Below are 114,253 nucleotides of genomic sequence, written 5' to 3'. Positions count from 1 at the left end.
GTGACGAGCTTGCCGTTCTGGTCGAGCACCTTGAGCTCGAGCGCCTCGGCGTACTTCGTGCCGAGCTGGAAGACGTGGCCCATCTCGATGCCACGCGCGCCCGAGAGCGTGTGGTCGCAGTTCGGGCAGGGGTCGCCGAAGCGCACCTCGGCGGCCTCGATGGTGCCGTCGGCGGCGAAGTCGCGGCCGGCGACGAGGTCGATGACGTGCTGGCCGGCGACGTTGGCACCGGTGACCCATCGCGTGCCCTCGGCGACCCGCGGGTCGAGCAGGTAGCGGATGCCGGTCGTGCCCTCGAGCCCGAGCGCGCCGGGGCCGATGTAGCCCTTGACGAGGCCGGGGTGGGCGGCGAAGTCGGCCTCGGTGAAGGCGTCGACCTCGGCCGGCTCGACCTGGGCGCCGAGACGCTTCTCGTCGACCTCGCGGTCACCGGGCACGCCGATGGCGAGCGGTTCGCGGGTGCCGTCGGGCTGGACGAGCGTCACGACGACGTTCTTGAGCGTGTCGCCGGCGGCCCACGGGCGGTCCTCGCGCGGGAAGCGCTCGTTGAGGTGCGCCACGAGCGTCTCGATCGTCGGGGTGTCGGGCGTGTCCTCGGCGTGCGCGGCCGGCACGCCGTCCCAGCCGAGGGGGTCGGGCGCCGGCACGCGCACGGCCTCGACGTTGGCGGCATACCCACAGCTCGTGCAGTGGACGTAGGTGTCCTCGCCGACGTCGGCCGTCGCGAGGAACTCCTCGCTCTTGCTGCCGCCCATGGCACCGGCCATCGCCTCGACGATGACGTAGTGGAAGCCGAGGCGGTCGAAGATCCGGATGTAGGCCTCGCGGTGGAGCTGGTAGCTCTTGTCGAGACCGGCGACGTCGACGTCGAAGGAGTAGCTGTCCTTCATGACGAACTCGCGGCCTCGGAGCACCCCGGCGCGCGGACGTGCCTCGTCGCGGTACTTCGTCTGGATCTGGTAGATCGAGAGCGGCAGGTCCTTGTACGAGCTGTAGAGGTCCTTGACCGTGAGGGTGAACATCTCCTCGTGGGTCGGCCCCAGCAGGTGGTCGGCCCCCTTGCGGTCCTGGAGCCGGAAGATGTTGTCGCCGTACTCGGTCCAGCGCCCGGTCGCCTCGAAGGGCTCCTTGGGCAGCAGCGCCGGGAAGAGCAGCTCCTGGGCACCGATGGCGTCCATCTCCTCGCGGACGATCTTCTCGACATTGCGCAGCACGCGCAGGCCGAGGGGCAGCCACGTGTAGACCCCGGGGCTCACCCGACGCACGTAGCCCGCCCGGACGAGCAGCCGGTGGCTCGGGACCTCTGCGTCCGCCGGGTCCTCGCGAAGGGTTCGCAGGAACAGGGACGACATGTGCAGGGCCACCGGGACTCCTCGTGTGGTGCAGGATGCATCGAGCGCCGCCGCGGGGGCGCGCACGGGTGCGGAACCCCGGCAGGATATCGGCCGCCCGGGATGCGCCGTTGGCCCGTGTCCTGTCCACTTCCCGTCCGGACCGGACAGGAAGCGGTCACGGACTTGACCCGCGAGTAGCGCCGCGTGTTCAGTGAGCCTGCCGGATCAGCGGTGCGCTCGAACTCGTCCAGACATCGTGACGTCCTTGTGACAACACGCCGGGGTGTTCGGCCACGCGCCGGTGAACGGTGAGCAACAATCGGGGAGGGCGTCCGCGCCTCACGAAACACCACAAAGGAGTGTTGACGACCAGATGAGCGACCCCTCCATCCCGGCTCCTGGATCATCGGCTGCAGACAGCACCGGCGCCGCGGCGGGCCCCGCCGACACGCCCGGCAGCGTCATCCTCGAGATGCGGGACATCACCAAGGAGTTCCCGGGAGTCAAGGCGCTCTCGAACGTCTCGATGGCCGTCCGCCGAGGTGAGGTCCACGCGATCTGCGGAGAGAACGGCGCCGGCAAGTCCACCCTCATGAAGGTGCTCTCCGGGGTGCACCCCGCGGGCACCTACGACGGTGAGATCCACTTCGAGGGCCAGGTGTGCGAGTTCAACAACATCCGCGACAGCGAGCACGCCGGCATCGTCATCATCCACCAGGAGCTCGCCCTCATCCCGGAGATGTCGATCGCCGAGAACATCTTCCTCGGCAACGAGACGGCCAAGAGCGGTGTCATCAACTGGCTCTCCACCCGGGCCAAGGCGCGCGAGCTGCTCGCCCGCGTCGGCCTCGAGGAGGAGCCGGACACCAAGATCCGCGACATCGGCGTCGGCAAGCAGCAGCTCGTCGAGATCGCCAAGGCGCTCTCCAAGGACGTCAAGCTGCTCATCCTCGACGAGCCGACCGCCGCGCTCAACGCGGGCGACTCACAGCACCTGCTCGACCTCATCGCGGGCCTGCGCTCCAAGGGCGTCACCTGCATCATGATCAGCCACAAGCTCAACGAGATCGAGCAGATCGCCGACTCCATCACCATCATCCGCGACGGCAAGTCGATCGAGACGCTGCGCGTCAAGGAGGACGGGGTCGACGAGAACCGCATCATCCGCGGCATGGTCGGTCGTGACCTCGAGTCCCGCTTCCCCGACCACACGCCCGAGATCGGTGAGGTCTTCTTCGAGGTGAAGAACTGGACGGTGCGCCACCCGAGCGTGCCCGACCGCCTCGTGGCCAAGCACAGCGACTTCTTCGTGCGTCGCGGCGAGATCGTCGGCTTCGCCGGCCTCATGGGTGCCGGGCGCACCGAGCTGATGCGCAGCCTCTTCGGCCGCTCCTACGGCACCTACGTCGAGGGCACCATCGTCAAGGACGGCAAGGAGATCCGGCTGCGGTCCGTCGCCGACGCCATCGACGCCGGTCTCGCCTACGTCACGGAGGACCGCAAGACCCTCGGTCTCAACCTCCTGGACGACATCAAGCGGACCACGGTCTCGGCCCGGCTCCAGCGCATCACCCGCGGCTTCGTCGTCGACGAGCGCGAGGAGTACAACTACGCGGAGTCCTACCGGAAGTCCTTGCGCACCAAGGCTCCCAACGTGGACGAAGGGGTCGCGAAGCTCTCTGGCGGCAACCAGCAGAAGGTCGTGCTCGCGAAGTGGCTCTTCACCGAGCCCGACCTGCTCATCCTCGACGAGCCGACGCGCGGCATCGACGTCGGCGCCAAGTTCGAGATCTACGGGATCATCCAGCGCATGGCCTCGGAGGGCAAGGGCGTCATCCTCGTCTCCTCCGAGCTCCCCGAGCTGATCGGCCTGTCCGACCGCATCTACACGATCGCCGAGGGCGCCGTCACGGGCGTGCTGTCGCGCGAAGAGGCCGACCAGGAGTCCCTGATGCGCCTCATGACGCGACGGACCCACGGCGGCTCCCAGGCGACGACGCGCGAGAGCGCGTGACCCGCGCGCCGGCACCCACCCCTCCCCCATCCACACCCGACACAGCCAGGACTGCACCCATGGACAAGGTCAAGAAGATCTTCGGTGGCGACACCCGTCAGCTCGGCATGATCTTCGCCCTCGTGGCGCTGATCATCTTCTTCCAGATCTGGACCGACGGGCTCACGCTCACGCCGGACAACGTCATCAACATCTTCCAGCAGAACTCCTACATCCTCGTGCTCGCCATCGGCATGGTGCTCGTCATCATCGCCGGCCACATCGACCTCTCCGTCGGCTCCGTCGCGGCGTTCGTCGGCATCTGCGTGGCCATCGCGATGCGTGACTGGGGCCTCAGCTGGTGGATGGGCATCCTGTTCGGACTCGCCATCGGCGCTCTCGTCGGTGCGTGGCAGGGCATGTGGACGGCATACGTCGGCATCCCCGCCTTCATCGTGACGCTCTCGGGCATGCTCCTCTTCCGCGGCGCCAACCAGTACGTCGGCAAGTCCAACTCGGTGCCGGTCTCCGAGGACTTCCAGGTCATCGGCGGTGGCTACCTCCCCGAGGTCGGCCCCGACACCGGCTACAACAACCTCACGGTCCTCATCGGCCTGCTCCTCGCGATCGGGATCGTCGTCGGTAGCCTCCGCAGCCGCCGCGCCCTCGTCAAGCTCGGTGCGGACGTCGAGGAGGCATGGGTCATGTGGGTGCGCCTCGGGCTCATCTGCGCCGCCATCATCGGGGCGACGCTCCTCTTCGGCTCGGGCCGACCCGGCACGTCGTTCCCGATCTCCGGCATCATCCTTGCGGTGCTCGTGCTGGTCTACGGCTTCATCTCCAACCGCACCGTCATCGGCCGCCACATCTACGCCGTGGGTGGCAACCGCCACGCGGCCGAACTCTCCGGCGTGAAGAGCAAGAAGGTCAACTTCCTCGTCATGATGAACATGTCGATCCTGGCGGCCCTCGCCGGCATGATCTTCGTGGCCCGGTCCACCGCGTCGGGCCCGTCCGACGGTGTCGGGTGGGAGCTCGACGCCATCGCGGCCGTCTTCATCGGCGGCGCTGCCGTCACCGGTGGCGTCGGCACCGTCGTCGGCTCCATCGTCGGAGGTCTCGTCATGGCCGTGCTCAACAACGGTCTGCAGCTCAAGGGAATCGGCGCGGACGCGACCCAGATGATCAAGGGCCTCGTGCTCCTCGTCGCCGTGGCCTTCGACGTCTACAACAAGTCGCAGGGCCGGGTGTCGCTCCTCGGCATGCTGACCCGCAACTTCCGACGCGGCGGGAGCGACGACGACTCCTCCGCCCTGCCCCCGCCGTCCGCGGCGACCGAGACGACCCCGGTCAGCGAGACCATCCGCCAGTCCAGCTGAGCCACGGGCTCAGCTCACGAGACGCGGTCCCGGGCGCCGCCCGAGGCCGAGAAGAATCCGCGCTCCGCCCGGACGCGATGAGAGGAAAGAGAGCACATGCGTACCTTCACCAAGGTGCTGGGCGTCACGGCTGTGGCCGCCCTTGTTCTGACCGGTTGCGGTCGGAACAGCGACACCGGCACGACGCCGGGCGCATCCGGTGGTTCCGCCGCGGCGGGCTTCCCCGCCAACGCCGTCATCGGTGTCGCCCTGCCGCAGAAGACGTCGGAGAACTGGGTGCTCGCCGAGCAGCTGTTCAAGGACGGCCTGTCCGCCGCCGGCTTCCAGGGCGACGTGCAGTTCGCCAACGGTGGCGTGTCGGAGCAGCAGAACCAGATCTCGGCCATGGTCACCAAGGGCGCCAAGGTCATCGTCGTCGGCGCCATCGACGGCTCGCAGCTGGGCACCCAGCTCAAGGCCGCCAAGGACGCCGGTGCCATGGTCATCGCGTACGACCGCCTCGTGAAGAACACCCCGGCGGTCGACTACTACGTGGCCTACGACAACTTCAAGGTCGGCGAGCTGCAGGGCCAGGCCCTGCTCGACGGCATGGCCAAGAAGAAGCCGAACGGCCCGTACAACATCGAGCTGTTCGCCGGATCGCCCGACGACGCCAACGCCCAGGTCTTCTTCGACGGCGCCATGAAGGTGCTCCAGCCGAAGATCGACGACGGCACCCTGAAGGTCGTCTCCGGCCAGAAGGACTTCAACCAGGTCGTGACCCAGGGCTGGAAGGCCGAGAACGCCCAGAAGCGCATGGACACGCTCCTCGCGGCCAACTACACGAGCGCCGCGCTCGACGGCGTGCTCTCGCCCAACGACACCCTGGCCCGCGCGGTCATCACGTCGGTCAAGGATGCCACCAAGCCGGTGCCGATCGTGACCGGACAGGACTCCGAGGTCGAGTCGGTCAAGTCGATCATGGCGGGTGAGCAGTACTCCACCATCAACAAGGACACGCGCAACCTCGTCAAGGAGACCATCGCCATGGTCACCGCCCTCCAGAAGGGTCAGACGCCGACCGTCAACGACACCAAGTCCTACAACAACGGTGTCAAGGTCGTCCCGGCCAACCTGCTGCCGCCGGTCATCGTGACCAAGGAGAACGCGGCCGAGGCCTACGCGAACGACCCGACGCTGGCCCCGCTCACCAAGTGAGCTGAGTCCGCCCGGTCACCGCAGTCTCGGTGAAAGCTCGGTGAAGGCCCGCCCCGTCAGGGGCGGGCCTTCGTCGTCCCCGGACGCTCCAGCCTCGCGCTGCGGGCGAGGCGTAGCGTCGCCCCCATGGCTGACGTCTACCTCCACGGTCACCACGCGAGCGTCCTCGCGTCGCACGGCGCGCGCACCGCCGCCGACTCGGCGGCGTACCTGCTCCCCCACCTCCGCGAGGGCCTGCTAGTCCTCGACGTGGGCTGCGGACCCGGCACGATCACGCTCGACCTCGCCGAGGCGGTCGGCCCGTCGGGTCAGGTCGTCGGTGTCGAGAACGTCGACGGCCCCCTCGACCAGGCCCGTCGCCTCGCTGCGGCGCGTGGCGACGATCGCACGCGGTTCGAGCTCGCCGACGTCATGCGGCTCCCGTATGCCGGAGCGTCCTTCGACGTCGTCCACGCCCACCAGGTGCTCCAGCACCTCACCGACCCCGTGGGGGCCCTGCGCGAGATGGCGCGGGTCGCGCGCCCGGGTGGCCTCGTCGCGGTGCGCGACGTCGACTACGCCTCGATGGCGTGGCACCCGGCCTCCGAGGGCATGACGCGCTGGCTGGGGCTCTACCGCCGCCTGGCACGGCTCAACCACGCCGAGCCGGATGCCGGGCGCCACCTCGTCGCGTGGGCGCACGCCGCCGGCCTGTCCCACCTCACGCCGTCAGCCTCCCTGTGGACGTATGCGACGCCTGAGCAGTGCGGCTGGTGGGGCGGCACATGGGCGCGGCGCACGCTCGAGTCGACCTTTGCGACGCAGGCCGTCGAGCGCGGGCTCGTGACACCCGAGGAGCTCGCGGAGATCAGCGACGCCTGGCACGCCTGGTCGCGACACCCGGACGCGTGGTTCGCGATGACCCACGCCGAGGTCATCGCCCACGTCTGACGGCCTCCGGCCGCCGGCCACGGAAACGGCTCGCGACGGGCCCGCCACCTTTGCGAGAGTTGTCGTATGCCGCGCTCCTCCTCCACGTTCACGCTGGTCACCGACCCCGCCGAGGCCCGGGCACGTCTCGACGGTCTCGTCCGGCAGGAGCCGGAGGCGCTCAGCGTCGTCGCGAGCGTGACGGAGGGCCTCGTCGCCGACCCGGGCCGTTACGTCGGCCCGCGCTGGTGGGTGGTCGCCGACGACGCTGACCGGCTCGTCGGCGCCGTCATGCACACACCGCCACACCCGCTCCACATCGCGCTGGCTACGGCTGACGAGGCCCGCGACCTCGCCGCGCTGCTCGCGGACCAGGGCGACGAGCTGCCGGGCGTCGGCGGCCGGCGGGGGCCGGCCGAGGCCTTCGCCGACGAGTGGGCCACCCGCACGGGAGCGACGACGACGGTCGTCATGGAGGTGGGTCGCTTCGACCTGCCGACGCGCCCGCGAGTGCCCTTCGAGGTCAGCGGCTCCTTCCGGCCGGCCGACGGCGCCGACACCGCGCTCGTCGACGACTGGCACCAGCAGTTCGTCGACGCCATCGAGGGAGGTGGGCGGGCAGCCTCATCCCTCGCCCGGCACGTCGAGCACGGTCGGGTCGGCCTCTGGGAGGACGCCGGCCGCGCCGTGTCGATGGCGTACGCCTCCCCCGCCAACGGCGGCGTCACCCGCATCTCGGGCGTGTGGACGCCGCCGGCGCTGCGTGGCCGGGGCTACGCGAGCGGGGTGGTCGCGGCCCTCAGCCGTGCGCGCCTCGACGCGGGCGAGTCGTGCATGCTCTACACCGACCTCGCCAACCCGACGTCGAACGCCATCTACCAGGCCATGGGCTACCGCCGGGTGGGCGACAGCATCAGCATCACCTTCGGCGGCTGACGCCTCAGCGCACCACACCCCCGGCGCGCAGCGCGGCGCGGATCATCGGCCACTGGAGCGGCAGCCGTGCGACGGTGGCGGCGAGGTAGCCCTGCTTCTTCGGGTCGTCGGGGTCGCGGTCGAGCCGGCGCTTGGCCTGGCCCGTCATCGTGACGTTGGCCGGGAAGACGGCGACGAGCAGGGCCGCGGACGCGAGTCCCGCGGCGCGACGGGTGTGAGGGATGAAAAGGCCGACGGCACAAGCGATCTCGAGTGCGCCGGACGCATACACCAGTGCCCGGCGCGAGGGCAGCTGCCGGGGCACCATCGCCTCGAACGGCTCGGGCTTCACGAAGTGCATGGTGCCCGAGGTGAGGAAGAGGCCGGCCAGGGCGATGGCGTCCTTGCCGAGCGGTGCGTTCGTGGCGGTCTTCATGGGCCCCACCCTAGGCTGGGCGCCCGGTGAGGCTAGAGCAGGACGGTGGTGAACGCCCCGACCTCGCGGAAGCCACAGCGCTCGTAGGTCGCCCGGGCCGCGACGTTGAAGTCGTTGACGTAGAGCGACACCTCGTCGGCCAGGCCCGACAGCACCTGCTCGACGACGCTCGCCATGGCCGGCACCGAGAGCCCCCGTCCGCGCAGCCTGGGGTGCAGCCACACGCCCTGGACCTGCGCGCAGCCCAGCGCGAGCGAGCCCACGTCGGCCTTGAAGACGACCTCGCCGTCCTCGACCTTGACGAAGGTGTGGCCGGCGCGGATGAGTGCGGCCAGGCTCGACCGGTAACCGCGGTCGGAGCCGAAGTACGGCGGGTAGCCGATCTCCTCGGTGAACATGTGGGCGGCCGCGGGCAGGACGAGGTCGACCTCGTCGAGGCGCGCCGGGCGCACGTCGGGGTCGAGCGTCAGGCCGAGGCCCGAGGGCCGGGCGCGCGTCGTCAGCAGCGGCTGGTGGGTGCGGATCGCGCGGACCGGTCCCCACATCGGGCCGAGCCGGTCCCACAGGCCGCCGACCTGCGCGCTCGGGCCGAAGATCGAGGCGCACTGGCGTCGCATGCGGCTGATCCGCGCCGCGACGGCCGTGACCCCGTCGTCGTCGAGCTCGACCGGCACGACGTTGGCGCTGACCCACGCGAGGCCGCGCAGCTCCCCGTCGCCCCAGTGGCCGAGGAGCGCGCCCGGCGAGGCGCGCAACGAGCCCTCGACGATGCGCGCCGCGACGAAGGCGTTGGCCACCCGGTCGCGCGCGCACACCTCGAGCGCGGCGTCGTGGTCGGCCACCGACAGCGGTCGCACGGGGAGGCGTTGGCGGAGCACCACCCAAGAGTGCCTGCCCGCGGGCACCCTGTCACCCCGGCGCGCTTCACCAGCCCCGTCACGGGCTGTCCGTGACCTCCGCCGTGCTCAGCGCCGTGGGTGCAGCACCGGGCGCTCGAGGTCGGTGTTGTCGAGGACCCACGTCGCGCGGGCGCGCGGGTCGACCGCGGCGAGGTAGAGCCGCTGGCCGCCGACGTAGCGCCGGTTCGGCTCCGCGTCGGGGTCGGGGTCGTGGCCGTCGCCGAACCGGGCGTTGCCGCGCGGCACCGACACCTCGAAGGGCACGTCGACCCAGACCGCGGCGTCCCACACGTCGGCGAGCTCGGGCCGCTGGAGGAAGATGCCGTCGACGACGAGCACCGGGTCGCGTCCGACCGCGACCGGCTCGGGGTGCACCGGCCGGTCGGCCTCCACGTCGTTGACGGCCGTGGTGACCGGCTCGCCACGACGGAACGGCTCGATGACGGCGCGACGGAACGCGGCGTAGTCGTAGGAGTCCTCGTAGAAGGTCTCGGGGCCGCGGCCTCGGGCGACCCGTTGCGCCCGGGGGCGGTGGAAGCCGTCGATCGACACGCGCAGCACGTCGCGGGCACGGTCGACCGCGCCGATCACCTCGGCGAGCTGGTCGGCGAGCACCGTCTTGCCCGCGCCGTCGAACCCGTCGACAGCCACGGCCACGCGCTCACCCGGCCGCAGCGCGACGACGCGCTCGGCGAGGTCGCGCACGACGGCGAACCGCTCGCTCGACCGGACCGGGGCACGCACCTCAGCTGACGGTGACGCTCGGGGCACCGGCCGACTCGTCGTCGACCGGCTCGCCCATCTCCTCGGCGAGGCGCATGGCCTCCTCGATGAGCGTCTCGACGATCTGCGCCTCGGGGACGGTCTTGATGACCTCGCCCTTGACGAAGATCTGGCCCTTGCCGTTGCCGGACGCGACGCCGAGGTCGGCCTCGCGGGCCTCGCCCGGGCCGTTGACGACGCAGCCCATGACGGCGACGCGCAGCGGCACGGTCATGCCCTCGAGTCCGGCGGTCACCTGGTCGGCGAGCGTGTACACGTCGACCTGGGCGCGGCCGCACGACGGGCACGAGACGATCTCGAGCTTGCGGGGGCGCAGGTTGAGGCTCTGGAGGATCTGGATGCCGACCTTGACCTCCTCGACGGGCGGGGCCGACAGCGAGACGCGGATCGTGTCGCCGATGCCGCGCGAGAGCAGCGCACCGAAGGCCGTCGCCGACTTGATGGTGCCCTGGAAGGCAGGGCCGGCCTCGGTGACGCCGAGGTGCAGCGGCCAGTCGCCCCGCTCGGCGAGCAGCTCGTAGGCACGCACCATGATGACGGGGTCGTTGTGCTTGACCGAGATCTTGAAGTCGTGGAAGTCGTGCTCCTCGAAGAGGCTCGCCTCCCAGACCGCCGACTCGACGAGCGCCTCGGGCGTCGCCTTGCCGTACTTCTCCATGATCCGCTTGTCGAGGCTGCCGGCGTTGACGCCGATGCGGATGGAGACGCCGGCGTCCTTGGCGGCGCGCGCGATCTCCTTGACCTGGTCGTCGAACTGGCGGATGTTGCCGGGGTTGACGCGCACGGCCGCGCAGCCGGCGTCGATGGCCGCGTAGACGTACTTCGGCTGGAAGTGGATGTCGGCGATGACCGGGATCTGGCTCTTGCGGGCGATCGCGGGCAGCGCATCGGCGTCGTCCTGGCTGGGGCAGGCCACGCGCACGATGTCGCAGCCGGACGCGGTCAGCTCGGCGATCTGCTGGAGCGTCGCGTTGATGTCGGTCGTCGGAGTCGTCGTCATCGACTGCACCGACACGGGGAAGTCGCTCCCGACACCGACCTTGCCGACCTGGATCTGGCGGGTCTGTCGCCGCGGGGCGAGGACCGGCGGGGGCAGGGGCGGCATACCGAGGGAGACGCTCATGGCGCCATTATGTCGCGCCCCACCGAGCCCGGAGCCGAGGAGGTGCCACTCCCGGGCTCGCAGGGGTCGCTCAGCCGAAGAGCCTGATCGGCTTGACGATGTCGGCGTAGATGAGCAGGACGGACATCGTGATGAGGACGAGGCTCATCCCGTAGGCGACGGGCAGTCCCTTGGCGACGTCGACGAAGCCCGGGTCGGGGCGGTGGCGCAGTCGCGCCCAGCCTCGCTTGATCGCCTCCCAGACGGCTCCGGCGACGTGTCCGCCGTCGAGCGGGAGCAGCGGGATGAGGTTGAAGACGAAGAGCGCGAGGTTGAGCGAGGCGATGAGCAGGATCAGCTGGGCCAGCTTGACCCAGTTGCCGCCCTCGTCGGCCGGGATGTCGAGCGCCGCGACCTCGCCGCCGATGCGTCCGACGCCGACGACCGAGATGGGTCCGTTGGGGTCGCGCTCCTCCGAGCCGAAGGCCGCCTGCACGACGCCGGTCATCTTCTCGGGGATCTTGACGATGATCGAGGCGGTGTCGACGAGGCGGTCCCAGACGAAGCCCGGCGCCTGCGCGATCGGGGTCCGCACGAGCTCCTGCCCGGGGGTGATGCCGGCGAAGCCCATCGACGCGAGCACGGGCCTGCCGTCCTTGGCGACGGGGTTGCCCTGGTCGTCGTAGGTGGCACGGTCGAGGACGGCCGGGGTGATCGTGATCGGCACCTGCTGGTCGCCGCGCTGGACGACCCACGTCATCGTGCGTCCCTTGTTGTCGCGGATGGCCGCGGTGACCTGGTCCCACGTGCTGACGGCCGTGCCGTCGACGGAGACGATGCGGTCGCGCTCCTGCAGGCCCGCGGCCTTGGCGGGGGCAACGGGGTCTCCGGGCTTGCACTGCGGCTGCGGCACCTGCAGCGTCGGCGCGGTGGTCGGCACGCAGGCCGACAGGAGGCCGACCTTGGGCGCGACCTGGGGCAGCCCGTAGAGCGTGATGACGCCGGTGAGCAGCACCGCCGCGATGATGAGGTTCATGATCGGGCCGCCGAGCATGATGATGATCTTCTTGCCGGGGCTCAGCTTGTAGAAGACGCGGTCCTCGTCACCGGGCCTGACCTCCTCCATGGAGTCGGCCCGGGCCTGGTCGACCATCTGGCTGAAGCGGCCGGTCGAGAGGGTGCGCAGCTCGCCGGGCTTGTCACCGGGTCGCGGCGGGAGCATGCCGATCATGCGGACGTAGCCGCCGAGCGGGATCGCCTTGAGGCCGTACTCGGTCTCGCCGCGCTTGCGCGACCAGACCGTCGGGCCGAAGCCGACCATGTACTGGGTCACCTTGACCCCGAACTTCTTGGCCGGCACGAGGTGGCCGATCTCGTGCAGCGCGATGCTGAGCGCCACGCCGACGACGACGACCAGGACCCCTAGGAAGAACAGCACCCCTCCATTGTCACATCGACTTCCTGTGATTCCCGATTCGATGTGTTCCACGGTCACCGGTGACCGTGGAACACATCGAATCCGGGGTCATCCCGAGATGGTGCGCCGGGCGGCGTCGCGGGCCCAGGAGTCGGCGGCGAGGACGTCGTCGAGCGTCAGGTCGGTGACCCGGGAGGCCGGCTCGGCGGCATACGCGTCGACGACGTGCGCGACCGTGTCGACGATGTCGACGAAGCCGATGCGACCGTCGTGGAAGGCGTCGACCGCGACCTCGTTGGCGGCGTTGTAGACCGCCGGCCACGTGCCGCCCGCCTCCCCCACCCGGCGGGCGAGCGCCACGGCCGGGAAGGCGTCGTCGTCGAGCGGCTCGAAGTCCCACGACTGCGCCGTCGTCCAGTCCACGGGCACGTCGGCGTCGGCGATGCGCTCGGGCCAGCTGAGGCCCAGCGCGATCGGCACGAGCATCCGCGGGGGCCCGGCCTGGGCGATCGTCGAGCCGTCGACGAACTCGACCATCGAGTGGATCATCTGCTGGGGGTGCACGACGACGTCGATGCGCTCGAACGGGATGTCGAAGAGCAGGTGCGCCTCGATGACCTCGAGCCCCTTGTTGACGAGCGTCGCGGAGTTCGTCGTGATGACGCGGCCCATCGAGAAGTTCGGGTGGGCGAGCGCCTGCTCGGGAGTGACGTCGGCGAGCTCGGCTCGCGTGCGCCCGCGGAACGGGCCGCCGCTCGCGGTCACGACGAGCCGGCGCACCTCGTCGGCGCGACCTCCGCGCAGGCACTGGGCGATCGCGGAGTGCTCGCTGTCGACCGGCACGATCTGGCCGGGCCTCGCCAGGGCCTTGACGAGCGGGCCGCCGATGATGAGCGACTCCTTGTTGGCGAGCGCGAGCGTGGTGCCGGCGCGCAGCGCCGCGAGCGTGGGCTCGAGGCCGATGGCGCCGGTGATCCCGTTGACGACGACGTCGGCCTCACGGGCGGCGAGCGTCGTGCTCGCATCGGGGCCGACGAGCACCTCGGGGTCGTATGCCGTCACGCCGGCCGCGTCGGCAGCGCGGGCGACCGCTCGGGCCAGGTCGTCGTGCGTCCCGCTCGCCACCGCGATGACCGGCACGCGGAGCGCGACGGCCTGCTCGGCGACGAGGTCGAGGTTGGCGCCGGCCGAGAGCCCGAGCACCTCGAAGCGGTCGCGGTTGCGCCGGACGAGGTCGATGGCCTGGGTGCCGATCGAGCCCGTCGAACCGAGCAGGACGATGCGGCGGGGGCGGGCCGAGGTGTCAGTCACCCCGGCATTCTCGCGCAGGCTCACGCTCGGCGGTCAGGTGGTCACTCCTCTCGCCCGGAGGAGCTCGTCGCGCTTGAAGGCGTAGGCGACGGCCCAGGTCATGCGCAGGCGGTACATCCGGATGTCGTCAGCCCACGACCATGGGCTGCTGCCGTAGTGCGCCGTCCAGTGGGCCTCGACCTCGTCGCGCTCCGGTCCGGGGGCCATGAGCTCGGCGTAACCGTGGCTGAAGAGGGCGAGGTCCTCCCCGTCGACGTGGGCCACGCTCACGGCCGGGCGCGTCTCGAGGTGCTTGGCCTTGGCCGACGTGCCGGCGGTGCTGAACGTCCACGTGCCGTGGAGGAAGTGGCCGTCGAGGGCGCTGATGCGCGGCTCCCCCGACGCCGTGACGGTGGCGACCGAGAGGACCTTCATGCCGGTGAGCAGCGCGACGAGCTGCTCGGCGGTGAGGGTGCGGTCGTCGTCGATGATGCTCCTCAGGTGGCCCGTCGCCCTGGCGTGCGAGGCGTCGAGCAGGACCTGGAGCGCGGCTGTCTCGTCAGGTGTCTCGAGCATCCTCCGACGCTAGCGCCGTCCGCCGACAGCGGACCCGATCGTTCGTGCTCGATCGCCGGCGCGCGGCGTCACCACCAGCTGGCCTCGCTCGCGGCGTAGAAGGCGTCGTCGCCCCAGACGAGCCACTCCCCCACGTCGTAGCCGGCCGCGGGCGCGGCGACGTGGGGAGGTGGGAGCAGGACGCTCGAGGGCAGGGCGACGTGCGCCGGGAGGGCCGCCGCACCGGGACGCGACCCACCGTCCGCCGACGGCGGGCTGAGTGGCGGGCCGAGTGGCGGGCCGAGTGGCGGGCCGAGTGGCGGGCCGAGTGGCGGGCTGGGTGGCGGCCCCGGCACCCCGCCCGCCGGCGCGCCCGACGGGGGCGGCAGGTCGGGCGGCGAGTCGGGCGGCAGGTCAGGCGGCAGATCGGGCGCCTGTCCGGGAGGCAGGAAGCCCGTGCGAGGGTCGCGCTGCGGGACGACGCCGGCCTCGGCGAGGTTCTTGACGACCGCGAGCCGCGTCCCCATGAGGGCGGCGATCCCGGAACCGTCGACGACGCGCCCCGGCCCGGCCGGCAGCCACCCGGTGAAGGTCTCGGCCAGGCGGGCACCGGCCTCGCACGGCTCGATCGTCGTGACCACGTCGGCCTCGTGGGACGAGGTCAGGTCCCGTTCGACGATCCGCGTCGGCGCCGACGCCTCGACGACGAGCGAGACCGAGCATGCACGCCGCCCGTCGTCATGGCGGTGGACGGCGACCACGTGCTCGCGTCCCGGCTCGTCGGCGAGCTCGGTGCGCACGAGCTGCTCGAGCGACGGCTTGAGCAGCCGCTCCGACGAGGGCTGGGCGAGCAGCTCCCAGAGCCGGCCGGGTGCGACGGCGACCTCGATCGAGGCCGTCTCGTGCACGGGTATCACGCCGAGGCCGCCGGCCGTGGCGGCGCCGTGTCCGACGAAGCCGCTCGCCGTCGCGGCCTGCACCGGCTCGTCGGACACCGGGTCGCTCGTCCGGCTGCGCGCGGTGCCCTCGACGTCGGCCTTGAGACCGAGGAGCGCCCGGGCCATCCAGGCCCGGGCGAACTCCGCCACGGGGTCGGTCGGCGCGAGGCCGTCGAGCGTCTGGGCGACGACGCAGCCGCCGTCGAGCGCTTCGACCGTCGTCGTCAGGGCGAGCGTCGGGCCGTCCGCCGTCCGGGACACGACGCGCACGCCGTGCGCGACGTCGACGACGGTGCTGAGGCCCACCCAGAGCCGGCCGTTCGAGCGCCGCCACACGCCGACGAGCTCCGGCAGGCCGCCGGGGCCGGCCGGCAGGGCCAGCACCCGCACGCAGTCGACGCCGAGCTCGGCTCCCGGCCCGGGCGCGACGAGGTGCGGCCAGACGTCATCGGGAGCGCGCTCGATGAAGACCCGGTGGCCGACGTCGCGCGCCACGACCGCGGGTGCCGGCTCGTCGCGTCGACCGCCCCGCTCCCCGAAGAGGCCGCGTAGAAGGCTCACGCCCGGCAGTCTCCCCCAGCACGGCCGTCCCGTCACCGGATTCGGGGCATTGCCTGCTCGGGCATGATGGCGAGGTGAAGACGCTCGGCTCGCGCCAGGTGCTGCTCGGGGTGCTCGCCGTGGCGCTCGTCGTGCTGGGCTGGGTCGTCGTGCGCGCCGCGCAGGGCCCGTCGGCGCCGGCCGGCTCCTCGGCCCGCGACGCCTCGGCGACCGGCCCGTCCGTCAGCGGCACCGCCGGGTCCGGCGCCACCGACCCCGTCTCGGGACTGCCGTGGGTCGCCGAGTCGGCCCTGCCCGCACAGGCCAAGGAGACGCTCGCCCTGATCCGCGCCGGCGGCCCGTTCCCCTACCCCCGCAGCGACAACCGGACGTTCGACAACCGCGAGCGGCTGCTACCACCGCACACGAGCGGCTACTACCGCGAGTTCACCGTCGTGACACCGGGATCCGACGACCGCGGGGCCCGCCGCATCATCACCGGCAGCAGCGGCGAGAGATACTGGACCGACGACCACTACGCGTCGTTCAGCCGGATCAGGGAGGGCACGTGACGACGTTCCTCGGCCGGCACAGCGAGGCAGACGACCACATCGCCCAGCTCGTCTGGCTCGGCCACGACGTACGCGTCGTCTCCGGCGGGGACGACAAGGCGGGCGTGCTCGAGGCGTTCGCCACGGGCCTCGACCTGCCCGACTGGTTCGGGCACAACTGGGACGCCCTGCTCGACGCGCTCCGCGACCTCGACGCGCCCCGCGGCGTGCCCATCGAGCTCGTCTGGGACCACGCCGCGTCGCTGCGCGCGCGTGACCGCACCGCCTTCGACACCGTCGTCGACATCCTCGAGCAGGTCGCCGACGAGCGCGACGACCTCCACGTCACCGTCGTCACCCGCTAGCCCCGCCGGTCCCTCGGGACCGAGGAGGTATGCCGTCACGCCACCCGTGCGCGACGCCGCGGGCCGCGGACGCCACCGTACTGTCTACCCGAGCGGACGGCATACGCCATCGGGTGCGACGGGTCAGGAGACGAAGACCCGGTCGTCGATGAGGCGCTCGGTGACCTCCTGGCCCTCCGTGTGGAACCGGCCGTGCTCGAAGTCCTTGGCGAACTCGAGCTCGACGTGGGCCTTGCCGTGGCGGTTCTTCTCGACGCTGACGACCGACCAGCCGCGGAAGCGCTGGATGTTGCCGAGGTTGTAGACGAGGTGCTCGCGGGAGACGACGTCGACCTTGTCGTTGACGATGAGGACGACGTCGGCCTCGAAGGCCAGCGCTGACGACCCGCGCAGGTCGTGGGTGCGCATCCGGTGGCCGGAGGCGAGCGCCTCCTTGTCGGCGGCCGAGATCGCGACGACGGGCACGCGCGCGGACAGGGCGAGGTCCTTGAGCCCCTCGGCGACGGCGGTGATCCGCTCGTCCTCCTCGGCGCCGTCGGCGGGCACCTTCTGGATGTAGTCGAGCAGCACGAAGGGCGCCTGGCCCGTCGCCTCCGTGACGCGGTCGACGGTCTCGCGGACCGTGTCCAGCGTCGTCGTCGCGCCGGACGACTCGTGGATCTGGAGGCGGTCGCCGTAGCCGCTGAGCGCGGCGAGGGCGCGGCCGCCCCCGGGGAGGGCGCCGAGGACCGCGTCGAGCGAGCCGCCGTGGACGGCCGTCTCGAGGGCGTGGCGCACGTCGATGACACCGGCCACCTCGCCGGGGTCGCCCTCGGCGGCCTCCATCGAGATCAGTCGCTCGAGCAGCGTGTGGCTCTCGTGCTCGTAGGAGAGCACCAGGGCGCTCGCACCCGCGGCGACGACGTTGCGGGCGAGCTGCAGCCCGATCGTCGTCTTGCCGTGCCCGGCCGGGCCACCGAGCAGGACGAGCTCACCGGAGCGGAAGCCGCCGGTCAGGACGGTGTCGAGCGCCGGGAAGCCCGTCGACCACACGCGCGCGCCGGCCGGGGACCCCCGTCGCAGCACGTCGTCCGTCTCGGTGAGGAGGGCGTCGAGCGGTCGCAGGGATCCCGCGTCGCGAGGGCCGGCTGGTGTGACCATGCGCAGATTGCACCACAGGCCGCCCACGCGTCGGGCCGGTTCGGCGAATGTGCCGAGCGCGCGGCACCGTCGACCCGAGACGTCAGAGCGCGATGCCGACGTACTTCGTCTCGAGGTACTCGTCGATGCCCTCGAAACCGCCCTCGCGCCCGACACCGGACGCCTTGACGCCGCCGAAGGGGGCCGCGGGGTTGGACACGATGCCTTGGTTGACGCCGACCATGCCGTACTCGAGCGCCTCGCTCATCGTGATCGCCCGCGAGAGGTCGCGGGTGAAGAGGTAGGCGACGAGGCCGTACTCCGTGTCGTTGGCGAGGCGGATCGCCTCGGCGTCGGTGCGGAACGTCGTGACCGGCGCGACGGGACCGAAGATCTCCTCGCGAGCCATGTCGGCGTCGGTCGGCACGTCGGCGAGGACCGTCGGCTCGTAGAACCAGCCGGCGCCCTGGGGTGCCGAGCCTCCGACGAGGACCTTCGCGCCCTTGGCGACGGCGTCGTCGACGAGTGCCGACACCTTGTCGCGCGCCTTCTCGTCGACGAGGGGTCCGACGTCGACCCCCTTCCTCGTGCCCTTGCCGAGCGTCAGGGCCCCCATCCGCCGCGCCAGCTTCGCAGTGAACTCGTCGGCGAGGGACTCGTGCACGTAGAAACGGTTGGCCGCGGTGCAGGCCTCGCCCATGTTGCGCATCTTGGCGAGCATGGCGCCGTCGACCGCCTTGTCGACGTCGGCGTCCTCGAAGACGAGGAACGGGGCGTTCCCGCCGAGCTCCATCGAGACGCGCAGGATGCCCTGCGACGCCTGCTCCATGAGCGAGCGCCCGACGGGCGTCGAGCCGGTGAAGGTCAGCTTGCGCAGCCGCGGGTCACGGATCAGCGGCTCCATGACGTCGCCCGTCGTGGCGTGGGACGTCATGACGACGTTGAGCACGCCGTCCGGCAGGCCGCACTCGCGGAGGAGGTCGGCCAGGGCGAGCATGGTCAACGGCGTCTGGCTGGCCGGCTTGACGACCATGGTGCAGCCCGCCGCGATGGCCGGACCGATCTTGCGGGTGCCCATCGCGAGCGGGAAGTTCCATGGCGTGATCATCAGCGTCGGGCCGACGGGCTGCTTCATCGTCATGAGGCGGGTCGCGCCGTTGGGGGCGGTCGACCAGCGTCCGGAGATGCGCACGGCCTCCTCGGAGAACCACCGGAAGAACTCGGCGCCGTAGGCGACCTCGCCACGGCTCTCGGCGAGCGTCTTGCCCATCTCGAGTGTCATGAGCATCGCGAACTCCTCGGCCCGCGCGGTGATCTTCTCGTATGCCGCCCGCAGCAGCTCGCCGCGGTCGCGCGGCGCCGTGCGCGCCCAGTCGGCCTGCGCCGCCACGGCGGCGTCGAGCGCGGCCCGGCCGTCGGCGACCGAGGCCGCCGCGACGTGCGTCAGCACCCGGCCGGTCGACGGGTCGTCGACCGCGATGGTCTGCCCCTCGCTGCCGTCGCGCCACTGCCCGCCGATGAGCAGGCCCTTGGGCACCGAGTCGATCACTGACTTCTGCGTCACCGCTGCCATGCCTGAAACCCTATTCCTGTCGTGGTGCTCGTCCTCGGGGTCCCCGTCGGACGGTTCAGCGGTCGTCCATACCCCACGGGGAGCCGTAGCCCTCGGGCTTGGGCGCCGCCAGCAGGTCGAGGAACGGGACGGCGTCGAACGCCTCGGGTCCGAGCACGCCGGCGCCCTTCCACGTGCCGCCGGCGAGCAGCTCGAGCGCGACGACGGGGTTGACCGCGGTCTGCCAGACGACGCACTGGGCGTCGTAGCCCGCCATCGTCTCGGCGTTGTCGACGACGTGGTAGAGGTAGGTGCGGCGCGGCTGACCGTCCGTGCCCGTGCCCGTGACGAAGAGCCCGGCGCACGTCTTGCCCGTCATCCGCGGACCGATCGTGGCGGGGTCGGGCAGCGCAGCAGCGACGACGTCACGGGGCGAGACCTGCACGCCCTTGACGGTGATCGGCTCGGTGCGGTCGAGACCGAGCGTGTTGAGGACCTTGAGGATGGTGATGAACTCGTCGCCCAGGCCGTACTTGAAGGTGACCCGCTTGGCGTCGACCCAGCGCGGCATGAGGAGCACCTCCTCGTGCTCGACGTTGACGCACTCGACCGGCCCGATGCCCTCCGGGAAGTCGAAGACCTCCGGCTCGCTGAAGGGCGCCGTCGTGAACCAGCCGCGGTCCTTCTCCCAGACCACGGGCGGGTTGAGGCACTCCTCGATGGTCGTCCACATCGAGAAGCTCGGCGCGAAGATCTCGTTGCCGTCGTCGTCGTGGACGACGAGGTTGGCCCCGTCGCGTGTGCCGAGCTCGTCGATCTCGCTGAAGAGGTGGTCGGCGGCGTAGCGGGCGAAGACGTCGGAGAGCCCCGGCTCGACGCCGATGCCGACGAGCGCGAGGCGACCGTCGGCCTCCCAGTCGCCTGCCACGGCGAACTGCTCGTCGCCGAGCATGACGCCGACCTTCTCGTAGGGCTGCTCGGGGTGTCGCTGCGACAGGCTCATCGCCATGTCGAGGTAGTCGGCCCCGGCTGCCTTGGCGCCGTTGAAGACCGACATGTTGAACTTCGGGTCGACCGCGTTGAAGACGTGGGTCGCCCCGTGCTCGCGCGCGAGCGCCGTCACCGCCTCGGCCGACGAGGCGTCGACCTGGGCCGCGACGAAACGGGCCTCCCCCGGATGACGGCCGGCCACGGCCGAGACGGTGCGTTCGGCACGCGTTTGGTCGTAGTCGGCGACGACCCAGCGCTCGAAGAAGCCACGCTCGGCGGCGATGCGCGCGGCGGCGTCACCGACCCCGCCGGAGCCGATCATGAGGACACGCATGGGCGTTCAGGCCACCTGTCGGTTGCGCCGCTTGCCGATGACCTGACCGGTCACGACGAACAGCAGGGCGAGGAGGAACATCACGGTGCCGATGACGTACACCTGCACGGGCACCCCACGAGCCGAGGCACCCCAGACGAACATCGGGAAGGTGATCGAGCTCGGGCTGGCGTTGAAGTTCGTGATGATGTAGTCGTCGAAGCTCAGCGAGAAGGCGAGCAGGGCCCCCGCGGCGATACCCGGTGCCGCCAGGGGCAGCGTGACCCGGAGGAAGGTCTGGGCCGGGTTGGCCCCGAGGTCTGCGGCCGCCTCCTCGAGCTTGGGGTCGAGGGTGGCCACCCTCGCCTTGACGGCGACGACGACGAACGACACGCAGAACATGATGTGCGCGATGAGGATCGCCGTGCGTCCCGAGGGCACCCCGAGCATGAGGAAGAGCGTGAGCAGGCTCGAACCCATGACGACCTCGGGCGTGGCCATTGGCATGAAGATCAGCAGGTTGGTCGCAGAACGCCCGCGGAAGCGGTAGCGACCGAGGGCGAAGGCGATCATCGTCCCGAGCACGGTCGCCGTGAGCGACGCGATGACACCGATCTGCAGGCTGAGCCCGAGCGACTCGCAGATGCCTTGTGCCCCGCACGGGTTGGTCCAGGCCGCGGTGGAGAACTCGTTGAAGTTGTAGTTGTACTTGCCCTTGGGGTCGTTGAACGAGAAGGCCGCCACGATCACGTTGGGCACGAGCATGTAGATGAGGACCGCGATCGCGGCGAAGGCGATGAGGTGTCGTTTGATCCAGGCCATCAGAGCAGCTCCTCCGTTCCGGCCCGGCGCACGTAGACCGAGACCATGCCGACGATGAGGATGAGCAGGATGAACGACAGCGCGGCGGCCAACGGGTAGTCGAGCACGCGCAGGAACTGGCTGTCGATGACCGAGCCGATCATCGTCGTCTGGGTGTTGCCGAGCAGGCGGGCGTTGATGAAGTCACCGGCCGCGGGGATGAAGGTGAGCAGGGTTCCCGCGACGACACCGGGCAGAGACAGCGGCCAGGTGACCTTGCGGAAGGTCTGCCACGGTGACGCGTAGAGGTCGCCCGCCGCCTCGATGAGCCGTGGGTCCAGGCGCTCGAGCGAGGTGTACAGCGGCAGGATCATGAAGGGCAGGAAGTTGTAGGTCAGGCCCATGATGACGGCGAACTTCGAGTTGAGGAGCGAGTCGTTCGAGGTGAGGCCGACGGCCTGCAGCAGGTCGGTGATGTGCAGCTTCTGAGCCCACGTCGTGACGAACCAGTCGTCGGACAGGATCGTGCGCCACGCCAGGGTGCGGATGAGGAAGCTGGTGAAGAACGGCGCGATGACGAGCACGAGCACGAGGTTCTTGTAGCGCCCGGCCTTCTGCGCGATGAAGTAGGCCAGCGGGTAGCCCAGGAGCAGCGCGAGCACGGTGGCGGTGCCGGCGTAGAGGAAGGAACGCAGGTACTGCGGCCAGTACTGCCTCAGCGCGTCGGCGTAGATGCCGACGTTGCCGGTGAAGGTGTAGCCGTCGTCGACGTTGCCCTCCTGAAGCGACTGCGACCCCAGGGTCACCATCGGCAGCACGAAGAAGACGACGAGCCAGAGCAGACCCGGCAACAGCAGGGCGTAGGGCACCCAGTTGCGCCGGCGCCGTGACGGCGGCGCCGAGGAGCCGGTCGAGAGGACCGAGCCCTCAGCCATGGTCGTCCACCAGCTCCGCCCCGGCCTCGGCGTCCTGCGACGCGTCGAGGGCGAAGCCGTGCTGGGCCGCCCACGAGACCGTGACGTTCTCGCCCAGCGCCGCCCGTGCCGTGCCGTCGTTCTGCTGCACGACGATGAGCTCCTGGCCCCACGGCATCTGCACGGAGTACTGCGTGGCGACGCCGCTGAACGACACGTCGCGGACGGTGCCGCGCAGGTGGTTGGGCCCACCCGCCTCGCCGAGGCGCAGCTTCTCGGGACGCACCCCGAGCCACACGTCGTTGACACCGTCGGGCAGGTGCTCGCGGGAGACCTCGAGGTCGGTGTCGTGGGCCCGCACGGTGACGATGTGGTCGGTGCCGCCGGGGTTGACCGTCGCCCGCAGCAGGTTCGACTGCCCGAGGAAGTTGGCGACGAAGGTGGACTGCGGCTGCTCGTAGAGCGTGGCCGGGTCACCGAGCTGCTCGAGACGACCCGCGTTCATCACCGCGATGGAGTCGGCCATCGTCATGGCCTCCTCCTGGTCATGGGTGACGTGGATGAAGGTCAGGCCGACCTCCTGCTGGATGCGCTTGAGCTCGATCTGCATCTGGCGCCGCAGCTTGAGGTCGAGCGCCCCGAGCGGCTCGTCGAGCAGGAGCACGTCGGGCCGGTTGACGAGGGCGCGGGCCAGCGCGACGCGCTGCTGCATGCCGCCCGAGAGCTGGGTCGGCTTCTTGTCGGACACCTGTCCCAGCTGCACGAGCTCGAGCACCTCGTTGGCCTTGGCCTTGGCGTCCTTGTCACCGCGCCGACGCAGGCCGAACATCACGTTGTCGAGCACGCTCATGTGCGGGAAGAGGGCGTAGCTCTGGAAGACCGTGTTGACGTTGCGCTGGTAGGCCTTCGTGTGGGTGATGTCGCTGTCGCCGATGCGGATGCGGCCACCCGTGGGCTCCTCGAGACCCGCGATCATCCGCAGGGTCGTCGTCTTGCCGCAGCCCGAGGGTCCGAGCAGGGCGAAGAACGAGCCCTGCGGGACGGTCAGGTCGAGTGGGTGGACAGCCGTGAAGGAGGCGAAGGACTTCGTGAGGGCGACGAGGCCGAGATCGCCCTTTCCCTCCTGCTCGCTCATGCTGTGGTCAGGCCCGAGAAGAGCTTGTTGTACTTCGTCTCCTCCTCGGGGGTGAGACCACGGAAGACCTGTGCGCGGGACAGCACCTCCGGCGTCGGCACGATCAGGGGGTTCTTGCCGAGGTCCGGGTCGATCTTCACCAGCTCCTCCTTGGTGCCCTTGACCGGCGCGATGTAGTTGACCCACGCGGCGACCTGCGCCATCACGGCCGGGTCGTAGTAGTAGTCGATGAGCTTCTCGGCGTTCTTCTTGTGGTTCGCGAGCGCCGGGATGACGAAGTTGTCGGACCAGAGCGTGAACCCCTTCTCCGGCAAGGCGTACTGGATGTTGGGGTCGTCGAACTGCAGCTGCACGACGTCACCGGTCCAGGCCACGCACGCGGCGATGTCGCCCTTGGCGAGGCCCTCGGTGTACTCGTTGCCGGTGAACCGGAGGATCTGCCCGGAGTCCTTGGCCTGCTGGATCATGTCGATCGCGGCCTGGAAGTCGGCATCGGTGAAGGAGTCGATCTTCTTGCCCTGCTCCATCATCACGAGGCCGACGGTGTCGCGCATCTCGGTGAGCAACGTGACCTTGCCCTTGAGGGCGGGGTCGGTGAGCAGCTGCGTGATCGACTCGATCTTCTTGCCGCCGGTCGCCTTGAGGTTGTAGCCGATCCCGGCAAAACCGCTCTGCCACGGGAGTGAGTACAGCCGGCCCGGGTCGAACTCGACGTTCTTGAGGGAGTCCTCGAGGTTGGCCGCGTTCGGGATGTTGGCCAGGTCGAGCTTCTGCAGGTAGCCCTGGCGGATGAGGCGGGCGACCATCCAGTCGGTGCTGCACCAGACGTCGCGGCCGGTGTCCTTGCCGCCCTCGAGGAGCGGACGCACCTTGGCGTAGAACTCGTCGTTGTCGAGGTAGTCCTCGTTGTAGGTGACCTTGATGCCGGTCTTCTTGTAGAAGGCGTCCAGGGTCGGCCGCGACTTGCCGTCCTCGCTCGTGTCGATGTACTCGGTCCAGTTCGACCAGTTGACGATCTTCTCGGTGTCGGACATGTCCTGGGCCGCCGCCGCGGTCTTGGCCGGTGCAGCGGTCCCGGACGCGCCTCCGGAGGAGGGGCTCTTCCCAGCCGATCCGCAGGCCGCGAGGAAGGCCGCCGCGCTGACGCCGGCCGCCCCCATCATGGCCGACCGCCGGCTGACGAGACCGCGCATGAGGGCGGCGCGCAGGATCGGGTTGTCCTTGTCGAAAGAGCTCTCGTTCATGGGGTTCTTCTCCAGGGGTTTCGTGGGGGTCGGGGTGGAGGGTCGACGCTGACCCGAGCTGGTGTTGCTGGTGGGATGCCGTGTCCGACAGACGAGCTCGCGCCGCCCGGTGCGGACGGCGCGAGGCTCACGAGTCGATGTTGGCCATGACGTGCTTGATGCGGGTGTAGTCCTCGAGGCCGTACATGGACAGGTCCTTGCCGTAGCCGCTGTGCTTGAAACCCCCGTGCGGCATCTCGGCGACGACCGGGATGTGGGTGTTGATCCAGACGCACCCGAAGTCGAGCCGCTTGCTCATGCGCATGGCCTTGCCGAAGTCGCGGGTCCACACGGACGAGGCGAGGCCGTACTGCACACCGTTGGCCCACGCGAGCGCCTCGGCCTCGTCGGAGAACTGCTGCACGGTGATGACGGGACCGAAGATCTCGTTCTGGATCTGCTCGTCGTCCTGCCGGAGGCCCGCGAGCACGGTGGGCTCGAAGAAGTACCCCTCCCCCAGGCCCTGGGCCCGGCGGCCGCCCGCCTCGATGCGGGCGTGGTCGGGCAGGCGGTCGATCATGCCCCCGACGTGCGCGACCTGGTTCGGGTTGTTGACGGGGCCGAAGAGGGCGTCGGGGTCGTCGGGCATGCCGACCTTGGCCGAGCCCTTGGCGTACTCGGCGAGCGCGGCGACGAAGTCGTCGTGGATGCGTGGCCCGGCGAGGACGCGGGTCGCGGCGGTGCAGTCCTGGCCGGCGTTGAAGTAGCCACCGATGGCGATGCCCTCGACGGCGGCCTCGATGTCGGCGTCGTCGAAGACGATGACCGGCGCCTTGCCACCGAGCTCGAGGTGGACGCGCTTGAGGTCGCGCGACGCGCTCTCGGCGACCTGCATGCCGGCGCGGACCGAGCCGGTGATCGCGACGAGCGCCGGCGTCCGGTGCTCGACGAGCATGCGGCCGGTCTCGCGGTCGCCGGTGATGACGTTGAACGTGCCCTCGGGCAGGAACTCCGAGGCGAGCTCGGCGAGGAGCAGCGTCGTCTCGGGCGTGGTGTCGGAGGGCTTGAGGACGATGGTGTTGCCCGCGGCGAGCGCCGGGGCGATCTTCCACATCGCCATCATCATCGGGTAGTTCCACGGCGTGACCTGGCCGACGACCCCGATCGGCTCGCGGCGCACGAAGGACGTGTGGCCCTTCATGTACTCCCCCGCCGACTTGCCCTCGAGCACCCTGGCGGCGCCGGCGAAGAAACGCAGCTGGTCGAGCATCGGAGGGATCTCCTCGCTCCGGGTCAGCGCGTGCGGCTTGCCGGTGTTCTCGCCCTCGAGGCGGATGAAGTCGTCGGCGCGTGCCTCGATGGCGTCGGCGAACTTCAGCAGGGCGGCCTGGCGCTCGCTGGGGGTCGTGTCACCCCACGTCTCGAAGCCGGCGGACGCGGCCGCATACGCCCGGTCGACGTCCGACTGGACGCTGACGGGGGCCGTGGCCACGACCTGTGCGGTGGACGGGTCGACGATGTCGGTCGTCGCGTCGCCGTCGGGGTCGACGTACTGTCCACCGATGAAGTTGCGGAGCTGGCGCGGCTGCGAAGTCATGCGGGAATGCTAAACACATACCTTCGCAATCGTGAAGACTTGGCGAGATAAATCTTCGGAATCAGTTGTGGGGGGACTTGCCAACAGCGTGTTCCACAGGTCAGTATCGGCGCATGACGACGATTCGGGGCGTGGCCAACACCGGGGGAAACGGTGCCAAGAGACCCTCGGTCAATCTCGACGACGTGAGCAAGACCATCATCGAGCTCCTACAGCACGACGGGCGCAAGTCGTACGCGTCCATCGCGCAGGAGGTCGGGCTGTCCGAGGCCGCCGTGCGCCAGCGCGTGCAGCGCCTCCTCGACGCCGACGTCATGCAGATCGTCGCGGTGACGGACCCGCTGCAGGTCGGGTTCCAGCGCCAGGCGATGGTGGGGCTGCGGGTGTCGGGAGACATGACGTCGGTCGCCGACGCGCTGACCGAGATGGAGGAGGTCTCCTACGTCGTCACGACGGCCGGGAGCTTCGACGTGCTCGCCGAGGTCGTCTGCGAGAACGACACCCACCTGCTCGAGCTGCTCACGACCCGCATCCGCCCGCTCGCGGGCGTCACGGCGACCGAGACGTTCGTCTACCTGAAACTCAACAAACAGCTCTACAACTGGGGTACACGATGAGCATCAACCCGAACGAGGTCTGGGAACCCACCTCGGATCGCCGCACTCCCGCGGGCACCCTCCACTCCGAGGCCGCGCGCGACCACCTGTGGATGCACTTCACGCGCCACTCGGTCTTCGAGGACCGGGGCGAGGGCGGGCTCGGCCACTCCGTGCCGATCATCAGCAAGGGCCAGGGCTGGAAGATCTGGGACGACCGGGGCAACGAGTACATCGACGGGCTCTCCGGCCTCTTCGTCGTCCAGGTCGGCCACGGCCGCGAGGAGCTCGCGGAGGCCGCGGCCAAGCAGGCCAAGGAGCTCGCGTTCTTCCCGCTGTGGAGCTACGCGCACCCCAAGGCGATCGAGCTGGCCGAGCGCCTCGCGAGCCACGCCCCCGGCGACCTCAACCGCGTCTTCTTCACGACCGGTGGCGGCGAGGCCGTCGAGACCGCGTGGAAGCTCGCCAAGCAGTACTTCAAGCTGACCGGCAAGCCGACCAAGCACAAGGTCATCTCGCGCAACGTCGCGTACCACGGGACGCCCCAGGGCGCCCTGTCGATCACCGGCATCCCCGCCGCCAAGGAGATGTTCGAGCCGCTCGTGCCCGGTGCGCACAAGGTCCCGAACACCAACCTCTACCGCGCCCCCGAGCATCTCCAGGGCGACGAGAAGGCCTTCGGCCGCTGGGCCGCCGACCGCATCGCCGAGGCCATCGAGTTCGAGGGCCCCGACACCGTCGCAGCCGTCTTCCTCGAGCCGGTGCAGAACTCCGGTGGCTGCTTCCCGCCGCCTGCCGGCTACTTCGAGCGGGTCCGTGAGATCTGCGACGAGTACGACGTGCTCCTCGTCTCCGACGAGGTCATCTGCTCCTTCGGCCGCATCGGCTCGATGTTCGCGTGCGACGACTTCGACTACGTGCCCGACATCATCACGTGCGCCAAGGGCATGACGAGCGGCTACTCCCCCATCGGCGCGATGATCGCCAGCGACCGCCTCTTCGAGCCGTTCAAGCACGGCACGACGTACTTCCCGCACGGCTACACCTTCGGCGGTCACCCGGTGTCGGCGGCGGTCGCCATGGCCAACCTCGACATCTTCGAGCGCGAGGGCCTCAACGACCGCGTCAAGCAGAACGCCCCGATCTTCAAGGCGACCCTCGACAAGCTGCTCGACCTGCCGCTCGTCGGCGACGTCCGCGGCGCCGGCTACTTCTACGGCATCGAGCTCGTCAAGGACAAGGCCACCCGCGAGACGTTCAACGACGCCGAGTCCGAGCGCCTGCTGCGCGGCTTCCTCTCCAAGGCGCTCTTCGACGCGGGGCTCTACTGCCGCGCCGACGACCGCGGAGACCCCGTCATCCAGCTGGCGCCGCCGCTCATCATGGGTCCGGAGCAGTTCGACGACATCGAGTCACGGCTGCGTTCAGTGCTGACGGAGGCCGAGAACCACCTCTGACCCCAGACTTTCCGACTCCGTGCGTATGCCGTGGGGGTGTCGCCGGCCACGAAGCCACCCGTTCGCGGGTGGCTTCGTGCGTTACCGTGCCGGAACGCTGGTGCCTGCCGTTCGTTGGGGTAGGTATCCGACGAGTGCGACGCCGACGCACCGCCGACGCTAGGAGAAGACATGGGATTCCTCGACAAGCTGCTGGGCCGTGAGCCCCAGCAGCAGCAGCGCCCCCGGCAGGCCCAGCCGCCGACCGGACAGCCGTACGCCGTCCCGGCCCCGCGCGGGGGTGCCTCGTCCGAGGACGAGCGCGCCATCGCCCGCTACAAGTACCTGCTGCGCACCGCGCCGCCGGAGGACATCGAGAGGGTGCACACGGAGGCCTTCGCGAAGCTCTCGCCGGAGCAGCGCCAGATGGTGCTCCAGCGACTCAACGAGGACCTCCCCGAGGGTGAGCGTCCACGCAGCGACCAGCCGGCCGACCTCGCCCGGAGTGCGACCCGAGCCGAGATGAGCCGCCCCGGCTACCTCCAGGGTGCCTTCGGCGGTGGCCGAGGCGGCGGCATGGGCATGGGCGGCATGATCGCCGGCTCGATGCTCGGCACGATCGCGGGCGTCGTCGTCGGATCGGCCCTGGCCGACATGATGCTCGGCGGCTACGACTCGTCGCCCGAGGCGCAGGAGGCCGGCGACGCGACCGCCGACGCGGGTGACACGGGTGACACCGGCGACGCCGGGGGCGACGCCGGCGACGGCGCCGGGGACACGGGTGACGCCGGTGGCTCGGACTTCGGCGACTTCGGAGGCGGGGGCGACTTCGGTGACTTCGGCGGCGGCGGTGACTTCGGCGGCTTCTGACCCCACTCCGTAGCCAGGACCCCGACGCGGCCTTCGGTTCCCGTGGCCCACGACCCGCTCGCGGCCACGGATCCGGGCGTCGCGTCGGTGCGTCCCCGGTCCCTGTCCGGTGTCGGGTTCGTCCAAGACGACGGGCGCCCCCGGGGGCGATGCTGGGCGCTCATCCACCGACGAAAGGGACCCCGATGGCCATCGCCGCCCTCAAGATGCTCACCCTCGACAGCTCGGACGCACGCCGTGACGCCACCTTCTGGTCGACCGTCCTCGGCTGGGAGGTCGTGCACGCGCAGGACGAGTACGCCATGCTCACCGGCCCCGGCGGCGTGGCCCTGGGCCTCGGCCTGGTCGACGACCACGAGCCGCCGACCTGGCCGAACGAGCGCGGCACCAAGCAGTTCCACCTCGACCTCGCCGTCGACGACCTCGACGCGGCGGCGGCGGAGTGCGTCGCGGCCGGTGCGACGGTGCCCGACGACCAGCCGGGCGAGACCTGGCGCGTCCTGCTCGACCCGAGCGGCCACCCCTTCTGCCTCACCCAGGCCGCCAACTGGGCCTGAGACCCCCACACCTCGAGTGAGCGCACAACCCCACCCAAGTGAGCGGGTATCCCCATCTGGGTGACAGCGCTCACTCGACTGGGAGGGGGCGGGCGGTCAGACGCCGACGAGCCAGTGGAAGAGCGCGGCGATGCCGAGGATCACCGGCACCGACGCGAAGGTGCTGACGAAGATGACGTCGCGGGCGAGGTTGACCTCGCGCCGGTAGCGGACGGCATACGTGAAGATGTTCTGTGCCGTCGGGAGGGCCGCCGTCACGACGACGGCGAAGAGCGCCTCGCCGTGCAGCCCGAGCGCGAGGCCGACACCGAGCGCGATGGCCGGCATGAGCAGGGTCTTGAGGACGACGATCGTCCACACGTGCTCGGCGGTACGACCCGTCGCCGGACGCGGCCCGCGCCGCAGCGAGATGCCGAACGCGACGAGCATCGAGGGCACGGCCATCGCGCCGAGCAGGTCGATGGGCGCGGCGACGACGCGAGGCAGGTCGATGTCGAAGACGGCGATGAGCAGGCCGGCCACCGCGCCGAGGGTGATCGGGTTGCTGAACATCCGGCGCAGGCTCCGACCCAGCGTCGGGCGCTCGGCGCGGGCGTCGGTGTCGAAGAGCGCCATGTAGACGGGTGTGATGATGAGCAGCTGCATGAGCAGCGTGGGAGCGACCCACGCGACGTCGCCGAGGACGTAGAGCGCGATCGGGATGCCGAGGTTGCCTGCGTTGACGTATGCCGCCGAGAGGCTGCCGATGAGGCGTGCCCCGAGCGTCCCTCCCGCCCAACGGAACCGGGCGATGGCCAGGTAGATGCCGACCACGAGCGCGAAGCTGATGAGCGACGTGACGAGGTTGGCCGACAGGACGGCGTCGAGCGACGTGCGCTGCATGACGGTGAGCAGCAGCGCGGGCGAGGCGACGTGGAAGGCGAGACGGGAGAGGTTGACCTGCGCCGACTCGTCGAGCACCCGACGGTCGGCGAGCAGCCACCCGACCGCGACGATGATCGCGATCGTCGCGAATCCCTCGAGCACGCCGACCATGGCGGCGATCCTTCCAGCCGCGGTTGACGGGACGTCGCCCGGGTCCGCTCCTCGACCACCTCGGCGGGGCAGGATGGGCGGCATGGAGATCGAGACCCTGGACGAGCTGGACGACCACCTCGCCTCCGACGGGCCGCTGCGCGGTCTCCGGCTGCAGGACCTCGACCTCACCTCCTATGCGGACCAGTTCGCGTCACGCAGCGACCTCACGGGCCTCGTCGTGCTGGGGGGCACGGTGCCGGTCCGGGTGGCCGAGGTGTTGCTCGCTCGTGGCGCGATCCTCTTCCCGGGCATCGCCGACGCGCCCGTCGACCCGTGGCGCGGCCTCTACTTCCCGTCCGACCTCTACACCGGCCTCGAGCACGGCTATGCCGAGACCCCGGACGCGAAGGCGTACGCGTGGTTCGTCGACGCGCGACTGCGCACCGACGCGTACGCCACCCTCGTCCGTGCCATCCACGACGACTCGGTGACGGACGAGCTCGACGAGTTCGTCCACGGCCGTTCGGTGGTGGGGATCATGGGTGGGCATGCGCTGCAACGGGACTCGGCGGCCTACGCCGGCGCCGCCGGGCTGGGGCACGCCCTCGCCGAGGAGGGTCACCTGGTCGCGACCGGTGGTGGCCCCGGCGCGATGGAGGCCGCCAACCTCGGTGCGCTGTGCCGGAGCGCGGCCGCCGTCGGGGAGGCCGTCGGGAGCATCGCGCGCGTGCCGGGCTTCCGGCCCGACGTCACGGCCTGGGCGGCGACGGCCCTCGCCGCACGCGGGGCCATCGTCGGTGAAGAGCCCCAGGCGCCGTCCGAGACCCTGGGCCCGTCGGCTCGCTCGCTCGGGATCCCGACGTGGTTCTACGGACACGAGCCGCCCAACGTCTTCTGCGACGTCATCGCCAAGTACTTCTCCAACGCGATCCGCGAGGAGGGCCTGCTCGCGCGCTCGAACGCCGGGATCGTCGTGCTCGACGGGGCGGCGGGCACCGTGCAGGAGATCTTCCAGGCGGTGACACCGCTCTACTACGCGCCTGAGGGCGCGCCGCTGGCTCCGCTCGTCCTCGTCGGGCGAGAGCACTGGACCGAGCGGGTGCCCGTCTGGCCGGCCCTCACTGCCATCGCCGCCGGCCGCCCGATGGCCGAGGCGATCCACCTCGTCGACTCCGTTGACGAGGTCCTCCCCCTGCTCCCTGCCCCTCCCGGCTGAACGCCACGGCCCCACCAGAAGTGCGCCACGGCGCAGTTCCAGCGGCCTCCAGAGCCGGATCGCCACCAGAAGTGCGCCACGGCGCAGTTCCGGCGAGGTCTGCGTCGTAGGGTCAGGAACCGCGCAGGACAGGCGTCAGGACCTCGAGGACCGAGGCGTCCTCGATCGTGGCGGGCACGACGGCGGCCTTGCCGTCGGCCAGCTCGCGCATCGTCTTGCGCAGGATCTTGCCCGACCGCGTCTTCGGCAGGCCGGCCACGATGTCGACCTGGTGGAGGGCTGCGACCGCCCCGACCTCCGCGCGGACCCGGGCGACGAGCTCGCGCTTGATCCGGTCGCCGTCGGCCTCGGCGTCGACGCCCGCCTTGAGCACGACGAGCGCCCGGGGCACCTGACCCTTGAGGTCGTCGTGCACGCCGATGACCGCGCACTCGGCGACGGCCTCGTGCCCGGCGAGCGCGGCCTCGAGCGAGCCGGTCGACAGCCGGTGCCCGGCGACGTTGAGGACGTCGTCCGTGCGCCCCATGACGTAGAGGTAGCCGTCCTCGTCGAGGTAGCCGCCGTCGCCCGTCAGGTAGTAGCCCGGGTAGGCCGACAGGTAGGAGCTGACGTAGCGGTCGTCGTCGCCCCAGAGCGTCGGCAGGGTGCCCGGCGGCATCGGGAGCTTGATGCAGATCGCCCCTTCGGTGCCCGGCCCGACCTGCTCGCCGGTCGCGTCGAGGACCCGCACGTCATAGCCGGGGACGGCGACCGTGGGCGAGCCTGCCTTGATCGGCAACAGCCCGATCCCCTTGGGGTTGGAGGCGATCGGCCAGCCGGTCTCGGTCTGCCACCAGTTGTCGATGACGGGCTTGCCCAGCGCGGCGGAGGCCCACTCGTAGGTGTCGGGGTCGAGCCTCTCCCCCGCGAGGAAGAGTGCACGGAAGTGCGACAGGTCGTGGTCGGCAACCTTGGAGGCGCTCGAGTCGTCCTTCTTGATGGCGCGGAACGCCGTGGGCGCAGTGAACATGCAGACGGCGTCGTACTCGGCGATGACCCTCCAGAACGCGCCGGCGTCCGGGGTGCCGACGGGCTTGCCCTCGTAGAGCACTGTCGTCGCGCCCGTGAGCAGCGGCGCGTAGACGATGTAGGAGTGCCCGACGACCCAGCCGACGTCGCTCGCGGTGAACATCGTCTCGCCCGGCGCCACGTCGTAGATGTTGGCCATCGACCAGCGGAGCGCGACGGCGTAGCCACCGCTGTCGCGGTAGATGCCCTTTGGCTTCCCTGTCGTGCCGGACGTGTAGAGGATGTAGAGCGGGTCGGTCGCGGCCACCGTGACACACTCGCTGCCCTCGAGCGCCGCGTCGCCGGACTCGAAGTCCATCCAGTCGAGGTCACGGTCGCCGAGCTCGGCGACGAGCTGCTCCCGCTGGAGCACGACGCAGTGCTCGGGCCGGTGCGCCGAGCGCCTGATCGCCTCGTCGAGGAACGGCTTGTAGGGCACGACGCGGCTCGGCTCGACCCCGCACGACGCCGAGAGCACGACTTTCGGGGCCGCGTCATCGATGCGGGCCGCGAGCTCCTGGGGGGCGAAGCCACCGAAGACGACGGAGTGGATGGCCCCGATGCGGGCGCAGGCGAGCATCGCGATGACGGCCTCGGGCACCATCGGCATGTAGATGACGACCCGGTCGCCCTTGCCGACGCCGAGCCCGCGCAGGCCACCGGCCACGGCGCGCACCCGATCGAGCAGGACGGCATACGTCAGCGTGCTCTTCGTGCCCGTCACCGGGGAGTCGTAGTGGATCGCGGCCTGGTCGCCGCGGCCGGCGGCGACGTGGCGGTCGACGGCGTTGAAGCAGACGTTGAGCTCGGCATCGGGATACCACCGGTAGAACGGCGGCCTCGACTCGTCGAGGATGCGCGTCGGCGGCGTCACCCAGTCGATGCTCTCGGCCGCCTGGCGCCAGAAACCCTCCGGGTCACTCAGGCTCGCGTCGTAGGTGCTCTGGTATGCCGTCGCAGCGCCGTCGCTCATGGGCTCACTGTGCCGTCGGTGACGTCTCCGCGCCAGAGCCCGTGCGCCGAGGTGACACATCTGACAGACGAGCGGTCGAGATCGCGACGCACATCACGGCCGCGACGAGGCACAGGCCGCCCGCGACGTACCAGGCCAGGTCGTAGGTGCCGAGCTGGTCGCGGACGAGACCGGCGCCGAGGGCCGCGCCGGCCGCACCGAGCTGGTGGGAGGCGAAGACCCAGCCGAAGACGATGGGGGCGCGCTCGCCGTAGGCGCTGCGGCACAGGGCCATCGTCGGTGGCACGGTGGCCACCCAGTCGAGGCCGTAGAAGAGCACGAAGGCGAGCATGTTGACGTGCATCGAGTCGCTGAAGAGCGCCGGCAACAGGAAGAGCGAGCCGCCTCGGAGCGTGTAGTACGCCGCGAGCAGGATCCGCGAGTCGACCCGGTCGGTGAGCCAGCCGGAGAAGACGGTGCCGACGATGTCGAAGACCCCGACGAGCGCGAGCAGACCCGCCGCCGTGGTGGTCGGCATGCCGTGGTCGTGGGCCGCCGGGATGAAGTGCGTGCCGACGAGGCCGTTCGTCGAGGCGCCGCACACGGCGAAGCTGCCGGCGAGGAGCCAGAAGACCTTGGTGCGCGCGGCGTCGCGGAGCGTCGCCAGGGCCAGGTGCGCCGGGTGCCCGGTCGGGCGCGGCGGACGTGCGACCGGGGTGCCCGCGGGGGCGCCGTAGGCCGTGATGCCGAGGACGCTCGGGTGGTCGTACAGCTTCCACAGCACGAGCGGGACGACCGTCAGGGCCGCGGCCGACGTGGCGATCGCGGCGGTGCGCCAGCCGTGGTTCTCGGCGAGCCAGGCGAGGACGGGCAGGAAGACGAGCTGGCCCGTGGCGCCCGCGGCCGTGAGCACGCCGGTGACGAGGCCGCGCCGCTCGACGAACCAGCGCCCGGTGACGGTGGCGACGAGGCTCATGGCCATGGCACCCGTGCCGAGACCGACGACGATCCCCCAGCAGAGGACGAGCTGCCACGACGCCGTCATCCAGATCGGCAGCAGCGAGCCGACGCTGACGAGCACGAGGGCGACGGCGACGACCCGCTGGATGCCGAGGCGTTCCATCAGGGCCGCCGAGAAGGGCGCCGCGAGCCCGAAGAGGACGAGGTTGACCGAGACGGCGCCACCGATGACGCCCATCGGCCAGCCGAACTCCTCGTGGAGCGGCGTCATGAGCACGCCCGGCGTGGAGCGGAAGCCGGCCGCGCCGATGATCGTCAGGAAGGTGACGACAGCGACCCACCAGGCCGGGTGGATCCGGTGGCCGGAACGGATCGGCGCGCCGGCGGGGTCGGGGATGGCGCGCTCGGGGACGTCGTCGTCGGGGACGTCGGCGCGGCGGTCGGTCAGGCTCACAGGCACCACCCTGCAGGACCGCTTCGGCGATGACGAGTGGCCAGAAGGACATGATGTGCAAAGATCTGGCCATGAGTCCCGACGCCCCGCGACCGCACCGCGTCGCCGTCCTCGCCCTCGACGGCGTCGTGGCGTTCGAGCTCGGGCTGCCCCACCGCTTCTTCAGCGCGAGCGCCCTCGACCCCGGCTGGCCCGGTCGCCTCACCGGCGCTCCCCCGCCCTACGAGGTGTCCATGTGCACGCTCGACGACGGCCCCGTCATGACGTCTGCCGGCTACGCCGCTCTGCCGACGCACCCGAGATCCGTTGTCGCGCAAGCCGACACGGTCGTCATCCCGGGCATCACCAACACCGCCATCGTCACCCAGGGCGAGCTGCCCACTGCCCTGGTCGAGCTCGCCGCCACGGCCCGGTCCGACGCGCGGTGGCTCTCGATCTGCACCGGGGCCTTCGTCCTCGCTGGCCTCGGCAAGCTCGACGGCCGCGAGGCGACGACGCACTGGGTCTACGAGGACCTCTTCCGCCGTCACTTCCCGACGGTCGACCTCAACCCCGACGTGCTCTACGTCGACCACGGCGACGTCCTCACCTCGGCGGGCAACGCCGCGGGCATCGACCTGCTGCTGCACGTCCTGCGCAGCGACCTCGGCACCGAAGCCGCCAACCGGGTCGCCCGCGGCGCCGTCGTCGCACCCTGGCGCGCGGGCGGCCAGGCCCAGTTCATCGAGCGCCCCGTCCCCGACGAGTCCGAGGCCGGCACCGGATCGACACGCGCCTGGGCCCTCGAGCACCTCGACGAGCCGATCGGCCTGTCCGACCTGGCTCGTCATGCCGGAACGAGCGTGCGCACCTTCACCCGCCGCTTCCGCGAGGAGACGGGCGAGACGGCCGGTACGTGGCTCGCGCGGGCCCGGGTCGACCGGGCCCGGCACCTGCTCGAGACGACCGACCTGCCCGTCGACCGGGTCGCCGCCGCAGCAGGGTTCGGCACCAGCGCCTCACTGCGCCAGCACCTCACGGCCGCCGTGGGCCTGTCGCCCCTCGCCTACCGGCGCACCTACCGCGCCGAGCCGGCCTGACCCGCCGCACAGGTCCTCATCCGGCTCCTCGGGCTGGTCGGCCTCGGCGGGCTCGGCGGGCTCGTCGGGCCCGTCGGGCTCGTCGGGCTCGTCGGGCTCGTCGGGCTCAGCCGAGCCCCGCGAGGACCTGCACGATGACGATCTTGGCGATCATCGCCACCGGGTAGACGAGCACGTAGCCGAGGCTCACTCGGGTGTCGAAGCCGGTGCGGTCGTTGGCGAACGCCAGGATCGCAGGCTGGGTCTGCGCACCGGCCAGCACGCCGGCGTGCTGGGTCCCGCCCATGCGGTGGACGAGGCGCCCGGCCAGGAGCAGCAGCACGGCGGCTCCCGTCGTGACGACGAAACCGAGCACGGCGACCTTCCAGCCGAGGTCGGAGGTGATCGCACCGACGATCCGCTCGCCTGCCCGGGTGCCGGCATACGCGAGGAAGGTGATGACGCCGAAGTAGGACAAGGACTGGGCCGCGCCGTTCGACATCGAGGTCACGACGGGACCGATGCGGCCGAGCCGGCCGAACACGAGGCCGGTGAGCAGCGTCCCAGCGGCCGCGCCGAGGGCGAAACCCCCGCCCGGCAGGGGGATGTGAACCATGCCGACGAGCAGGCCGATCGAGAGCCCGAGGGCGAAGCCGACCGGGTTGATGTCGGACATCCCCCGGTCGGAGTCCCCGAGGAAGGCCGACACCTCCGGCATCCGCTGGACCGGCGACGTGACGCGCACCCGGTCACCCATCTGCAGCACGAGCCCCGGCGCGGCCACGAGGTCGACGTCTGCGCGCCGCACCCGGCTGATGTGGGCGCCGAAGCGGCCCTCGAGGTCGATCGCGCCCACCGATCGGCCGGCGATCTTCTCGTTCGAGACCGTCACCCGGCGGTAGTCCAGGTCCTCGTGCCCCTCGACGATGTCGTGCGAGGAGCGGTGGCCGAGCTCGAGCGTGACCCGGTCGACGAGGTCACGCGGTCCGACGACCGTGACGAGGTCGTTCGGACCGAGCAGCAGCTCGTCGTCGGCCACGAGCGTCGGGTTCGAGAGGTGGTCGTGCTTGAGCCTCGAGAAGGTGACCTTGTGGTCGTAGCGCTCCTCGACGTCGGCGAGGGAGAGCCCCTCCCCGCGTTCCGTGCGGATCGTCTGGTGCACGAGCGGCTCGCTGGGAGGTGCCTCGTTGCCACGATGGCGCAGCGACCACGCCGCCGCGAGGAGCATCCCGACGACGCCCCAGAGGTAGGCGATGGAGTAGCCGACGGTCGGGCCGGCAGGATCGGCGGCCCGTTCGGTCGCCGCGGCGAGGGCGGGGGTGTTGGTCAGGGCGCCGGTGAAGGCCCCGGCCACGACCGACGACGTCAGCCCGAGGGCCCGGCCCACCAGCACTGCTGCGACCGCGACGACGGCGATCGTGGCCACGACCGTGAGCATCACCGGCCACCCTCGGGGCAGGGACGCGAAGAAGCTCGGGCCCGAGACGACCCCGATCGTGTAGGTGAAGAGCACGAGTCCGAGCGTGCCGACGTTCTCCGGGATCTGGAGCTTCACCCCGTTCGCGACGCCGATGGCCGACACGGCGATCGCGGCGAAGAGCACTCCGGCCGGGCCGATCTCGACCGTCCCCAGACGGACCCGCCCCAGCATCGTGCCGACGAGCAGGAGCAGCGCGAGGAGCAGGATCGGTTGCCCCGCCAGCAGAGTGAGCACGCCGTCCTCTCCCTTCCCGGGTCGCTGCAGCCCGGGTCAGGTCGCAAGCGGGAGGTGCGGGTGCTTCGACGAACGACCCTGGAACGACAGGATCGCGGGGTTCTGGATCTCGCCGCCACGGATCTCGATGGCCCGCCGGACCGTCGGGGAGGCGTCCCACGCATCGGGGCCGCCCATGACGGTCGGCAGGAAGGGCAGGAGCGCCTCGCTGATCTCCCACGTCGCGGCGTCCCAGAGGTAGGACGGGCTGTGGTCGACGGCGTAGTAGAGCACGTGGTCGCCGACGAGGAAGGTCGGCTCGGTGAAGGTCGTCGGCTTCGCCCAGCTGAACCCCATGCCTTCGTCGCACGAGACGTCGATGACGATGCTGCCCGGCGTCATCCGCTTGAGGTCGTCGCCCGTCATGAAGGTGATGGGCGCGTCGGTGTCCTGGAGCACGCAGTTGACGACGATGTCGTGCTCGGCGAGGAACTCCCCCAGCGCCACCGGGCCGTGCTCGGTCACGGCGTGGCTCACGCGAGCCGTCGTGTCGTCGGTGTCGAAGTGCACGATCCGGGCCGAGTGGATGGGCGAGGCGACGGCCGCCTTCTGTCGATGCGTGAGCACGTCGACGTCACCGATCCCGAGGGCGTTGAGCGCGGTGACGGCGCCACGGGCCGTCGCACCGAAGCCGATGACGACCGCGCGGCGCTGCGGGCCGTAGTCGCCCGTGATGCCGGCGATCTGGAGGGCGTGCAGCACCGAGCAGTAGCCGGCGAGCTCGTTGTTCTTGTGGAAGACGTGGAGGCTGAAGGAGCCGTCCTTGTTCCAGTGGTTCATCGCCTCGAACGCGATGAGCGTCAGCTGCCGGTCGATGGCGACCTGGGTGAGCTCGGCGTCCTGCACGCAGTGCGGCCAGCCCCAGAGGACCTGGCCCTCCCGCAGGGCCGAGATGTCGCTGAGCAGGGGCTTGGGCGCGAGGATGACGTCGCACTCCGCCACGAGCTGCTCGCGGCTGCGGAAGCCGCCGACGAAGCGCTCGAGCTGGTCGTCGGAGACGCCGTGCCGCTCGCCGTAGCCGGTCTCGAGGAAGACCCGGCCGCGCAGCTCCACGGGGATGCGGTCGACGTGCTTGGGGTGCAGCGGCAGCCGGTGCTCGTTCTCCTTGAGCGACCGGGCCATGACGCCGAGGCTGAGCTGGTCCATGCGCGTACCTCCTGGTGGGCCGCCCCGCGCTCAGCCCGGCGACTCGTCACCAGCGCCCGAGCCGGGCACGACCCCGTCAGCGTACGCGTGTCAGGCGGTCGAGGCGGCGAGCTGGCCGCAGGCGCCGTCGATGTCCTGGCCCCGGGTGTCGCGGATGGTCGTCGGGATGCCGTGGGCGCGCAGCCTCTCGACGAAGTTCTGCTCGACACCGCGTCGGCTCGCGGTCCACTTCGAGCCCGGCGTCGGGTTGAGCGGGATCGGGTTGACGTGCACCCACCCCTTGCCACGGCGGTTCAGCTTCTCGCCGAGCAGGTCGGCGCGCCAGCCCTGGTCGTTGATGTCGCGGATGAGGGCGTACTCGATCGACACGCGCCGACCGGTCGCCTCGAAGTAGCGGTAGGCGGCGTCGAGCGCCTCGTCGACGGACCACCGGGTGTTGATCGGCACGAGCTCGTTGCGCAGCTCGTCGTCGGGGGCGTGCAGTGACAGGGCCAGCGTCACCGGGATGCCTTCGGCCGTCAGCTTGTCGATGCCGGGCACGAGGCCGACCGTCGACATCGTGATGCCGCGGGCCGACATGCCGAGGCCATCGGGGGCCTGGTCGGTGAGGCGACGGATGGCGCCGACCGACGCCTTGTAGTTGGCCAGCGCCTCGCCCATGCCCATGAAGACGACGTTGCTGACGCGCAGCGGCGCCTCCCGGTCCTCGTCGCCGCCGCCGGCGAGCTCACCCCGTCGCAGAGCCCGAGCGGCCCAGACGACCTGCTCGACGATCTCGCCCGCCGACATGTTGCGGGTCAGGCCCGCCTGGCCGGTCGCGCAGAACGGGCAGTTCATGCCGCAGCCGGCCTGGCTCGAGATGCAGATCGTCACGCGGTTGGGGTAGCGCATGAGCACGGACTCGACGATCGCGCCGTCGTGCAGGCGCCACGCGTACTTCATCGTCTGGCCGTCGTCGGCGACGCGCTGCACGATGGGCGTGAGCAGGGTCGGGAGGAGGTCGGCGACGAGCTCGGACCGCACCGCCTTGGGCAGGTCGGTCATCTGCTCGGGATCGTCCTCGAGCCGCTCGAAGTAGTGCGTCGACAGCTGCTTGGCCCGGAACCCCTTGTGCCCCAAGGACTCGACGGCTTCCTTGCGCTCGGCCGGCGTGAAGTCGGCGAGATGGCGCGGCGGCTTGCCGCGGCGGGGCGCCTGGAAGGTCAGCTGCCCCGGCACGGGACGGGCCGTCGTCGGCTCGGGCAGCGCGACCGGCGGCTGCACGTCGACGGCCTCGGTGGTGGGCTGGGGGGCGGACTCGGCGGCGGGGGCTGGGGTGTCGGTCATCTCCCCTCCAGTGTCTCAGGTGGAGTCAAAACGCGGGTCGGCCGGCCGGGCGACCCCACCGAGGGCGCATGCCGCCCTCCCGCGCCCGGGCGCCGGACGCTCAGTCGCGTCGGGCTGCGCGCTGTTCAGTGACGGTGTTGCCGCCGTCGACGACGAGCACCTGGCCCGTGACGTAGGACGACTCACGGCTGGCGAGGAAGGCAATGGCAGCGGCGACCTCGTCGGGAGTGCCGGAGCGGGCGAGCGGCGTCGCCCGTCCCTCGCGCGCCTCGGCCTCGGTCTGCGACCCGGTCGCCACCCAGCCCGGGGCGACCGCGTTCACGGTGGTGCCGTGCATCCCCTCGTCGACCGCGAGTGCCCGCGCCAGACCGAGGAGCGCGGCCTTGGCCGTGGCGTAGGCGACCTCCCCGCGCATGGCCATGGCGCCGCCGGTGACGCTGCTGACGAGGACGAGCCGACCCGCCCCGGACGCCCGCAGGTGCGGCAGGGCGGCCCGGCTGACGAGGTAGGCGGTGTCGAGGTTGCGGGCGAGCGACCCGTGCCAGCGCGCGGGGTCGGTGGCCGCGAGGTCGCCACCGAGTGTGTCGGGGTCGGCGGCGCTCGTCATGCCGGCCTTGTTGACGACGACGTCGAGTTGACCGTGCGCCGCTGTCCACGCCCCGACGAGCGCCTGTGCCGCCGGCTCGTGCGTCAGGTCGCCGACGTGGCCGCTCGCCGTCACTCCCTCGCGACGCAGCCACGCGACGCGCTCGTGCACCCGGTCGGTCGTCGCGGTGAGCACGACGGAGGCGCCCAGCCGGCCGAGCAGGCGGGCCGTGGCGAAGCCGATGCCGCTCGCGCTGCCGGCGCCAGTCACGAGGGCGACCCGGCCGGTCTGGCCGAAGGGCGCGGTCAGGGCGGCCGCCCGTGCCTCGGCCACCGGGTCAGCCCGGCTTGGCGGCGAGCAGCGTCAGCACGGCCCACACGATGGGCGCGACGACGACGAGCGAGTCGAGACGGTCCATGACCCCGCCGTGGCCGGGCAGGACGTTGGACATGTCCTTGATCCCGAGGTCGCGCTTGATGAGCGACTCCATGAGGTCGCCGACCGTGGCGGCGACGGCGACACCGACACCCAGCGCGATCCCGATGACCCACGAGTGGCCGAGCAGGAAGTGGACCGTGAGCGAGCCGCCGACGATGCAGAGCAGCACCGAGCCGGCGAAGCCCTCCCAGGACTTCTTCGGGCTGATGGTCGGCGCCATGGGGTGCTTGCCGAAGAGGACGCCCGCCGCATACCCGCCGACGTCGCTGCAGACGGTGGTGATGAAGAAGACGAAGATGCGTGCGACGCCGTCCTCCGGCGCGAGCAGGAGGATCGCGAAGCCGACGAGGAAGGTCGGGTAGGTGGCGATGAAGATGCCGCCGAGGACGTCGCGCCCGGCGCCGTCGAGGCGACCGGTGCCGCGCCAGAGCACGACGGCGAGGCACGTCAGGGACCAGGCGACGACGAGGCCGGCGGGACCGTGGACGAAGGCGGCCCAGAGCATCACGACCAGGCCGACGACCGGTGGGACGAGCGGCGCCCGGACGGCGGCGTGGCGCAAGGCCCCACGCAGCTCCCAGATGCCCACGGCCACGCCGAGCGCGACGAGCGTGATGAACGCCTCTTTGCGGATCAGCAGGGTCGCGACGATGAGGATGCCGAGGCCGACCCCCACGGCGATCGCCGCCGGCAGGTTGCGCCCTGCCCGGCTCTGCTTCTTCTCGATGACCTGCTCGGCGGGGAGGCCGGCGAGCTCGTCGAGGCTCGGGTCGTAGGGGACGGGGTCGAGCGGCCCGGCCCCGCCGTCGCCGGCCTGCGCCGTGGGCGCGGGGTCCACGGGGTCCGGCGGGGAGTCGGTCGTCATCATCGGTCGAGCATCGAGGTCACACCTCGAGCAGCTCGGCCTCCTTGGCCTTGACGAGCCCCTCGACGAGGTCGGTGTGCTTCTTGGTGAGGCCGTCGAGCTCCTTCTCGGCGCGCGACCCGTCGTCCTCGCCGACCTCGCCGTCCTTGACGAGCTTGTCGAGGTCGGTCTTGGCCTTGCGACGGATGTTGCGCACCGAGACGCGCGCCTCCTCGGCCTTGTGGTTGGCGAGCTTGATGTACTCGCGGCGGCGCTCCTCGGTCAGCTCCGGCATGACGCAGCGGATCTGGTTGCCGTCGCTGCTCGGGTTGACGCCGAGGTCGGAGTCGCGGATGGCGCGCTCGATCTCGTGCATCGCCGACTTGTCGAAGGGGATGACGAGGATGGTGCGGGGCTCGGGGTTCTGGAACGAGGCGAGCTGCTGCAGCGGGGTCGGCGCGCCGTAGTACTCGACCGTGAGCTTGTTGAACAGCCCCGGGTTGGCGCGGCCGGTGCGGATGCCCGCGAAGTCCTCCTTGAGGACCTCGACGGCCTTGTCCATCTTCTCCTCGGCCTCGAACATCGTCTCTTCGATCATGGCTCTGGCTTCCTCGTCCCTCGTTCGTGGGGTGGTGCAGGGGTTTCAGCGGGTTCGTGCGCTTCGGTGGGACTGCTCGCGTCGCAGCGGCAGGCGACCGCTCAGGCGTTGGTGACCAGCGTGCCGATCTTCTCACCGAGCAGGGCGCGCGTGATGTTACCCGCGCCCTCCATGCCGAAGACGACCATCGGCAGCTTGTTCTCCATGCAGAGGCTGAAAGCGGCCGCGTCGACGACCTTGAGTCCCTCGACGATGGCGTCCTGGAAGGTGACCGTCTCGAGCTTCTTGGCGTCGGGGTTGGTGCGCGGGTCGGAGTCGTAGACGCCGTCGACGCCGTTCTTGGCGATGAGCACGGCGTCGCACTTGATCTCGAGGGCGCGCTGGGCGCTGACCGTGTCGGTGGAGAAGAACGGCATGCCGGCGCCGGCGCCGAAGATGACGACGCGGTGCTTCTCGAGGTGGCGGATGGCCCGACGCGGGATGTAGGGCTCGGCGACCTGCTGCATGGCGATCGCGGACTGCACGCGCGTCTCGATGCCCTCCTTCTCGAGGAAGTCCTGCAGGGCGAGGCAGTTCATGACGGTGCCGAGCATGCCCATGTAGTCGGCACGCGTGCGGTCCATGCCGCGCTGCTGGAGCTCGGCGCCGCGGAAGAAGTTGCCTCCGCCGATGACGACGGCGACCTCGACGCCGCCGCGCACGGCGTCGGCGATCTGCTGGGCGATGCCGGAGACGACGGCCGGGTCGAGTCCGATGCTCCCGCCCCCGAACACCTCACCGGAGAGCTTGAGAAGGACCCGGTGGAAGGGGGTTGTCTGGGCGTCGGTCATGGCGCAGGGCCTCCTCGTGGGCAGCGTTCCGGCGGTCGGTCGATCTTTCCACATCCCGCGGACATCGGCCGCATCGGGTTCAGGCGGCGAGGACCCCGGGCAGCGCGGCCGCGAGCCGGGCGTAGTCGGACTCGTCGTTGTAGGGCGCGGCGGCGAGCCGGAGGTAGCCCCGACCGTCGAACGCGACCGGAGGCACGACGAAGCCGGCCGTGTGGAGGCGTTGCCACAGCGCCTCGGCGTCCTCGGTCGTGGTCGCCACTCCCTCAGGGAGCGCGACGAGACGCAGGCACGGGGCGGAGGGTATGCCGCCGAGCGGGCTGTCGGTGCGGAGCGCCTCCCGCACGAGCTCGGCCCCGCGCAGGAGCAGGTCGGCATTGCGGTGGACCTGGGGCCACCCGCCGAGGCCGGCCCAGGCGGCGAGGCCGTCGGGCACGGCCACCCACGACGAGTGGTCGACGGTGCCCTGCAGGTCGAAGCGCTCGGGGAAGGGCAGTCCGTGGCTCCACGAGGTGACGAGCGGACGCATCGCCTCGCGGTGCTCGGGAGCCACCCAGAGGGTCGCTGCGGCGCGTGGCGTGTAGGCCCACTTGTGCAGGTTGCCCGACCAGAAGGCGACGCCGAGCGCCTCGACGTCGAGTCCGGGCAGCGCGCCGGGCACGTGGGCGGCGTCGACGAGGACCGGGACGGGAGCCACGGCCGCGGCGACCTCGTCCACGGGTAGCACGAGGGCCGTCGGCGAGGTGATCTGGTCGATGACGACGAGGCGGGTGCGCGGGGTCACGGCCGACGCGAAGGCCGTCACGACGTCCCGGGGACCGCTGTCGACCCCGAAGGTCGCGGTGCGCAGCGTCCCGCCGCGCGCCTCGACGGACCAGCCGGCCGTGAGGTAGCCGTGGTTGCTGACGACGACGTCGTCCCCGGGGCCGATGCCGAGGCCCTGGAGCACGACCCCGACGGCCTCGGTGACGTTGCGCACGAGCGCCGTCGACGCGGCGGGCACGCCCACGAAGGCGGCCGCGGACTCCCGTGCCGCCGCGAGCGCCGAGGGCAGCTCGTCGCGGAAGGCCCGCATGGGCGCCCCCTCGACGCTCGCCCGGGCACGGTCCTGGGCCTCACGGACCGAGCGGGGCACGGCACCGAACGCACCGTGGTTGAGGTGGGTCAGGGCCGGGTCGAGCTCGAACAGCTCGGCGATGTCGCGACGCACCCGACCATCCTGCCTCAGGGGTTGAGCCCGCCCGACATCAGGTCCGGGCACCGGGCCGCCTCTGCCGGAGTCATCGGCGCCACGTCGACGGACGCCTCGCGGGAGCGACCGAGGTTCCACGACAGGACGTCCTCACGCTGGGCGCGTGCCGCGATCGTCGACGGGAGCACGATGCAGGCCGAGACGTCCCGGGGCAGGCCGGCGACGATCGCCGGCGTGGCGTCGGAGCCCAGCGACCGCAGGTAGGCCGCGTCGAGCTTGCCCGTGGCCTGGTAGCGGTCGATGTTGCGCTGCGCGACCCACGCCTCGGGGTTGGCGAGGCCACCGACGAGCACGAAGGCGACGGCGGACGCCAGCGCCGCGCGCGGGAGCCACCACCCCGAGAGCCGGACCCCGGCGACGAGGACGAGCACGACGAGCAGGCCGAGCCAGAGCTCGAACCCGTCGACGAGCACCCGGAGCAGCGTGAAGCCGTAGGCCTGCTGGTAGAGGTCCATCCGGTGCAGCGCCGACCCGACGACGACCAGCGTGAGACCGCACAGCGCCCCGAGCACGACGCGGAGCACGAGCCGCTCCTGTGTCGTCGATCGCGGCGCCTTGCGGACCGCGAGCGCCACGGTGGCGAGCGTGAGCACCGTCGCGGCCGTGAGCTGGCCGAAGCCCTGGTGGACGTACTCGGCGTACGTCAGCCCGGTCGTGCGCTGGACGTAGTCGTGCCCGCCGAAGAGGGCCGCCGCCTGGGCCACGACGAACGCGACGAAGAGGGCGACGACGAGGCCGACGGGCACGACCCACTCCCAGACGCGCGCCACCGGACGCGCCTCGGGCAGGGCGACGCGCTCGACGCGCGGCGGGTTGAGGGCGACGTAGCCGGCGGCGAGCAGGGCCCCGCCCATGACGAAGCCGACGAAGAAGCGGAAGGTCAGGCCGTCCCACGCGACGTGCGGCACGAGCGTCTGCGCCCACGACCCGAAGACCGCGTCGCCAGAGGCGAAGAGGCCGCCGAAGACGACGAGCGCGACCAGCGAGATGGCGGCGGTGCGCACGACCGGCCACACGACGTTGATCCGGCTCGTCGCGGAGACGGTGCGGCCGAGCAGCGGCAGGCCGCGCAGGGCGGCGAGGGGCCAGGACGCGAGCCCGGCTCCGAGGGAGAGGAAGCCCTTCGCGTCGGTGAGCGCCGTCGTCAGCACGAGGACCCCGAGCATCACGGACATGACCGTGAGCCACTCGGCGGCCCGCAGCACCGAGAAGGACGCGAGACCGACGCAGAGCACGCTGCTGACGGCCGTCCAGCGGGTCGTGCGGTAGCGCGTCGTGCGCCAGAGGACGACGCCCCCGAGGAGGAGCACGCCGAACAGCGCCACACCGATGTCGCGGTAGGGCAGCAGCACGGCCGACAGGACCCCGACGCCGAGGCAGAGCAGCAGTAGGCGGACCTGCGGGGCGAGACCTGCCTCGGGCCAGAGGTCACCGAAGAGCGAGTCGACGACCGGCTTCGGCGCCCCCACGGGCAGGCCGGAGTATGCCGTCGGGCGCGGTGCGGGGCCCGGCCCGCCCGGCGCTCCGCCTGGGGTGCGTCCCGCCGCGGCGGGAATGGGTGCGGGCACGGTGGGCTCCTCGGGGTCTGGACCCGCGGCGGACGCGGGCCGGGCGGTGGTGGAGGTCGGGGTCGTCGGAGGGGTGGGTGCGTCCGCGGCGTTCTGGGCGGCATACGGCGGCATGGACCCCGGCGAGCGCGGCAGGACGGCCCGGAGGCGGGCGCCGTGCTCGCCCTCGGGAGGCGCGACGGCGGCGATCGACCCGCCGTGCAGCTCGCACACCCAGCTCGCGATGGCGAGCCCGATCCCGGTCCCGCCGCCGGCGTCGTCGCCGGAGCCGAAGCGGTCGAAGATGCGGTGGGCGTGCTCGGCCGGGATGCCCGGCCCCTCGTCGGCGACCTGGAGCCACCACCGGTCCGGTCCGTCGGGACCGGCGCTGACGGTGACGCGGCCGCCCGGCGGGCTGTGCCGGTCGGCGTTGTCGAGCAGGTTGGCGAGCACCTGGGCGAGGCGGGCCGCGTCCGCGGTGACGTGCAGGTCGCTCGGGACGTCGACGACGTGCACGGTGCCGCGCCGCGAGACGCCGGCCTCCGCGACGGCGGTCTCGACGAGCTCGTGGACGTCGACGGCCGCCAGCGCGAGGGGCGTCCGCCCGCCGTCGACCGCGCTGAGGTCGAGCAGGTCGCCGACGAGCCCGCCGAGGCGCTCGGCCTGGGCGAGCGCGGTGCGCAGCACGGCGTCGTCGGGACGCACGACGCCGTCGACGAGGTTCTCGAGCAGGGCCTGCTGGGCGGCGAGTGGCGTGCGCAGCTCGTGTGAGACCGTCGCGACGAGCTGGCGTCGCTGCTGGTCGGCGTCGGCGAGGTCGGCTGCCATGGTGTTGAAGGCGTCGGCGAGCACCCCCACCTCGTCGGCGGACGTCGCCGGGACGCGCTGCGAGTAGTCGCCGGTCGCCATCCGCGACGCCGCGGCGGTCATCTCGCGCAGCGGGGACGTCATGCCGCGAGCGAGCCACTGGGTGACCCCGAGGGCGGCGGCGATCGTCACCGGGAGGGTGAGCCAGCCGGGCACGCCGGCCCGGTCGCCGATGACGGAGACGAGCGACGCGGCCACGATGCTGGCGGCCACGAGCAGGCCGAGCTTGACCTTGATCGAGCGGATGCCGTCGAGGGGCCGGTCGGCGTTCACGGTCGGCCCGCCCCGTCGGCGCGGGTGTCGTCGTCCCCGCCGGCAGGTGCGACCGGGCCGGTCTCGAGCGAGTAGCCGACGCCGTGGACGGTGCGGACGCGGTCGGACCCGATCTTGGCCCGCAGCGACTTCACGTGGCTGTCGAGGGTGCGGGTGCCGCCGGCGTCCGCCCACCCCCACACCTCGCGCATCAGCTCGTCGCGCCCCCGCACAGCGCCGGGCTCGGCGGCGAGGGCCAGGAGCAGGTCGAACTCGAGAGGCGTCAGGTGCACCTCGCTCCCCCGTGCCGAGACCCTGCGAGACCCGCGGTCGACCGTCAGGTCACCGACCACGAGCACGGGGGGCTGCTCCGCGGCCAGCTCGCGCGCCCGGTCGACGCGACGCAGCAGGGCGCGGATGCGGGCGACGACCTCGCGCATGCGGAACGGCTTGGTCACGTAGTCGTCGGCGCCGACCCCGAGGCCGACGAGCAGGTCGGTCTCGTCGGCACGCGCCGTGAGCATGAGCACCGGGACCGGCCGCTCCGCCTGGATCCGCCGGCAGACCTCGAGCCCGTCGAAGCCGGGCAGCATGAGGTCGAGGACGACGAGGTCGGGCGCGTGCTCGCCGTGGGCCGCGACCGCACCGGGTCCGTCGAACGCCTGGACGACACGGAAGCCTTCTGCCACAAGACGATCGGTGACGGCCTGGTTGATCGTCGGGTCGTCCTCGACGACGAGCAGAACGGGAGCGGCGGCGCTCGACGACGGTCCGGCATACCCCTGGTTCATGTCCCTGAGCCTAGGAGTGGGCGCGCGGGCAGCGCGGGTGCGACGTGTGGAGATCGTGTGAAGGCCGGCCGGGCCCACACCGGCCCGACCGGCCACACCCACCCACCACGCTGGATCAGATGAAGAGCAGCTGCGCGCCCTCCGTCAGCTCGATGAAGTCCGAGGCCGAGATGATCCCCTCGACGTCGTCGCGCAGGTCGTCCTCGGTCAGGTGCTGCATGTCCGCCGACATCCGGCAGGCCCACAGGTGCCCGCCCGAGCCGACGATCTGGTCGAGGAACTCCGGCACCTCGGGCACGTCGAGGTCGGCGATGGCCTTCTTCATCTGCGACGTGGCGAGGTGCGTCATCCCGGGGATGCCACCGAGGCCCTGCGGCAGGTGCGTGGCGGTGTTGCCGAGCATCGTGAACTTGAGGTCGCCCGAGGTCTTCTTGTTGATCATGTCGAAGCCCCAGAAGGTGAAGAACAGATGGGTCTCCACCCCCTCACCGAGCGCGGCGTTGGCCAGGATGAGCCCCGGGTAGGCCATGTCGAGGTTGCCCTTGCTGCAGATGATCGCGAGCTTGCGCCCCTGCGACTCGGGCGAGTCGAACACCGGCACGAACGGGGCGCTCTGGGCGGTCTGGTCGGTCTGGGTGGTTGCGGTGGTCATCACACACATCCCTTCGGCTTGGGCAGCCCCGCGACGTAGGCCATCTTCTTGGCCGGCTTGCCGGGGAAGAGGTCGAAGAGGGACTTGATCGGGGTGCCGGTCTGGGTGCTGACCCGGCGGAGCGTGGCCGTCTCGCCCAGGTGTGCGAAGTCGTCACGGAGGAAGTGGACGAGCTTCCAGTGGTCGTCGGTCAGCTCGATCCCGATGAGCCGGGCCAGCTCGGAGCCGAGGTCGTCGGACCACTGGTCGGGATGGGTGAGGAAGCCCTCGTCGTTGACCTCGACGGCATGGCCGGCGATTGTGGTGGTGGGCATGGTGGCGCTCCTTTGCTGAGCTCACGCAGCGGGGACCTTCCCCGCCATCGACATCTGCGCGGGCAGGCCGAGGGGTCGTCCGGGGAGCAGGATGTTCCAGTAGATGTGGCGGAACGCGAGCTTGCCGAGGTGGTTCGCACGCGACTGCTTGAGCAACGTCATCGGCCCGAGGTGCGGCACCGGGAAGGTGCCGGTCAACGGTTCGGTGTCGTAGTTGAAGTCGAGGAGCATCGCCTTGCCTCCGCCGGACTCGACGAAGCAGTTGGCGTGGCCGTCGAACGCATGGGTCATGTCCTGGCCGTGCACGTGCTCGATGAAGTTCTCGACGAAGACCTCGACGGAGAAGTGCGCGACGGAGCCGGCCTTCGACGTCGGGATGTTGCTCGCGTCGCCGAGGACGAAGATCGACGCGTGCTTGGTCGAGAGGCTCGTGTGCTTGTCGACCGGCACGTAGTTCAGCTCGTCGCCGAGGCCCGACCGGGCGACGAAGTCGGCGCCCATGTTGAGCGGGATCGTCACGAGCTGGTCGTAGGCGACCTCGCGCTCGTCGTAGGACACGAGGACGCGTCGCTCCTGGTCCACGTGCTCGACCATGAAGTCGGTCTCGACGGTGATGCCCTTGTCGGCGAGCAGGTGCCCGAGCTCACGGCTCGCGACCGGCTTGGTGAAGGCGCCGTCCAGCGGGGTCACGTAGACGATCTCGGTACGCTCGCGCAGGCCACGGCGTCGCAGGAAGTCGTCGGCGAGGAACGCGAACTCGAGGGGCGCCACCGGGCACTTGATCGGCATCTCGGTGACGTGCACGACCAGCCGGCCGCCCGAGAAGCCGGCGAGCGCCTCACGCAGGGCCGTCGCACCCTCGTAGGTGTAGAACTCGCCGACGCTGCGGTGCCACTCGGGCCCGAGCATCCCCGGCGTCTGGTCGGGTCGGGGGCTCGTGCCGGAGGCGATGACGAGCTCGTCGTAGACGAGGGTGCGCCCGTCGAGGAGCGAGACCTCGCGGGCGACGGGGTCGACGCGGTCGACGTCGCCGAGCACGAGCTCCACGCCCTCGGTGATGAGGCCGTGCCTGCTGCGTCGCACCTGCTCCGGCTCGATGAGCCCGAACGGCAGGAAGAGATAGCCCGGCTGGTAGTCGTGGACGTCGTCCTTGTCGACGACGGTGATGCGCCACTCGGTGGTGGGGAGGCGGTGCCTCAGCTTGTTCACGACCATGGTGCCGGCCGTACCCGCTCCCAGGACCACGAGGGACCTCATGGTGGTGGTCATGCTTCGAAAGTACCCCCACGGGTATCCGGAGCGCTGTGAGCCACGAGACAACGGGGCTGTGATGTGTGAGACAAAGGCCTGCCTCACAAGGGATTTCGTCGACGACCGCGTCAGTCCGTGGCCGTCGGTCGCCAGCAGGCCGTCAGTCGGCCTTGAGCCACCGACCGAAGAGCCGGGTCACGAACGGCAGGAAGAGGTAGGTCATCCACGGCGTCGCGAGCAGGGTCGTGACGAGGACCCGAGGCACCACGGGCCACTGCCCGCTGAACGGTGAGAGCAGGTAGGTCAGGGCCAGGCTCGTCGGGAAGAACGCGACCCAGATGACGGTCGCCTGCTTCCAGCGTGGGGGCGCAGACGGTCCCCCCGGGGCCGCCTCGCGCACCGACGACGACGTCGGCTCGTCGAACCAGCCCTCGATGCCGGTGCGGTACTCCGTGCGGCGGTGCTCGACGAGGTCGGCCGCCGAGCGCAGCCACCGGAGCCGCTCGGGCGAGCGCTCCCACGTGTCGAGGTGGGCGCGCGAGTCGAAGCGGTAGAGCATGTGCCAGTCCTCGGCGCCCGAGCGCACCCAGCCGGCACCGAGGAAGCCCTCGAAGCGCTCGGCCATCGAGGTCCCGGCATGGACCCAGGCCTGCATGAGCAGCTCGTCCTCGGGGGCCACCCGTCGGGTGATCGAGACGGTCAGCGGGCCGTCGACCTCGTCGGTGGTGGGCGTGTCGGTGCGGGTGCTCAAGGGCTCCTCCAGGGGTTCGTCCGGTCGACCCGGGTCGGGCCCGGAACGCGACGATGCCGGCCGCCCCGACGGGGGCGACCGGCATACGTCGTCGTGATGCGCGGGTTCTGCGCTACGAGTGGTGGGGTGAGGTCAGGACCTCACTGGCCGACGCGGAAGCGCGCGAAGGACTTCGCCGTGGCGCCGCCCTCCTCGAGCACCTTGCCGACGGTCTTCTTGGCGTCCTTGGCGAAGGCCTGCTCGAGCAGGACGTTCTCCTTGAAGAAGCCGTTGACGCGACCCTCGATGATGCGGGGAAGAGCAGCCTCGGGCTTGCCCTCCTCCTTGGCGGTGGCCTCGGCGACGCGACGCTCGTTCTCGACCGTCTCGGCCGGGACCTCCTCGCGCGACAGCACCGTCGGGCTGAACGCGGCGATGTGCATCGCGACGTCGCGACCGACGGTCTCGTCGCCACCCTCGAGCGCGACGAGGACGCCGATCTGCGCCGGCAGGTCGGGGCTCGTCTTGTGCAGGTAGGACACGACCTTCTCGCCCTCGACACGGGCCACGCGACGGATCTCGATCTTCTCGCCGATCGTCGCGTTGGCCTCGTCGAGCAGCTCCTGGACGGTCTTGCCGTCCTCGAGGCTGCTCTTGAGCAGCTCGTCGGCGTCGGTGGCCTTGGCGGCCACGGCCTGCGCGAGGACCTGGTCGGCGAGGGCGATGAACTTCTCACCCTTGGCGACGAAGTCGGTCTCGCAGTTGACCTCGACCAGCGTGCCGACGCCGTCGCCGGCCTCGGCCGTCACGAGGCCGTTGGAGGCCGAGCGGCCCTCACGCTTCGTGACGCCCTTGAGGCCCTTGACGCGAAGGATCTCGATGGCCTTGGCGCGGTCGCCGTCGGCCTCGTCGAGCGCCTTCTTGACGTCCATCATGCCGGCGCCCGTCTGCTCGCGCAGCGCCTTGATGTCAGCGGCGGTGTAGTTCGCCATGCTCTGTATCGCTCTTTTCGTCAGTGGAGATTGACTCGTGTTGTGAGGTGGTGAGGCTGGTGCGCGAGGCCGTCAGGCCTGCTCGGCACCGGCCGTCGCCTCGGCGGGAGCCTCGGTGGCCTCGGCGGCGGGAGCCTCAGCAGGAGCCTCGGTGGCCTCGGCAGCGGGGGCCTCGGCAGCCGGAGCCTCGGTGGCCTCGGCGGCGGGGGCCTCGGTCGCCTCGGCGGCGGGCGCATCGGCGGTCTCCGTGGAGGCAGCGGCGTCGGCGTAGAGCTCGCGCTCCCACTCGGCCAGCGGCTCCTCGGCCTGCGCGTCGCCACCGGACTTGCCGGACGAGCGCTGGACGAGACCGTCGGCGACGGCGTCGGCGATGACCCGGGTCAGCAGCGTGACGGAGCGGATCGCGTCGTCGTTGCCGGGGATCTTGTAGTCGACCTCGTCGGGGTCACAGTTCGTGTCGAGGATCGCGATGACCGGCAGGCCGAGCTTGCGGGCCTCGTCGACGGCGAGGTGCTCCTTCTTGGTGTCGACGATCCACACGGCCGAGGGGACCTTGGCCATCGTGCGGATGCCGCCGAGGGTGCGCTCGAGCTTGATCATCTCGCGCTTGAGGATGAGCAGCTCCTTCTTCGTGTAGCCCGAGCCGGCCACGTCGTCGAAGTTCAGCTCCTCGAGCTCCTTGAGGCGCGTGAGGCGCTTGGAGATCGTCTGGAAGTTGGTGAGCATGCCACCGAGCCAGCGGTGGTTGACGTACGGCATGCCGACGCGCGTCGCCTGCTCGGCGATGGGCTCCTGGGCCTGCTTCTTCGTGCCGACGAAGAGGATGGTGCCACCGTGGGCCACCGTCTCCTTGACGAAGTCGTACGCGTTGTTGATGTACGTCAGCGACTGCTGCAGGTCGATGATGTAGATGCCGTTGCGCTCGGTCATGATGAAGCGCTTCATCTTGGGGTTCCAGCGACGGGTCTGGTGCCCGAAGTGGACGCCGCTCTCGAGGAGCTGGCGCATGGTGACGACGGCCATGCCGTGTTCTCCCTTGGTTCGTTGTTGTCAGTTGTGCGTGGGCGCCGACGCCCGGCGGTCACGTCACAGACGTGGCCCGGCTGGCGGCATACGACCTCACTCCTGGCGCCTGACGCACCCCGCCCCGCCGCAAGCGGTGGGGACTGCCGTGGTGTGACCCGGTCCGGCGGACCGGCAGAAGACGCGCGAATTACGGTCCGTGCGACGAGCACACGGGACCGCCCACCATCGTACGTCCTGACCCGGGTTGTGGAGAAATCGTGGCGACCCGACACAATGGCCCGCATGGCGCACTGGGTGGACACGATCCCGGCCTTCGTCGTCCTCTCGGTGGTGCTCTTCCTGCCCGGCTGGCTGGTCGTGCGGGCCCTGGGCGCACGCGGCCTCGAGGCGCTGGCCGTCTCCCCGGCGGTCTCCGTCGGCCTCGTCGCGGTCTTCGCGACGGTCGCCCAGCGGGTCGGCGTGCGCTGGGGCCTGCTGCCGCTCCTCGTCGTCACGGCCGTCGCGGTGGCCGTCGCCTGGGGCGGGATGCGGCTGCTCGGTCGTGACGACCCGGAGCTCGGCGCGACCCGTCGCGTCTTCGGCCGCCCACGGCCGGACGCCGTCGTCGCCATCGCGATCGGGGCCGTCCTCGCGCTCGTGACGATCCTGCCCGCCATCGGGCGTCCCGACGAGCTCGTCGACTCCCCCGACGCCGTCTACCACCTGGGCCGCATCAAGACCTTCCTCGAGACCGGCAACTTCTCGATCGCCAACCCGACCTTCTACCCCAACGGCTTCCACTCGTGGATCGCGACCAGCCTCCTTCCCGGCGTCGCGGACGTGCTGCCCGGCACCAACGTCGCGACCATCGTGCTCGCGGCGCTCGTGTGGCCGATCGGCTGCGTGGCCCTCGTGCGCCACGCGCTCGGCACCTCCCGCCTCGTGACGTATGCCGCCGGGTTCTCCTCCGCGGCCTTCATCGCCTTCCCGACGATCCTCCTCGGCTGGGGCGTGCTGTGGCCCAACCTCATGGCGACCGCCCTGACACCCGGAGCTCTCGCCCTGATGCTCCAGGCTGCGAGGTCCCGGCGGATCGGGCAGTGGCTCGCGTTCGTCGCCGCCCTGCCGGGGCTCGCCCTGATCCAGCCCAACGCCCTCGTGGCCCTCGTGCTCTTCGCGCTCGTCTGGTTCGTCACCGCGCGGATCCGGGCAGGCCTGCTCCATCACGTCTCGTGGTGGGTCGTCGGGCGCGACCTCGCGATCGTCGCCGTCGTCGGTGTCGTCGGGCTCGTGGCCGCCCCGGTCGTCTCGGCCCAGCTGGCCTCCACCCAGTCCTACGAGTGGAAGGACCGCGTGTCGGCCTGGACCGCGCTCGTCGAGGTCGTCGGCGGTCGACTGCAGATCCCCGACCTGCTCTGGGGGCTCGTCCTGCTCATCGCGCTCGGCATCGGCTGGATCGCCCTGCGCGCGCGGGCTGCCCTGCCCGTCGTCGCCATGTGGGGCGCGTGCGTCGTCCTCTACGTCATGGCGGCGTCGTCGACGATGTCGTGGACCGCGCTCGTCACGGGCTACTGGTACAACGACAAGGTCCGACTGGCGTCGCTCGCCGCCGTCCCCGGCGTCGTGCTCGTCGCCGCCGCGGCCCCGGCGCTGCGCGAGCTGCTCCGCAAGGTGCCCGGGCTCGGGTCGCGGCCCGTCGTGGTGGGACTCGTCGCGGTGCTCGTCATCCCGGCACTCACACTCGGGCTCAACGGCGCGACCCGGCACCGGATGCTCACCGACTTCTTCCAGCCGAGCGACCCGAAGAAGGTCATCCTGTCGTTCGAGGGCCAGGACTCGCTGCGCCGGCTGAACTCCCTCGTCCCGGCCGGCCAGGGCGTCGTCGGACGTCCCGAGAACGGCTCGCCGCTCATGTGGCCGCTGTTCGGCACCAACACCCTCTACCGCTCGATCCCCATCCCCACGACCGGCGACGAGATCGTCATCGGCACCGGCTTCGACGACATGGCGAACCGACCGGACGTCTGCGCCGCCATGGCGCGCCACGACATCCGCTGGGCCGTCGACTCGACCCACGTCTACTGGCTCGACCGCCCGGAGCGGTCCTCCGGGCTCAAGAACCTGGCGGACGTCGACGGCGTCGAGCCCGTGCGGACCGACGGCGACTACACGCTCTACCGCGTCACCGGCTGCGGACTCGGCAGTGCGGCCACCCCCGCGGCCACCCCCGCGGCCACCCCCGCGGCGACCCCCTGACCCGGCCGGACGGCATACGCCAGGGATGATTCGTGCATCTCCTCGTGGACGCCCCGTAACGCTCTGGGCCCTCGCGCGATGGTGGGGGTGGAGATCCCACCCAGACCCCCTGACCGGGTGGGATCTCCACCTACGTCCCGCGGCAAGGACCCCTCCACAGCCGCTGCGGGACACAAGAGCCCCCGCCACGTGCCCCGGCGGGGGCTCTGCCACGTACCCGGGGGTGCCCGTGGCTACGCTCGGGCCATGAGCTCGCCGCTGATCACGCGCATGCAGCCCTTCGGGACGACGATCTTCGCCGAGATGTCGGCGCTCGCCGCCCGGACCGGCGCCATCAACCTCGGGCAGGGTTTCCCCGACACCGACGGGCCACGCGAGATGCTCGAGGCGGCCAAGGCCGCGATCGACGGGGGCCGCAACCAGTACCCGCCCGGCCCCGGCGTGCCCGAGTTGCTCGAGGCGGTCGCGGCGCACCAGGAGCGCTTCTACGGGATCTCGCTCGACCCCTCGTCGCAGGTGCTCGTCACCGCCGGCGCGACGGAGGCGATCGCGTCGGTCGTCCTCGCGCTCTGCGAGCCGGGCGACGAGGTCGTGACCTTCGAGCCCTACTACGACTCGTATGCCGCCACGATCGCCCTCGCGGGGGCGACGCGCCGCACGTCCGTCCTCCGCTTCCCCGACTTCGCGGTCGACGAGGCGTCGCTGCGGGCCGCCTTCTCGTCGCGGACCCGGCTCGTCCTGCTCAACACGCCGCACAACCCGACGGGCAAGGTCTTCACCCGGGCCGAGCTCGAGCTCGTCGCCTCGCTCGCGCGCGAGCACGACGCCTGGGTCGTGACGGACGAGGTCTACGAGCACCTCGTCTTCGATGACGCCGTGCACGTGCCGATGGCGACCCTGCCGGGGATGGCCGACCGCACCATCACGATCAGCTCGGGCGGCAAGACCTTCTCGGCGACCGGTTGGAAGGTCGGCTGGCTCTCCGGGCCCGCCGAGGCGGTCGCGGCTGCGCGCACCGTCAAGCAGTTCCTCACGTACGTCGCGTCCGGCCCGTTCCAGCCGGCTGTGGCCCTCGCCCTGGGGCTCGGCGACGAGGTGTATGCCGATCTGCGCCACTCGCTCCAGGCCAAGCGCGACCTGCTGTGCTCAGCGCTCGAGGCATCGGGTCTGCGGGTGGCGCGGCCGTCGGGGACCTACTTCGTCATCGCCGACGCAGCCCCGCTGGGTGCGGTCGACGGGCTGGAGTTCGCGCGCCGACTGCCCGAGATCGCCGGCGTCGTCGGAGTGCCGGTGTCCGTCTTCCACGACGACCAGGACGCGGCGCGCACGTTGGTCCGGTTCGCCTTCTGCAAGAAGGACGAGGTGCTGCTCGAGGCCAGCCGGCGCCTCGCCGCCGCGGGCACACCCACACCCCCCTGACCCCATACCCCCTGACCCCTCGAGTGAGCGCCCCACCCCACTCGAGTGAGCACTCTGCCCACGAGCCAGAGGCCGGCCGTCGTCCACATGTCCTCGCGAGACCTGATCCTCGTCCACAGGTGCGCTGACGCACCTCCCACCCCGGTTGAACGCGGACGACCATGAGGCCATGTCGATCGGTTCAGCACTGCTCAGCGCCGTCCTCGCAGCGGCGTCCGTGACGGGTGCGGGCACGATGCCAGCCGCGTCCGGGACCCCGCAATCCTTGGGTGGACTGCTCCCCTCCCGGACCGCGGCCGGTCGCTGGGCCTGGCCGCTCGACCCTCGTCCCGAGGTGGTGCGGCGCTTCGACCGCCCGGACCAGCCGTGGCTGCCCGGTCACCGAGGCGTGGATCTGGCTGCCTCTGCGGGACAGTCCGTCCGAGCACCGTCGGCAGGGCGGATCTCCTGGACCGGTGTCGTTGCCGGGCGGGCCGTCGTCGTCGTGACGCACGAAGACGGCCTGAGAAGCACCTTCGAGCCGGTCGCAGCGGCTCCACCTCTGGGCACCCCCGTCGCCCGCAGCGACATCGTGGGTGCCGTGATGTCGACCCCCGGTCACTGTGCGCCCCGAACCTGCCTGCACTGGGGCGTGCTGAGGGATGAGACCTACCTCGACCCGCTGTCGTTCGTCGGTCGAGCGCCCGTGGTCCTGCTCCCACTGCCCTGAGCTTTCGGACGTCGACCGGTCAGGCGCGGGGGTGAGCCTGCTCGTAGCTGCGTCGGAGCCGGTCGACCGAGACGTGGGTGTAGATCTGGGTCGTCGCGAGACTGGCGTGGCCGAGGATCTCCTGGACCATGCGAAGATCCGCGCCACCCTCGAGCAGGTGCGTGGCCGCGCTGTGACGCAGGCCGTGCGGGCCGAGGTCCGGCGCGTCAGGGAGGTGCGAGAGCAGCTCGTGCACAACCGACCGGACCTGGCGCGCGTCCACCCGGCGGCCCCGCCGTCCGAGGAACAGCGCGGGACCCGAGTGTTCACCCACCAGCCTCGACCGGACCGACAGCCAGCCCTCCATCGCACGGCCCGCAGGGGCGCCGAACGGCACGATGCGCTCCTTGGCACCCTTGCCCATGACGCGCACGACGCCCTGGGCCAGGTCCACGTCGTCGATGTCGAGCGCTGCGAGCTCACCCACTCGGATCCCGCTGGCGTACAACAGCTCGAGCACCGCACGGTCGCGCACGTGAACGGGGTCGTCGTCGTCGGCCCTCGTCGCAGCTAGGTCCAGCATCTCGGTCGCCTCGCCCTGGCGCAGGACGCCCGGAAGCGTGGCGTGCCGCTTCGGCGCGACCAGGCGCAGCGACGGGTCGGTGGGGATGCGGCCGGTGTGCTCGGCCCACCTGAGGAAGGTCCGGGCCGATGCGGCCCGACGGGCGATGGTGGAGCGCGCGGCGCCGGCGTCGGCCTGGATGCCCAGCCAGGCCCGGAGGTCGCCGATGCGCAGGTCGCCGATCTCGTCGATGCCTCGTGCGGCCGCGAAGGTGAGCAAGTGGCGGACGTCGCCGAGGTAGGCGCGGCGGGTGTGGACCGAGCGACCTCGCTCCGCCCCGAGGTGGCGCGAGTAGGCGTGGAGCAGCTCCGAGTGCCGTTCGAGCACGTCGGGCACGGCCTTCACCACATCCGTCACTCCCGCACCATCGCAAAGCGCCCGCCGCATGGCAAGCACCACACCGGGTCGAACCCCCGACCCCGGCCAGTCGCACCACCCCGTCGAGTGCCGCTTGGTCGCGTCCGTCACCGCCGTGGGGTGTGACGCGTGAGACGCATGGGCCACTCGAGTGGGACGGGGCGCTCACTCGAACGGGCCGGGCACTCACGTGAACGAGCCGGGCGCTCACTCGAGTGGGGCGGGCGCTCCCTCGAGCGGGGGCGGGCGGTCACCCGGACTTCGCGGAGCGGGGCTGGGGGCGCTTCCGCCACGTGCCGGCGGATTCCGTCACGAGGCCCAGCCGCTCGAGGCGTCCGAGCGCTGCCCGGACCATGAGCGGAGCGTGCGCGACCTGGCGGACGACCGCGTCGAGGGTGATAGCCGAACGGAAGGGCACGACCTCGAGAACCGACGCGTCCAGGGGCGGCAGGTCGTCCTCCGGCCGCACCGGCCCGCGGGCCGGCTCGCACGCGTCGTCGCCGAGATCGCCGACGAGGTCGATGACCTCGTCGGCGCTCGTGACGAGCACGGCCCGACCGTCGCGGATCTCCTGGTGGCAGCCGGCCGAGGTCATCGACGTCGTCGGTCCGGGCACGGCTCCGACGTGACGGCCGGCATCGATGGCGTGCTTGACGGTGTTGCGCGACCCGGAGCGCAGGTCGGCCTCGACGACGACCGTGCCTCGCGTCATCCCCGCGATCAAGCGGTTGCGTGCGAGGAACCGTGACTTCATCGGTGCCGACCCGGGAGCCACCTCGGAGACGACGAGCCCGTCGCGGGCGATGCGCGCGATGAGGGTTGCGTGTGCCGAGGGGTAGGGCCGCTCGACGCCGCCGGCGAGGACGGCGACCGTGGCGCCGTCGACGGCCAGAGCGCCGCGGTGCGCGCTGCCGTCGATGCCGAACGCCGCGCCCGACACGACCGCCCACCCTCGCTGGGCGACGCCGGCCGCGAGGTCGGCGGCCACCTGCTCGCCGTAGCCGGTGGCGGTCCGTGAGCCGACGATCGCGACGGAGCGCTCCACGGTCTCGGCGAGGTCGAGCGGTCCACGGACCCAGAGGCAGTACGGCGGCACCGGGATCTCGCTGAGGCGGTCGGGCCACTCGTCGTCGTCGGGCACGACGACGCGAGCGCCCACCTTCGCGGCGATGTCGAGGTCGCGCTCGGTGTCGACCGACGCCAGTCGCGCTCGGAACCTGGCGAGCGTGCCGTGACCGGCGCGGAGGCGCCCCAAGGTCTCGACGGCCCCCAGCTCGTCGATGAGACCGGGCACCTCCTTGTCGCACGGCTCCGCGACCCGGGACAGCGCCGCGCGAGCAAACCGGTCAGCGTCCACCTGGAACCCCCTGCGTGCTGATCGTGGGACGACCGGCGGCAGGCCGACGGTCCGGTGCAGCCGCCCTCATGCGGCCGCCCCGGCCCGGTGGCGCAGTGACAGCGCCAGGTCGACCTCCGCGCGCCCGGGCCGCTGCAGACCCATGACGTCGGCGATGGTCCAGGCGCACCGGAGCGTGCGGTCGTAGCCCCTGAGGCTGAGGGCCCCGCTCTCGAGGGCGCGGTCGAGGGTGGTCGTCGCTGAGGTCGGAAGCCGCCAGGGCCGGCCGCGCAGCACCGAGCCGGGGACGTCGGCATTGACGCCACGACGTCGTCCGAGCACCGCCCGCCAGCGCTCTCCCTGCGCGTCGCGGGCACCGGCCACCCGGGACGCCACCGCGGCGGAGGACTCGCCGGGTGCCGCCCCGGCCATCGAGAGCCCGGGAGGCTGGACGTGGACCTGGAGGTCGACCCGGTCGAGCAGCGGCCCGCTCAGCTTGCCGAAGTAGGACCGGCGCATCAGTGGGGTGCACGTGCAGTCGAGACCCTTGCCCCAGCCGTTGCCGCAGGGACACGGGTTGGCGGCGAGGACGAGCTGGAAGCGCGAAGGGAACGTCACGGTCTCCTGGGCGCGGGCGATGGAGACCGTCCCGCGCTCGAGCGGGGTGCGCAGCGACTGGAGCACGCCCTTCTCGAACTCTGGTGTCTCGTCGAGGAAGAGGACACCGCGGTGGGCCTGGGTGATGGCGCCGGGACGGATGTGCCCGCTGCCACCACCGATGACGGCGGCCTGCGAGGCACCGTGGTGGGGCGCGACGAAGGGGGGCCTCGAGATGAGCCGGACGTCCTCGCCGGCCCCGAGGGCGCCGAGCACCGAGTGGATCGCCGTGACCTCCATCGACTCGGCCTCGCCCAGCGCCGGCAGCAGTCCCGGCAGCCGCTCGGCCAGCATCGTCTTGCCGGCGCCGGGCGGCCCGGCGAGCAGGAGGTGGTGACCACCAGCGGCCGCGATCTCGAGGGCGAGCTTCGCGTCGGCCTGCCCGACGACCTCGCTGAGGTCGCGCACGGGCTCGGGCGGCGGCTCCACGGCGGCCGGCACCTGCACGTCCTCGACGCCTCTGCCCTTGCCCAGTGCGTCGTAGCGCCGGACGAGCTCGGGGACGTCGGCCACCGGATGCACCTGGACGCCGGACACGAGCCGGGCCTCACCGGCGTTGGCCACCGGCACGACGACGTGGCGCACGCCCGCCATGGCTGCCGTGCGCACGAGCGGCAGCACCCCCGGGACGGCGCGCACCGTGCCGTCGAGGCCCACCTCCCCGATGTGCACGACGTCGCGCACGACCGCGGTGGGCACGAGCCTCATCGCGGCGCCCACCGCGACGAAGATGGCGAGGTCGAACCCCGTGCCGACCTTGCGCTCCCCCGCCGGCGACAGGTTGACCGTGACCCGTCGCTGGCTCACCACCATGTCGTCGATGAGGCCGGCGGCCGCCTTGATCCGGTCGGACGACTGCTTCACCGCCGAGTCCCCGAGACCGCTGATCGCGAAGCCCGGCAGGCCCGGCGCCACATGGGCCTCGACGTCGACGACGAAGCCGGTGACGCCGCGCAGCCCCACCGACCGCGTGCGTCCGAGTCCCTGTCCCATCAGCACACCCCCCGCAGGTGCTGGAGCCGTGCCCGGCCACGTCGCGGCCGCAGGATCGAGATGACGTCGATGCGCAGGGCGAGACCGCGCGCGAGATCGTCGTGGTCGTCGCGCCAGAGTCCGGCCAGTCGTCGCAGGCGGCGCTGCTTGGCCCACGTCACGGCCTCGAACGGTGCGCCGTAGGCCTCGCTCGTGCGGGTCTTGACCTCGCAGACGACGAGCTCGCGGCCGTCGACGGCGACGACGTCGATCTCGCCCCGCACGCAGCGCCAGTTGCGGTCGAGGATCGTCAGGCCCTGGCCGAGCAGGTAGCGGCACGCGAGCCGTTCGCCGTAGTCGCCGAGGGCGCGGGTGGAGAGGTCCATGGCGACCACCCTCCCGGCACCGACCGGGCGGGGACACCCGTCAGCGCGAGGCTGTGGACGGCATACGCGATCGGCGAGGGGGTGTGGACGAACCCCGTGGGCTCAGCTGAAGTCGCCGTTCTCCGGCAGCTTGATGTCGGGCTTGGGCAGCTCCTCGACGTTGACGTCCTTGAACGTCACGACCCGCACGTTCTTGACGAAGCGCGCCGGCCGGTAGATGTCCCACACCCACGCGTCGGCCATCGTCACGTCGAAGAAGACCTCACCGCCGTCGGAGCGGACCTTCACGTCGACCGAGTTGGCGAGGTAGAAGCGGCGCTCGGTCTCGACGACGTGGGTGAAGAGGCCGACGACGTCGCGGTACTCCTTGTAGAGCTGGAGCTCCATCTCGGTCTCGTACTTCTCGAGATCTTCCGAACTCACCTGATCGCCGTCCCTGTCTGCTCTGCCGTGGTGGGCACCGGAGCGAACGTCTCCGTCCCCTCATTCAACACCTCGACCGGCGCATCGGAGTACACGCCGGGCAGACGCCACGAGCGCCGGTGCAGCTCGCACGGGCCGAGGCGCGCCAGCGCGTCCATGTGCTCGGGCGCGGAGTAGCCCTTGTTGAGCGACCAGCCGTATGCCGGGTGGCCGGCCGAGAGGGCCACCATCATCTCGTCGCGCTCCACCTTGGCCAGCACGCTCGCCGCGGCGACCGAGGAGCACTTCATGTCGGCCTTGATCATCGTCGTCACGGGCGGCGTCGTCGGACCGGAGTCGTCGGCGAAGGCGAAGAGCCCCACCTCGGTGGCGGCCGTCAGCCAGTCGTGGTTGCCGTCGAGGATGACGAGGTCGGGCACGACGCCGAGGCCGCCCAGCGCTCGCAGTCCGGCCAGGCGCAGCGCACCCATGATGCCGATCTCGTCGATCTCCTCGGGGCTGGAGTGCCCGACCGCGTAGGCGACGGCCCACCGCTGGATGCGCGGCACGAGCACCGTGCGGGCCCGCTCGGTCAGGAGCTTGGAGTCCTTGACGCCGATCGGCGCCGACCGCACGGTCTCGTCGATGACGACGACGCCGACGCTCACGGGGCCGGCGAGCGCGCCGCGTCCGACCTCGTCCATGCCGGCGAGCAGACGGTGACCGGAACGCTGCAGGGCGCGTTCGACCCGCAGCGAGGGCTTCTTGGAGGGTGCTGGTCGTGCCATGGTGACGCCCGCGCCGATCAGCCGGCCGCGACCTTCGTCGCCGTGGACGCGGGCTTACCGCTCTGGCTCGGGTTGACCGTCGCCTTGTTCGTCGGGGTGGTCGACGGCGTCGTGGGCGACGGCACCTGCGAGAAGGTGCGCTCGGGCACGCCGAGCCACGTGACGTGGTCGATCGGCCACACGACGAACAGGGCGCGGCCGACGATCTTGTCCATCGGCACGGAGCCCGTGGCCCCCGTGCCGTCGTCGTGCCAGCGGCTGTCGGAGGAGTCGGAGCGGTGGTCGCCCATGACCCAGACGCGGCCGGCGGGGACGGTGATGTCGAACTTCTTGCCCTCGCTCGGGTAGTCGCCCGGCTTGACGTAGGGCTCGGTGATCTCGACGCCGTTGACCTTGAGCTTGCCGGTGTCACCGTCGGCCTGGACGTGGTCGCCGGGCAGCCCGATGACGCGCTTGATGAGGTGGTTCTCGGAGTCCTCCGGCAGCAGGCCGACGAAGACGAGAGCGTCGTGGAAGGGACCGCCGACGGTGCTGTGCACCTCGGAGAGGTCGCCGAGCCAGGGGCTGGGCACACCGGGGTCCTCGAAGACGACGACATCGCCGCGCTTGAGGTCCAGGGGGCCTGGCGTCAGCTTGCTGACGATGACGCGGTCGTCCTTGACGAGGGTGTTCTCCATGGAGCCCGACGGGATGTAGAAGGCCTGGAAGAGCCACGTCTTGACCACGAAGGAGAGCGCCATGGCGAGGACCACGACGATGACGAGCTCCTTGGTGCCGGCGAGGATCGTCGCGCCGAAACCGCGGGGTTCGTCGTCGTAGTCGTCATCGAGGTCGTCGTCGTCGAGGTCACCGTCGGTGTCGTCAGCCGAGCGCCCGCGCGTCGGGTCCTCGGGGCGTCCGGTGTACTGCGACATCACTCACCATTTCGTGGGACGGAGGCAACTGGTCCTTGGTCGACCGATCCGAGCCGACCGAGCGGCCAGTATCGCACCCAAACCTTGCCGATGATGTCGTCCCCCGGGACCATGCCGCCACCCGGGTCGCCGAGGTGCGCCCGGGAGTCGGCGGACGAGCCGCGGTTGTCTCCCATGACCCAGAACCGGTCGGGTGGGACCGTCACGTCGAAGGACATGCTGCTCGGTTTCTGGCCGGGCGCGACGTAGGGCTCGGTGACGGCGACCCCGTTGACCTCGAGGCGTCCGTCGGCCGCGCAGCACCGGACGTGGTCGCCCGGCAGGCCGATGACGCGCTTGACGTAGTCGGTGGGCTGGCCCTTGCCGGCCAGGCTCTCGACCGCCTCGACGAGCGTCTGCACGATGCCGCGCTCCGGCACGCGCAGGTTGAACGCCTGGGACGCGTCGAAGACGACGATGTCGCCGCGCTGGAGGTCGGCCGGGGCCGTGGTGCGGCTGACGAGGATGCGGTCGCCGATGAGCAGCGTGTCCTGCATCGACTCGCTCGGGATGCCGAAGGGCGTGACGAGGAAGGCCCGGATGACGACGATCGCGAGCAGCAGGAGCGCGGGACCGAGCAGCCACCGGTGACGCCGCGCCGCGGCATACGCCGCTGGGGCACCCGGGCGCGACGAAGGCGCGGCGGATCCCGTCTCTGGCGGCGTCCCGGATGTCTCCGGGACGGCCCGCTCGGGGTCCACCGCGCCTCGCGTGACTAGACGGACGGCTGCGTCAGCAGGTCGTCAGCTCTTGGCGCCGGTCTTGGCCGGGATGCTGTCGCGCTTCTCGCGGATCTTGGCGGCCTTGCCGCGCAGACCACGGAGGTAGTAGAGCTTCGCGCGACGGACGTCACCGCGGGTGACGACCTCGATCTTGTCGATGACCGGGGTGTGCACCGGGAAGGTGCGCTCGACGCCGACACCGAAGGAGATCTTGCGGACCGTGAAGGTCTCGCCGATGCCGCCGCCGTGGCGACGGATGACGATGCCCTGGAACACCTGGACGCGCGAGCGCGTGCCCTCGATGACCTTGACGTGGACCTTGAGGGTGTCGCCGGCGCGGAACTCGGGAACGTCCGAGCGCAGCGATGCGGCGTTGATCTCGTCAAACGTGTGCATGATGCTTCGCTTTCCTGGGTGCCACAGGCCACTCGTCACAAAGGTGTGGGTCGCGTCCGTCGGGCCGCGTCGAGTCACCGGTGGATCTGGTCGAGCTCGGTGGTGACCCGACTCCCCCTGTGGCAGGGGCCGTCGTGTGCCGGACGCAAGGAGCAAGTCTGCCAGAGCACACGGCATACCAGAAATCGGCGCCCACCTGACCGCGCCTGCCGACCCGACCGCCGGCCCGGTCGCCGACCCCGGCCGCCGACCCGGTCGGGGTGCCGCTGGCGGCGGCGGTCGGTGCCCTAGCGTGGGCCCGTGGACGTCTCCCCCGGCTGGCCCGTGGCCCTGTGCCTCGTCATCCTCCTTGCGGTGACGGTCGTCGCCAACCGCCTCGGCGGCATCGGCCTCGGTCGAGCGTCGGTGGTCGCCGGTGCGCGCGCCGTCGTGCAGCTCTCGCTCGTCGCGCTCATCATCACCGCGGTCGTGGGCTCGCTCTGGCTCTCGTTCGTCGCCGTCTTCGTCATGTTCGCGATGGCGGTCGTGACGACGTCCAGGCGCGTCGACGCACCCCGCACGTGGCCGTGGGCCGCCGCGGCGATGGCGTGCGGCGTGGTGCCGGTCGTGGCCATCGTGCTGGCCACCGGCTCGGTGCCGCTGACGGGCATCGCGGTGATCCCGATCGCGGGCATCGTCATCGGCAACACGATGACGGTGCACACCCTCGTCGGCCGGCGCACCTTCGCGGCGCTGCGTGAGGAGCACGGGCAGTACGAGGCGTCGCTGTCGCTCGGTCTCACCTCGAGCCAGGCCATCGACGAGATCATCGCCCGCCGGGTGCCCGAGGGCATCGTCCCGAGCCTCGACCAGGTGCGCACGTCGGGCATCGTCACCCTGCCCGGCGCCTTCATCGGCGTCATGCTCGGCGGCGGCAGTGCCGTCCAGGCCGCGACGGCGCAGGTGCTGGTCCTCTTCGCGATCATGGCGACGCAGTCGATCACCGCCGGCGTGCAGGCCTCGCTCATCCGCCGCCGCCTCCTGCTGCCCGCCGACCTCGGCGCCGCCCTCGTGTCGTGACGGAGGGCCGCCCGCGTCAGCCGCGGCGACGCTTGACGAGCGTGACCGCCCCCGGGATGGGCGCGGGCGCGTCGACGAGGCGATAGCCAGCCTTCTTGTACATCCGCAGGTTGTCGGCGCTGCGCGCGCCCGTGTTGAGCGTGAAGGTGCGTATGCCGTCCGGCGCGGTCGACTCGGCGTGCTCGAGGAGGCGTCGGCCGAGTCCGCGACCCTGCAGGTCGGGGGCCACGCAGAGGCGTCCCACGAACCAGTCGTCACCGTCGGGGCCGCCCCGGACCGTGCGGACCGCGCCGACGAGCCGCCCGCCGCTGCGGGCGACCCAGGTCTGCGTCGTGTCGAGGCTCGCCCGGACGTCGTCGAGGCTCTCGAGCAGGGCCGGGATGTCGAGGGTGTCGTTGGCGAGGGCCTCCTGGACCCAGCACGCCCGCATGAGCACGGCGAGCTCGGGGACGTCGCCCGGCGTCGCGGCGCTGATCACGACGTCCCCCCCGTCCGAGTCCGCGTGCGAGGCGTGGAGCAGGTCGGGCCGGCGGGCTGCGGTGCGCGCGAGCCGCTGCTCGTGGCGCCAGGCGGCGATCGCCCCGTGGTTGCCCGAGAGGAGCACCGGCGGGACGTCGCGGCCGTTCCACGCGGCGGGCTTGGTGTAGATGGGGTACTCGAGCAGGCCGTCCTCGTGGGACTCCTCGACGAGGGACACGGCGTTGCCGATGACGCCCGGCACGAGCCGCCCGACGGCCTCGACCATCGCGAGCACGGCCACCTCGCCGCCGTTGAGGACGTAGTCACCGAGGCTCACGACGGAGACCTCGAGGCCGAGGTCCTCGCGGGCGTGGTCGTAGACGCGCTCGTCGATGCCCTCGTAGCGTCCGCAGGCGAAGGCGAGCCACGGCTCGTGCGCGAGCTCGCGTGCGAGTGCCTGGGTGAACGGCTGCCCACCGGGGCCGGGGACGATGAGCCGCGGCTTCGCGGCCGACGGGTTGTCCTGTGCGAGAACGTGGCCGAGCGCCTCCGACCACGGCTGCGGCTTCATGACCATGCCCGCTCCGCCGCCGTACGGGGTGTCGTCGACGGTGCGGTGGCGGTCGTGTGTGAAGTCGCGCAGGTCGTGGACGCGGACGTCGAGGAGGCCGTCCTCGCGCGCCTTGCCGATGAGCGACAGGTCGAGCGGGGCGAGGTAGTCGGGGAAGATCGAGACGACGTCGACGCGCATGGCCGGACGCGTGTCGGGACGCGTGTCGGGACGCGGGTCGGGACGCGGGTCGGGCACGGTCACTCGGTGCCCTCGCGGTAGAGGTCGAAGAGCCCGGGCGGCGGGTCGACGACGACGTGGTCGTCGGCGACGACGGGCACGATGCGCTTGACGAACGGGACGTAGGCCGTGACGCCGTCGGTGAGGGTGATGACGAGCCGGTCCTGGGCGGGGCCGATCTCGAGGCCGCTCACGGTGCCGACGGTCTCGCCGCTCGGGTCGCGGGCCTCGAGCCCGACGAGGTCCTCCTCGTAGAAGGCCTCGTCCTCGGCCTGGGGGTTCGACTCGGGTAGCACGAGCCGCGTGCCGCGCAGGCTCTCGGCGCCGGCGCGGTCGGGGATCTCCTCGAAGGTGATGAGCCAGATGCCGCGGTGCACCCGCGTCGACGCGATGGTCAGCGCGGTCGGCACACCGGACCCCGGCTCGGCCTCGGTCGCGATGACGGTGCCGACGGCGAAGCGGGTCTCGGGGTCGTCCGTGTGCAGCTGGACGGTCACCTCTCCCCGCAGACCGTGGGGCTTGCCGATGCGGGCGAGGACGACGTTCATGAGCCGAATCCTCTCAGGTTTGGCGACCGTCGGAGACCGGTGCGCGAAGGACGGGCGCGGGGACGCGAGAGGGGCGTCCCGGTCATCCGGGACGCCCCTCTCGGGTGACTCGCGTGGGAGTCGTCAGCGCTCAGCGCACGCGGTCGGTGTCGACGATGTCGACGCGCACGTTGTTGTTGCCCGCGAGGGCGCCGACGACGGTGCGCAGCGCGCTCGCCGTGCGGCCGGAGCGGCCGATGACGCGGCCGAGGTCGTCGGGGTGGACCCGGACCTCGAGCAGCTCACCGCGGCGGAGCTCCTTGCGGACCACGACGACGTCCTCGTCGTGGTCGACGATGCCCTTGACGAGGTGCTCGAGCGCCTCCTCGAGCATGCTCAGGCCTCGGCCTTCGCGGTGTCGTCGCCGGCGGCCTCGGCCGGAGCCTCGGTCGCCTCGTCGGCCTTGGGCTCGTCGGCCTTCGCCTCAGCCTTGGGCTCGGCCTTCTTGGCGGCCTTCTTGCGCGGCGTCGGGCCGTCGGTGCCGGCGTCGTTCTTGCCACCGGCAGCGGCGATCGCGGCCTCGTAGAGGTCCTTCTTCGGCGTCTTCGGCTCCTTGGTCTGGAGCTTGCCCCCGTCGACGATCTTGATGAGCGCCGCGACGGCCTCGGTCGGCTGCGCGCCCTGGCCCAGCCAGTAGTGCGCGCGCTCGATGTCGATGTCGATGAGCGACGGCTGCTCGGTGGGGTGGTACTTGCCGATCTCCTCGATGGCACGGCCGTCACGCTTGGTGCGCGAGTCCATGACGACGACGCGGTAGTACGGTGCACGGATCTTGCCCATGCGCTTCAGACGGATCTTGACTGCCATGGTGGCGGTCTCCTCAACCAGTAGTGAGCGCGGCGAGACCGACTGGGTTCAGCCGGGGTGCCGACGCTCGGTGTGTAGGCGTCCGGTCCAGCCGTTGGGGGCCGGACGGGTACAGCCCTCCATTCTGCCAGACCGGACGGGGTGCTCCGGACACGCACCCCGCAGACGGCGTCCCCACGCCTGCGACCACCGATGGCGTATGCCGTCCGCATCGCTCAGGCGTGGGCCGCCCGGACCGCGAGGGCGTGGCGCACGACCTCGCGCCGGGACACGTCGGTGGCACCCTCGAGCACCGGCACCCCGGAGGGCTCGAAGCCCGCGCGGGCCAGTCCCATCCGCAGCTCGGTGCCGGTGAGCCGGCACTCGACGACCCCGCCGACGGGCGAGACGCGGAGCAGCTCGAACAGCGTCGCCGTGCTCTCGACGATCGATGACGAGTAGAGCGGGATGCCGAGCTCGGCCGCCAGCGCCGAGGCGAGGCTCGTGCCGCCGTAGGCGCCGTAGGCCGCCGGCCCCGAGCCGCTGACGACGCAGGCGATGCGCCGGTGGCCGTGCGGGCGGTAGGGCGCGGCGGGCCAGTCGGTGGACAGCATCGTGAAGCGGTCGTGGTCGCGCCAGTCGCGGCGCCCGTCGACGCCGGGCAGGTGCAGGAAGTCGCGCGAGAAGCCCTCGTGGACGAAGCCGAGCGAGCGCACGAGCCCGGCCGAGCGGTGGTTCGCCGGCTGGATGTTCGCCTCGACGCGGTGCAGGCCCATGCCGTGCGGCTGGTCGGCGAAGACGAGGTCGAGCGTGAGGCGCAGCCCTTCGACGAACAGACCGCGGCCGGCATACGGGTCGTAGGAGTCGTATCCCACGGTCGCGCTGCGGAAGGCCCCCTCGACGACGTTGGCGACGTTGATGCGGCCGACGAGGCCGTGCGACCCCTCGGCGTCGAGGGCGTGCACCATGAAGGTGCGGTAGGTCGGCGACTGGTTGTCGAGGACGACCGGCAGGTTGTGCGGGTTGGGCATCGCGAAGTCCGCGAGGCGCCGCTCCGAGAGGGTCACGGCCGCGGCATACGGCTCGATGTCGGCCGACGACGGGGGCCGCACCTCGACGCGCTCGCCCGCTGCGGTGAGCGGCGGCTCGTCGGGAGCGGACTCGGACATGGGCTCGGACTGGTGCTCAGGCGACAACGCGACCTCGCAGCACGACGCCGCTCGGGTCGGCGACGACGGTGACGTCGGCGAGCGGGTCCGACGCGTAGACGACGAGATCGGCGTCCTCACCCTCGACGATGCCGGGTCTGCCGAGCCATTCGCGCGCTCCCCACGTCGCGGCCGCGACGACCTCGGCGTTCGTGAGTCCCGCCTTCGTGAGCTCGACCATCTCCTGCGCGACGAGACCGTGCGGGAGGCTGCCGCCGGCGTCGGTGCCGACGTAGATCGGCACGCCCGCCTCGTGCGCCGCCCCGACCGTGGCGTAGCGCCGTTCGTGCAGGTCGAGCATGTGGCGGTGGTAGTCGGGGAACTTCGCCTTGGCCGGCTCGGCGAGGTCGGGGAACTGGGCGATGTTGACGAGGGTCGGCACGATGGCGATGCCCTGGGCGGCGAAGGTGTCGATGGAGTCCTCGCGCAGGCCGGTCGCGTGCTCGATGCAGTCGATGCCGGCGGCCGCGAGATCGCGCAGCGACTCCTCGCCGAAGCAGTGGGCCGTGACACGCACGCCCTCCTCGTGGGCGGCCGCGATCGCGTCGGCGACGGCCTGGCGCGACCAGCTGGGTGCGAGGTCGCCGACGTCGCGGTCGATCCAGTCACCGACGAGCTTGACCCAGCCGTCACCGCGGTGCGCCTCGAGCCGGACGTGGCGGACGAGCTCGTCCTCCTCGACCTCGTGGGCGTAGTTGCGGATGTAGCGCCGCGTGCGGGCGATGTGCCGCCCAGCGCGGATGATCTTGGGGAGGTCGTCACGCTCGTCGACCCAGTGGGTGTCGCCGGGCTGGCCGGCGTCGCGGATGAGGAGCGTGCCGCGGTCGCGGTCGGTCATCGCCTGCTGCTCGGCCTCGTCGCGTGGCACGCCGCCGTGGGGCCCGAGACCGACGTGGCAGTGGGCGTCGACGAGCCCCGGGAGCACCCAGCCCTCGAGCGTCTGCTCGTCGGTCCGGTCGGTCGGCGGCGTGAACGAGACGCGCCCCCCGATGACCCACAGCTCGTCGACGACATCGTCGGGACAGACGAGCACCCGACCGCGGACGTGGAGCACCGGTGCACTCATGGCACCGACCCTAACCTCCGTCCCGCGCCAGATCCGTGAGGACGTCGGCCCAGTGCGCCATGAGCGTCGCGAGGTGTCCGGCACCCTCGCGGACGACGAGCCGCGACGTCGGCAGGTGCGCGTGCAGCCACCACCCGTGCTCCAGCCCGACCGTGCGGTCGCGGTCGCCGTACCAGAGGTGGACCGGTGCGCGGACGTCGTCGAGCGCGACGTCCCAGCCCGCGGTGAAGGCGAGCGCGTCGCGCGACACGCCGCGGAAGGACGGCACGCCCGGTCGGCCGCTCGCGGTCCAGGGCTCGAGAATCTCGGGCGAGACGAAGCCACCCACGCGCACCGCCGGCGCACGAGCGGTGCGACCACCCGGCCCGCTCTGCTGGGCGCGGTCGGTCATCGCGCCGTCCTGGAGGTCGATGGCCGCGTCGACGTCCCCGGCGAGTGCCGCACGGACCGCGGGGTCGTCGGCAGCGGCAGGGTCGAGCTCGAGCAGCGGTCCGATGCCGGCGACGACCCCGACCACGCGCACCCGGTGCGGCAGGACGGCTGCAGCGGCGACGGCATACGGCCCTCCCCCGGAGACGCCGAGCACGGCGAACGCGTCGAGCCCGAGCACGTCGGCGACCGTCCCGGCATCCCTGCCCACCGACGACAGGGTGGTGCGGGCGTCCGTCGACCCGCCGTAGCCGGGCCGCGAGAACGCGATCAGCCGCACCCCGGCGCGCGCCGCCGCACCGTCGCCGAGCGCGGCCTGCAGCCGGCCACCCGGCGTGCCGTGGAAGAAGACGAGCGGCCTGCCGAGCGGGTCGCCGCCCTGCCACACGTCGAGGCGCCGCCCGTCCGGCAGCCGCACCCGCGAGCGCCCGTCGGTGGTGACCACGACCCGAGCGTAGGCCGCCCGTCCCTCTCCGTCACCCGCGCAGCAGCCGCGGCACGGCGCGGACGTCGACGAGTGCAGCTCCCCGGAGGACGGTGACCTCGATCGGGCGCCCGATCGCCTCGTCCAGCAGGATCCGCTGGAGCGACTGTGCGTCGGACAGCGGTCTGCCGTCCGCGGCGACGACGACATCGCCCCGGATCAGGCCGGCGTGCTCGGCCGGGCTGTCCGGGACGACCTCCGCGATGCGCAGCGCGGTGCGCCGGCCCAGTCGGGCCGCGACCTCGTCGGTCACCGGCACCGGGACCGTGACGAGTCCGAGGTAGGCGCGGCGGACGTGCCCGTCCTCGACGAGGGCCTCGATGATCCGTCGGGTCGTCGCGTTGATGGGGACCGCGAGACCGAGCCCGATCCCGGCGACCGCCGTGTTGATGCCGACGACGCGGGCCCGTGAATCGGCCAGCGCGCCGCCGGAGTTGCCCGGGTTGAGGAGGGCGTCGGTCTGGATGACGTCCTCGACGAAGCGGGACGCGCTGCCGGACCGGGTCGGCAGCGAGCGACCGAGCGCGCTGACGACGCCCGCGGTGACACTGCCCTCGAGCCCGAGCGGGTTGCCGATGGCGACGACGACCTGCCCGACCCTGAGCCGGTCGGCGTCGCCGAACTCCGGAGGGAGCGTGAGTTCCTCCTCGGCGCGCACGACGGCCAGGTCCGAGAGCGGGTCCGCGCCGACGAGGTGAACCGGAACGGACCGGCCGTCGGAGAAGTTCGCCGTTCCGTGGTCGACGCCGTGCACGACGTGGGCGTTGGTCAGGAGCAGGCCGTCGGCGGTCAGCGTCACTGCGGAGCCCCCGCCCTCGACGGCGCCGCCCCGGACCGGTCGGCTGACCCGGAGGCTCGCGACGAGCGGCGTGAGCCGGGCGGCCACGGTGCTCACCGTGCGCGAGTACGCGTCGAGGCCGTCGCCGTCGCCCGGGTCAGCGGGCGCCGTCATCTCGAAGCGCGCCATCACCCCTCCTCGCGGGACCCGGACACCCACGTCCCGTGGCCCCAGAGTGGTCAGCGCGCAGCGCACGACCGGCATTCCCGCGGGGAGAGGGGATGCCGGAGGCGTGGGGCCGGAACGCTCAGCGGCCTCCGCCGAGGAACTTCTCGAAGCCCTTGGGCAGGTTCGACGGGTCGAAGCCGGCCAGCGGGTCGGCGTCGTCGCCGGCACCGGCCCCGGCCCCGTTGGCACCAGGCGCACCGAAGGCGCTCGCAGCTGAGGCGGCCCGGCCCGAGGCGGCCTTCTCCGCGGCAGCCCGCTCCTCCGCCGCGCGCTTGGCGGGGTTGCCGCTCTTGCTCTTCTTGCGCTGCGGCTGCTGCTGCTTGCCGCGCTTGCCGGTGCCGGGGATGCCGGGCATTCCCGGCAGGCCGCCACCGCCTCCGCGAGCCATCGACTTCATCATCTTCTGGGCCTGGCCGAAGCGTTCGAGCAGCTGGTTGACCTCGGTGACCGTGACACCGGAGCCCTTGGCGATGCGGGCGCGGCGCGAGCCGTTGATCTGCTTGGGGTGGGTGCGCTCGAACGGCGTCATCGAGCGGACCATGGCCTCGACGCGGTCGAACTCGCGGTCGTCGAAGGCGTCGAGCTGGTCACGCATCCCCTGCATGCCCGGCATCATCTTGAGCATCGACTTGAGCGAGCCCATCTTCTTGATGGCGTTCATCTGCGAGAGGAAGTCCTCGAAGGTGAAGTCCTCCTCCGCGAGGAACTTGCGGGCCATCTCGTCGGCCTCGCGCTTGTCGAACGCGCGCTCGGCCTGCTCGATGAGCGTCAGGACGTCACCCATGTCGAGGATGCGGCTCGCCATGCGGTCGGGGTGGAAGACCTCGAAGTCGGTGACCTTCTCACCGGTCGAGGCGAACATGATCGGCTCGCCGGTGATCTCGGCCACCGAGAGGGCCGCGCCGCCGCGGGCGTCGCCGTCGAGCTTGGACAGGACGACGCCGGTGAACGCGACGCCCTCGTGGAAGGCCTGGGCCGTCTCGACGGCGGCCTGGCCGATCATCGCGTCGATGACGAAGAGGACCTCGTCGGGCGAGATCGCCGCGCGGATGTCGGAGGCCTGCTGCATGAGGTTGGCGTCGACGGCGAGCCGGCCGGCGGTGTCGACGATGACGACGTCGTACTGCTTGGCCCGGGCGTGCTCGATGCCCATCCGCGACACGGTGACGGGGTCGCCGAACGACCGGGTGCCCTCGCCGGAGTCGAGGACGGCGTCGTGGCCGCCCATGTTGCCGCGCTCGGGTGCGAAGACGGGGACGCCGGCGCGCTCACCGACGACCTCGAGCTGGGTGACGGCGTTGGGGCGCTGGAGGTCGGCCGCGACGAGGAGGGGCGTGTGGCCCTGGCCCTTGAGCCACGTACCGAGCTTGCCGGCGAAGGTCGTCTTGCCCGAGCCCTGGAGGCCGGCGAGCATGATCACCGTCGGCGGCTGCTTCGCGAAGCGGATCGTGCGCGTCTGCCCGCCGAGGATGGCGACGAGCTCCTCCTGCACGATCTTGACGACCTGCTGGGCCGGGTTGAGGGCCTGGCTGACCTCGGCACCGAGGGCGCGCTCGCGCACCGCCCCGGTGAACCGCTTGACGACGGGCAGGGCGACGTCGGCGTCGAGCAGGGCGAGGCGGATGTCTCGGATCGTCGCGTTGACGTCGGACTCCGTGAGCCGGCCCTTGCCGCGGAGGTTCTTGAACGTCGCGGTCAGGCGGTCAGACAGGGATGCAAACACCCGGCAAGGTTATCCGCTCCGCCGACCACTTCCGACTCGGTGGCCTCCCGCGGGCCCGACGGCGTATGCCGCCGCGTAGGGTCGCGCGGGTGAGTGACCCCAGTGCCGGCCCGTCCACGACCCCGCCGTTCATCGACAAGATCGCGTGGATCCATCTCGAGGAGCGCCGCCTGCTCACGGCCCGCAACGCCGGGCGGGACCGCTTCTACCTGCCGGGCGGCAAGCGCGAGCCGGGCGAGAGCGACGTCGAGACACTGGTCCGTGAGCTCGACGAGGAGCTGACCGTGGCCATCGACCCGGCCACCGCCGCCCACGTCGGTACGTTCGAGGCCCTCGCCGACGCGCGCACGGACGGTCTCGTCGTGCGCCTCACCTGCTACACGGCGACGCACACCGGCGAGCTCGTCCCGTCACGCGAGATCGACGAGATCGCGTGGCTGACGGCCGGCGACGGCGACCGGGTGTCCGCCGTCGACCGGCTCGTCCTCGTCCACCTGCGCGACGCGGGCCTGCTCGACTGATCGCTCGGCCTCGTCGGGCCCGGTTCGATGTGTTCCACGGTCACGGGTGACCGTGGAACACATCGAACCGCGGTCAGTCGCCGTCGCAGGTGTCGATGATCATCGCGACGGCCTGCGCGGCGCGGGCCGGCGCGAGCTGACCGCCCCCGAACTCGGTCACGTAGAACGTGTCGAGCGTCTGACCGGCATACGTCGCGATGTGCGCCGAGCGCACCGACAGCGACGCCCGGGCGAGCGTGATGCCGATGTCCTGGAGCAGTCCGGGACGGTCGGTCGCGCGGACCTCGACGACGGTCGCGCTGTCGGACGCGCTGCTGATGACCATGGCCCGCGTCGAGTCGACGGAGCCCGAGCCGGGGCTGCGCACCCCGCTCGACTTGCGCCGCTGGAGCTTGCCGAGGGGCGAGCGGTCGCCCTTCGCGACGCGCACGAGGTCGCGCGAGATGACCTCGGGCAGCGGGGTCTCGCTGCCCGGTGAGTCGACCCACCACTCGTTGACGGCGAGGCCGTCGATGGTGCGGACGATGGCCGAGCGCACGACGAAGCCGTGCGCGGCGAGCAGGCCGGCCGTGTCGGCGAACAGGCCGGCGCGGTCGCGGTCGATGATGTCGACGCGGTGGGCGCCACCGAGGGATGACACGGTGACGTAGGGCTCTCCGGACGCGATGCGGTCGAGCGCGTCGTCGGAGAGCGGCAGGGTCTCGATCGGTTCCACGACGAGAGGCCCCTCTCCTGGGGTCTGGGCGGTGAGTGCGGTCCGGCAGGCCTGGTAGAGCCGCTGGACGAGACCGGCTCGCCAGTCGCTCCAGGCCTTGGGGCCGGCGGCTGACGCGTCCGCCTCGGTGAGGGCGCGCAGGAGGTCGAGGGTCATGGCCGACCCGCCGACGGCCTCCGAGAGCGCGGCGATGGTCGCCGGGTCCTCGGGGTCGCGTCGGGTGGCGAGGTCCACGAGGGTGAGGTGCTCGCGCACCAGCCGCACGATGATGGCGCGGTCGGCGTCGGTGACGCCCATGCGCTGGAGCACCGTGTCGGCGATCTCGGCCCCGGTCGCGGAGTGGTCCCGCGAGCCCGGCACCTTGCCGATGTCGTGGAGCACCGCGGCGAGCATGAGCAGGTCGGGCCGGGCGACGTCGCGGACCATGCCGCTCGCCGCCACGACGGTCTCGATGAGGTGCCGGTCGACGGTGTGCCGGTGGACGGCGTTGCGCTGCGGGCGGCTGCGCACCGCCTTCCACTCGGGGATCCACCGCTCGACGACGCCCGCGAGGTCGAGGCCCTCCCACACCGTGACGAGGCCGGGGCCCGACGCCAGCAGGTCGGCGAAGAGGTTGCGGGCGACCTCGGGCCACGGCTCGGGCAGGACCGGCGCGGTGGCGGCGAGGTTCTTCAGCGTCGTCGGCGACAGGGGGATGCCGCCCCGCGCAGCCACGACGGCGGCGCGCAGCGGGATGATCGGGTCGGACGACAGGTCGGCCGACGGCCCGAGGACCGCCTCGCCGTCGTGCCGGTAGAGGCCGTAGCCCAGCGGTGCCAGCTGCGGCCGACGGGGGCCGACGCGCAGCGTCCTGGCGCGCTGGGACTGCATGGCGCGCCGCAGGGTGCCGTCGACGGCATACGCGATGGTGCGGGCCGACGTCGACAGGTCGGTGAGCAGGTCGTCGGCGTCGGTGTAGCCGAGCAGCGCGGCGCAGGCATCCTGGTCGTCGCGCGTCAGGCGGTCGCGGCCCCGCCCCGTCACGACGTGGATGGCGTCACGCACGTCGAGGATGCGCTCGTACGCCTCGTCGACCTCTCCGTGCGGCCGGTCCGTCAGCCACGCGGCCGTGAGGGCCCGCAGGACCGACATGTCGCGCAGGCCGCCGTGGGCCTCCTTGAGGTCCGGCTCGATGAGGTGGGCCAGGTCGCCCTGGCGGGCGTGGCGCTGGAGCACCGACTCGTGCATCTCGCCGAGCCGGGTGCGGGCGTTGGCGCGCCAGTCGTGCGCCACGGTGGACCGGGCCGCGTTGACGACGTCGGCGTCACCGGCCACGTGGGTCAGGTCGAGCAACCCCACGGCCGCGGAGAGGTCGTCGGAGGCGACGGCCCGGCATTCGGCCACGGTGCGGACGCTGTGGTCGAGCCGGACCCCCGCGTCCCAGATGGGGTACCAGAGCTTGTCGGCGAAGGCGCCGACCTCCTTGCCCGAGAGTCCGCGTGGGTGGTGGACGAGCACCAGGTCGTAGTCGCTGAGCGGTCCGCCGTCACCCCGGGCGAGCGAACCGACGGCGGCGAGGGCGACGCCTTCATGGCGTCGCCCCGCGCACGCCTCGCGCCAGAGCTCCTGGAGCCATCCGAACCCGAACTCCGCGAGCGCCCGGCGGCGGGTCTGGCCCGCGCCGGGCGTCGCGAAGGTTCGGGTGCCGGCGAGGTCCAGACGTCGTGAGGTCACATCCGTCATGTCAGGTCTCGCCGTCCCCTTGAGTTGCGTGTGTCGTGTCGTGCTCGGTGCGGTCGTGCGTGCCGTCGGCGCTCAGAGAGCGTCGACGCCCCGCTCGCCGGTGCGGACCCGCACCACCTCTTCGACCGGGACCGACCAGATCTTGCCGTCACCGATGCGGCCGGTCTGGGCGGCCTTGAGGATGACCTCGAGGACGTCCGCGGAGTCGACGTCGTCGACGAGGACCTCCAGGCGCACCTTCGGCACGAAGTCCACGGTGTACTCGGCGCCGCGGTAGACCTCGCTGTGGCCGCGCTGACGGCCGTAGCCGCTGGCCTCGCTGATGGTCATGCCGGCCACCCCGAAGGCTTCCAGCGCCTCCTTGACCTCGTCGAGCTGGTGCGGCTTGATGATGGCGGTGATGAGCTTCACGCGGATGCCCCTTCCTTGGAGGACGGCTCGTCGGCGACGGGCTGTCGGGTTCGTTCGGCCACGACGCCCGAGGAGGGCAGGCTACGGCTGCCACCCGTGAACGAGCCGAGGTCGTACGCGGTCTCCGCGTGCTCCAGCAGGTCGATCCCGCTGACCTCTTCCTCCTCGGAGACCGTGAAGCCCATGGTCTTGTGCAGGACCCATCCGATGATGAAGGTCACCACGAAGGAGTAGATCAGCACCGCGAAGGCGCCGAGAGCCTGGGCCCCGAGCTGGCCGAGGCCTCCACCGAGGAGGAGACCGTCGTTCATGCTGAGGCCGGCCGTGCCGGTCGGGCTGTTGGTCGCGTCGGCGAGGAAGCCGATGAGCAGCGTGCCGATGAGGCCGCCGACGAGGTGCACGCCGACCACGTCGAGGCTGTCGTCGAAGCCGAAACGGAACTTGAGCCCGACGGCCAGAGCGCAGCCCACGCCGGCCGCGAGACCGACGACGAGGGCACCCCACGGGGAGACGGTGGCGCAGGCCGGGGTGATGGCGACGAGGCCGGCGACGACACCGGATGCCGCGCCGAGCGAGGTGGCGTGGCCGTCACGGATCTTCTCCGTGATGAGCCAGCCGAGCATGGCCGTGCAGGTTGCGCCGAGGGTGTTGACCCAGACGCCCGAGGCGAGGGTGCCCGCGCTGAGGGCCGAGCCGGCGTTGAAGCCGAACCAGCCGAACCACAGGATGCCGGCACCGATCATGACGAGGGTCAGGTTGTGCGGACGCATCGGCTCCTTGGGCCACCCGACCCGCTTGCGGAGCAGGATCGCCAGGGCGAGGCCCGCGATACCGGCATTGATGTGGATGGCCGTGCCACCGGCGAAGTCGTACGCGCCGGCGCCACCGAGGAAGAGTCCGTCCGCCTTGTTGGCGATCCAGCCACCCGTCTCGGCCGCGAAGCCGTTGAAGGCGAAGACCCAGTGGGCCGCGGGGAAGTAGACGAGGGTCGCCCAGATCACCGTGAAGACGGTCCAGGTGACGAACTTGGCCCGGTCGGCGATCGCGCCCGAGACGAGGGCCACGGCAATGATCGCGAAGACGACCTGGAAGGCGACGAAGGCCCCGCCGGGGATGCCGCCCGCCGCTGCGGTGCCCGCGGCCGCGTCGGCCGGTACGTAGCCGTAGATGGCATCGAGCACGCCGGTGAGCCCGAAGTGTTCGAAGGGATTTCCGATGAGACCGCCGCCGACGTCGTTGGCGAAGGTCTCGCTGTAGCCCCAGAGGATCCACACCGTGCCGACCGTGCCCATCGTGATGAACGACATCATCATCATGTTGAGGACGCTCTTGGTGCGAACCATGCCGCCGTAGAAGAGGGCGAGACCGGGGGTCATGAACAGGACCAGTGCGGCCGCTGCCAGGACCCACGCGGTGTTCCCGCTGTCGGTGAACGGCGCGTCTGCCGTCACGAAGGTAAGTGCGCTCATGGCCAGAACGATGGACGGGCCGGATTTCTGGCGACCGCGTCGTTTGTTACAGCCATGTCAACAACAGGTGGGCGGTGTTAGCGGATGGTTTCCCGCACCGTGGGCGTCCGGATCATGGACTCCCCCGCTTCCCCCACCGGACGCCACGAGCAGGTGTGCCGTCCGGCACACGTGCTCGTGGGTCTGGAGCCCGTGTCGTCACATGACGATGGCGTCGACGAAGGCCTCGGGGTCGAAGGGGGCGAGGTCGTCGGGGCCCTCACCGAGGCCGACGAGCTTGACGGGGACGCCGAGCTGGCGCTGGACCGCCACGACGATGCCGCCCTTGGCGGTGCCGTCGAGCTTGGTCAGCACGATGCCGGTGACGTCGACGGCCTCGGAGAAGACCTTGGCCTGCTGCAGGCCGTTCTGGCCGGTGGTCGCGTCGAGGACGAGGAGCACCTCGTCGATGGGGCTCTGCTTCTCGATGACGCGCTTGACCTTGCCGAGCTCGTCCATGAGGCCGACCTTGTTGTGGAGGCGGCCCGCCGTGTCGATGATGACGACGTCGACCTCCTCCTCCATGCCGGCCTTGACCGCGTCGAAGGCGACGGCTGCGGGGTCGGCGCCGTCCTTGTCGGAGCGCACGGTGGCGACCCCGACGCGGGCGCCCCAGGTCTCGAGCTGGTCGGCGGCCGCTGCGCGGAAGGTGTCGGCGGCGCCGAGCAGCACCTCGCGGTCCTCGGCCACGAGGACGCGCGCGAGCTTGCCGACGGTCGTCGTCTTGCCGGTGCCGTTGACGCCCACGACGAGGATGACGGCGGGGCGGTCACCGACCCGGCTGCTGGCGATGCGACGGTCCATGTCGGGCTGGACCAGCGCGAGGAGGTCGTCGCGGAGCCAGCCGCGAACCGTGGCCTCGTCGGTCGTCCCGTCGACCTTGACGCGGGTGCGCAGCGAGTCGACGAGCTCGGTGGCGGCCTCGACGCCGAGGTCGGAGGAGATGAGGGTGTCCTCGACCTCCTCCCAGGCCTCCTCGTCGAGCTTGCCGCGCGAGAGGAGCGCGAGCAGGCCCTGGCCGATGGAGGAGTTGGACCGGGCCAGGCGCGCGCGCAGCCGCTGGAGCCGGCCGCGGGCCGACTCCGGCCGCTCGAGGGTCGGCTCGGGGACGGTCGGTGGGGCGGTCGGAGCCTCGGGCTCGAGCGTCGTCGTGGAGCCCGTTGCCTCGGGGGGCGCGACGGTGTCGGTGGAGCCGGTGGGTGGGCGGCGGTCGAGGTCCTCGGCGGGCAGCCCCGGGCGGGCCGGCGGAGCCTCGCGCTCGACGGTGCGGCCGCGGCCGCGCACGAGGCTGACGCCGTAGGCGACCGCGCCCACGAGGATGGCGACGCCGATGATGACGTATGTCCAGACTGTGTCCACGTCAGCCATCCAACCACGCTGGTGACGACGCGCCGGACGCCTCGACGGCGGCCCGGGCGCGGCTCGGGCGCGGCTCGGCCACCGGTGGTGGCCGGTGGCCGAGGGTGTCGGGCAGGCGGTCGGCGCGGCTAGTGCGTGCGGGCGCGCGGGCGACCGAGGGTCCCTGCACGGCGACGTGCCGAGCGTGCGACCCCTTCCCCCTTGGCGGTGAGCAGGTCCCGGCCGCCACGGTGCGCAGGCACCGCGACGACGCCGACGACCGCCACACCGAGCACGGTGACGACGAGCATCGAGATGACCAGGTAAACCATGTGACAAGAGTGACGCATGTGACCCATGTGGCGCAAATAGCACGGAGTGACGATTCGGCAACTCCACACGAGGCGGCCGCCATCCCCATCCCGCGCGCTCCCACGTGCAGCGCCCGGTCGAGGCCGATCGCGTATGCCGTGTCGGTCAGGCCGGCCGGTCGGCGACGTCGCGCAGTCGCTGGGACACCACCGTCGTGACGCCGTCGCCACGCATGCTGACGCCGTAGAGGGCGTCGGCGATCTCCATCGTCTTCTTCTGGTGCGTGATGACGATGAGCTGGGAGCTGTCGCGCAGCTCCTCGAAGAGGGTGATGAGGCGCCCGAGGTTGGCGTCGTCGAGCGCGGCCTCGACCTCGTCCATGATGTAGAAGGGCGAGGGCCGTGCCTTGAAGATCGCCACGAGCAGCGCCACGGCGACGAGCGAGCGCTCACCACCGGAGAGCAGCGACAGCCGCTTGATCTTCTTGCCCGGCGGACGCGCCTCGACCTCGAGGCCGGTCGTGAGCATGTTGGACGGGTCGGTGAGGACGAGGCGTCCCTCACCACCGGGGAAGAGCCGCTGGAAGACGCGCTCGAACTGGACCGCGGTGTCCTCGAAGGCCTCGGCGAAGACGCGCTCGACGCGCTCGTCGACCTCCTTGACGATGTCGAGCAGGTCGCGCTTGGAGTTCTTGAGGTCCTCGAGCTGCTCGGTGAGGAACTTGTGGCGTTCCTCCAGGGCGGTGAACTCCTCGAGCGCGAGGGGGTTGATGCGCCCGAGGGCGTTCAGCTTGCGCTCGGCCTGACGCAGCCGCTTCTCCTGGGCCTCGCGCACGAACGGCACCGGGTCGGGCTGCGGTGCATCGGGATCTGCATGGGGGTCGGGCACGGCCGGGACGAGCTGGTGCGGGCCGTACTCCTCGACGAGGGCGGACGGCGAGATGCCGAGCTCCTCGACGGCCTTCGTCTCGAGCTGCTCGATGCGCAGGCGCTGCTGGGTGCGCGCGACCTCGTCGCGGTGGACGCTGTCGGTGAGCTCGCGCAGCTCGGCCTGGAGCACGGAGATGTCCCGGCGCACGACGGCGAGCTCGGCGTCGCGCTCGGTGCGCTCGGCCTCACCGGCGGCACGGGCGCGGCCGGCCTGCTCGGCCGACTCGGCGAGCAGCTCGTGGGCCCAGGCCGCGGCCGTGCGCACGGCAGCGGCGACGGCCGCCTCGCGGCGGCGGCGGGCCTGCTTCTCGGCGAGGCGCTGGCGCGCCTCCTCCTCGTGGCGGGCGCCGCGCTCGAGGGCGTCGGCGCGGTCCTTCAGGGCACGCGCGCGCTCCTCACGGGTGCGCAGGGCCAGGCGCAGCTCGGTCTCGGCCGCGCGGGCCTCGCGGGCGACGGCCTCGAGACGGTCGCGCTCCTCGGTGGAGGGCTCGTCGGCGAAGTCGCCCTCGCCGCTCGCTGCCTCGAGCCGCTCGAGGAGGGCTGCGTGCTCGGTCTGGTCGGCCTCGAGGGCCGAGGCGGCGTCCGCGATGGCCTTCTCGGTGCGCTCGACCTCGGACCGGGCCGCGCGCAGGGTCTGGCCGAGCGAACCGAGCTTCTCGGCGATCGCCGCCATCCGGGCGTCGCTCTCGTTGAGCCGCTCGAGAGCGGCCTCGACCGCGTCGGCGAGCTCGGCCCGGGTGGCGTCGGCACCCGCGACGCGGAAGCGGGCCTCCTCGCCCTCGCGGGTGGCTCGGGCCATGGCGTCCTGCGCGTCGTCGAGCGCGGCCTGCAGCTCGAGCAGGCTGGGGGCGGTGGTGCTGCCACCACGGACCGCGCCGGGTGCGTAGACGTCACCTCCGCGGGTCACGGCCGTGACGCCGGGGTGGCTCCGGACGAGGGCGCGGGCGACCGTCCCGTCGGGCACGAGGGCGACCCGCTCGAGCACCTGCTCGACTGCGGGTCGCACCGACGCCGGGCACTCCACCACGTCACGGGCCCAGCGGGCCTCGCCCGACAGCGACGGCCACGAGGCGGGGTCGACGGGCGTCGCGGACTCCGCGACGAGGAGGCTGGCACGGCCGTTGTCGCCGTCGCGCAGTGCGTCGAGAGCGGCTGCGGCGGCGTCGAGCGAGCCGACGGCCAGGGCTTCGGCTGCCGCGCCGAGAGCAGCGGCCACGGCGTTCTCGAGTCCGGGCTCGACCGTGACGAGCGAGGCGACCGACCCGAGGATCCGGTGACCCTCGTCGGCGGCGGCGAGCAGGGCGGCCGCGCCGTCCTTGCGGCTGAGGCTGAGGCCGAGTGCCTCGACGCGAGCGGCGGCGGTGGTGCGCGCGCGCTCCGCGGTCGCCTCGGCCTCCTTCCAGCGGGCATGCTCGGCCTCGGCAGCCTCGAGGCGCGCGGCGGCCTCCTCGTAGGCGGTGTCGAGGCCCTCCTCGCCCTCCTCGTCCTGGGCGACGCTCGACTCGAGCCGCGAGAACTCGTGCTCGGCCTCGGCGGCCCGGGCCTGGGCGGCCTCGATGGTGGTGCGCAGACGTCCGACCTCGGCCTCGCGGGCCTCGATGCGCGACGCCTTCGCACCGACCTGTCCGCCGAGCTTGGCCAGGCCCTCGCGACGGTCGGCCGCGGCCCGGGCCTCGCGCTGCAGGCGGGTGGTCTCCTCGGCGTGCCCGCGCTCGGCGTCGGTGCGCGACATGACGGCGTCCTCGAGCGCGGCCTTGGCCTCGGCGATCTCCTCGAGGAGGAAGGCCTCCTGCTCGCGGACGTCGGCGGCCTGGGCGCGCAGCTGTTCGGGGTCACGGCTCTGGCCGGGAGCCTCGGGCTCGTCGTCCTCGCTGAGCAGGCGCACCCGCTCGGCCGCGAGCGACCGGGTCGAGGCCATCCGCTCGACGAGCCGGCCGAGGGCGACGTACTCGTCCTGGGCCCGGGTCAGGGCCGGACGGGCGGCCTCGGCGGCCTCCTCGAGCGTGGAGAGCCGGTGGGCGAGGTCGCCGATGGACTCCTCGACCTCGGAGCGGCGCTCGATGAGGGCCGACTCGTCGGCCACCTCCTGCTCGAGCGTCGACGTCAGCTGGACGAGGTCGTCGGCCACGAGGCGCAGCCGCGCGTCACGGGCATCGGTCTGGATGACGGCAGCCCTGCGCGCCGTCTCGGCCTGGCGACCGAGTGGGCCGAGCTGGCGGCGGATCTCGCCCGTGAGGTCCTGGACCCGGGTGAGGTTGGCCTCCATCGTGTCGAGCTTGCGGAGCGCGCGTTCCTTGCGCTTGCGGTGCTTGAGGACGCCCGCAGCCTCCTCGATGAACCCGCGGCGCTCCTCGGGCGTCGCGCGAAGGACGGTGTCGAGCTGGCCCTGGCCGACGATGACGTGCATCTCGCGGCCGATGCCGCTGTCGGACAGCAGCTCCTGCACGTCCAGCAGCCGGCAGGGCGTCCCGTTGATGGCGTACTCCGAGCCACCGTTGCGGAACATCGTGCGGGCGATCGTCACCTCGGTGTAGTCGATCGGCAGCGCACCGTCGGTGTTGTCGATGGTCAGGGCCACCTCGGCGCGGCCGAGCGGCGCACGGCCGGACGTGCCGGCGAAGATGACGTCCTCCATCTTGCCGCCACGCAGGGACTTGGCGCCCTGCTCGCCCATGACCCAGGCGAGCGCGTCGACGACGTTGCTCTTGCCGGAGCCGTTGGGGCCGACGATGCAGGTGATGCCGGGCTCGAGACGCAGGTGGGTCGCCGAGGCGAAGGACTTGAAGCCCTTCAGGGTGAGGCTCTTGACGTACACGACCCGAGAAATCCTTTGTCCAGCCAGCCAGCGATCCCGGTCAGCGTACTAGCCGTGGGGGCGTGCTCCGGGGAGGTGAGCGCCCGCGCGTGCGGGGGACGGACGGCATACCGTGGACGGGTGGATGCCGACGAGCGCCGAGATCACCCCCTGGACGACGAGCACCGGGTCAGCTCCCTCGAGCGGCTGCTCGAGGTCTACCCGACGGCCCCCGCCGCCAACAGCCTCGCCAAGGAGTCGGCGACCGTCACGCCCAGCCAGGCGCGGATCATCGCGGCGGCCCCCTTCGTCGTCATCGCCACGGTCGGGGACGGCGGACTCGACCAGTCGCCGCGCGGGGACCGGCCCGGCTTCGTCGTCGTGCGTGACGAGCGCACCCTGGTCATCCCCGACCGGCGCGGCAACAACCGCCTCGACACGCTGCGCAACGTCGTCGCCGACCCGAGGGTGGGCCTGATCTTCCTCGTGCCGGGCCTCGGCGAGGAGCTGCGCGTGCGCGGCACCGCGATCGTGTCGACCGACCCGGACGAGCTGGCGCGACACGAGGTCAAGGGTGTGCTGCCGGCCTCGGTGCTCGTCGTCGAGGTCGAGCGCGTCTACTTCCAGTGCGCTCGTGCGATCAAGCGAAGTCGCCTGTGGGACAGCGAGTCCCGGGTCGACCCGAAGACCCTGCCGACCGCCGGGACGATGACGCGCGAGGCCGGCGGGTTCGCGTCGGACGCCGAGGCGGCCGCCTACGACGCCGCCCTCGCCGAGCGGCAGGACGCGACGCTCTACTGACGACCCGCGTCGGGTCCCGTGCGGGAGGGCCCGGACGGGCCCCCACCCGTCGGGTGCGACGACCTACGCGTCGCCGTTGGCGATGCGCTCGTGGTGGTGGATGACCTCGGCGATGATGAAGTTCAGGAACGCCTCGGCGAACACCGGGTCGAGCCCGGCGCTGTCGGCGAGCGCCCGCAGGCGGGCGATCTGGCGCTCCTCGCGCGCGGGGTCGGCGGCAGGCAGGTGCTGCTCGGCCTTGAGGAGACCCACCTGCTGGGTGCACTTGAAGCGCTCGGCGAGCAGGTGGACGAGTGCGGCATCGATGTTGTCGATGCTGCTGCGCAGCCGAGCGAGCTCGGCGGGGACCTCGGGCACGTCGCTCACCGGGTCAGCCTAGGCGGGTCAGCGCTCGACGAACCCGGTGATTCCGTCCCTCGGAACACCGTGCTGCACGATGACTCCATCGACGTGTCCCGGGCGCCGGGTCGTCGAGGGGGTCTCCCGCAGCAGCGCCTCGAGCGCGTCGACCGCCTCGCGGCTCCCCTGGGCGACGACCTCGACGCGACCGTCGGTGGTGTTGCGGGCGTGTCCGTCGAGGCCCAGCTCGAGCGCGCGGGCGCGCGTCCACCACCGGAAGCCGACCCCCTGCACCATCCCGCGCACGAACATCGTCGCGCGCACGGGCCCGCCGGCCACCTCGTCGTCCACCCCGACACGGTATGCCGCGTGGCGCCGCAACGGGAGCCCCACGCGTACCTATGCTCACATCAGGCACGGCGGTGACTCCACTCACCGCGGCCCACGGAAGGAGCGACGTGACGACGTCGGCGATTTCACGGGCGGCTGGCACGGGTCAGACCGCCGACACGGCCACGGGGGCCACCCCGCGATCGGGGCGTGCGCGGTCGGGACATGCGGCTCGCATCGAGGGCCTCGACGGGCTCCGGGCCCTCGCCATCGTCGGGGTCCTCGTCTACCACCTCAACGCCTCGTGGCTGCCGGGCGGCTTCCTCGGCGTCGACGTCTTCTTCGTCGTGTCGGGCTTCCTCATCACGACGCTGCTCGTCCGCGAGCACCATCGCACCGGGAGCATCGCGCTCTCGCAGTTCTGGGTGCGCCGCGCCCGTCGCCTGCTGCCCGCCCTCGTCCTCTGCGTCGTCACGAGCGTGCTCATCGCGCGCGCGGTGAGCCAGGACCTCCTCGTCGACATCGGCCGCCAGATCGTCGGAGCCCTGACGTTCTCCACGAACTGGACCGAGATCACCGCGGGCACGAGCTACTTCGACCAGACCGCGCCCCAGCTGTTCATGAACTTCTGGTCGCTGGCGGTCGAGGAGCAGTTCTACCTGCTCTGGCCGCTCGTGACGCTCGCGCTGCTCACCGTGTCGAGCCGGGTGCGCGTCGGCGTGGCCGTCGCCGTCGGGCTCGGGTCGTCGTTGCTCATGGCGCTGCTCTTCACGCCCGGCACCGACGCGACCCGCGTCTACTACGGCACCGACACCCACGTCATGGGCCTCATGGCCGGGGCCGCCCTCGCCTTCGCCTGGGCGAGCCCCCGGCTCGCGCTGTGGGTGGCGCCGTCGCGGTGGGGTCGTCTCGGGTCGTATGCCGTCCCGCTGGCCCTCGTGGTCCTGCTCGCCGAGATGGCCTTCCTCGACGAGGAGTCGACGCTGACCTTCCGCGGCGGCATCGTGCTCGCGTCGCTCGCGACCGCGGTGCTCGTCATGGGCGTCATCGAGCGACGCCCCGACGGCGTCACCGGGGTGCAGAGGGCGATGCGGCACCCGGTCGCCGGCTGGGTCGGTGCGCGGTCCTACTCCATCTACCTCTGGCACTGGCCCGTCATCCTCCTCGTCGCGCTCGACAACCCCTCGGCACCGGGCACGACGTCGCACCTGCTGACGCGGACATGGTGCGTGCTCGTGACGCTGGCCCTCGCCGACCTCACCTTCCGCTTCGTCGAGACGCCGTTCCGCAGCCTCGGCTTCCGGGGTGTGGCGACGAGCCTGCGCGGCCGCGTCTCCGGCCTGACCCGGCGCACCAAGCAGGTCGTCGGCGCCGCAGTCGCCACGCTCGCCGTCGTCACCGCGATCATCGTCCTGACCGCCCCCGACCAGAGCGAGACCGCGCGGATGCTCGCCGCGAACGAGGCGGCCGCCGACGCCATGGCGACCCACTCCCCGGTGGCAACCGCCGCGACCCAGGGCACCCCGGCCGCGGGCTCTGGCACCACGGCGTCGGGCACGGGTGCCGCAGCGGCCACCAACGCCTCGTTCACGATGCCCGCCGGACCCGACATCGACGCGTACGGCGACTCGATCATGGTCGGCAGCCTGCAGGCCCTGCGCTACTACTTCCCGGGCATCCGCATCGACGCGAAGTCCAACCGGCGCTGGTCCGACGGCCTCGCGGAGGTCTCGGCGCGCGGTGACGGCAACCGACGCGCGGTCATCCTCGCCTTCGGCACCAACGCCGGGGTCGACGAGGACCGCGTCAAGCAGGTGCTCGACGTCCTCGGTCCCGACCGCATGGTCGTCCTCGTCAACATCATGGGGCCGTTCGCGCGCGTCGACACCGACAACGCGACCCTCGAGCTCGTCGTGCGCGGCCGGGCGAACGTCGTCGTCGCCGACTGGGCCGACGCCATCCGGGCTCACCCGGAGCAGGTCCAGTCCGACAGGATCCACCCGACGATCAAGGGAGCCCACCTCTTCTCCAAGACGGTGCGCCAGGCGATGGCCGACCTCTCGCAGCGCAACACCGGCAAGCCGGTCGTGCTCAAGGAGCTCCCGATCCCGTGACCGCCGGACGCCCGGACCTGTCGGCTCCTACCGGCGACCTCCTGCCCGGAGCACGCGCCGTGAGGACGATCGGCATCGTCTCGCCCGGCGCCATGGGCTCGGCCCTCGGTCGCGCCTGGGCGACCGCCGGTGTGCGGGTCGTCGCGACGGTCGTCGGGCGGAGCGAGCGCACGGCCGGCCTCGCCAGCGGCCTGGAGCTGCTGCCGGACCTCGACGCCGTGGTCGCGGCCGGCGACCTCGTCGTCAGCATCTGCCCGCCCGCCGCCGCCGAGGCCGTGCTCGCCTCGGTGATCGAGGCGTCCAGGGCGACCGGCACGACTCCGCTGCTCCTCGAGGCGAACGCCGTCTCACCCGAGCGCGTCGCCGCCCTCGCCGCACAGGCCGCCGCGGCGGGCCTCGACCTCGTCGACGGGTCCGTCAGCGGCGGGCCGCCCGAGCCCGGGAGCGACACCATGCTCTACCTCTCGGGTGCTCGCGCGGCGGAGGTGACGCGCGTCCCGGCCGTCGGCCTGCGGCGCACCGTCGTCGGCGACCGCGTCGGCCAGGCGTCGGCCGTGAAGATGTGCACCGCCTCGGTCTACAAGGGCACGACGGCGGTCTGGGTGCAGGCCCTGCAGACGGCCGCGGCCCTCGACGTGCTCGCTCCCGTCCTCGCCGACCTCGCCGAGGAGCTCCCTGTCCAGGTCGAGGGCGCCGCGCGGCGCGTGGCGGTGGCAGCCGCCAAGAGCGCGCGCTTCGTCGACGAGATGGAGAGCATCGCCGACACGCAGGGCTCGGCGGGCGCCTCGCCGGAGCTCTTCGCAGGGATGGCGGCGGTCTACCGCCGGCTGGCGGCCACGCCCCTGGCCGCGCTCAGCCCCGAGGAGGCGGCCGCCCTCACCGACCTGCGTGACGTCCTGTCCCGCCTCACCTGAGCCAAGCCGCGGCTCGTCGGGCGCGAGATCGCGCAGCCCGGGTCGCCGGAGCGCACCATCTGCGCGACCTCGCGCCCGATCACGGCTCTGTCGAGCCCGCACCGGACGTCGCAGCCGCCGACTCGGGCCCTCAGGTGGCGACGACGTCGTCGCCGACGCGCAGCATGGCTCCCTCAGCGAGCGGCAGCTCGGGGGCCAGGCGGATCCCGAACCACGTGGCGCCGTCCCACTTCCGGTGCCGGGCGAGGGTGCGGATCGGCTCCTTCCCCGTGCGCAGGTCGACCCGGTCGACGGTCGTCATGACGCAGCGGTCGCAGACCATCGTCGAGCGGAACGGCACGCCCCCGATGCGGACCCTCGACCACGCGTCCTCGGCGAACGGCTCGCTCCCCGAGACCACGAGGTTGGGTCGGAACCGCTCGTGCCCCAAGGCTTCTCGCGGCTCCTCGCCCCGCTCCAGGGCCGTCTCCAGCACCCAGTCGTTGAGGCGTCGCAGCGACGACTCCGAGGTGACGTGCAGCGGCGCGGCATCCGAGAGCGAGTTGCGGTCCCCCTCGGCGCCACCCATGTCAGGGCGGATCGGACGGTGGGTCTCGTCGTCCTGCCACACGAGCCGCAACGGGCGGCCGACGCGCGCGGTCAGCCACGCGTCGGCCTCGTCGCCGGCGGGGAGGGCGTGGTCCTGCCCGGAGAACCGGACGGGAACGGGCTCGGCGCCGCGCGGCGGGGCGACCTCGAGCGGGTCCGCGCCGGACGCGACCAGGCGCACTCCCCCGTCGTCGACGGGTTCGGCGCGCAGCCCGAGGAGGGTGTGCTCCTCGCGAGCCGTGACCTTGGTGCCGTCCGGGTCGACGACCGCCCAGCGGCGGTCGCCACGCAGACCCTGCGGCTCCACGACCGCCTCGTCGAGGGAGACCCCGCCGAGCGACTTGACGGGGTAGGCCGTCAGCGAGGTGACGCGTACGCCCCCGGTCCGTGCCCCGGTCACTCCGCCAGCCATGCGGCATACGCGTCGAAGGTGTAGGGACGGCCGAGGAAGTCCTCGACGAGGTCGGCGGCGTCGCGACGGCCGCCCTGCGCCAGCACCTTGTCGCGGTAAGCGCCCGCGACCTCGGGGTCGAAGAGGTCGCCGCGGTCGAAGGCCGAGAACATGTCCTTGGCGATGACGAGCGACCACATGTAGGTGTAGTAGGCCGAGCTGTAGCCGTCGAGGTGCCCGAAGTGGCACTGCATGTGCGTGCCCTCGAGGTACGGGAACACCGAGTAGCGCTCCATGAGCTCCCGCAGGCGGGCCGTGAGGTCGTCGGTCTCGTTCACGTGGAAGTCGTAGGAGAGCGCGGCGTAGAACATCTGGGTGCGGGCGTCGTAGCCCTTGCCGAAGTCGTCCGCCCTGCGCATGGCCTCGACGAGCTCGGCGGGGATGGTCTCGCCGTCGGCGTTGCGCGCGAAGGTCGCGAGCACGTCGGCGTCCCAGGCCCACTCCTCGAGCATCTGGCTCGGGGCCTCGACGAAGTCCCACTCGGTCGCGACACCCGAGAAGCGCACCCACTCGGTGCGGCCGGCGAGCACGTGGTGCACGAGGTGGCCGAACTCGTGGAAGAGGGTGACGACCTCGTCGTGCTCCATGAGGCCCCGGTTGAAGTTGCAGACGAGCACGCCCTCGGCGAGCTGCGTGCCGTCGACACCGCGCGCGAGGTCGAACTGGGCCGCGTGCTTGTACTTGCCGTCGCGCGGGTGCAGGTCGAGGTGGATGCGGCCGATCCGCTCGCCGTGGAAGGAGACGTCGTAGGTCGCGACCTCCTCGTGCCACGTGCGGGCGTCCTCACGTGCCACCGGCGACCACTCGAGGCCGAAGAGACGCCCGGTGACGTCGAGCAGGCCCTGGCGCACGGACTCGAACGGGAAGTACGTCCGCACGCGCTGGGCGTCGACGGCGAGGTCCTCCTTGCGCACGAGCTCGGCGTAGTAGGAGACGTCGGCGCCGTCGATGTCGGTGGCGTGGGGACGGTCCTGCCGCAGTCGCTCGAGCAGCACACCCTTGTCTCGCTCGGCGCTCGAGGCCGACAGCTCGGTGATGCGGTCGATGAACTCGCCGATGGCAGCCGAACTGCCGATCATCTTGACCTCGGCGTCGTAGTCGGCCCAGGACGCGTAGCCGAGGAGCGTGGCGTGCTCGCGGCGGACGGCGAAGATCTCCTGGAGCACGCGGTCGTTGGCCGGCCAGGCGATGGTGAGGAACTCGGTGACGAGGTCACGCCGGGCCTGTGCGTCGTGCGCGAAGGTCCGGAACGGCACGACGTCGGGGTAGTCGGTCGTCACGGTGACGAGGCCGTCGTCGTCGACCGGGTGCGCGTCGACCCAGTCCTGCGGAAGGCCCGCGAGGCGGTCCGGCGTGACCCGGATGCTGCGGACGTTCTCACGGATGTTCTTGCTGAACTCCTGGCTGAGCAGGATGGAGCGCTCGCTCAGCGCCCGGAGGCGGTCGCGCGTCGCCTCGTCGCGGTCGACACCCGAACGGCGGAAGTCGCGCAGGGTGCGCTCGAGCACGCGCGTGGCGTCGGCGTCGAGGCCGCTCGCGTCGAGACCGGCGAGGACGGCATACAGCTCGGTGTCGAGGCCGAGGTCGGTGTCGAGCTTCTGCACCTGCTGGGCCACGGCCTCCGCGCGCTCACGGACCGTGGTGTCGGGGTGGACCTCCGAGAAGAGCGACCCCACCGAGGCGGCGTTGGACAACGCGGTCTGCGCGTCGTTCCACACGCGGAGCACCTCGAGCGGCTCCTTCGGGGGGTCGGCGCGCAGTCCCTCGACGAGGGACCGCGCCAGCGCGAGCTGCTGCTCGCCTCGGGCGCCGACCCAGTCGAGCCAGTCGCTCTCGAGGGGCAGGGGCAGGTGCGTGGGCTCCGTGGTCACAGACGGCACTGTATGCCGCCGCCCTCCCCGGGCGTCGACCGCTATTCCCAGAGCTGCAGCGAGCGGGTCAGGATGCCGGCGAGGTCGTCGGCGCCCACCTCGCGCGGGCTGGTCGCGAGCAGCCGCTGCTGCTTCAGCGAGCCCTCGACCAGGGCGTCCACGTCGCGATCGTCGTAGCCGACCGCCCGGAGGCCGTTCGGCATGCCGATGTCGCGCATGAGGTCGACGAGAACGCTGGGCAGCACGTCGCGCGGCCCCGCATCCCAGCGGTCACCGTGCGCCGGGTCGAGGAGCCGTGCCGCCGCGAGGTGCCGGTCGGGGTCGGACTCGAAGGTCCACCGGAAGGCCTCGGGCGCCGTCATCGCGACGGCCATGCCGTGCGGCACCATCGGCTCGTCGCTCGGGTAGCCCTCCGGGTGGAAGTCGCGCACCCGGCCGGCGATCGGGTATGCGTTGGCGTGCGGCACGTGCACGCCCGCGTTGCCGAAACCGAGGCCGGCGAACGTCGCCGCCAGGGCCATGTCGCCGCGGGCGGCCTCGTCGGAACCGTCGCGAACCGCCGTCCGGAACGCCTTGGCCAACAACGACATCGACCGCTCGGACCACATGTCGGAGATCGGGTTGCTGCCGCAGTAGGGCACGCGCTCCCCGGGCTGCTTGCGCTCGTAGCCGGTGAACGGTCGCGCCGTCCAGCTCTCGAGGGCGTGGCACAGGATGTCCATGCCCGCGCTGGCCGTGACGCCCGCGGGCTGCGTGGCCGTGAGCCGGGGGTCCACCACGGCGAGGCTCGGTCGGAGCCGCACGTGGCTGATCCCGGTCTTGACCTTGAGCGCGAGGACGTCGAGGACGCAGATCGTCGTGCTCTCGGCGCCCGTCCCGGTCGTCGTCGGCACGGCGACGAGCGGGGCGAGCGGACGGCTGGGGGCCCGACCGGCGCCGACCGGTGCGTTGACGTAGTCCATGAGCTCGCCGCCGTCGCTGAGGAGCAGGTCGACCGCCTTCGCCGTGTCGATGGCCGAGCCCCCGCCGACCGCGACGTAGCCGTCGAAGGGGCCGTCGGCGCGGGCCCGCTCGACCGCCGCGAGAAGGCTCGCATCGGTGGGCTCGACGTGTGCCGAGTCGTGCACGACGGCCTCGACCCCGAACCCTCGGACACCCTCGGCGACACGCTCGGGCCAGCCGGTCGCGAGGACCCCGGGGTCGGTGACGACCAGGACCCGGTGCGCACCGAGAGCCAGCAGGTCGTGCCCGATCTCGTCCGCCGCCCCTGCCCCGAACTTCAGCTGCGGGGCGCCGTAGGTGAAGACGGACTCGGGGTTCGCGGGAGACCACGTCATGGGCCCACCCTAGGCTGGCGTCCATGGCCAGCGACGAGACCTCCGGCAGCGCCGGCACCCTCGTCGTCGGGGCGGGGCAGGCCGGCATCTCACTGGTGACGGCCCTGCGCGAGCTCGGCGACACGCAGCCCGTCGTGCTCGTCGGCGACGAGCCCGAGCCGCCCTACGAGCGGCCTCCCCTCTCCAAGAGCTACCTGCGCGGCGAGCACGACCGTGCGTCGCTCGTCTTCCACGACGCCGCCTGGTTCGCCGATCTCGGCGTCGAGCTCGTCACCGGTGACGCCGTCGTGACCATCGCGCGCGACGCCGCCGGTGGGAGCGCCATGACGGCGGCGGGGCGCACCATCGCGTTCGAGCGCCTCGCCCTGGCCACCGGTGCCGTCAACCGTGCGCTGCCGGCCGAGGGTGCTGACCTCGACGGGATCCACGACGTCCGCACCCTCGCCGACGCCGACCGGCTCGCACCCAGGCTCCGCTCCGCGCGCGCGGTCGTCGTCGTGGGCGGTGGCTTCATCGGGCTCGAGATCGCAGCCGGCGCACGGGCGCTCGGCGCCGACGTCACCGTCGTCGAGGCGACCGACCGTCTCCTCGGCCGAGCCGCGTCACCCGTCCTGTCGGACGCCGTCCGCGCAGCGCACGAGCGACGCGGCACGCGGATCCTGCTGGGCACCAGCGTCGTTCGCGTCCTCGGTGAGGGCGGTCGCGTCATCGGCGTGGAGCTCTCGGATGGCACCACGCTGCCCGTCGACGTCGTGGTCGTCGGCATCGGGGCCGTCCCCCGGACCGACCTCGCCGAGCGGCTGGGCCTGCTCGTGGAGCCCCGCGGGATCGTCGTGGACGAGTGTGCCCGAGCGTCCGACGGCCTCACCGTCGCGGCCGGCGACTGCGCCGTCGGCCCGAACCCCTTCGACCGTGGTCAACCGGGGTCGATGCGGCTCGAGAGCGTCCCGCACGCGACCGACCAGGCGCGGGCGGCAGCCGCCACGCTCACGGGCCGGCCCACGGCATACGACCGGGTGCCATGGTTCTGGAGCGACCAGGGAGACCTGCGACTGCAGATGGCCGGGCTCCCCCAGGGCGCCGACGAGGTCGTCGTGCGCGGCGACGTCGCATCGGAGCACTTCTCGCTGCTCAGCTACCGCGACGGGCTGCTCATCGCCGTCGAGTCCGTCGGCAGCCCGACCGACTACCTGGCCGTCAAACGGGCGCTCGAGAAGGGTATGACGATCGAAGCCGACTCGGCGGCGGACACCTCCGTCCCACTCAAGCGGCTCATCACGAGGGCACGAGGCACTCGCCCATCCTGACTCGCCCGACGTCAGGGGCTGCGCTAGCGTCGGTCGTCGCCCAAGGAAGGGACTGAACGCATGCACGCACTGGCGGGTCTGCCCACCGCGGACGCCCTCATCAGCGCCAAACCCGTCGACTACGTCATCATCGCCCTCTACTTCGTCTTCGTCCTCGGCATCGGGGTCATGGCGAGGCGGGCCGTGTCCGACTCCATCGACTTCTTCCTCTCCGGCCGGTCGCTGCCGGCCTGGGTCACCGGCCTCGCCTTCATCTCGGCGAACCTCGGTGCCGTCGAGATCATGGGCATGTCGGCCAACGGTGCCGAGCTGGGCATCTCGACCGTGCACTACTTCTGGGTCGGCGCGATCCCCGCCATGCTCTTCCTCGGCGTCGTGATGATGCCCTTCTACTACGGCTCGAAGGTGCGCTCCGTCCCCGAGTTCATGTTCCGCCGCTTCGGCACCGGGGCACACCTCGTCAACGCGATCAGTTTCGCCGTCGCGCAGCTGCTCATCGCCGGGGTCAACCTCTACCTCCTCGGCTCGATCGTCCACGCGCTCCTCGGCTGGCCGCTCTGGGTGGCGCTGCTCGTGGCCGCCGCGATCGTGCTGTCCTACATCACACTCGGTGGACTGTCGGCGGCCATCTACAACGAGGTGCTCCAGTTCTTCGTCATCGTGGCCGCCCTGCTGCCGCTGACCCTGATCGGCCTGCACCGCGTCGGCGGCTACCAGGGACTCAAGGACAAGGTCACCGAGTTCGCCACGTCGGCTCCGGCGTCCGCAGGCGTCCCGCCGGCCGAGCAGCAGCTGCACTCGTGGCCGGGTCAGGCGCTCTCGGGCTTCGACTCGCCGTTCTGGTCGGTCGTCGGCATCGTCTTCGGCCTCGGCTTCGTGCTGTCGTTCGGCTACTGGACGACGAACTTCGTCGAGGTGCAGCGGGCCATGGCCTCCAACTCGATGTCCGCTGCACGCAAGACGCCGATCATCGGGTCGTTCGCCAAGATGTTCGTGCCCTTCATCGTCATCATCCCCGGCATGGTCGCCGCCGTGCTCGTCAAGGAGATCGGCGAGCTCAAGGCGGGCGGCACCCCACCGGGCGGAGCGTCCGGCGAGGGCGTGAAGTACAACGACTCACTGCTCCTGCTGATGCGCGACATCCTGCCCAACGGGCTGCTCGGCGTCGCGATCGCCGGACTGCTCGCCGCCTTCATGGCCGGCATGGCCGCCAACATCTCGGCGTTCAACACCGTCTTCAGCTACGACCTGTGGCAGCGCTACATCCGCAAGGACCACAGCGACGACTACTACCTGCGCATCGGCCGTCTGGCCACGGTGGGAGCGACGGTCATCGCGATCTTCACGGCCACCATCGCCAGCTCCTTCAGCAACGTCATGGACTACCTCCAGTCGCTGTTCGGGTTCTTCAACGCACCACTGTTCGCGACGTTCATCCTCGGCATGTTCTGGAAGCGCATGACGGCGACCGCCGGCTGGGTCGGCCTGTCGGCCGGCACGCTCTCGGCCGTGCTCGTCTCGTTCCTCAGCGAGGACGGCTTCGGGTCGGCGAGCCTCGGGGTGATCCCGCTGAGCGGCCAGGGCGCGGCCTTCGTGGCGGCATCGGCCGCCTTCGTCGTCGACATCGTGCTCAGCGTCGGCGTGTCGCTCGTGACCGAGCCCAAGACGTCCGCCGAGCTGCGTGGTCTCGTCTACTCCGAGACGCCGAGGGAGGAGCTCGTCGACCCCGAGGAGCGCACGATGCCGTGGTACCGCCGCACGCTCCCCCTGGCCGGCATCTCGCTCGGCCTCGTCATCATCCTCAACTTCTTGTTCTGACAGGAGCCTCGACATGAGTGACCAGCACCGGCTCGACGCCCCCGACCCCGACCCCGACGAGCAGCGAGGCCAGCGGCACACCGCGGGCGCCTTCGACATCCGCAACTTCATCGGCGCCCTGCTCGGCCTCTACGGCCTGATCCTGCTCGTCATGGGGATCTTCGGCGACCAGGCGCTGCAGAAGACCGGCGGCGTCAACGCCAACCTCTGGGCCGGCATCGTCCTGCTCGCCATGAGCGCCTTCTTCTTCGTCTGGGCCCGGATCAAGCCGATCATCGTGCCCGCGCACGTCGAGCCCGTCGACGACGACCCGGCGCGCCCGGCCCCGAAGCGTCGCCCGAGCGGGGACTGACGACACGCCGACACCGGACGACCCCACCACCCTGCTCGCAGCCCGTTCGCCGTCCCTGACGGTCAGGACGGGTTGCGGCGTCTCGGTCGGGGCTGACAGACGGGGCACGAGAAGGACGAGCGGTTCATGAACTGCTCGCGCCGCATGGTCGCGCCGCAGCGGTCGCACGGCGTCCCGGCGCGGCCGTACGCGTGGAGCGAGCGGTCGAAGTAGCCGCTCGCTCCGTTGACGTTGACGTAGAGCGCGTCGAAGCTCGTGCCGCCCTGGCCGAGCGCCTCGGCCATGACGTCGCGAGCATGGTCGAGCACGCGACCGAGCGTGGGCTTCGTCAGCGAGGAGCACAGCCGCTCGCCGTGCACCTTCGCGCGCCAGAGCGCCTCGTCGGCATAGATGTTGCCGATCCCCGAGACGAGCGACTGGTCGAGCAGGGCCCGCTTGACCGCGCTGTCGCGCTGCTTCATCCGGCGCACGACCGCGGCCTGGTCGTAGACCGGCTCGAAGGGGTCCGGCGCGATGTGGGCGACGGACTCGGGGATCCCGTCGTCGCGCAGCGGCGACAGTGCGAGCCCCCCGAAGGTCCGCTGGTCGACGAAACGGAGCTGCGGGCCGCCGTCGGAGAAGTCGAAACGGGCGTGGCAGTGCTTCTCGAGCGGCGCGTCGGCCGGCTCGACGAGCATCTGGCCGCTCATCCCGAGGTGGACGATGAGGGCGTCCTCGCCGTCGAGAGCGAGCCAGAGGTACTTGCCGCGACGTGACGCCGCAGTCACGGTCACGTCGTGGAGGCGCGCCGCGAGGTCCTCCGGGCCGGCGTCGTGACGGCGCGCCACGCGTACCCCGGTGATGCGGGCGCGCGTGACGTGGCGACCGACCACGTGGTCCTCGAGGCCGCGGCGCACGACCTCGACCTCGGGCAGCTCCGGCACGGGCGGCTCAGGCCTGCGTCGAGCCCGCGGTGGCCGTCGTGGCGGCGGTGCTGCGACGGTCGTCGAGCGTGTGCCACGCCTCCTTGGCGGCCTTCTGCTCGGCTTCCTTCTTCGAGCGACCGCGTCCCTCGCCGAGGACCTCCTCGCCGACGACGACGCGGGCGTGGAACTCCTTCTCGTGGTCGGGCCCCTGCTCGCTGACGCGGTACTCGGGCGACCCGAGCGCGGAGCCGGCCGCCATCTCCTGCAGGCTCGTCTTCCAGTCGAGTCCGGCCCCGAGCGTGGCGGCCTCCTCGATGAGCGGGTCGAAGTGGTGGTGCACGAAGCGTGCGGCGAAGTCGATGTCGGTCGACAGGAACACCGTGCCGATGAGCGCCTCGAGGGTGTCGGCCAGGATCGAGGCCTTGTCGCGGCCGCCGGTGGCCTCCTCGCCCTTGCCGAGCATGACGTACTGCCCGAGGTCGAAGACCCGCGCGACGTCGGCGAGCGCCCGCATGTTGACGACGGCGGCGCGCAGCTTGGCCAGCTGCCCCTCGGCGAGGTCGGGGTGCTCACGGTAGAGCGACTCGGTGACGACAAGGCCCAGCACGGAGTCGCCGAGGAACTCGAGGCGCTCGTTGTTGGGCAGGCCGCCGTTCTCGTAGGCGTACGACCGGTGCGTCAGGGCACGCAGCAGCAGCGGCTCGTCGATGTCCTGGCCGACCACCTCGCGGAGGTGGGCGATCAGAGCATCGACGGGCCGCTGCGGCACCGCCGGAACACCCCCAGCACCAAGGCTGCTCACGGGGCTGCTCACGGGGTGATCAGGCCTGGTGCTCGGTGCGCTCGGCAGCGGCGTAGTGACGGCCCTTGTACGTGCCACACGAGGGGCACGCGATGTGCGGCTGGGTCGCCGCACCGCACTGGGGGCACGTGGTGAGCGTCGTCGGCGTTGCCTTCCAGTTCGCACGACGCGAACGGGTGTTGGAGCGCGACATCTTCCGCTTCGGGACAGCCACGTCAGTTCCTCTTCTCTTGCGGGTCGTTCCCCAGCAGTCCGCTGAGGGACGACCACCTCGGGTCGATCACTTCATGATGATGGTCCGGGTCCTCCGCGAGCTGCATCCCACACTCGGAACACAACCCGGGGCAGTCAGGCCGACACACCGGTTGGAACGGCAGCGTCGGCACGACAGCGTCCCGGAGCACGGGCTCGAGGTCGATGAGGTCACCGACCAGCTCGTGCACCTCGTCCTCGTCCGAGTCGGCTCCCACCTGGTGGTGGTGCGCCGCCCGGTCGGCGTAGGCGAACAGCTCCTGGAAGGTCCCCTCGACAACGAGCTCGAGTGGATCCAGGCACCGCACGCAGGCGCCGGTCGCCGTGCCACTGACCGAACCCGTGACGAGGACACCTTCGACGACGGACTCGAGGCGCACCTCGACCTGGACCGGCTGGCCGGCCTTGATCGAGATGACGTCGGTTCCGAGGTCGTCGGGCATCGTCGCCGTGCGCGAGATCTCGTGCATCGTGCCCGGTCGCCGAACAAGCTCTCTGGTGTCGAGCACCAGAGGAGAACGGGGATCGGGACGGTCCATGACTCCTGCGCACAGTTGAGGATTCGGTCCGCGCCAAGACGGACGTGGACCGACCTCCAAGGCTACTAGAGGCGCGCCGTGCGCCCAAATCAGCCCAAGCGGTCGTGGAGCGCGGCGAGGACGGGGTCGGGGACGAGGCCGCTGACGTCGCCGCCGTAGCGCGCGACCTCCTTGATGAGCGAGCTCGAGACGTGCTGGAGCGTGGGGTCCGCCGCGATGAACAGGGTCTCGACGCCGGTGAGGTGGTGGTTCATGTGCGCCATGGGCAGCTCGTAGGCGAAGTCGGTCCCGCCGCGCAGCCCCTTGACCATCGTCGCGGCCCCGACCTCGCGGCACACGTCGACGACGAGCGTCCCGGCCCAGGCGCCGATGCGGACGTTGGACAGGTGCCCCAGGGACTGCTCGATCAGCGCCGTGCGCTCGTCGACGCCGAACGTGCCGTGCTTGCTCGGGTTGTGCAGGATCGCCACGACGACCTCGTCGAACAGCCTGCTCGCCCGGGTCACCACGTCGACGTGACCGTTGGTGATCGGGTCGTAGGAGCCGGGGCAGACACAGCGGCGCGCTTCGCTCGTCACGCGGCCAACCTACCGGTCGGCCCGCAGCCGTCGCGTGAACCTCACGCGACGACCTCGCTCGGTGGCGGCTCGGCGAACCACATGGCGGTCTCGCCGTAGCGCTTCTCGCCCGACAGCTCGAGCCCGTCGGGCCACGTCGGCTGCGGTGACCGGCTCGAGCGCTCGACGACGACGAACGCCTCGCGCGCCAGCCACTGGTGCTGGACGAGCGCGGCGAGCACGGCCGCCAGGGCGTCCTCGGTCACGTCGTAGGGCGGGTCGACCAGCACGAGGTCGAAGCGGAGGCCGGTGGGTGGCCCGGCGGCGAGCGCCCGCTCCACGGTGTCGGCGAGGACCCGGACGCCCGGGTGCCCGATGACGACGGCGTTGGCCCGGATCACCTTCGCGGCCGCCTTGTGCGACTCGACGAGCAGGACCTGGGCGGCGCCGCGGCTCGCAGCCTCGAGGCCGAGGGCGCCGGACCCTGCGTAGAGGTCGAGGACGGACGCACCCTCGATGAGGCCACGGTGCTCGAGCCGGCTGAAGAGCGCCTCCCGGACGCGGTCGGACGTGGGACGGGTCGAGGACCCCGGTGGGGTCTGGAGGCGGCGCCCGCCCGCCGTGCCGCTGATGATCCGCGTCATGTCAGCCCCGCTCGAGCCATACGGCCTGCTCCTCGTCGAGACGCATCGCGACGGCGGCCGCGAGCGCCGGGTGCTCGCGCAGCCCGGGGTCGGCGTCGACGAGCGCGAACGCGTCCTCACGGGCGTCCGCGATGATCTGCTCGTCCTCGAGCCGGCCGAGGCGCAGGTGACGCACGGAGTTGCCGCGGCCGCTCTGCCGGGCTCCGAGCACGTCGCCCTCCCGGCGCAGCAGCAGGTCGGCGCGGGCCAGCTCGAAACCGTCGGTCGTCGCGGCGACCTGGTCGAGGCGCTCGGCCGCACGCTCCCCGGCGCCCTGGGTCATGAGCAGGCAGAGGCCGGGCACGGCGCCACGACCCACGCGGCCGCGCAGCTGGTGCAGCTGCGAGATGCCGAAACGGTCGGCGTCGACGACGACCATGACGGAGGCGTTCGGCACGTCGACACCGACCTCGATGACCGTCGTGGCGACGAGGACGTCGATCTCGCCGTCCGAGAAGGCACGCATCGTGGCGTCCTTGGCGTCGGGGTCGAGCCGGCCGTGCAGCACGCCGATGCGCAGGCCGTCGAGGGCGGGGTTGGCGCGCAGGGTGCTCAGCATCGCGTAGACGCCGGTCAGCTCGCGCTCGGGTGCGTCTCCCTCGGCGTCGCCGTCGTCACCCTCCCAGTGCGCGTCCCAGCCGGCGTCCTCGTCGGAGGTGTCGCGTGAGCTGGCAGGGCCGCCGGAGGCGAGTGCCGTCTCGTCGTCGACGTCGCCGATGCGGGGGCACACGACGTACGCCTGGTGACCCTTGGCGACCTCCTCGGCCACGCGTTGCCAGGTGCGGTCGACCCAGCCGGGCTTGTCGGCGTCGACGACGTGCGTCGTGATGGGCGAGCGCCCGCGGGGCAGCTCGCGCAGCGTGGAGGTCTCCATGTCCCCGAACACGGTCATCGCGACGGTGCGCGGGATGGGGGTCGCTGTCATGACCAGCACGTGAGGTGGACGGATCCCCTTCTCGCGCAGGGCATCACGCTGCTCGACACCGAAGCGGTGCTGCTCGTCGACCACGACCAGCGCGAGGTCGGCGAACTGGACGTGCTTCTGGATCAGGGCGTGCGTGCCCACGACGATGCCGGCCTCGCCGGACGCCGCGTCGAGCAGGGACCGCCGGCGGGTACCGGCGTTCTGGCTGCCGGTGAGCAGCGCCACGGTGGTGCCGAACTCCGAGCCGCCGAGCATCCCGCCCTGAGCGAGGTCGCCGAGCATCGCCGTGATCGACCGGTGGTGCTGGGCGGCCAGGACCTCGGTGGGGGCGAGCAGGGCGGCCTGGCCACCCGCGTCGATGGCGGCGAGCATGGCCCGGAGCGCGACCACCGTCTTGCCCGAGCCGACCTCCCCCTGCAGGAGCCGGTGCATCGGGCGGTCGGAGGCGAGCTCGGCCGCGAGCACCTCGCCGATCTCGCGCTGGCCGGCCGTGAGCTCGAAGGGCAGGCGCGCGTCGAAGGCGGCCAGGAGCCCGCCCGGCCGAGGGGGCCTCGGGGTCGCCAGCTCGGACTCGGCGGCCTTGCGGCGCTGGGCGAGGATCGTCTGGAGGACGAACGCCTCGTCGTACTTGAGCCGGTCGAGACCGCGGGCGGGCTGGTCGTCGACGGCCGGGCGGTGGACGAGCTCGAGCGCGACCGCACGGTCGACGAGACCGCGCGCCGCGCGTACGTCGTCGGGGACGGGCTCGCGGATGCGGTCGACGGTGTCGAGGGCGGTCTGGACGAGCTTGCGCAGGCGCAGGGAGTTCATCTTCCCGGTCGTGGAGTAGACCGGCACACGGTGCGTCCGGTACCACTCGACGGCGGCCTCGCCCTGGGCGTCGTCGTCGAAGAGCTCGTACTCGGGATGGGTCAGCTGGAGGCGGTGGCCGTAGGCGCCGATCTGCCCGACGAAGAAGCCGCGTACGCCCGGCTGGAGCTTGCCCTCGTGGCCGTAGGCGCTGAAGAACGTGACGTCGAGCTCGTGGCCGAGGTCGTCGCCGATGACGACGGTGAGCATCTTGCCGCGTCGGTTGCGCATGGCCCGCGACGTGGCCTTCTTGACCTCGGCGACGACGAGGACGTCCTCACCGACGTGGAGCGAGGAGAGGTCGGTCAGCTGCCCGGGGCGGACGTAGCGCCGGGGCACGAACTCGAAGAGGTCGGCGACGCTGAGCAGACCCTTGGTGCGGGCCAGCTGCTCGGCCTCGTTCTTCTTGACGAGCTTGCTCAGCGGCGAGTCCTCGGTGAGCACTGCCACCTCACTCCACCCCCAGCAGCACCGGGTAGACGGCCTGCCCACCGTCGATGATCGACACCTCGATGCCGTGGTGGGCGCTGCGCGCCTCGGCCGTGACGGCATCGAGCAGGCCGTCCGGCGCATCGACACCGGCCACGATGGTGACGAGCTCGCCGCCGCTCGCGAGCAGGCGCTGGACGACCTCACGGGAGACGGCCAGCTGGTCGGAGCCGACGATGACGACGTCGCCGTCGACGACGCCGAGCACGTCACCCGCCTCGCACGGCCCGCCGCTCGTGAGCGCGGCCCGGTTGGCGACCGTGACGGCGCCGTGCCGCGTGGCGCTCGCCGCCGCCTGCATCGCCAGGACGTTGGCAGACGCCGCCGCGGTCGGCTCGAAGACCGCGAGGGCGGCGATGCCCTGGACGGCGGTGCGCACGTGGACGAGGTGGGCCTCGATGCCGTCGTCGGCGACGGCTCGCACCGCGGCCGCGGCGGCCAGGAGCGTGTCGCCGTCGTTGGGCAGCACCACGACACCGGAAGCGCCTCGCGCGTGCTGCGTGCGGATGGCGTCGATGAGACCCCCGGTCGAGGCCCGGCGCCCGGGGCCCGACCGGACGACGACCGCACCGGCGTCCTCGAAGAGTCCCTCGAGGCCGACGCCGGAGGCGCACGCGACGATCGCGGCACCCCCCGCCGCCCAGGTGCCGGCGCGGTCGCCGCGTGGCACGCGCGTGTCGTGCCCGTGCTCGTCGGTGAGGCGCGTGATGCGCACCCGATGGGGTCGGCCGGCCTCGATGCCCGCCTCGACGGCCGCGCCGGCGTCGTCGACGTGGGCGTGGACGTTCCACTCGCCGTCCCCGCCGACGACGAGCACCGAGTCGCCGAGCTCGACGAGGCGGGAGCGCAGCGCGTCCACGGCGGCGTCGTCGGAGTCGCGCAGGAGGTACATCACCTCGAACTCCGGGATGCCCTCGACCTCGACGCCACCGGGCGGTCGCGCCGCGCTGAGGGCCGCGCTCTGGGGGTCGGGTCGGCGCCGGGAGCGGCGGTCCGAGGCGTCGGCCCCCGACCGGGCCCGCTGACCGGCGCAGACCCTCTCGAGACACTCGAGCAGCACGACGAGCCCGGCTCCCCCGGCGTCGACGACACCGGCGCGGGCGAGCACCTCGAGCTGTTCGGGCGTGTGCTCGAGCGCCACACGGGCGGACTCCAACGCCGCGAGCGCGACGACGTGCACGCTCACGGGCCCCTCGCCTGCCGCGGGGGCACCCGCGTCGAGGTCACGGCCGTCGTCGGACGCGGCATACGGCCCCGGTGTCAGGGACCCGGCGGCGTGCGCGGCGGCCTCGGCCATCGCCCGGGCGACCGTGAGGATCGTGCCCTCCTTGGGGTCCGTCACGGCCTGGCGAGCGCGTTGCTCGGCGTGCTGGAGGCCCTCGGCGAGGACCCGGCCGTCGATCTCGGCGACGCCTGCGCAGCCCTCGGCGAGGCCGCGGGCCAGCTGGCTGAGGATGACGCCCGAGTTGCCCCGGGCGGTCCAGAGCAGGTGTCGGGCGAAGACGGCGAGGAGGGCGTCGGCGGTCGTCACGTCGGCGGTGGCGAGGGTGCGCTCGACCGCTCCGTCGAAGGTGAGGTAGAGGTTCGTGCCCGTGTCGCCGTCGGGGACCGGGAAGACGTTGAGCGCGTCGATCTCGGCGCGGCGGGCCGCGAAGAGCGACCGGGTCAGCACGGCCCACCGGCGGACCGCGACGAGATCGAGCAGGGTGAGCGGCCCGTCGGGCGGCGGCGCTGCGCCGGGCATCGGACCTCCTGCTCGTCGTGCTTGTCCATCGGCCGGTGGGATCGGGCTCGCCGATGCTCGGCAGGCTAGCGCCTCGTCCAGACGGTCGCATGCACCACTCCCACGCCCGGGCCAGCGGCGTGGGCGCACGGCGGGCGCCCACAGGGCTCCGTCCACGACCCGGGCGACTACCGTGGGCGCCGTGTCGAGCGCCGCCACCGCCCACCACCGCAAGTCGTGGCCCGCAGCCCCCTCCGGCTTCTTCGAGGTCGAGGCGGCCGGGCTGCGCTGGCTCGGGGAGGCGCAACGCCTCGGCGGCGCCCGCGTCGTCGAGGTCCGGGACGTCGGCCCCGACCACATCGACCTCGCCCGGCTGCGACCCGCACTTCCCACGGCCGACGTGGCGGAGGGCCTGGGGCGGGGGCTCGCCGTGACGCACGGCCTGGGCGCGCCGTCCTTTGGATCTCCCCCGGCCGGCTGGACGGGCGACGCCTGGATCGGCCGGCAGCCGCAGAGCAACGAGCCGACGGCGGCGTGGGGCCTGTTCTACGCCGAGCAGCGCGTGCGGCCCTTCGTGCGCCGCGCCCTAGACCGCGGGCACCTCGACGCGGCCGCGGCACGCGTGGTCGACCGGGTCTGCGACCGCCTGGCGTCGGGGGACCTCGACGACGAGCGACCGCCGGCGCGCATCCACGGCGACCTGTGGTCGGGCAACGTCCTGTTCACGACCGACGGCGCGGTCCTCATCGACCCGGCCGCGCACGGCGGGCACGGCCTGACCGACCTCGCGATGCTGGCCCTCTTCGGCTGCCCGGGCCTCGACCGCGTCGGCGCCGCCTACGAGGAGGCTGCCGGCCTCGCACCGGGGTGGCGCGAGCTCGTCCCGCTGCACCAGCTGCATCCCCTCGCCGTGCACGCCGCGTCGCACGGGCCGGCGTACGCCGCACCGCTCGTCGACGCGGCCCGCGCCTTCGCGTGACGCGGGCTCGGCGGCCCGCTCTCGCCGTTTTGTCGTCCGAGCAACTCGTCGGCTACGCTTTACCGGTTCCCCCCGTGACTGCGGGGTGACGCGCGCCCTCGTGCGTCTGCCCCGATTCAGTGGTGGAGCTCAGCACTTCGTCAACATCGAATTTCAGGAGATACCCGTGGCTGCCAACTGCGACGTCTGCGGCAAGGGACCGAGCTTCGGTCACAACATCTCGCACTCGCACCGCCGCACCAAGCGCCGCTGGAACCCCAACATCCAGCGCGTTCGGACGCTGGTGGACGGTGTGACGCCGAAGCGACTCAACGTCTGCACCTCCTGCCTCAAGGCGGGCAAGGTCGTTCGCTGAACGTCCCTCACCAACGCTGAAGGCCGGTCCCCGAGGGGCCGGCCTTTGTCGTACCTCGCACGACCCACCCACCCGGCCGGCCTGGGCCGCACGCGACCTGGCGTACGGCATACCTCGTCGTGCGCGTGATCGCGCACCTGCTGTCGCCCCGGCGCAGGGGCTGCGCGAGCCCGCGCCCGTGGCAGACCCGGGAGACGGCGATCCCGGTCAGGCGCCCCGGAAGTGGTCCCACCCGGTGTGGGTCACGACGTGGCCACCGACGAGGATGCCGGCCGACTCGTCGTCCCCCGGAGCCCGGACGGACCCGATGACCCGCCACCCGTCGGGCACCAGCCCCTGCGGGAAGGTCGCGAGCAGCGAGTGCTCCTCACCGCCTGCGAGCACGCAGTCGAGCGCCGCCTCGGCCCCGAGCGCCTCGGTGAGAGCGTCCACGTCGGCGGCCAGTGCCGGGGGGTCGAGGTCGATGACGACGTGGCTGGCCCGCGCGATCCGGCCACCGTCGCGCAGCAGGCCGTCGCTGAGGTCGAGCATGGCGGTCGCCCCGGACGCCGCCGCCTCGGGCCCTGCGGCCAGCGGGGGCTGGGGACGCCGCTGACGCGCGACCGCGACCGGGTGCCGCTCGACGGCGTCGGCCCGGAGCAGGCGCAGGCCGGCGTCGGCGAGACCGAGGGAGCCGTGGACGGCGAGGACGTCGCCGGCCCTCGCCCCGGAGCGGAGCACCGGCTCGCCGTCGAGGCGGCCGAGCGCGGTGACCGAGACCATGACGACCCCGGCCGGTGCGGACGACAGGTCCCCGCCGAGCACGGCCACGCCGGCGGCGGCGCACGCCTCGGCCAGGCCGCGGACGTGGTCGAGCACCCACTCGAGCGACAGCTCGGGGTCGGCGACGAGGGTGACGAGGATCCCGGTGGGCCGCCCGCCCATGGCCGCGACGTCGGCGAGGTTCTGCGCCACGACCTTGTGACCGATGTCGGCGCCCGAGGACCACGCGTCGAGCCAGTCACGTCCGAGGACGACGGTGTCGGTGGTGGCGATCGTGCGCTCCGACGTGCGCAGCACGGCGGCGTCGTCGCCCGGGGCGACGAGCAGCTCGTCGGTGCCCGGGAAGGACGGCAGGATGCGCCCGAGCAGCTCGTCCTCGTCGAGGTCGCGCAGGGGGGTCCCGCCCGTCATCATCGGCCCGCGCTCGAGCCGTTGCGCGTTCGGCACGGATCACTCACCCTTTCGGCTCACGGCCGTCTCGGGCCCCGGTTTCCATGGGACGCGAGGCCCCATGGCAAGGTAGCGTCAGGGCACGGTCGCAGTCACACTGGGACCTGCCGTTCCGACCGGTCGAGCCCGGGCTGCGCGCCCGTGCACGGCCGTCCAACGATCGACACACAGTGAGGTGACACGTGGTCCAGGCCTACATCCTGATTCAGACCGAAGTCGGCAAGGCCGCGAGTGTGGCGGAGGCGATCGCCGGGATCTCGGGCGTGACTCTCGCCGAGGACGTCACGGGTCCCTACGACGTCATCGCCCGGGTGGAGGCCTCCAACGTCGACGACCTCGGTCGTCTCGTCATCGCCAAGCTCCAGGACGTCCCCGGCATCACCCGGACCCTGACCTGCACGGTCGTCCACGTCTGAGGCCGGCCCCCTGACCGGACACCCGCACCTCACGACGGCGGCGCTCATCGGCGCCGCCGTCGTGCTGTCTGCGTGCAACCGCGCCCCCGAGGTGGCCCTGGCGCCCCAGGCGTCGGCACCGGTGTGCGCGTCGGCGGCGTGGCCGGGTGAGGTCAGCGGCCACGCGCGGGTCCCGACAGAGCCCGACGACGGCTCGGCGGCCGCGTGGGGCGACCCGGCGATCATCGCCCGTTGCGGCCTCGACCCGCTCGGGCCGACCACCGACGACTGCGTCACCGTCGACGGCGTCGACTGGGTCGTGCGCCCGCTCACCGACGGGTCCGCCGCGACGACCTACGGCCGCGACCCGGCCATCGAGGTGCTGGCGCCCGGCGCCTACGGCGCGGTGCCGCTGCTCCTGCCGGCCTTCACCGAGGTCGCGAAGACCCTCCCCGCCAACGGGCGCCACTGCTCCTGAGGGCGTATGCCGTGTGGCCCGTCCCGCGGTCAGCGCGGTCCACCGGGTCGGCGCGGGGTCAGAGCGGGTTCAGAGCGGGTTCAGCGCAGGCCGGTGCGACGCTCGAGCGCGAGCGCGATGAGCTCGTCGATGAGGTCGGGGTAGTCGAGGCCCGAGGCCGCCCACATCCGCGGGTACATCGAGTGCGGCGTGAAGCCCGGCATCGTGTTGATCTCGTTGACGAGGACCCGGCCGTCGTCGGTGTAGAAGCAGTCGACGCGCGCGAGGCCCTCGCAGCCGAGCGCCTCGAAGGCCTCCGCGGCGAGCCGCCTGACCTCCTTGGAGATCTGCTCCGGCACATCGGCGGGACACGAGAGGTCGACGTCGGCCTCGGCGAGGTACTTCGCCTCGAAGTCGTAGAAACCGTGGTTGTCGTGCACCGCGACCTCGCCCACCTCGGAGGTGCGCGGCCCGGCGGTGCCGTGGCCCTCGAGGACCGCGCACTCGATCTCGCGCCCGGCGATGCCGGCCTCGACGAGGACCTTGGGGTCGTGCTCACGCGCGACCTCGATGGCGGCCTCGAGGTCGGCGGGGTCGTCGACGCGGGTGATGCCCATCGACGAGCCGGCGCGGGCGGGCTTGACGAAGAGCGGGTAGCTCAGTCCGGCACAGGCGTCCATGGCGGCAGCGGGGTCGGTGCGCCACGCGCGGTCGGTGATGACGGCATACGGCCCGACGGGCAGTCCGTGGCCGGCGAAGACGACCTTCATGTAGTGCTTGTCCATGCCCGCGGCCGAGGCGAAGACGCCGGAGCCGACGTAGCGGACGTCCGAGAGCTCGAGGAAGCCCTGGAGCGTGCCGTCCTCGCCGAAGGGTCCGTGCAGCAGGGGGAAGACGACGTCGACCTGGCCGAGCTCCTGCGGCGGCCGGCCGGCCTCGAGCGAGGTGAGCGAGCTCTCGCGCGTCGAGAGCGGCAGGACGACGTGGGCGGCGCTCGGCTCGACCTCGGGCGTGCGGCCCGCCGTCAGCTCGAAGCGGCTGGGCTCGTCGGCGGCGAGGACCCACTGCCCGTCGCGGGAGATGCCGATCGGGATGATGTCGTACTTGCCGCGGTCGATGGCGCGCAGCACCCCGGCGGCGGTGGCGCAGGAGACCGCGTGCTCAGAGGAGCGTCCTCCGAAGACGATGGCGACGCGGGGGCGGCTCGGCAGGTCGGGCTGGGGCTGGTCCGTGGTCATCAGACGAGACTCTATCGAAGACCGTGGGGGCCGCTCGTACCCTGAGGGCGTGGGCACCGAAGCGGAATCGCAGCACCTGCACGTCGACACCTTCCTCGTGGCGTCGGGACGCCCCGAGCGCTCCCCCGGCTCGCCCGCGAACGTCGCCGTCGAGCTGACGTCGACGTATGCCGCGGACGGCCCCGTCAACTACGCCCGCTCGGGCAACCCGACGTGGACCGCGTTCGAGCAGGCCCTGGGCGGGCTGGAGGGTGGCCACGCCCTCGTGCACGCGTCCGGCATGGGAGCCATCTCGGCGGCGCTCTCCCTCGTGGCTCCCGGCGGCACGGTCGTCGCCCCCGACACGACGTACAACGGCACCGGCGACCTGCTCGTGGCGCACGAGAAGGCCGGCGGCTCGGTAGTGCGGGTCCACGCCACCGACACGGCCGGCTTCCTCGCCGCCCTCGAGACGGCCGACCTCCTCTGGCTCGAGTCGCCGACGAACCCGCTCATGGACGTCACCGAGCTCGACGTCGTCCTCGCCCGTGCGCGCGACCTCGGCGTGACGAGTGTCGTCGACAACACGCTCTCGACCCCCCTGCTGTGCCGGCCGCTCTCGCTCGGCGCCGACGTCGTCGTGCACTCCGTGACGAAGTACCTCTCGGGCCACAGCGACGTCGTGCTCGGCGCGACCGTCGTCGCCGACACCGAGCGGGGCGCCGGGATCGGCGAACGCCTGCGTCGCCATCGCACCCTGCACGGGGCGATCGCCGGGCCGATGGAGGTCTTCCTCGCGCTGCGTGGCCTGCGGACGCTGTCGGTGCGCTTCGAGCGGGCGTGCACCAGCGCAGCCGAGCTCGCCCGTCGCCTCGAGGGACACCCGTCCGTCGAACGCGTCCGCTACCCCGGGTCGGGGGCGATGGTCTCGATCGACGTGGTGGGCGGGGCGGACGCCGCCGAGCGCGTCTGCGCCTCGACGCGTCTCTGGCTGCACGCGACGAGTCTCGGCGGCGTCGAGTCGCAGCTCGAGCGCCGCCGCCGTCACCCCTCCGAGTCCGAGCAGGTCCCCGTCAACCTGCTCCGGCTCTCGGTGGGCATCGAGCACGTCGACGACCTGTGGGCCGACCTGTCCCAGGCCCTCGACCGCGCCTGACCCGCGGGGTCACGTCGTGGGTCAGGCCCCGACCGACGACGCTTGGTCCCCAAGGAGCCGACACGCCGCCGACCCGCCGACCCGCCGACAGATGGCGTGTGCCGCCCACCAACGGTCGTCGGTCGGCCGCGGCACGGCGGACGCACCGGTCACGGGACCCGCGGCCGGGCCGGACGGCATACGGCCTCAGTGCTTCTCGGCCTTGAGGTCGCGTGACATGAGGCGCGGCCCGACCTCGCTCGCCGAGTGCCCGTCGCGGATGACGGCGACGACCTGCTCGCAGATCGGCATGTCGACGTCGTGCTGCTCGGCGAGCGTGAGGATCGACTCGCACGACTTCACGCCCTCGGTGGTCGTGCGCAGCTCGGCGGTCGCCTCGGCGACGGTCATGCCGCGCCCGAGACGGACGCCGAAGCTGTGGTTGCGCGAGAGCGGCGACATGCACGTGGCGATGAGGTCGCCGACGCCGGCGAGGCCCATGAAGGTCTGTGGGTGCGCGCCGAGGGCAAGGCCGAGGCGTGTGGTCTCGGCGAGGCCGCGCGTGATGATCGTGGCCTTCGTGTTGTCGCCGAAGCCCATCCCCTCGGCCATGCCGGACGCGAGGGCGACGACGTTCTTCGTCGCCCCGCACACCTCGGCGCCGATGACGTCGGTGTCGGTGTAGGGCCGGAACCACGGCGTCGCACAGGCGCTGGCGACGCGCTCGGCTGTCGCCATGTCACGACACGCGACGACGCCCGCGGCCGGCTGGCGACGGGCGATCTCGGGCGCGAGGTTGGGGCCGGACACGACGACGATGCGGTCGGTCCCGATGTCGGCGGCCTCGGCGATGACCTGGCTCATCCGCATCGTCGTCCCGAGCTCGACGCCCTTCATGAGCGACACGACCGGGGCGTCGGCGGGGATGGAGCCGCCCCACTGGGTCAGGTTGTCGCGCAGCGTCTGCGACGGCACGGCCAGGACGACGACGTCGGCCCGGTGCAGGGCCTGACCGGGGTCGACGGTGGCGCGGACCGCCGACGGCAGCTCGAGCTCGGGCAGGTAGGCCTCGTTGCGGCCGGCGTTGATCGCGTCGGCGACCTCGCCGCGACGGGCCCACATCGTGACGTCGCACCCGGCGTCGGCGAGGATCATGCCGAAGGCCGTCCCCCAGTTGCCACTGCCCATGACGGCGACGCGCGTCGTCACGACGGGCTCCCGTCGCCGCCACGGTGACGCTTGGGCCGCCCGATCTCGTGGTGCTTGAGCGGGTCACCGATCTCGGGGACGCCGTGGCTGCGCGGGTCGAAGCGCTCGGTCGGACGCTTCTCGTCCCGGAGCACCTCGAGCAGCTCGGTGATGCGGTCCATGAGCCGGTCGGTGGCCTCGCGCAGCACCAAGGCGTCGATGGGGCGGTCGTAGAGGTCGGACAGGTCGACGGGCGGACCGGCGTACATCATCATCGTCTTGCGTGGGAAGAGTGAGGGCTTGTGGCCGTAGGGCGACAGGATCTCCTGGGCGCCCCACTGGGCCACCGGCACGAGCGGGCAGCGCGTCTCGAGCGCCACGCGGGCGGCCCCGGTCTTGCCGCGCATCGGCCACAGGTCGGGGTCGCGCGTGATGGTGCCCTCGGGGAAGATGCCGAGCGCCTTGCCGGCATGCACGCCGTCGACGGCGGCCCGGTAGGCGCCGGCCGCCGCGGCCGAGTTGCGGTAGACGGGAATCTGGCCGCACTTCTTGAGGAGCCAGCCGACGACGGGGATGGCGAAGAGGCTGTCCTTGCCGAGGAAGTAGGCCTCGCGCCCGCTGTCGAACATGAAGTGCGCGAAGACGAGCGGGTCGGCGTAGGAGATGTGGTTCGTCGAGACGACGAAGCCCCCTTCGGCCGGGATGTTCTCGAGCCCGCGCCAGTCGCGCTTGGTGATCCGCATCAGCAGCGGCCGGAGCAGGATGGCCAGGAGCCGGTAGGCCAACGGCAACCGCCTCTTGGGTGCGCCGGCTGTCACGTTGTCACGTCCTCCTCGTCGTGCGCACGCTGGTCGGCGTGGCTGGGCTTCATCTTGTCCACCTCACGGCGCGGTGTCGAGCAGCGAGGCGGCGAGTGGGACGATATCGCCAGCATGACGACCTCCTCCCACCCGCGCCCCCCGGCCGCGCCGGCCACCGACTGGCACGTCGTCGTCCCCGTCAAGGACACGAGCCACGGCAAGTCGCGCCTGGCCCGCGCCGTCGGCTCGGACCGCGCCGACCTCAGTGCCGCCATCGCGTCGGACACCCTCGCCGCAGCCCTCGAGGCGGTCGGTCCCGACCACCTCGTGCTCGTCACGAGCGACGCGGTCCTCGCGGACCGCTGGCGTACGCGTGGGGTGCACGTCGTCGCGGACCCGGGCAGCGGGCTCAACGACGCCGTGTCCGCCGGAATGCGGCAGGCCGGGCCGGGTGCTCGCGTGGCCGCCCTGCTCGGCGACGTCCCGTCGCTCGACGCGGCATCACTGCGGGCGGCCCTCGAGGTCGCGGGGCGCGCCGACGAGTCGTTCGTCCCCGATGCAGACGGGACGGGGACGGTGCTGCGCTGCGGCCGTGGCTTCACCCCGCGGTTCGGGACCGACAGCGCCGCTCGTCACGAGGCCGACGGGGCGGTGCGCCTCGAGCTGCCCCTCCCCCGCCTGCGCACCGACGTCGACGACGCCCGGAGCCTGTCGCGGGCGCGCCGGCTCGGGCTGGGGCCGGCCACTCGGAGCGTCCTCGAGCACCGGGCATCTGGTTGGATCAGGAGCATGCAGGCCACCGTCCACCGCTTCGACCCCGAGACCCGCACCGGCAGCCTGCTGCGCGACGACGGCGTCGAGCTGCCGTTCGAGGCACCGGCGTTCGACGGGAGCGGCCTGCGCCTGCTGCGTCTCGGTCAGCGCCTCACGGTCGAGGTCGTCGACGACCACGTCGTGGCCCTGCACATCGTGGGCGTCGGCCCGGGGCAGCCCATCCGCTGACACGTGACGTGGGCCCGGCCGTGACCGGCCGGACCCACGTCACGTTCGGCGGCGCCCGGACCCCGGGCGCCGCACGGCCTCACCTGGAGGCGGTCTTCCGGGCGGTCGTCTTGCGGGCCGTCGTCGTCTTCTTCGCGGCGGTGGTCCTGGTTGCGGCGGCCTTGGTCGTCGTCTTCTTCGCGGCT

General features: G+C 71.8%; 107 protein-coding genes (1 of these 107 only partly in view). 30 read left to right on the top strand and 77 right to left on the bottom strand.

Annotated elements, in window-relative coordinates:
* Positions 1–1,364, bottom strand: partial view of a proline--tRNA ligase gene (locus ASG96_RS10130; protein WP_056754011.1) — the 5' portion only. The gene continues 415 nt to the left of window position 1, outside the view; the window shows 1,364 of its 1,779 coding nt (coding positions 1–1,364); it begins with the start codon at positions 1,362–1,364; its stop codon lies off the left edge, out of view.
* A gap of 442 nt (positions 1,365–1,806) precedes the next feature.
* Between ASG96_RS10130 and mmsA the strand changes: the two genes are divergently transcribed.
* From mmsA to ASG96_RS10105, 5 genes are all read left to right on the top strand, one after another.
* Positions 1,807–3,348 carry a multiple monosaccharide ABC transporter ATP-binding protein gene (mmsA, locus tag ASG96_RS10125; protein ID WP_056754732.1) on the top strand — a complete coding sequence of 514 codons (1,542 nt, stop codon included), beginning with the start codon at positions 1,807–1,809 and terminating at the stop codon, positions 3,346–3,348.
* Positions 3,349–3,407: 59 nt separating this feature from the next.
* Entirely contained in the window at positions 3,408–4,706 is a 1,299-nt protein-coding gene (mmsB, locus tag ASG96_RS10120; RefSeq protein ID WP_056754008.1) for a multiple monosaccharide ABC transporter permease, read from the top strand.
* Between the two features lie 96 nt (positions 4,707–4,802).
* Positions 4,803–5,903: a sugar-binding protein gene (locus tag ASG96_RS10115; protein ID WP_056754005.1), complete on the top strand. Its 1,101-nt coding sequence runs from the start codon at positions 4,803–4,805 to the stop codon at positions 5,901–5,903.
* Positions 5,904–6,029: 126 nt separating this feature from the next.
* A complete protein-coding gene (locus tag ASG96_RS10110; RefSeq protein ID WP_057587861.1) occupies positions 6,030–6,833 on the top strand; it encodes a methyltransferase domain-containing protein in 804 nt (267 codons plus the stop codon).
* Positions 6,834–6,899: 66 nt separating this feature from the next.
* Complete coding sequence (locus tag ASG96_RS10105; protein WP_056753998.1) at positions 6,900–7,748, top strand: GNAT family N-acetyltransferase; 849 nt, start codon at positions 6,900–6,902, stop codon at positions 7,746–7,748.
* A 4-nt stretch (positions 7,749–7,752) separates the two neighbouring features.
* On the opposite strand, the gene ASG96_RS10100 is transcribed toward ASG96_RS10105, so the two are convergent.
* The 8 genes from ASG96_RS10100 to ASG96_RS10065 form a co-directional block, all read right to left on the bottom strand.
* Entirely contained in the window at positions 7,753–8,163 is a 411-nt protein-coding gene (locus ASG96_RS10100) for a MauE/DoxX family redox-associated membrane protein (protein WP_056753995.1), read from the bottom strand.
* A 32-nt stretch (positions 8,164–8,195) separates the two neighbouring features.
* Positions 8,196–9,041 carry a GNAT family N-acetyltransferase gene (locus ASG96_RS10095; protein ID WP_235506439.1) on the bottom strand — a complete coding sequence of 282 codons (846 nt, stop codon included), beginning with the start codon at positions 9,039–9,041 and terminating at the stop codon, positions 8,196–8,198.
* A gap of 87 nt (positions 9,042–9,128) precedes the next feature.
* Positions 9,129–9,806: a hypothetical protein gene (locus tag ASG96_RS10090; protein WP_056753990.1), complete on the bottom strand. Its 678-nt coding sequence runs from the start codon at positions 9,804–9,806 to the stop codon at positions 9,129–9,131.
* Position 9,807: 1 nt separating this feature from the next.
* Positions 9,808–10,968: a flavodoxin-dependent (E)-4-hydroxy-3-methylbut-2-enyl-diphosphate synthase gene (ispG, locus tag ASG96_RS10085; RefSeq protein WP_056753988.1), complete on the bottom strand. Its 1,161-nt coding sequence runs from the start codon at positions 10,966–10,968 to the stop codon at positions 9,808–9,810.
* A gap of 70 nt (positions 10,969–11,038) precedes the next feature.
* On the bottom strand, positions 11,039–12,385 hold the full coding sequence (locus ASG96_RS10080; RefSeq protein WP_056753985.1) for an RIP metalloprotease: 1,347 nt from the start codon (positions 12,383–12,385) through the stop codon (positions 11,039–11,041).
* An 87-nt stretch (positions 12,386–12,472) separates the two neighbouring features.
* Complete coding sequence (gene dxr, locus ASG96_RS10075; RefSeq protein WP_056754728.1) at positions 12,473–13,675, bottom strand: 1-deoxy-D-xylulose-5-phosphate reductoisomerase; 1,203 nt, start codon at positions 13,673–13,675, stop codon at positions 12,473–12,475.
* 33 nt (positions 13,676–13,708) lie between these two features.
* Positions 13,709–14,230 (bottom strand): pyridoxamine 5'-phosphate oxidase family protein, encoded by a 522-nt coding sequence (locus ASG96_RS10070; protein ID WP_056753981.1) that lies wholly within the window; start codon positions 14,228–14,230, stop codon positions 13,709–13,711.
* A 68-nt stretch (positions 14,231–14,298) separates the two neighbouring features.
* The gene (locus ASG96_RS10065) at positions 14,299–15,708 is read right to left on the bottom strand and encodes a hypothetical protein (protein ID WP_157610767.1); all 1,410 of its coding nucleotides are present in this window, start codon (positions 15,706–15,708) and stop codon (positions 14,299–14,301) included.
* Between the two features lie 74 nt (positions 15,709–15,782).
* Between ASG96_RS10065 and ASG96_RS10060 the strand changes: the two genes are divergently transcribed.
* Entirely contained in the window at positions 15,783–16,259 is a 477-nt protein-coding gene (locus ASG96_RS10060; protein ID WP_057587859.1) for a ribonuclease domain-containing protein, read from the top strand.
* Positions 16,256–16,603: a barstar family protein gene (locus ASG96_RS10055; protein ID WP_056753971.1), complete on the top strand. Its 348-nt coding sequence runs from the start codon at positions 16,256–16,258 to the stop codon at positions 16,601–16,603. Before ASG96_RS10060 ends, ASG96_RS10055 begins: the two co-directional genes overlap by 4 nt.
* Positions 16,604–16,726: 123 nt before the next feature.
* Here the strand turns inward: ASG96_RS10055 and ASG96_RS10050 are convergent, their stop codons facing one another.
* The 8 genes from ASG96_RS10050 to ASG96_RS10015 form a co-directional block, all read right to left on the bottom strand.
* Entirely contained in the window at positions 16,727–17,743 is a 1,017-nt protein-coding gene (locus ASG96_RS10050; RefSeq protein ID WP_056753968.1) for a DnaB-like helicase C-terminal domain-containing protein, read from the bottom strand.
* Positions 17,744–17,825: 82 nt separating this feature from the next.
* Positions 17,826–19,295: an NAD-dependent succinate-semialdehyde dehydrogenase gene (locus ASG96_RS10045; protein WP_057587858.1), complete on the bottom strand. Its 1,470-nt coding sequence runs from the start codon at positions 19,293–19,295 to the stop codon at positions 17,826–17,828.
* 55 nt (positions 19,296–19,350) lie between these two features.
* Entirely contained in the window at positions 19,351–20,598 is a 1,248-nt protein-coding gene (locus tag ASG96_RS10040; protein WP_057587857.1) for a saccharopine dehydrogenase family protein, read from the bottom strand.
* Positions 20,599–20,604: 6 nt separating this feature from the next.
* Entirely contained in the window at positions 20,605–21,399 is a 795-nt protein-coding gene (locus ASG96_RS10035; RefSeq protein ID WP_056753958.1) for an ABC transporter permease, read from the bottom strand.
* The gene (locus tag ASG96_RS10030) at positions 21,399–22,313 is read right to left on the bottom strand and encodes an ABC transporter permease (RefSeq protein ID WP_057587856.1); all 915 of its coding nucleotides are present in this window, start codon (positions 22,311–22,313) and stop codon (positions 21,399–21,401) included. Before ASG96_RS10030 ends, ASG96_RS10035 begins: the two co-directional genes overlap by 1 nt.
* Positions 22,306–23,427, bottom strand: coding sequence for an ABC transporter ATP-binding protein (locus ASG96_RS10025; protein WP_057587855.1), 1,122 nt, complete (start codon positions 23,425–23,427; stop codon positions 22,306–22,308). Before ASG96_RS10025 ends, ASG96_RS10030 begins: the two co-directional genes overlap by 8 nt.
* Positions 23,424–24,671 (bottom strand): PotD/PotF family extracellular solute-binding protein, encoded by a 1,248-nt coding sequence (locus tag ASG96_RS10020; protein ID WP_056753947.1) that lies wholly within the window; start codon positions 24,669–24,671, stop codon positions 23,424–23,426. The genes ASG96_RS10025 and ASG96_RS10020 overlap by 4 nt, the downstream gene beginning before the upstream one ends.
* A gap of 127 nt (positions 24,672–24,798) precedes the next feature.
* Entirely contained in the window at positions 24,799–26,247 is a 1,449-nt protein-coding gene (locus tag ASG96_RS10015; RefSeq protein WP_057587854.1) for a gamma-aminobutyraldehyde dehydrogenase, read from the bottom strand.
* A gap of 113 nt (positions 26,248–26,360) precedes the next feature.
* On the opposite strand from ASG96_RS10015, the gene ASG96_RS10010 reads away from it, so the two are divergent.
* The 4 genes from ASG96_RS10010 to ASG96_RS09995 all read left to right on the top strand — a co-directional run bounded on the left by ASG96_RS10010 (position 26,361) and on the right by ASG96_RS09995 (position 29,706).
* Entirely contained in the window at positions 26,361–26,864 is a 504-nt protein-coding gene (locus ASG96_RS10010; protein ID WP_056753941.1) for an Lrp/AsnC family transcriptional regulator, read from the top strand.
* Positions 26,861–28,300, top strand: a complete 1,440-nt coding sequence (locus ASG96_RS10005; RefSeq protein ID WP_056753938.1) for an aspartate aminotransferase family protein — start codon at positions 26,861–26,863, stop codon at positions 28,298–28,300. Before ASG96_RS10010 ends, ASG96_RS10005 begins: the two co-directional genes overlap by 4 nt.
* A gap of 171 nt (positions 28,301–28,471) precedes the next feature.
* Complete coding sequence (locus ASG96_RS10000) at positions 28,472–29,149, top strand: hypothetical protein (RefSeq protein WP_057587853.1); 678 nt, start codon at positions 28,472–28,474, stop codon at positions 29,147–29,149.
* Positions 29,150–29,334: 185 nt separating this feature from the next.
* Entirely contained in the window at positions 29,335–29,706 is a 372-nt protein-coding gene (locus tag ASG96_RS09995; RefSeq protein ID WP_082588545.1) for a VOC family protein, read from the top strand.
* 96 nt (positions 29,707–29,802) lie between these two features.
* On the opposite strand, the gene ASG96_RS09990 is transcribed toward ASG96_RS09995, so the two are convergent.
* The gene (locus ASG96_RS09990; protein WP_057587852.1) at positions 29,803–30,741 is read right to left on the bottom strand and encodes an AEC family transporter; all 939 of its coding nucleotides are present in this window, start codon (positions 30,739–30,741) and stop codon (positions 29,803–29,805) included.
* Positions 30,742–30,823: 82 nt separating this feature from the next.
* Between ASG96_RS09990 and ASG96_RS09985 the strand changes: the two genes are divergently transcribed.
* The gene (locus ASG96_RS09985) at positions 30,824–31,939 is read left to right on the top strand and encodes an LOG family protein (RefSeq protein WP_056753928.1); all 1,116 of its coding nucleotides are present in this window, start codon (positions 30,824–30,826) and stop codon (positions 31,937–31,939) included.
* A 112-nt stretch (positions 31,940–32,051) separates the two neighbouring features.
* Here ASG96_RS09985 and ASG96_RS09980 read toward each other — a convergent pair whose 3' ends face one another.
* Both ASG96_RS09980 and ASG96_RS09975 read right to left on the bottom strand, forming a co-directional pair.
* On the bottom strand, positions 32,052–33,959 hold the full coding sequence (locus ASG96_RS09980; RefSeq protein ID WP_057587851.1) for a propionyl-CoA synthetase: 1,908 nt from the start codon (positions 33,957–33,959) through the stop codon (positions 32,052–32,054).
* Positions 33,960–33,963: 4 nt separating this feature from the next.
* Positions 33,964–35,352, bottom strand: a complete 1,389-nt coding sequence (locus tag ASG96_RS09975) for an MFS transporter (protein WP_057587850.1) — start codon at positions 35,350–35,352, stop codon at positions 33,964–33,966.
* 71 nt (positions 35,353–35,423) lie between these two features.
* On the opposite strand from ASG96_RS09975, the gene ASG96_RS09970 reads away from it, so the two are divergent.
* Positions 35,424–36,431 carry a GlxA family transcriptional regulator gene (locus ASG96_RS09970; protein WP_056753921.1) on the top strand — a complete coding sequence of 336 codons (1,008 nt, stop codon included), beginning with the start codon at positions 35,424–35,426 and terminating at the stop codon, positions 36,429–36,431.
* 106 nt (positions 36,432–36,537) lie between these two features.
* Here the strand turns inward: ASG96_RS09970 and ASG96_RS09965 are convergent, their stop codons facing one another.
* The 16 genes from ASG96_RS09965 to rpsB form a co-directional block, all read right to left on the bottom strand.
* Positions 36,538–38,124 carry an aspartate:alanine exchanger family transporter gene (locus tag ASG96_RS09965; RefSeq protein WP_235509126.1) on the bottom strand — a complete coding sequence of 529 codons (1,587 nt, stop codon included), beginning with the start codon at positions 38,122–38,124 and terminating at the stop codon, positions 36,538–36,540.
* A gap of 36 nt (positions 38,125–38,160) precedes the next feature.
* The gene (locus ASG96_RS09960) at positions 38,161–39,309 is read right to left on the bottom strand and encodes a N(5)-(carboxyethyl)ornithine synthase (RefSeq protein ID WP_056753916.1); all 1,149 of its coding nucleotides are present in this window, start codon (positions 39,307–39,309) and stop codon (positions 38,161–38,163) included.
* Positions 39,310–39,399: 90 nt separating this feature from the next.
* A complete protein-coding gene (gene rlmN / locus ASG96_RS09955; RefSeq protein ID WP_082588544.1) occupies positions 39,400–40,635 on the bottom strand; it encodes a 23S rRNA (adenine(2503)-C(2))-methyltransferase RlmN in 1,236 nt (411 codons plus the stop codon).
* A 100-nt stretch (positions 40,636–40,735) separates the two neighbouring features.
* Positions 40,736–41,554 (bottom strand): SDR family NAD(P)-dependent oxidoreductase, encoded by an 819-nt coding sequence (locus ASG96_RS09950; protein WP_235509125.1) that lies wholly within the window; start codon positions 41,552–41,554, stop codon positions 40,736–40,738.
* A gap of 4 nt (positions 41,555–41,558) precedes the next feature.
* Positions 41,559–42,527, bottom strand: coding sequence for a phosphatidate cytidylyltransferase (locus ASG96_RS09945; RefSeq protein ID WP_057587848.1), 969 nt, complete (start codon positions 42,525–42,527; stop codon positions 41,559–41,561).
* Between the two features lie 16 nt (positions 42,528–42,543).
* The gene (frr, locus tag ASG96_RS09940; RefSeq protein WP_056753911.1) at positions 42,544–43,101 is read right to left on the bottom strand and encodes a ribosome recycling factor; all 558 of its coding nucleotides are present in this window, start codon (positions 43,099–43,101) and stop codon (positions 42,544–42,546) included.
* A 101-nt stretch (positions 43,102–43,202) separates the two neighbouring features.
* Positions 43,203–43,931 carry a UMP kinase gene (pyrH, locus tag ASG96_RS09935; RefSeq protein ID WP_056753905.1) on the bottom strand — a complete coding sequence of 243 codons (729 nt, stop codon included), beginning with the start codon at positions 43,929–43,931 and terminating at the stop codon, positions 43,203–43,205.
* 79 nt (positions 43,932–44,010) lie between these two features.
* Positions 44,011–45,138: an aminotransferase class V-fold PLP-dependent enzyme gene (locus tag ASG96_RS09930; protein ID WP_057587847.1), complete on the bottom strand. Its 1,128-nt coding sequence runs from the start codon at positions 45,136–45,138 to the stop codon at positions 44,011–44,013.
* A gap of 14 nt (positions 45,139–45,152) precedes the next feature.
* Entirely contained in the window at positions 45,153–47,867 is a 2,715-nt protein-coding gene (locus tag ASG96_RS09925) for a DUF4153 domain-containing protein (RefSeq protein ID WP_057587846.1), read from the bottom strand.
* Positions 47,864–48,637: a response regulator transcription factor gene (locus ASG96_RS09920; protein WP_056753899.1), complete on the bottom strand. Its 774-nt coding sequence runs from the start codon at positions 48,635–48,637 to the stop codon at positions 47,864–47,866. The genes ASG96_RS09925 and ASG96_RS09920 overlap by 4 nt, the downstream gene beginning before the upstream one ends.
* Before the next feature lie 115 nt (positions 48,638–48,752).
* Positions 48,753–49,289: a DsrE/DsrF/DrsH-like family protein gene (locus tag ASG96_RS09915; RefSeq protein WP_056753897.1), complete on the bottom strand. Its 537-nt coding sequence runs from the start codon at positions 49,287–49,289 to the stop codon at positions 48,753–48,755.
* On the bottom strand, positions 49,289–49,603 hold the full coding sequence (locus ASG96_RS09910) for a TusE/DsrC/DsvC family sulfur relay protein (protein ID WP_056753895.1): 315 nt from the start codon (positions 49,601–49,603) through the stop codon (positions 49,289–49,291). Before ASG96_RS09910 ends, ASG96_RS09915 begins: the two co-directional genes overlap by 1 nt.
* Positions 49,604–49,624: 21 nt before the next feature.
* Positions 49,625–50,872 carry an NAD(P)/FAD-dependent oxidoreductase gene (locus ASG96_RS09905; protein WP_200958555.1) on the bottom strand — a complete coding sequence of 416 codons (1,248 nt, stop codon included), beginning with the start codon at positions 50,870–50,872 and terminating at the stop codon, positions 49,625–49,627.
* A 142-nt stretch (positions 50,873–51,014) separates the two neighbouring features.
* A complete protein-coding gene (locus ASG96_RS09900; protein WP_057587845.1) occupies positions 51,015–51,605 on the bottom strand; it encodes an antibiotic biosynthesis monooxygenase in 591 nt (196 codons plus the stop codon).
* A gap of 140 nt (positions 51,606–51,745) precedes the next feature.
* A complete protein-coding gene (tsf, locus tag ASG96_RS09895; protein ID WP_056753887.1) occupies positions 51,746–52,576 on the bottom strand; it encodes a translation elongation factor Ts in 831 nt (276 codons plus the stop codon).
* Positions 52,577–52,648: 72 nt separating this feature from the next.
* Positions 52,649–53,599 carry a 30S ribosomal protein S2 gene (gene rpsB / locus ASG96_RS09890; RefSeq protein WP_056753884.1) on the bottom strand — a complete coding sequence of 317 codons (951 nt, stop codon included), beginning with the start codon at positions 53,597–53,599 and terminating at the stop codon, positions 52,649–52,651.
* 285 nt (positions 53,600–53,884) lie between these two features.
* On the opposite strand from rpsB, the gene ASG96_RS24540 reads away from it, so the two are divergent.
* The 3 genes from ASG96_RS24540 to ASG96_RS09875 all read left to right on the top strand — a co-directional run bounded on the left by ASG96_RS24540 (position 53,885) and on the right by ASG96_RS09875 (position 57,965).
* Positions 53,885–55,837 carry a DUF6541 family protein gene (locus ASG96_RS24540; protein WP_057588383.1) on the top strand — a complete coding sequence of 651 codons (1,953 nt, stop codon included), beginning with the start codon at positions 53,885–53,887 and terminating at the stop codon, positions 55,835–55,837.
* Between the two features lie 246 nt (positions 55,838–56,083).
* Entirely contained in the window at positions 56,084–57,256 is a 1,173-nt protein-coding gene (locus ASG96_RS09880; RefSeq protein WP_057587844.1) for a pyridoxal phosphate-dependent aminotransferase, read from the top strand.
* A gap of 169 nt (positions 57,257–57,425) precedes the next feature.
* Positions 57,426–57,965: a M23 family metallopeptidase gene (locus ASG96_RS09875; RefSeq protein WP_057587843.1), complete on the top strand. Its 540-nt coding sequence runs from the start codon at positions 57,426–57,428 to the stop codon at positions 57,963–57,965.
* Positions 57,966–57,984: 19 nt separating this feature from the next.
* Here the strand turns inward: ASG96_RS09875 and ASG96_RS09870 are convergent, their stop codons facing one another.
* The 9 genes from ASG96_RS09870 to rplS form a co-directional block, all read right to left on the bottom strand.
* On the bottom strand, positions 57,985–58,914 hold the full coding sequence (locus ASG96_RS09870; RefSeq protein WP_057587842.1) for a tyrosine recombinase XerC: 930 nt from the start codon (positions 58,912–58,914) through the stop codon (positions 57,985–57,987).
* A 259-nt stretch (positions 58,915–59,173) separates the two neighbouring features.
* Positions 59,174–60,280 (bottom strand): DNA-processing protein DprA, encoded by a 1,107-nt coding sequence (gene dprA, locus ASG96_RS09865; RefSeq protein WP_157610765.1) that lies wholly within the window; start codon positions 60,278–60,280, stop codon positions 59,174–59,176.
* A gap of 66 nt (positions 60,281–60,346) precedes the next feature.
* Positions 60,347–61,909 carry a YifB family Mg chelatase-like AAA ATPase gene (locus tag ASG96_RS09860; RefSeq protein WP_057588382.1) on the bottom strand — a complete coding sequence of 521 codons (1,563 nt, stop codon included), beginning with the start codon at positions 61,907–61,909 and terminating at the stop codon, positions 60,347–60,349.
* Entirely contained in the window at positions 61,909–62,274 is a 366-nt protein-coding gene (locus tag ASG96_RS09855) for a YraN family protein (RefSeq protein ID WP_057587840.1), read from the bottom strand. The genes ASG96_RS09860 and ASG96_RS09855 overlap by 1 nt, the downstream gene beginning before the upstream one ends.
* Positions 62,275–62,376: 102 nt before the next feature.
* Positions 62,377–62,697: a DUF2469 domain-containing protein gene (locus ASG96_RS09850; RefSeq protein ID WP_028785386.1), complete on the bottom strand. Its 321-nt coding sequence runs from the start codon at positions 62,695–62,697 to the stop codon at positions 62,377–62,379.
* Positions 62,694–63,464, bottom strand: a complete 771-nt coding sequence (locus ASG96_RS09845; RefSeq protein WP_056753871.1) for a ribonuclease HII — start codon at positions 63,462–63,464, stop codon at positions 62,694–62,696. The genes ASG96_RS09850 and ASG96_RS09845 overlap by 4 nt, the downstream gene beginning before the upstream one ends.
* A 17-nt stretch (positions 63,465–63,481) precedes the next feature.
* Positions 63,482–64,378, bottom strand: a complete 897-nt coding sequence (gene lepB / locus ASG96_RS09840) for a signal peptidase I (RefSeq protein WP_056753868.1) — start codon at positions 64,376–64,378, stop codon at positions 63,482–63,484.
* A complete protein-coding gene (gene lepB, locus ASG96_RS09835; protein WP_056753866.1) occupies positions 64,378–65,118 on the bottom strand; it encodes a signal peptidase I in 741 nt (246 codons plus the stop codon). Before lepB (ASG96_RS09835) ends, lepB (ASG96_RS09840) begins: the two co-directional genes overlap by 1 nt.
* A 42-nt stretch (positions 65,119–65,160) precedes the next feature.
* Complete coding sequence (gene rplS / locus ASG96_RS09830; protein WP_056753862.1) at positions 65,161–65,535, bottom strand: 50S ribosomal protein L19; 375 nt, start codon at positions 65,533–65,535, stop codon at positions 65,161–65,163.
* Between the two features lie 300 nt (positions 65,536–65,835).
* On the opposite strand from rplS, the gene ASG96_RS09825 reads away from it, so the two are divergent.
* Positions 65,836–66,594 (top strand): ABC transporter permease, encoded by a 759-nt coding sequence (locus ASG96_RS09825; protein ID WP_056753859.1) that lies wholly within the window; start codon positions 65,836–65,838, stop codon positions 66,592–66,594.
* Between the two features lie 16 nt (positions 66,595–66,610).
* Here ASG96_RS09825 and trmD read toward each other — a convergent pair whose 3' ends face one another.
* From trmD to ffh, 9 genes are all read right to left on the bottom strand, one after another.
* Positions 66,611–67,804 (bottom strand): tRNA (guanosine(37)-N1)-methyltransferase TrmD, encoded by a 1,194-nt coding sequence (trmD, locus tag ASG96_RS09820; RefSeq protein WP_057588381.1) that lies wholly within the window; start codon positions 67,802–67,804, stop codon positions 66,611–66,613.
* A gap of 59 nt (positions 67,805–67,863) precedes the next feature.
* Entirely contained in the window at positions 67,864–68,391 is a 528-nt protein-coding gene (gene rimM, locus ASG96_RS09815) for a ribosome maturation factor RimM (RefSeq protein ID WP_056753856.1), read from the bottom strand.
* 130 nt (positions 68,392–68,521) lie between these two features.
* The gene (locus ASG96_RS09810; protein WP_020142764.1) at positions 68,522–68,764 is read right to left on the bottom strand and encodes an RNA-binding protein; all 243 of its coding nucleotides are present in this window, start codon (positions 68,762–68,764) and stop codon (positions 68,522–68,524) included.
* 2 nt (positions 68,765–68,766) lie between these two features.
* Positions 68,767–69,237, bottom strand: coding sequence for a 30S ribosomal protein S16 (rpsP, locus tag ASG96_RS09805; RefSeq protein ID WP_056753854.1), 471 nt, complete (start codon positions 69,235–69,237; stop codon positions 68,767–68,769).
* Between the two features lie 215 nt (positions 69,238–69,452).
* Positions 69,453–70,385: a GNAT family N-acetyltransferase gene (locus tag ASG96_RS09800; RefSeq protein WP_057587839.1), complete on the bottom strand. Its 933-nt coding sequence runs from the start codon at positions 70,383–70,385 to the stop codon at positions 69,453–69,455.
* 16 nt (positions 70,386–70,401) lie between these two features.
* Positions 70,402–71,490, bottom strand: a complete 1,089-nt coding sequence (locus ASG96_RS09795) for an amidohydrolase family protein (RefSeq protein ID WP_057587838.1) — start codon at positions 71,488–71,490, stop codon at positions 70,402–70,404.
* 10 nt (positions 71,491–71,500) lie between these two features.
* The gene (locus ASG96_RS09790) at positions 71,501–72,364 is read right to left on the bottom strand and encodes an alpha/beta fold hydrolase (RefSeq protein ID WP_057587837.1); all 864 of its coding nucleotides are present in this window, start codon (positions 72,362–72,364) and stop codon (positions 71,501–71,503) included.
* 31 nt (positions 72,365–72,395) lie between these two features.
* Positions 72,396–73,370 (bottom strand): S1C family serine protease, encoded by a 975-nt coding sequence (locus ASG96_RS09785; RefSeq protein ID WP_235509124.1) that lies wholly within the window; start codon positions 73,368–73,370, stop codon positions 72,396–72,398.
* Between the two features lie 118 nt (positions 73,371–73,488).
* Complete coding sequence (gene ffh / locus ASG96_RS09780; protein ID WP_057587836.1) at positions 73,489–75,132, bottom strand: signal recognition particle protein; 1,644 nt, start codon at positions 75,130–75,132, stop codon at positions 73,489–73,491.
* An 89-nt stretch (positions 75,133–75,221) separates the two neighbouring features.
* Between ffh and ASG96_RS09775 the strand changes: the two genes are divergently transcribed.
* Complete coding sequence (locus tag ASG96_RS09775; protein ID WP_082588542.1) at positions 75,222–75,653, top strand: NUDIX domain-containing protein; 432 nt, start codon at positions 75,222–75,224, stop codon at positions 75,651–75,653.
* A gap of 73 nt (positions 75,654–75,726) precedes the next feature.
* Here ASG96_RS09775 and ASG96_RS09770 read toward each other — a convergent pair whose 3' ends face one another.
* From ASG96_RS09770 to smc, 6 genes are all read right to left on the bottom strand, one after another.
* Complete coding sequence (locus ASG96_RS09770; protein WP_056753842.1) at positions 75,727–78,090, bottom strand: [protein-PII] uridylyltransferase; 2,364 nt, start codon at positions 78,088–78,090, stop codon at positions 75,727–75,729.
* A 72-nt stretch (positions 78,091–78,162) separates the two neighbouring features.
* Positions 78,163–78,501, bottom strand: coding sequence for a P-II family nitrogen regulator (locus ASG96_RS09765; protein ID WP_020142775.1), 339 nt, complete (start codon positions 78,499–78,501; stop codon positions 78,163–78,165).
* The gene (locus ASG96_RS09760; RefSeq protein ID WP_057587835.1) at positions 78,498–79,970 is read right to left on the bottom strand and encodes an ammonium transporter; all 1,473 of its coding nucleotides are present in this window, start codon (positions 79,968–79,970) and stop codon (positions 78,498–78,500) included. Before ASG96_RS09760 ends, ASG96_RS09765 begins: the two co-directional genes overlap by 4 nt.
* A 198-nt stretch (positions 79,971–80,168) precedes the next feature.
* On the bottom strand, positions 80,169–81,377 hold the full coding sequence (gene ftsY, locus ASG96_RS09755) for a signal recognition particle-docking protein FtsY (protein WP_057587834.1): 1,209 nt from the start codon (positions 81,375–81,377) through the stop codon (positions 80,169–80,171).
* Positions 81,378–81,496: 119 nt separating this feature from the next.
* The gene (locus ASG96_RS09750; protein ID WP_057587833.1) at positions 81,497–81,679 is read right to left on the bottom strand and encodes a hypothetical protein; all 183 of its coding nucleotides are present in this window, start codon (positions 81,677–81,679) and stop codon (positions 81,497–81,499) included.
* 145 nt (positions 81,680–81,824) lie between these two features.
* Complete coding sequence (gene smc / locus ASG96_RS09745) at positions 81,825–85,403, bottom strand: chromosome segregation protein SMC (RefSeq protein WP_057587832.1); 3,579 nt, start codon at positions 85,401–85,403, stop codon at positions 81,825–81,827.
* Positions 85,404–85,523: 120 nt separating this feature from the next.
* Between smc and ASG96_RS09740 the strand changes: the two genes are divergently transcribed.
* Entirely contained in the window at positions 85,524–86,183 is a 660-nt protein-coding gene (locus tag ASG96_RS09740; protein WP_056753829.1) for an MSMEG_1061 family FMN-dependent PPOX-type flavoprotein, read from the top strand.
* Positions 86,184–86,246: 63 nt separating this feature from the next.
* Here the strand turns inward: ASG96_RS09740 and ASG96_RS09735 are convergent, their stop codons facing one another.
* Entirely contained in the window at positions 86,247–86,549 is a 303-nt protein-coding gene (locus tag ASG96_RS09735; RefSeq protein WP_057587831.1) for a chorismate mutase, read from the bottom strand.
* 18 nt (positions 86,550–86,567) lie between these two features.
* Positions 86,568–86,834: an acylphosphatase gene (locus ASG96_RS09730; RefSeq protein WP_057588379.1), complete on the bottom strand. Its 267-nt coding sequence runs from the start codon at positions 86,832–86,834 to the stop codon at positions 86,568–86,570.
* Positions 86,835–86,980: 146 nt separating this feature from the next.
* On the opposite strand from ASG96_RS09730, the gene ASG96_RS09725 reads away from it, so the two are divergent.
* Both ASG96_RS09725 and ASG96_RS09720 read left to right on the top strand, forming a co-directional pair.
* On the top strand, positions 86,981–88,966 hold the full coding sequence (locus ASG96_RS09725) for an acyltransferase family protein (RefSeq protein ID WP_057587830.1): 1,986 nt from the start codon (positions 86,981–86,983) through the stop codon (positions 88,964–88,966).
* Positions 88,963–89,880 carry an NAD(P)-dependent oxidoreductase gene (locus ASG96_RS09720; RefSeq protein ID WP_200962671.1) on the top strand — a complete coding sequence of 306 codons (918 nt, stop codon included), beginning with the start codon at positions 88,963–88,965 and terminating at the stop codon, positions 89,878–89,880. The genes ASG96_RS09725 and ASG96_RS09720 overlap by 4 nt, the downstream gene beginning before the upstream one ends.
* A gap of 130 nt (positions 89,881–90,010) precedes the next feature.
* Here the strand turns inward: ASG96_RS09720 and ASG96_RS09715 are convergent, their stop codons facing one another.
* Genes ASG96_RS09715 through ASG96_RS09705 form a run of 3 tightly spaced genes read right to left on the bottom strand, consistent with a single transcriptional unit; the run spans position 90,011 to position 94,127 of the window.
* The gene (locus ASG96_RS09715; RefSeq protein WP_057587829.1) at positions 90,011–90,880 is read right to left on the bottom strand and encodes an MOSC domain-containing protein; all 870 of its coding nucleotides are present in this window, start codon (positions 90,878–90,880) and stop codon (positions 90,011–90,013) included.
* Positions 90,865–92,790 (bottom strand): M3 family metallopeptidase, encoded by a 1,926-nt coding sequence (locus ASG96_RS09710; RefSeq protein ID WP_057587828.1) that lies wholly within the window; start codon positions 92,788–92,790, stop codon positions 90,865–90,867. The genes ASG96_RS09715 and ASG96_RS09710 overlap by 16 nt, the downstream gene beginning before the upstream one ends.
* A gap of 41 nt (positions 92,791–92,831) precedes the next feature.
* Positions 92,832–94,127, bottom strand: a complete 1,296-nt coding sequence (locus ASG96_RS09705) for a hydroxyacid-oxoacid transhydrogenase (protein ID WP_057587827.1) — start codon at positions 94,125–94,127, stop codon at positions 92,832–92,834.
* A 23-nt stretch (positions 94,128–94,150) separates the two neighbouring features.
* On the opposite strand from ASG96_RS09705, the gene ASG96_RS09700 reads away from it, so the two are divergent.
* From ASG96_RS09700 to ASG96_RS09690, 3 genes are read left to right on the top strand one after another with little or no spacing between them, the layout of a single operon-like run.
* Positions 94,151–95,434, top strand: coding sequence for an NAD(P)/FAD-dependent oxidoreductase (locus ASG96_RS09700; RefSeq protein ID WP_057587826.1), 1,284 nt, complete (start codon positions 94,151–94,153; stop codon positions 95,432–95,434).
* A 60-nt stretch (positions 95,435–95,494) separates the two neighbouring features.
* On the top strand, positions 95,495–97,252 hold the full coding sequence (locus ASG96_RS09695) for a sodium:solute symporter family protein (RefSeq protein WP_057587825.1): 1,758 nt from the start codon (positions 95,495–95,497) through the stop codon (positions 97,250–97,252).
* A 13-nt stretch (positions 97,253–97,265) separates the two neighbouring features.
* Positions 97,266–97,604, top strand: coding sequence for a hypothetical protein (locus ASG96_RS09690; protein ID WP_057587824.1), 339 nt, complete (start codon positions 97,266–97,268; stop codon positions 97,602–97,604).
* Between the two features lie 62 nt (positions 97,605–97,666).
* Here the strand turns inward: ASG96_RS09690 and mutM are convergent, their stop codons facing one another.
* From mutM to ASG96_RS09650, 8 genes are all read right to left on the bottom strand, one after another.
* Positions 97,667–98,527: a bifunctional DNA-formamidopyrimidine glycosylase/DNA-(apurinic or apyrimidinic site) lyase gene (gene mutM / locus ASG96_RS09685; RefSeq protein WP_057587823.1), complete on the bottom strand. Its 861-nt coding sequence runs from the start codon at positions 98,525–98,527 to the stop codon at positions 97,667–97,669.
* A gap of 7 nt (positions 98,528–98,534) precedes the next feature.
* Positions 98,535–99,278 (bottom strand): ribonuclease III, encoded by a 744-nt coding sequence (rnc, locus tag ASG96_RS09680; RefSeq protein WP_056753800.1) that lies wholly within the window; start codon positions 99,276–99,278, stop codon positions 98,535–98,537.
* Positions 99,279–99,330: 52 nt separating this feature from the next.
* Positions 99,331–99,525, bottom strand: a complete 195-nt coding sequence (rpmF, locus tag ASG96_RS09675; RefSeq protein ID WP_020142793.1) for a 50S ribosomal protein L32 — start codon at positions 99,523–99,525, stop codon at positions 99,331–99,333.
* A gap of 1 nt (position 99,526) precedes the next feature.
* Entirely contained in the window at positions 99,527–100,102 is a 576-nt protein-coding gene (locus tag ASG96_RS09670; RefSeq protein ID WP_057587822.1) for a DUF177 domain-containing protein, read from the bottom strand.
* A gap of 89 nt (positions 100,103–100,191) precedes the next feature.
* Positions 100,192–100,680 carry a pantetheine-phosphate adenylyltransferase gene (coaD, locus tag ASG96_RS09665; protein ID WP_057587821.1) on the bottom strand — a complete coding sequence of 163 codons (489 nt, stop codon included), beginning with the start codon at positions 100,678–100,680 and terminating at the stop codon, positions 100,192–100,194.
* A gap of 41 nt (positions 100,681–100,721) precedes the next feature.
* Positions 100,722–101,303 carry a 16S rRNA (guanine(966)-N(2))-methyltransferase RsmD gene (gene rsmD / locus ASG96_RS09660; protein WP_056753790.1) on the bottom strand — a complete coding sequence of 194 codons (582 nt, stop codon included), beginning with the start codon at positions 101,301–101,303 and terminating at the stop codon, positions 100,722–100,724.
* Between the two features lies 1 nt (position 101,304).
* Positions 101,305–103,566 (bottom strand): ATP-dependent DNA helicase RecG, encoded by a 2,262-nt coding sequence (locus tag ASG96_RS09655; protein WP_057587820.1) that lies wholly within the window; start codon positions 103,564–103,566, stop codon positions 101,305–101,307.
* A gap of 1 nt (position 103,567) precedes the next feature.
* Positions 103,568–105,349: a DAK2 domain-containing protein gene (locus tag ASG96_RS09650; protein WP_057587819.1), complete on the bottom strand. Its 1,782-nt coding sequence runs from the start codon at positions 105,347–105,349 to the stop codon at positions 103,568–103,570.
* 172 nt (positions 105,350–105,521) lie between these two features.
* Here ASG96_RS09650 and ASG96_RS09645 point away from each other — a divergent pair, with 172 nt between their 5' ends.
* Positions 105,522–106,307: a fructosamine kinase family protein gene (locus tag ASG96_RS09645; RefSeq protein ID WP_057587818.1), complete on the top strand. Its 786-nt coding sequence runs from the start codon at positions 105,522–105,524 to the stop codon at positions 106,305–106,307.
* Between the two features lie 166 nt (positions 106,308–106,473).
* Complete coding sequence (gene rpmB / locus ASG96_RS09640; RefSeq protein WP_020142801.1) at positions 106,474–106,662, top strand: 50S ribosomal protein L28; 189 nt, start codon at positions 106,474–106,476, stop codon at positions 106,660–106,662.
* Positions 106,663–106,869: 207 nt separating this feature from the next.
* Here the strand turns inward: rpmB and thiL are convergent, their stop codons facing one another.
* The gene (gene thiL / locus ASG96_RS09635) at positions 106,870–107,838 is read right to left on the bottom strand and encodes a thiamine-phosphate kinase (RefSeq protein WP_082588541.1); all 969 of its coding nucleotides are present in this window, start codon (positions 107,836–107,838) and stop codon (positions 106,870–106,872) included.
* A 218-nt stretch (positions 107,839–108,056) separates the two neighbouring features.
* Between thiL and ASG96_RS09630 the strand changes: the two genes are divergently transcribed.
* Both ASG96_RS09630 and ASG96_RS09625 read left to right on the top strand, forming a co-directional pair.
* Positions 108,057–108,290, top strand: a complete 234-nt coding sequence (locus ASG96_RS09630) for an Lrp/AsnC family transcriptional regulator (protein ID WP_020142803.1) — start codon at positions 108,057–108,059, stop codon at positions 108,288–108,290.
* Positions 108,291–108,351: 61 nt separating this feature from the next.
* The gene (locus ASG96_RS09625; RefSeq protein ID WP_056753778.1) at positions 108,352–108,747 is read left to right on the top strand and encodes a DUF3515 family protein; all 396 of its coding nucleotides are present in this window, start codon (positions 108,352–108,354) and stop codon (positions 108,745–108,747) included.
* Between the two features lie 80 nt (positions 108,748–108,827).
* On the opposite strand, the gene ASG96_RS09620 is transcribed toward ASG96_RS09625, so the two are convergent.
* Positions 108,828–109,964: a D-alanine--D-alanine ligase family protein gene (locus ASG96_RS09620; protein WP_057587817.1), complete on the bottom strand. Its 1,137-nt coding sequence runs from the start codon at positions 109,962–109,964 to the stop codon at positions 108,828–108,830.
* A 49-nt stretch (positions 109,965–110,013) separates the two neighbouring features.
* Here ASG96_RS09620 and ASG96_RS09615 point away from each other — a divergent pair, with 49 nt between their 5' ends.
* Positions 110,014–111,099, top strand: a complete 1,086-nt coding sequence (locus ASG96_RS09615) for a PLP-dependent aspartate aminotransferase family protein (protein ID WP_056753772.1) — start codon at positions 110,014–110,016, stop codon at positions 111,097–111,099.
* A 186-nt stretch (positions 111,100–111,285) separates the two neighbouring features.
* On the opposite strand, the gene ASG96_RS09610 is transcribed toward ASG96_RS09615, so the two are convergent.
* The gene (locus ASG96_RS09610; RefSeq protein WP_235509122.1) at positions 111,286–112,287 is read right to left on the bottom strand and encodes an NAD(P)H-dependent glycerol-3-phosphate dehydrogenase; all 1,002 of its coding nucleotides are present in this window, start codon (positions 112,285–112,287) and stop codon (positions 111,286–111,288) included.
* Positions 112,284–113,084, bottom strand: a complete 801-nt coding sequence (locus ASG96_RS09605; protein ID WP_057587816.1) for a 1-acyl-sn-glycerol-3-phosphate acyltransferase — start codon at positions 113,082–113,084, stop codon at positions 112,284–112,286. The genes ASG96_RS09610 and ASG96_RS09605 overlap by 4 nt, the downstream gene beginning before the upstream one ends.
* Positions 113,085–113,198: 114 nt before the next feature.
* On the opposite strand from ASG96_RS09605, the gene cofC reads away from it, so the two are divergent.
* Complete coding sequence (gene cofC, locus ASG96_RS09600; protein ID WP_056753766.1) at positions 113,199–114,068, top strand: 2-phospho-L-lactate guanylyltransferase; 870 nt, start codon at positions 113,199–113,201, stop codon at positions 114,066–114,068.
* The last annotated feature ends 185 nt before the right edge of the window (positions 114,069–114,253 follow it).

This window comes from Terrabacter sp. Soil810, assembly GCF_001429645.1.
Lineage (GTDB): Bacteria > Actinomycetota > Actinomycetes > Actinomycetales > Dermatophilaceae > Terrabacter.
This window is presented reverse-complemented; position numbering and strand designations above follow the sequence as displayed.

Excerpts from the sequence above, each read along its gene's own strand:
- mmsA (WP_056754732.1), top strand. The coding sequence starts at position 1,807 with ATGCGGGACATCACCAAGGAGTTCCCGGGAGTCAAGGCGCTCTCGAAC.
- mmsB (WP_056754008.1), top strand. The coding sequence starts at position 3,408 with ATGGACAAGGTCAAGAAGATCTTCGGTGGCGACACCCGTCAGCTCGGC.
- ASG96_RS10115 (WP_056754005.1), top strand. The coding sequence starts at position 4,803 with ATGCGTACCTTCACCAAGGTGCTGGGCGTCACGGCTGTGGCCGCCCTT.
- ASG96_RS10110 (WP_057587861.1), top strand. The coding sequence starts at position 6,030 with ATGGCTGACGTCTACCTCCACGGTCACCACGCGAGCGTCCTCGCGTCG.
- ASG96_RS10105 (WP_056753998.1), top strand. The coding sequence starts at position 6,900 with ATGCCGCGCTCCTCCTCCACGTTCACGCTGGTCACCGACCCCGCCGAG.
- ASG96_RS10100 (WP_056753995.1), bottom strand. The coding sequence starts at position 8,163 with ATGAAGACCGCCACGAACGCACCGCTCGGCAAGGACGCCATCGCCCTG.
- ispG (WP_056753988.1), bottom strand. The coding sequence starts at position 10,968 with ATGAGCGTCTCCCTCGGTATGCCGCCCCTGCCCCCGCCGGTCCTCGCC.
- ASG96_RS10070 (WP_056753981.1), bottom strand. The coding sequence starts at position 14,230 with ATGCTCGAGACACCTGACGAGACAGCCGCGCTCCAGGTCCTGCTCGAC.
- ASG96_RS10050 (WP_056753968.1), bottom strand. The coding sequence starts at position 17,743 with ATGGTCACACCAGCCGGCCCTCGCGACGCGGGATCCCTGCGACCGCTC.
- ASG96_RS10045 (WP_057587858.1), bottom strand. The coding sequence starts at position 19,295 with ATGGCAGCGGTGACGCAGAAGTCAGTGATCGACTCGGTGCCCAAGGGC.
- ASG96_RS10040 (WP_057587857.1), bottom strand. The coding sequence starts at position 20,598 with ATGCGTGTCCTCATGATCGGCTCCGGCGGGGTCGGTGACGCCGCCGCG.
- ASG96_RS10035 (WP_056753958.1), bottom strand. The coding sequence starts at position 21,399 with ATGGCCTGGATCAAACGACACCTCATCGCCTTCGCCGCGATCGCGGTC.
- ASG96_RS10030 (WP_057587856.1), bottom strand. The coding sequence starts at position 22,313 with ATGGCTGAGGGCTCGGTCCTCTCGACCGGCTCCTCGGCGCCGCCGTCA.
- ASG96_RS10025 (WP_057587855.1), bottom strand. The coding sequence starts at position 23,427 with ATGAGCGAGCAGGAGGGAAAGGGCGATCTCGGCCTCGTCGCCCTCACG.
- ASG96_RS10020 (WP_056753947.1), bottom strand. The coding sequence starts at position 24,671 with ATGAACGAGAGCTCTTTCGACAAGGACAACCCGATCCTGCGCGCCGCC.
- ASG96_RS10015 (WP_057587854.1), bottom strand. The coding sequence starts at position 26,247 with ATGACTTCGCAGCCGCGCCAGCTCCGCAACTTCATCGGTGGACAGTAC.
- ASG96_RS10010 (WP_056753941.1), top strand. The coding sequence starts at position 26,361 with ATGACGACGATTCGGGGCGTGGCCAACACCGGGGGAAACGGTGCCAAG.
- ASG96_RS10005 (WP_056753938.1), top strand. The coding sequence starts at position 26,861 with ATGAGCATCAACCCGAACGAGGTCTGGGAACCCACCTCGGATCGCCGC.
- ASG96_RS10000 (WP_057587853.1), top strand. The coding sequence starts at position 28,472 with ATGGGATTCCTCGACAAGCTGCTGGGCCGTGAGCCCCAGCAGCAGCAG.
- ASG96_RS09995 (WP_082588545.1), top strand. The coding sequence starts at position 29,335 with ATGGCCATCGCCGCCCTCAAGATGCTCACCCTCGACAGCTCGGACGCA.
- ASG96_RS09990 (WP_057587852.1), bottom strand. The coding sequence starts at position 30,741 with ATGGTCGGCGTGCTCGAGGGATTCGCGACGATCGCGATCATCGTCGCG.
- ASG96_RS09985 (WP_056753928.1), top strand. The coding sequence starts at position 30,824 with ATGGAGATCGAGACCCTGGACGAGCTGGACGACCACCTCGCCTCCGAC.
- ASG96_RS09980 (WP_057587851.1), bottom strand. The coding sequence starts at position 33,959 with ATGAGCGACGGCGCTGCGACGGCATACCAGAGCACCTACGACGCGAGC.
- ASG96_RS09970 (WP_056753921.1), top strand. The coding sequence starts at position 35,424 with ATGAGTCCCGACGCCCCGCGACCGCACCGCGTCGCCGTCCTCGCCCTC.
- ASG96_RS09960 (WP_056753916.1), bottom strand. The coding sequence starts at position 39,309 with ATGGACCAGCTCAGCCTCGGCGTCATGGCCCGGTCGCTCAAGGAGAAC.
- rlmN (WP_082588544.1), bottom strand. The coding sequence starts at position 40,635 with ATGACCGACACCCCAGCCCCCGCCGCCGAGTCCGCCCCCCAGCCCACC.
- ASG96_RS09945 (WP_057587848.1), bottom strand. The coding sequence starts at position 42,527 with ATGATGACGACCGACTCCCCGCCGGACCCCGTGGACCCCGCGCCCACG.
- frr (WP_056753911.1), bottom strand. The coding sequence starts at position 43,101 with ATGATCGAAGAGACGATGTTCGAGGCCGAGGAGAAGATGGACAAGGCC.
- pyrH (WP_056753905.1), bottom strand. The coding sequence starts at position 43,931 with ATGACCGACGCCCAGACAACCCCCTTCCACCGGGTCCTTCTCAAGCTC.
- ASG96_RS09920 (WP_056753899.1), bottom strand. The coding sequence starts at position 48,637 with ATGAACCAGGGGTATGCCGGACCGTCGTCGAGCGCCGCCGCTCCCGTT.
- ASG96_RS09915 (WP_056753897.1), bottom strand. The coding sequence starts at position 49,289 with ATGACCACCGCAACCACCCAGACCGACCAGACCGCCCAGAGCGCCCCG.
- ASG96_RS09910 (WP_056753895.1), bottom strand. The coding sequence starts at position 49,603 with ATGCCCACCACCACAATCGCCGGCCATGCCGTCGAGGTCAACGACGAG.
- ASG96_RS09905 (WP_200958555.1), bottom strand. The coding sequence starts at position 50,872 with ATGACCACCACCATGAGGTCCCTCGTGGTCCTGGGAGCGGGTACGGCC.
- tsf (WP_056753887.1), bottom strand. The coding sequence starts at position 52,576 with ATGGCGAACTACACCGCCGCTGACATCAAGGCGCTGCGCGAGCAGACG.
- rpsB (WP_056753884.1), bottom strand. The coding sequence starts at position 53,599 with ATGGCCGTCGTCACCATGCGCCAGCTCCTCGAGAGCGGCGTCCACTTC.
- ASG96_RS24540 (WP_057588383.1), top strand. The coding sequence starts at position 53,885 with ATGGCGCACTGGGTGGACACGATCCCGGCCTTCGTCGTCCTCTCGGTG.
- ASG96_RS09880 (WP_057587844.1), top strand. The coding sequence starts at position 56,084 with ATGAGCTCGCCGCTGATCACGCGCATGCAGCCCTTCGGGACGACGATC.
- ASG96_RS09875 (WP_057587843.1), top strand. The coding sequence starts at position 57,426 with ATGTCGATCGGTTCAGCACTGCTCAGCGCCGTCCTCGCAGCGGCGTCC.
- ASG96_RS09860 (WP_057588382.1), bottom strand. The coding sequence starts at position 61,909 with ATGGGACAGGGACTCGGACGCACGCGGTCGGTGGGGCTGCGCGGCGTC.
- ASG96_RS09855 (WP_057587840.1), bottom strand. The coding sequence starts at position 62,274 with ATGGACCTCTCCACCCGCGCCCTCGGCGACTACGGCGAACGGCTCGCG.
- ASG96_RS09845 (WP_056753871.1), bottom strand. The coding sequence starts at position 63,464 with ATGGCACGACCAGCACCCTCCAAGAAGCCCTCGCTGCGGGTCGAACGC.
- lepB (WP_056753868.1), bottom strand. The coding sequence starts at position 64,378 with ATGTCGCAGTACACCGGACGCCCCGAGGACCCGACGCGCGGGCGCTCG.
- rplS (WP_056753862.1), bottom strand. The coding sequence starts at position 65,535 with ATGCACACGTTTGACGAGATCAACGCCGCATCGCTGCGCTCGGACGTT.
- trmD (WP_057588381.1), bottom strand. The coding sequence starts at position 67,804 with ATGCGCGTCGACGTCGTCTCGATCTTCCCCGACTACCTCGCCCCGCTC.
- rimM (WP_056753856.1), bottom strand. The coding sequence starts at position 68,391 with ATGAACGTCGTCCTCGCCCGCATCGGCAAGCCCCACGGTCTGCGGGGA.
- ASG96_RS09810 (WP_020142764.1), bottom strand. The coding sequence starts at position 68,764 with ATGCTCGAGGAGGCGCTCGAGCACCTCGTCAAGGGCATCGTCGACCAC.
- rpsP (WP_056753854.1), bottom strand. The coding sequence starts at position 69,237 with ATGGCAGTCAAGATCCGTCTGAAGCGCATGGGCAAGATCCGTGCACCG.
- ASG96_RS09800 (WP_057587839.1), bottom strand. The coding sequence starts at position 70,385 with ATGTCCGAGTCCGCTCCCGACGAGCCGCCGCTCACCGCAGCGGGCGAG.
- ASG96_RS09795 (WP_057587838.1), bottom strand. The coding sequence starts at position 71,490 with ATGAGTGCACCGGTGCTCCACGTCCGCGGTCGGGTGCTCGTCTGTCCC.
- ASG96_RS09785 (WP_235509124.1), bottom strand. The coding sequence starts at position 73,370 with ATGGCGCGCTTCGAGATGACGGCGCCCGCTGACCCGGGCGACGGCGAC.
- ASG96_RS09770 (WP_056753842.1), bottom strand. The coding sequence starts at position 78,090 with ATGACGGATGTGACCTCACGACGTCTGGACCTCGCCGGCACCCGAACC.
- ASG96_RS09760 (WP_057587835.1), bottom strand. The coding sequence starts at position 79,970 with ATGAGCGCACTTACCTTCGTGACGGCAGACGCGCCGTTCACCGACAGC.
- ftsY (WP_057587834.1), bottom strand. The coding sequence starts at position 81,377 with ATGGCTGACGTGGACACAGTCTGGACATACGTCATCATCGGCGTCGCC.
- ASG96_RS09750 (WP_057587833.1), bottom strand. The coding sequence starts at position 81,679 with ATGGTTTACCTGGTCATCTCGATGCTCGTCGTCACCGTGCTCGGTGTG.
- ASG96_RS09730 (WP_057588379.1), bottom strand. The coding sequence starts at position 86,834 with ATGTTCGTGCGCGGGATGGTGCAGGGGGTCGGCTTCCGGTGGTGGACG.
- ASG96_RS09715 (WP_057587829.1), bottom strand. The coding sequence starts at position 90,880 with ATGGCTGGCGGAGTGACCGGGGCACGGACCGGGGGCGTACGCGTCACC.
- ASG96_RS09705 (WP_057587827.1), bottom strand. The coding sequence starts at position 94,127 with ATGACGTGGTCTCCCGCGAACCCCGAGTCCGTCTTCACCTACGGCGCC.
- ASG96_RS09700 (WP_057587826.1), top strand. The coding sequence starts at position 94,151 with ATGGCCAGCGACGAGACCTCCGGCAGCGCCGGCACCCTCGTCGTCGGG.
- ASG96_RS09695 (WP_057587825.1), top strand. The coding sequence starts at position 95,495 with ATGCACGCACTGGCGGGTCTGCCCACCGCGGACGCCCTCATCAGCGCC.
- ASG96_RS09690 (WP_057587824.1), top strand. The coding sequence starts at position 97,266 with ATGAGTGACCAGCACCGGCTCGACGCCCCCGACCCCGACCCCGACGAG.
- ASG96_RS09670 (WP_057587822.1), bottom strand. The coding sequence starts at position 100,102 with ATGGACCGTCCCGATCCCCGTTCTCCTCTGGTGCTCGACACCAGAGAG.
- rsmD (WP_056753790.1), bottom strand. The coding sequence starts at position 101,303 with ATGACGCGGATCATCAGCGGCACGGCGGGCGGGCGCCGCCTCCAGACC.
- ASG96_RS09650 (WP_057587819.1), bottom strand. The coding sequence starts at position 105,349 with ATGCCCGGCGCAGCGCCGCCGCCCGACGGGCCGCTCACCCTGCTCGAT.
- thiL (WP_082588541.1), bottom strand. The coding sequence starts at position 107,838 with ATGATGACGGGCGGGACCCCCCTGCGCGACCTCGACGAGGACGAGCTG.
- ASG96_RS09620 (WP_057587817.1), bottom strand. The coding sequence starts at position 109,964 with ATGACCACGGACCAGCCCCAGCCCGACCTGCCGAGCCGCCCCCGCGTC.
- cofC (WP_056753766.1), top strand. The coding sequence starts at position 113,199 with ATGACGACCTCCTCCCACCCGCGCCCCCCGGCCGCGCCGGCCACCGAC.